General features: G+C 62.2%; 73 protein-coding genes and 2 pseudogenes. 44 read left to right on the forward strand and 31 right to left on the reverse strand.

The features are described from left to right. Window positions 1-364 (forward strand): annotated as a pseudogene (locus ACYP01_RS15505) (hypothetical protein); the annotation flags it as partial. On the opposite strand, the gene ACYP01_RS15510 reads toward ACYP01_RS15505, so the two are convergent. From ACYP01_RS15510 to ACYP01_RS15520, 3 genes are read right to left on the reverse strand one after another with little or no spacing between them, the layout of a single operon-like run. Next, window positions 356-2,056 carry a SulP family inorganic anion transporter gene (locus ACYP01_RS15510; RefSeq protein WP_003942854.1) on the reverse strand — a complete coding sequence of 567 codons (1,701 nt, stop codon included), beginning with the start codon at window positions 2,054-2,056 and terminating at the stop codon, window positions 356-358. The pseudogene ACYP01_RS15505 and the gene ACYP01_RS15510 sit on opposite strands and share 9 nt — an antisense overlap. Beyond that, window positions 2,053-2,766: a GAP family protein gene (locus tag ACYP01_RS15515; RefSeq protein ID WP_058038384.1), complete on the reverse strand. Its 714-nt coding sequence runs from the start codon at window positions 2,764-2,766 to the stop codon at window positions 2,053-2,055. The genes ACYP01_RS15510 and ACYP01_RS15515 overlap by 4 nt, the downstream gene beginning before the upstream one ends. Window positions 2,767-2,781: 15 nt before the next feature. Beyond that, on the reverse strand, window positions 2,782-3,441 hold the full coding sequence (locus tag ACYP01_RS15520) for a GAP family protein (protein WP_459680952.1): 660 nt from the start codon (window positions 3,439-3,441) through the stop codon (window positions 2,782-2,784). A gap of 258 nt (window positions 3,442-3,699) precedes the next feature. Here ACYP01_RS15520 and ACYP01_RS15525 point away from each other — a divergent pair, with 258 nt between their 5' ends. Then, on the forward strand, window positions 3,700-3,912 hold the full coding sequence (locus ACYP01_RS15525; RefSeq protein WP_003943015.1) for a hypothetical protein: 213 nt from the start codon (window positions 3,700-3,702) through the stop codon (window positions 3,910-3,912). 95 nt (window positions 3,913-4,007) lie between these two features. Here ACYP01_RS15525 and ACYP01_RS15530 read toward each other — a convergent pair whose 3' ends face one another. The 3 genes from ACYP01_RS15530 to ACYP01_RS15540 all read right to left on the reverse strand — a co-directional run bounded on the left by ACYP01_RS15530 (window position 4,008) and on the right by ACYP01_RS15540 (window position 5,739). Next, window positions 4,008-4,424: a DUF7144 family membrane protein gene (locus tag ACYP01_RS15530; RefSeq protein ID WP_003943077.1), complete on the reverse strand. Its 417-nt coding sequence runs from the start codon at window positions 4,422-4,424 to the stop codon at window positions 4,008-4,010. 299 nt (window positions 4,425-4,723) lie between these two features. Next, window positions 4,724-5,395, reverse strand: a complete 672-nt coding sequence (locus ACYP01_RS15535) for a cation transporter (RefSeq protein WP_336871294.1) — start codon at window positions 5,393-5,395, stop codon at window positions 4,724-4,726. Continuing rightward, a complete protein-coding gene (locus tag ACYP01_RS15540; RefSeq protein ID WP_003943224.1) occupies window positions 5,395-5,739 on the reverse strand; it encodes an ArsR/SmtB family transcription factor in 345 nt (114 codons plus the stop codon). Before ACYP01_RS15540 ends, ACYP01_RS15535 begins: the two co-directional genes overlap by 1 nt. 124 nt (window positions 5,740-5,863) lie before the next feature. On the opposite strand from ACYP01_RS15540, the gene ACYP01_RS15545 reads away from it, so the two are divergent. Continuing rightward, the gene (locus ACYP01_RS15545; protein WP_003943026.1) at window positions 5,864-6,634 is read left to right on the forward strand and encodes an acyl-[acyl-carrier-protein] thioesterase; all 771 of its coding nucleotides are present in this window, start codon (window positions 5,864-5,866) and stop codon (window positions 6,632-6,634) included. Here ACYP01_RS15545 and ACYP01_RS15550 read toward each other — a convergent pair. Next, entirely contained in the window at window positions 6,625-7,221 is a 597-nt protein-coding gene (locus ACYP01_RS15550) for a CHAP domain-containing protein (RefSeq protein WP_314673645.1), read from the reverse strand. The genes ACYP01_RS15545 and ACYP01_RS15550 overlap by 10 nt on opposite strands. 131 nt (window positions 7,222-7,352) lie before the next feature. On the opposite strand from ACYP01_RS15550, the gene ACYP01_RS15555 reads away from it, so the two are divergent. The 4 genes from ACYP01_RS15555 to ACYP01_RS15570 all read left to right on the forward strand — a co-directional run bounded on the left by ACYP01_RS15555 (window position 7,353) and on the right by ACYP01_RS15570 (window position 10,553). Further along, on the forward strand, window positions 7,353-7,868 hold the full coding sequence (locus tag ACYP01_RS15555) for a toxin-antitoxin system HicB family antitoxin (protein WP_003942892.1): 516 nt from the start codon (window positions 7,353-7,355) through the stop codon (window positions 7,866-7,868). A gap of 65 nt (window positions 7,869-7,933) precedes the next feature. Beyond that, window positions 7,934-8,809: a DUF4097 family beta strand repeat-containing protein gene (locus ACYP01_RS15560; protein WP_314673647.1), complete on the forward strand. Its 876-nt coding sequence runs from the start codon at window positions 7,934-7,936 to the stop codon at window positions 8,807-8,809. Window positions 8,810-8,823: 14 nt separating this feature from the next. Continuing rightward, window positions 8,824-9,765, forward strand: coding sequence for a daunorubicin resistance protein DrrA family ABC transporter ATP-binding protein (locus tag ACYP01_RS15565; protein ID WP_003943148.1), 942 nt, complete (start codon window positions 8,824-8,826; stop codon window positions 9,763-9,765). Next, a complete protein-coding gene (locus ACYP01_RS15570; protein WP_003942858.1) occupies window positions 9,762-10,553 on the forward strand; it encodes an ABC transporter permease in 792 nt (263 codons plus the stop codon). Before ACYP01_RS15565 ends, ACYP01_RS15570 begins: the two co-directional genes overlap by 4 nt. Here the strand turns inward: ACYP01_RS15570 and ACYP01_RS15575 are convergent. Further along, complete coding sequence (locus tag ACYP01_RS15575) at window positions 10,508-11,302, reverse strand: 2-phosphosulfolactate phosphatase (RefSeq protein ID WP_314673652.1); 795 nt, start codon at window positions 11,300-11,302, stop codon at window positions 10,508-10,510. The genes ACYP01_RS15570 and ACYP01_RS15575 overlap by 46 nt on opposite strands. Window positions 11,303-11,314: 12 nt before the next feature. Next, the gene (locus ACYP01_RS15580) at window positions 11,315-12,142 is read right to left on the reverse strand and encodes a transglutaminase domain-containing protein (protein WP_003943248.1); all 828 of its coding nucleotides are present in this window, start codon (window positions 12,140-12,142) and stop codon (window positions 11,315-11,317) included. Between the two features lie 88 nt (window positions 12,143-12,230). On the opposite strand from ACYP01_RS15580, the gene ACYP01_RS15585 reads away from it, so the two are divergent. Next, window positions 12,231-13,244 (forward strand): ABC transporter substrate-binding protein, encoded by a 1,014-nt coding sequence (locus ACYP01_RS15585; protein ID WP_232508959.1) that lies wholly within the window; start codon window positions 12,231-12,233, stop codon window positions 13,242-13,244. Here ACYP01_RS15585 and ACYP01_RS15590 read toward each other — a convergent pair. Beyond that, complete coding sequence (locus ACYP01_RS15590; protein ID WP_050655011.1) at window positions 13,219-14,511, reverse strand: MFS transporter; 1,293 nt, start codon at window positions 14,509-14,511, stop codon at window positions 13,219-13,221. The genes ACYP01_RS15585 and ACYP01_RS15590 overlap by 26 nt on opposite strands. Before the next feature lie 132 nt (window positions 14,512-14,643). Here ACYP01_RS15590 and ACYP01_RS15595 point away from each other — a divergent pair, with 132 nt between their 5' ends. Then, a complete protein-coding gene (locus tag ACYP01_RS15595) occupies window positions 14,644-15,765 on the forward strand; it encodes an endonuclease/exonuclease/phosphatase family protein (RefSeq protein ID WP_064075055.1) in 1,122 nt (373 codons plus the stop codon). On the opposite strand, the gene ACYP01_RS15600 is transcribed toward ACYP01_RS15595, so the two are convergent. Further along, window positions 15,736-16,815, reverse strand: a complete 1,080-nt coding sequence (locus tag ACYP01_RS15600) for an alpha/beta fold hydrolase (protein WP_459680965.1) — start codon at window positions 16,813-16,815, stop codon at window positions 15,736-15,738. The genes ACYP01_RS15595 and ACYP01_RS15600 overlap by 30 nt on opposite strands. 106 nt (window positions 16,816-16,921) lie before the next feature. On the opposite strand from ACYP01_RS15600, the gene ACYP01_RS15605 reads away from it, so the two are divergent. Then, window positions 16,922-17,524: a TetR/AcrR family transcriptional regulator gene (locus tag ACYP01_RS15605; RefSeq protein ID WP_242430656.1), complete on the forward strand. Its 603-nt coding sequence runs from the start codon at window positions 16,922-16,924 to the stop codon at window positions 17,522-17,524. Here ACYP01_RS15605 and pip read toward each other — a convergent pair. Next, window positions 17,512-18,471 (reverse strand): prolyl aminopeptidase, encoded by a 960-nt coding sequence (gene pip, locus ACYP01_RS15610; RefSeq protein WP_459680967.1) that lies wholly within the window; start codon window positions 18,469-18,471, stop codon window positions 17,512-17,514. The two genes, ACYP01_RS15605 and pip, sit on opposite strands and share 13 nt — an antisense overlap. Before the next feature lie 101 nt (window positions 18,472-18,572). On the opposite strand from pip, the gene ACYP01_RS15615 reads away from it, so the two are divergent. The 10 genes from ACYP01_RS15615 (at window position 18,573) to ACYP01_RS15660 (ending at window position 34,138) form a co-directional block, all read left to right on the forward strand. Next, window positions 18,573-19,031 (forward strand): hypothetical protein, encoded by a 459-nt coding sequence (locus ACYP01_RS15615; RefSeq protein WP_003942982.1) that lies wholly within the window; start codon window positions 18,573-18,575, stop codon window positions 19,029-19,031. A gap of 4 nt (window positions 19,032-19,035) precedes the next feature. Then, entirely contained in the window at window positions 19,036-19,632 is a 597-nt protein-coding gene (locus ACYP01_RS15620; protein ID WP_003943061.1) for a hypothetical protein, read from the forward strand. Between the two features lie 84 nt (window positions 19,633-19,716). Continuing rightward, a complete protein-coding gene (locus ACYP01_RS15625) occupies window positions 19,717-20,331 on the forward strand; it encodes a TetR/AcrR family transcriptional regulator (protein WP_030536169.1) in 615 nt (204 codons plus the stop codon). Window positions 20,332-20,346: 15 nt separating this feature from the next. Next, the gene (locus ACYP01_RS15630; protein WP_459680970.1) at window positions 20,347-21,207 is read left to right on the forward strand and encodes a 3-hydroxyacyl-CoA dehydrogenase; all 861 of its coding nucleotides are present in this window, start codon (window positions 20,347-20,349) and stop codon (window positions 21,205-21,207) included. Between the two features lie 184 nt (window positions 21,208-21,391). After that, window positions 21,392-22,435: a ParB/Srx family N-terminal domain-containing protein gene (locus ACYP01_RS15635; protein WP_459680973.1), complete on the forward strand. Its 1,044-nt coding sequence runs from the start codon at window positions 21,392-21,394 to the stop codon at window positions 22,433-22,435. A 182-nt stretch (window positions 22,436-22,617) separates the two neighbouring features. Beyond that, the gene (locus ACYP01_RS15640) at window positions 22,618-28,086 is read left to right on the forward strand and encodes a glutamate synthase-related protein (protein ID WP_459680975.1); all 5,469 of its coding nucleotides are present in this window, start codon (window positions 22,618-22,620) and stop codon (window positions 28,084-28,086) included. 31 nt (window positions 28,087-28,117) lie between these two features. Then, entirely contained in the window at window positions 28,118-29,890 is a 1,773-nt protein-coding gene (locus tag ACYP01_RS15645; RefSeq protein WP_459680977.1) for a sulfite reductase subunit alpha, read from the forward strand. Between the two features lie 46 nt (window positions 29,891-29,936). Then, window positions 29,937-30,830, forward strand: a complete 894-nt coding sequence (locus ACYP01_RS15650) for a ChuX/HutX family heme-like substrate-binding protein (RefSeq protein WP_065352795.1) — start codon at window positions 29,937-29,939, stop codon at window positions 30,828-30,830. Between the two features lie 129 nt (window positions 30,831-30,959). Then, a complete protein-coding gene (locus ACYP01_RS15655; protein ID WP_459680981.1) occupies window positions 30,960-32,591 on the forward strand; it encodes an ATP-binding cassette domain-containing protein in 1,632 nt (543 codons plus the stop codon). After that, window positions 32,591-34,138 carry an ABC transporter ATP-binding protein gene (locus tag ACYP01_RS15660; protein WP_459680983.1) on the forward strand — a complete coding sequence of 516 codons (1,548 nt, stop codon included), beginning with the start codon at window positions 32,591-32,593 and terminating at the stop codon, window positions 34,136-34,138. Before ACYP01_RS15655 ends, ACYP01_RS15660 begins: the two co-directional genes overlap by 1 nt. Before the next feature lie 11 nt (window positions 34,139-34,149). Here the strand turns inward: ACYP01_RS15660 and ACYP01_RS15665 are convergent, their stop codons facing one another. Then, on the reverse strand, window positions 34,150-34,737 hold the full coding sequence (locus ACYP01_RS15665) for a sugar O-acetyltransferase (protein WP_459680986.1): 588 nt from the start codon (window positions 34,735-34,737) through the stop codon (window positions 34,150-34,152). Between the two features lie 102 nt (window positions 34,738-34,839). Next, window positions 34,840-35,997: an acetyl-CoA C-acetyltransferase gene (locus tag ACYP01_RS15670; RefSeq protein WP_378504900.1), complete on the reverse strand. Its 1,158-nt coding sequence runs from the start codon at window positions 35,995-35,997 to the stop codon at window positions 34,840-34,842. A gap of 654 nt (window positions 35,998-36,651) precedes the next feature. Between ACYP01_RS15670 and ACYP01_RS15675 the strand changes: the two genes are divergently transcribed. Then, entirely contained in the window at window positions 36,652-37,032 is a 381-nt protein-coding gene (locus ACYP01_RS15675; RefSeq protein ID WP_003943006.1) for a hypothetical protein, read from the forward strand. Between the two features lie 96 nt (window positions 37,033-37,128). On the opposite strand, the gene ACYP01_RS15680 is transcribed toward ACYP01_RS15675, so the two are convergent. Further along, window positions 37,129-38,214, reverse strand: coding sequence for an ABC transporter substrate-binding protein (locus ACYP01_RS15680; protein ID WP_314673686.1), 1,086 nt, complete (start codon window positions 38,212-38,214; stop codon window positions 37,129-37,131). A 54-nt stretch (window positions 38,215-38,268) separates the two neighbouring features. Beyond that, window positions 38,269-39,099, reverse strand: a complete 831-nt coding sequence (locus ACYP01_RS15685; protein WP_058226824.1) for a siderophore-interacting protein — start codon at window positions 39,097-39,099, stop codon at window positions 38,269-38,271. Window positions 39,100-39,271: 172 nt separating this feature from the next. Here ACYP01_RS15685 and ACYP01_RS15690 point away from each other — a divergent pair, with 172 nt between their 5' ends. Continuing rightward, window positions 39,272-40,846 carry a helix-turn-helix transcriptional regulator gene (locus ACYP01_RS15690; protein WP_459680990.1) on the forward strand — a complete coding sequence of 525 codons (1,575 nt, stop codon included), beginning with the start codon at window positions 39,272-39,274 and terminating at the stop codon, window positions 40,844-40,846. A gap of 30 nt (window positions 40,847-40,876) precedes the next feature. Here ACYP01_RS15690 and ACYP01_RS15695 read toward each other — a convergent pair whose 3' ends face one another. After that, window positions 40,877-41,191 (reverse strand): hypothetical protein, encoded by a 315-nt coding sequence (locus ACYP01_RS15695; protein ID WP_037130624.1) that lies wholly within the window; start codon window positions 41,189-41,191, stop codon window positions 40,877-40,879. Window positions 41,192-41,365: 174 nt separating this feature from the next. Between ACYP01_RS15695 and ACYP01_RS15700 the strand changes: the two genes are divergently transcribed. Together ACYP01_RS15700 and ACYP01_RS15705 are read left to right on the forward strand one after the other, a co-directional pair. Continuing rightward, on the forward strand, window positions 41,366-42,481 hold the full coding sequence (locus tag ACYP01_RS15700) for an agmatine deiminase family protein (RefSeq protein WP_459680993.1): 1,116 nt from the start codon (window positions 41,366-41,368) through the stop codon (window positions 42,479-42,481). Window positions 42,482-42,517: 36 nt separating this feature from the next. After that, complete coding sequence (locus ACYP01_RS15705; RefSeq protein ID WP_459680995.1) at window positions 42,518-43,090, forward strand: TetR/AcrR family transcriptional regulator; 573 nt, start codon at window positions 42,518-42,520, stop codon at window positions 43,088-43,090. Between the two features lie 3 nt (window positions 43,091-43,093). Here the strand turns inward: ACYP01_RS15705 and ACYP01_RS15710 are convergent, their stop codons facing one another. Then, entirely contained in the window at window positions 43,094-43,750 is a 657-nt protein-coding gene (locus ACYP01_RS15710) for a TetR/AcrR family transcriptional regulator (RefSeq protein ID WP_003943145.1), read from the reverse strand. 167 nt (window positions 43,751-43,917) lie between these two features. Between ACYP01_RS15710 and ACYP01_RS15715 the strand changes: the two genes are divergently transcribed. From ACYP01_RS15715 to ACYP01_RS15740, 6 genes are read left to right on the forward strand one after another with little or no spacing between them, the layout of a single operon-like run. Next, window positions 43,918-45,306 carry a flavin-containing monooxygenase gene (locus ACYP01_RS15715; protein ID WP_007730290.1) on the forward strand — a complete coding sequence of 463 codons (1,389 nt, stop codon included), beginning with the start codon at window positions 43,918-43,920 and terminating at the stop codon, window positions 45,304-45,306. Further along, on the forward strand, window positions 45,303-46,457 hold the full coding sequence (locus ACYP01_RS15720; protein WP_459680998.1) for a serine hydrolase domain-containing protein: 1,155 nt from the start codon (window positions 45,303-45,305) through the stop codon (window positions 46,455-46,457). Before ACYP01_RS15715 ends, ACYP01_RS15720 begins: the two co-directional genes overlap by 4 nt. Then, window positions 46,454-47,494: an NAD(P)-dependent alcohol dehydrogenase gene (locus ACYP01_RS15725; protein ID WP_459681001.1), complete on the forward strand. Its 1,041-nt coding sequence runs from the start codon at window positions 46,454-46,456 to the stop codon at window positions 47,492-47,494. Before ACYP01_RS15720 ends, ACYP01_RS15725 begins: the two co-directional genes overlap by 4 nt. A gap of 19 nt (window positions 47,495-47,513) precedes the next feature. Further along, window positions 47,514-49,175, forward strand: coding sequence for a steroid-24-oyl-CoA synthetase (casG, locus tag ACYP01_RS15730; protein WP_459681004.1), 1,662 nt, complete (start codon window positions 47,514-47,516; stop codon window positions 49,173-49,175). Further along, complete coding sequence (locus ACYP01_RS15735) at window positions 49,172-50,917, forward strand: N-acyl-D-amino-acid deacylase family protein (RefSeq protein ID WP_314673703.1); 1,746 nt, start codon at window positions 49,172-49,174, stop codon at window positions 50,915-50,917. The genes casG and ACYP01_RS15735 overlap by 4 nt, the downstream gene beginning before the upstream one ends. Beyond that, the gene (locus tag ACYP01_RS15740) at window positions 50,907-51,695 is read left to right on the forward strand and encodes an SDR family NAD(P)-dependent oxidoreductase (protein ID WP_459681007.1); all 789 of its coding nucleotides are present in this window, start codon (window positions 50,907-50,909) and stop codon (window positions 51,693-51,695) included. The genes ACYP01_RS15735 and ACYP01_RS15740 overlap by 11 nt, the downstream gene beginning before the upstream one ends. Window position 51,696: 1 nt before the next feature. On the opposite strand, the gene ACYP01_RS15745 is transcribed toward ACYP01_RS15740, so the two are convergent. The 3 genes from ACYP01_RS15745 to ACYP01_RS15755 all read right to left on the reverse strand — a co-directional run bounded on the left by ACYP01_RS15745 (window position 51,697) and on the right by ACYP01_RS15755 (window position 54,039). Continuing rightward, complete coding sequence (locus ACYP01_RS15745) at window positions 51,697-52,176, reverse strand: carboxymuconolactone decarboxylase family protein (protein WP_003943220.1); 480 nt, start codon at window positions 52,174-52,176, stop codon at window positions 51,697-51,699. Continuing rightward, window positions 52,173-53,297 (reverse strand): NAD(P)H-dependent amine dehydrogenase family protein, encoded by a 1,125-nt coding sequence (locus tag ACYP01_RS15750; protein WP_459681009.1) that lies wholly within the window; start codon window positions 53,295-53,297, stop codon window positions 52,173-52,175. The genes ACYP01_RS15745 and ACYP01_RS15750 overlap by 4 nt, the downstream gene beginning before the upstream one ends. Window positions 53,298-53,358: 61 nt before the next feature. Next, window positions 53,359-54,039 carry an NUDIX hydrolase gene (locus tag ACYP01_RS15755; protein ID WP_054831400.1) on the reverse strand — a complete coding sequence of 227 codons (681 nt, stop codon included), beginning with the start codon at window positions 54,037-54,039 and terminating at the stop codon, window positions 53,359-53,361. Window positions 54,040-54,117: 78 nt separating this feature from the next. Here ACYP01_RS15755 and ACYP01_RS15760 point away from each other — a divergent pair. Both ACYP01_RS15760 and ACYP01_RS15765 read left to right on the forward strand, forming a co-directional pair. Beyond that, a pseudogene (locus tag ACYP01_RS15760) lies at window positions 54,118-54,960 on the forward strand (ADP-ribosylglycohydrolase family protein); the annotation flags it as partial. Window positions 54,961-55,575: 615 nt separating this feature from the next. Then, entirely contained in the window at window positions 55,576-56,085 is a 510-nt protein-coding gene (locus ACYP01_RS15765) for an O-acetyl-ADP-ribose deacetylase (protein WP_404650272.1), read from the forward strand. 25 nt (window positions 56,086-56,110) lie between these two features. Here ACYP01_RS15765 and ACYP01_RS15770 read toward each other — a convergent pair whose 3' ends face one another. After that, window positions 56,111-56,848 carry a helix-turn-helix transcriptional regulator gene (locus ACYP01_RS15770; protein ID WP_054781200.1) on the reverse strand — a complete coding sequence of 246 codons (738 nt, stop codon included), beginning with the start codon at window positions 56,846-56,848 and terminating at the stop codon, window positions 56,111-56,113. A gap of 176 nt (window positions 56,849-57,024) precedes the next feature. On the opposite strand from ACYP01_RS15770, the gene ACYP01_RS15775 reads away from it, so the two are divergent. The 8 genes from ACYP01_RS15775 (at window position 57,025) to ACYP01_RS15810 (ending at window position 69,394) form a co-directional block, all read left to right on the forward strand. After that, a complete protein-coding gene (locus ACYP01_RS15775) occupies window positions 57,025-58,770 on the forward strand; it encodes an amidohydrolase (RefSeq protein WP_404650242.1) in 1,746 nt (581 codons plus the stop codon). After that, window positions 58,757-60,193, forward strand: coding sequence for an amidase (locus ACYP01_RS15780; protein ID WP_459681015.1), 1,437 nt, complete (start codon window positions 58,757-58,759; stop codon window positions 60,191-60,193). The genes ACYP01_RS15775 and ACYP01_RS15780 overlap by 14 nt, the downstream gene beginning before the upstream one ends. Next, a complete protein-coding gene (locus tag ACYP01_RS15785) occupies window positions 60,183-61,316 on the forward strand; it encodes a nitrilase-related carbon-nitrogen hydrolase (RefSeq protein WP_459681017.1) in 1,134 nt (377 codons plus the stop codon). Before ACYP01_RS15780 ends, ACYP01_RS15785 begins: the two co-directional genes overlap by 11 nt. Window positions 61,317-61,553: 237 nt before the next feature. Further along, window positions 61,554-62,696 (forward strand): Ig-like domain-containing protein, encoded by a 1,143-nt coding sequence (locus tag ACYP01_RS15790; protein WP_042451633.1) that lies wholly within the window; start codon window positions 61,554-61,556, stop codon window positions 62,694-62,696. A 29-nt stretch (window positions 62,697-62,725) separates the two neighbouring features. Next, window positions 62,726-64,471 (forward strand): Ig-like domain-containing protein, encoded by a 1,746-nt coding sequence (locus ACYP01_RS15795; protein WP_459681021.1) that lies wholly within the window; start codon window positions 62,726-62,728, stop codon window positions 64,469-64,471. A gap of 104 nt (window positions 64,472-64,575) precedes the next feature. Further along, a complete protein-coding gene (locus tag ACYP01_RS15800) occupies window positions 64,576-66,699 on the forward strand; it encodes a phosphocholine-specific phospholipase C (protein WP_459681023.1) in 2,124 nt (707 codons plus the stop codon). Window positions 66,700-66,779: 80 nt separating this feature from the next. Beyond that, complete coding sequence (locus ACYP01_RS15805) at window positions 66,780-68,249, forward strand: cellulase family glycosylhydrolase (protein ID WP_058038483.1); 1,470 nt, start codon at window positions 66,780-66,782, stop codon at window positions 68,247-68,249. A gap of 83 nt (window positions 68,250-68,332) precedes the next feature. Further along, the gene (locus ACYP01_RS15810; protein ID WP_459681025.1) at window positions 68,333-69,394 is read left to right on the forward strand and encodes an alpha/beta hydrolase; all 1,062 of its coding nucleotides are present in this window, start codon (window positions 68,333-68,335) and stop codon (window positions 69,392-69,394) included. Between the two features lie 8 nt (window positions 69,395-69,402). Here ACYP01_RS15810 and ACYP01_RS15815 read toward each other — a convergent pair whose 3' ends face one another. After that, entirely contained in the window at window positions 69,403-69,729 is a 327-nt protein-coding gene (locus tag ACYP01_RS15815; protein WP_054831399.1) for a winged helix-turn-helix transcriptional regulator, read from the reverse strand. A gap of 56 nt (window positions 69,730-69,785) precedes the next feature. On the opposite strand from ACYP01_RS15815, the gene ACYP01_RS15820 reads away from it, so the two are divergent. Continuing rightward, window positions 69,786-70,670, forward strand: a complete 885-nt coding sequence (locus ACYP01_RS15820) for an SDR family oxidoreductase (protein WP_459681028.1) — start codon at window positions 69,786-69,788, stop codon at window positions 70,668-70,670. 61 nt (window positions 70,671-70,731) lie between these two features. On the opposite strand, the gene ACYP01_RS15825 is transcribed toward ACYP01_RS15820, so the two are convergent. Next, a complete protein-coding gene (locus tag ACYP01_RS15825) occupies window positions 70,732-70,860 on the reverse strand; it encodes a hypothetical protein (RefSeq protein ID WP_003943237.1) in 129 nt (42 codons plus the stop codon). 178 nt (window positions 70,861-71,038) lie between these two features. Beyond that, entirely contained in the window at window positions 71,039-71,611 is a 573-nt protein-coding gene (locus tag ACYP01_RS15830; RefSeq protein WP_459681030.1) for a TetR/AcrR family transcriptional regulator, read from the reverse strand. Between the two features lie 53 nt (window positions 71,612-71,664). Here ACYP01_RS15830 and ACYP01_RS15835 point away from each other — a divergent pair, with 53 nt between their 5' ends. Further along, window positions 71,665-72,102: a DUF2867 domain-containing protein gene (locus ACYP01_RS15835; RefSeq protein WP_166502801.1), complete on the forward strand. Its 438-nt coding sequence runs from the start codon at window positions 71,665-71,667 to the stop codon at window positions 72,100-72,102. Here the strand turns inward: ACYP01_RS15835 and ACYP01_RS15840 are convergent, their stop codons facing one another. The 3 genes from ACYP01_RS15840 to ACYP01_RS15850 are packed head-to-tail and all read right to left on the reverse strand — an operon-like array spanning window position 72,103 to window position 76,001. After that, on the reverse strand, window positions 72,103-73,728 hold the full coding sequence (locus ACYP01_RS15840; RefSeq protein WP_459681033.1) for a cation:proton antiporter: 1,626 nt from the start codon (window positions 73,726-73,728) through the stop codon (window positions 72,103-72,105). Between the two features lie 39 nt (window positions 73,729-73,767). After that, window positions 73,768-74,433 (reverse strand): YoaK family protein, encoded by a 666-nt coding sequence (locus ACYP01_RS15845; protein ID WP_054188283.1) that lies wholly within the window; start codon window positions 74,431-74,433, stop codon window positions 73,768-73,770. A gap of 14 nt (window positions 74,434-74,447) precedes the next feature. Then, the gene (locus ACYP01_RS15850) at window positions 74,448-76,001 is read right to left on the reverse strand and encodes an MBL fold metallo-hydrolase (RefSeq protein ID WP_003942885.1); all 1,554 of its coding nucleotides are present in this window, start codon (window positions 75,999-76,001) and stop codon (window positions 74,448-74,450) included. 244 nt (window positions 76,002-76,245) lie between these two features. Between ACYP01_RS15850 and ACYP01_RS15855 the strand changes: the two genes are divergently transcribed. Then, window positions 76,246-77,223, forward strand: a complete 978-nt coding sequence (locus ACYP01_RS15855) for an ABC transporter substrate-binding protein (RefSeq protein WP_459681036.1) — start codon at window positions 76,246-76,248, stop codon at window positions 77,221-77,223. Window positions 77,224-77,256: 33 nt separating this feature from the next. Here the strand turns inward: ACYP01_RS15855 and ACYP01_RS15860 are convergent, their stop codons facing one another. Together ACYP01_RS15860 and ACYP01_RS15865 are read right to left on the reverse strand one after the other, a co-directional pair. Next, window positions 77,257-77,742: a hypothetical protein gene (locus ACYP01_RS15860; protein ID WP_020971240.1), complete on the reverse strand. Its 486-nt coding sequence runs from the start codon at window positions 77,740-77,742 to the stop codon at window positions 77,257-77,259. A gap of 71 nt (window positions 77,743-77,813) precedes the next feature. Further along, the gene (locus ACYP01_RS15865; protein ID WP_459681038.1) at window positions 77,814-78,692 is read right to left on the reverse strand and encodes an alpha/beta fold hydrolase; all 879 of its coding nucleotides are present in this window, start codon (window positions 78,690-78,692) and stop codon (window positions 77,814-77,816) included. A gap of 114 nt (window positions 78,693-78,806) precedes the next feature. Between ACYP01_RS15865 and ACYP01_RS15870 the strand changes: the two genes are divergently transcribed. Continuing rightward, window positions 78,807-80,765, forward strand: a complete 1,959-nt coding sequence (locus tag ACYP01_RS15870) for an AfsR/SARP family transcriptional regulator (protein ID WP_459681040.1) — start codon at window positions 78,807-78,809, stop codon at window positions 80,763-80,765. Window positions 80,766-80,769: 4 nt separating this feature from the next. Here ACYP01_RS15870 and ACYP01_RS15875 read toward each other — a convergent pair. After that, window positions 80,770-81,726 (reverse strand): carboxylesterase family protein (locus tag ACYP01_RS15875; RefSeq protein WP_459681042.1); only part of this gene is annotated, 957 nt, incomplete at its 5' end.

The raw sequence follows: 81,726 nt of genomic DNA on the forward strand, positions 1-81,726 counted from the left end.
TGAACTGAATGGCGTTCCGGGAGTAGGCAGAGTCCTGGAATTCACAGCGGTCTACGTCGTGTGGGCACTCGTGTGGACAGCCGTGCCCATGCTGCTGACGGCCAATCGCATGACCACTCGAATGTGCGTCGGGTCAGGATTGCTCACCGCGACGGGCCTGACCGGACTGCACGTGGCCGGCACTCTTTTCCTCCCCCGAATGACAAAGACGTCGCAGGACGAGTTCGGTCTTCTGGGCGTGATGTTCACCGTCATCGGCTGGCTGTTCATCTTCTCGGCCATCGTGGTTGTCGCGTCGTCGATCGTCGGATCAGTGGCCAAAGATTCCGGTCCCCTGGGAATCTGGCTACGGACATCACGCTGAGGTGTTGTCTCGACCTGCAAGCGCTTGCGAGACGGTCGGATAGACGTCGACCTTCAGCGCGCCCTGGTCGGCACCGGACAGAACGTCGCGGAACTGCCCGATGTCGCGTGCCACTCGAAAGCTCACATTCCTGCGTGCCAACGAATCTCGAAGCTGAGCCAACATCTGCGCAGCGCTGACGTCGATGAACGGTGACGTCTCGGCGTCGAGAACGACCATGGTGGTGCCGGCGGTCACCAGACCGGTGATCTGATCACGCACGTGATCGGCATTGGCGAAGAACATCCCCGCTTCGACCCTGACCACTACGACGCCGTCGAGTGTCTTCAGATCAGGATGCCCACTGATGTCGACCCAGCGCGTGCCGTCCTTGGCCAGAGCAGCCACGTGCGGTTTGGAGACTCGATACAGGAGCAGCAACATCGAGACGGCGATTCCGATGATCAGACCGGGCAACGTGTCGAAGAGGAGAACCCCGAACATCGCCGCGATCGCCGCGGCGAAATCGGCCCGGGCAGCGTGCCCGTAGATACTGCCCAACCTCTTCGTCCACACCCGGTACAGCGCTGCGAGAGAGGAGAAATCGACCAGTTCGATCACTGCTGCGATGACCACAGCCGAGAGCGTCGCCTCTGGCAACTTCTCGAACAGGCCGGTGAGAAACAGCAGTGTCACCAGCGTCAGTGCCGCGACCACCAGTCCGCTGACCTGAGATTTGGCGCCCGCTCCTCCGTTGACGGCGGTCTTCGACAGGCTGCCGTTGACCACCATTCCCGAGCAGAGACCCGATCCGAGATTGGCCGCACCCAGTCCTGCCAGTTCACGATTGGCGTCGATGGTGTAGCCGGCCTTGGCCGCGTATGTCTTTGCAGCGCCAAGACCTTCGGCGAAACCGATGAGCAGAACGCCGACCGCCGGTCCGACCAGGTCGAGGTAGTCCTCAGCTCCCACACCGTTCGGCAGGCCCATCGACGGCAGGCCCGAGTCGATGTGTCCGACAATGTCGATGCCACGATCGTCGAGGCCGAACAACGCTACTGCGGTAATGCCCAGCAGCACGACGAGAAGCGAACCCGGTACGAGCGGAAGCCATCGCTTGACGCCCAGGACCATTGCCAGGCTGAGCAATCCGATGATCACGGTCGGTAGGTCGACCTCACCCAGTTCCTTCACCACTGTCCACGTCTGGACGAAGAAGTTTCCCTCACCCTTGTCCACGCCCAGGAGTTTGGGTACTTGACCGATGATGATCGTGAGCGCCAGACCGACGATGAATCCCTTGAGAACCGGCTCGGAGATGAAGGACGCGATGAATCCGAGGCGCATGAATCCTGCGAGCAATCCAACGAGCCCGGTCACGATCGCCAATGCCGCCGACAGCGCGATGAATCGGCCGTCGTTTCCTGAAGCCAATGGCGCGATCATCGCCGCGGACAACGCTGCGGTCGCCGACATCGGCCCGACGATCAGATGGCGCGAACTGCCGGCTGCTGCATACAGAATCAATGACGGAACCGCAGCATAAAGCCCGACCACCGGCGGAACTCCGGCGATGGTGGCGTACGCGAGCGCTTCCGGAACAAGGACAGCCCACACCGTAAGGCCCGCAATGATGTCGGGGCGAAGCCAAGCGCGTTGATAGTCGGACAACGACCCGAAGACCCACCAGGTCCGCGTGTGCGGAGCACTCATAGTCCTTGCACCCCTTTACTGATCTGCATCGCCGCGATCAGGACGAGGAGCCCGACGTTCAGCAAGTGCGTGTTGGTGGCTATCCAGGTGCGGATCTTCAGCAGCGGTTCGGTTGCCTCGTCCTTCTTGATCAGCAGGAGGGCAACAGGTACCGCGACCGAGGTCACGGACACCAGCGAGAAGATCACGGCCGAGACGATCTGCGACGTCGGTGCCACGGTGCTGAGACGAAGGTTCATCGCTGCTGCGATGGCACACGACATGTCGATGGGGTTGAGAACGAACAGCGCGAAACCGAGCACACCGGATCGCATTGGTTGGAAGTGCTCAACCGATTGCAGCATCTTCGGCAGCTGAGGGGCCGCAGCCACAACGTCGCCAGGGGCAACTGCAGCCGCCATCGCCTGAACCCCGCGACGACTGCGTGAGTAGACGAACCAGGCACCCGCCAGCAGAGTTGCCCCGAGAACGAGATGGATGACGGGCACCCACAGCGGAGGGTGTGTGCGCTGATGAACCTGGAGTGCGGTCAAGATGACGTACGAACCGGCCAGCGCGACAACTATTCCGAGATACCACCCGATCAGGTACGCAATGCTGTTGATACGCGCTCGTTCGGAAAACAGTACGGCCACAACGGCGACAACCGCCAGCGGGCTCATGATGATCCCGAGCGCCAGCGGGATCTGTTGCAGTAGCAGCGATCCCATAACTACCTCCAGTTGTCAGAGACCGCCGATGCCCTTGCCGATGAGAACAACACCGATAACCAGGATCAACACACTCATCACCGTGGCGTTGTTGTCCTGCAACCACACCTTCAGCTTGGCCAGCGGACCACGCAGTCGCTCCGCGGCAACGAGGTAGCCGATCACGGGCACGCACACTGTGCAGGCCGCGATGATCGTGAAAACCAGAATGGCGACAACAACTTCTCCGGATTCCAATGTCGCGGATCCGATCGAGATTCCGGCCGCGATACACATCATCAGATTCTTCGGATTGATCGCAGCCAGAGCGAAGCCCAAGCCGAGGCCTTTGACAGCGGTCATGTCATCGATGGCGTGCATCCACTTCGGGGTTTCGTGCTCTCCTCCGCGTCCGCGCCATTGCTTCACTCCGAACGCAAGAAGCAATACACCCAACGCCAGCTTGATCCACGACACTGTCGCTGACGGATCACCTTCGGAGTCACCGAGCTTGCTGGACAGGAGCACGAAGATCACAGTGGCGACGACGATTCCCAGTATCCAGCCCAGCGCGAACCCGACGCTCGTGCTGCCGGCACGCTTGGACAACAACATCAAGATTGCCGCGATGATCGGGATCGGCGATACCGCAACGCCGACCGCGAGGGGTAACAGATCCCCGATGACAGATCCCATGCCGACCTCTTCTCTCTCCCGGTCGACACTAGGGGTGGCGACTCTGCGGAGCCTCACACAAAAGGGATGAACGGACCCGCGACGACATTCACCCGTAGGGGATGACGCCCCGAGCGCGTACGGGAGTAAGACTGGATCCCACGGATGCGGAGTCCTGGATCGGGCAGCGACGCCGATTGCACGTGACGACATGCGATTTCGAGGCTCGGAGCGATGTCTTCTCGAACCTCATGGCCCTACGAAATGGAGCGGATACTGATGAATGCTCCCACTCGGTATCAATTCCTCATCGACGGCGAAGTGTCGGACCGCGTCAAGGCCGCATTTCCCGAACTCAGTGTCGCCAGTGCGGCCGGCGGGTTCACCAGTTTGTACGGACCCGTCGCGGACCACACGGCTATGCGGAGCATCATGGCCCGTCTCGATTCCCTCGGCCTGACCGTCGCCGAAATGCGTCGACTCCCAGACTGATCCGAGCCACACCCTGTCGAAATGTCCCACGCACGAGCGATGGTCCCGACCGAGTCGACTCGGTCGGGACCAACTGCTCTCGGGTTGTTCGGTGCCTAGACTCTGTCCCTGTCCCAGGTCGCGACCGCCCAGATCACAACGACATCGAGCGCGATGACCAGGATCGACCACAGTGGGTAATACGGCATCCACAAGAAGTTGGCGATGATCGAGAGCGACGCAATGACGATTGCTGCCGCCCTGGCCCACACTGCACCGGTGAAGAGGCCGAGGGCCACCACGATCCCGATGATGCCCAAGATGATGTGGATCCAACCCCACGTCGTGATGTCGAACTTGTACGTGTAGTTGATACCCACGACAAACAGATTGTTGTCGGCAACGGCCGCGATGCCCTGAAGCAGAGCGACAATGCCTGCGGTGAGCAGCAGGATTGCTGCTGCAAACGTCGTACCTACCGCGAAACCCTGCCGGACAGGGTGATTCGCGGGTTCCCGCGGTGGAGCAGTCATCAGCGTTCCTTTCGACAGAATGCACTTCCCTTACTCAGTCTCGAGGGGCTGGAAGGCGAAAACATCACCCGTCGCGGATGAACCGCAGGTCACCGACCCGTACCCGCTTGCCGGGATCGCAAACCAATGTTGGCAGACTGGCGCTGTGCAACACACCGTAGTCGTGAAATCTGCGACGCCTTCTCGAGCAACGCGCCGCGCACATCAAGGGCCGCGCAGAAGTCGGCACGCCTTTCATCGAGTGAACACCCGCTCTGACGCACCGCAGCGAGTGCTCACTCGACAAAACCTGTGTTCACTCAGCAGCAGTCGCACTCGTCACCGCTCTCGGGCACAGCCACAACCGGGCAGCACGGATCACCCTTCCACGCGTTGATGCCTTCTTTCACCGCGATGACGGCGATGACCAGTGCAGCAATCGGGTCCGCCCACGACCAGCCGAGCAGCGAGTTGAGCAGCAAACCGACCAGCAAGACCGCAGAAAGGTAGGTACAGAGGAGCGTCTGCTTCGAATCCGCGACCGCCGACAGCGAACCCAACTCCCGACCTGCTCGGCGTTGCGCATAGGACAGAGCCGGCATGATCGCCAAACTCACTGCAGCCAATACTATTCCGACACTCGTGTGCCGAGCTTCACCCAGACCGAACAGCGACCGAATCGCGTCGAACGAGACGTACGCAGCGAGCCCGAAGAACGAGAATGCGATCACTCGCAGTGCCGTCTTCTCACGGCTCGTCGGATCCGGCGCCGAGAACTGCCAGGCAACCGCTGCCGCCGAGGACACTTCGATCACCGAATCGAGGCCGAAACCGAACAGTGCTGCGGACGACACCCGTGTACCCTCCGCCAGCGCGATGATCGCTTCGACGACGTTGTAGCTGATCGTGATCGCCACGAAGATGCGAATTCTTCTCGACAAGAGCGCACGCCGGTCAGTCGAGAGCCCGACACCGTCAACGGGCGCAACCATCAGCAGCACCCCTCTGATTCGCTGTCCGGGCAGTACGACGGATCCACCGCGAGAACGACCCCGAGTAGGTCGTCGAGAGCCTGACCGATATGTGCGTCGGCGAGTTCGTATCTGGTCCGGCGCCCTTCCGGGACGGCCACCACCAAGCCGCAACCGCGCAGGCACGCCAGATGGTTGGACAGCTTCTGCCTGGTCACAGCCAGTGTTTCAGCGAGGTCGGACGGATACCGCGGGGCGGTCTTCAGTTCGAGCAGTATCCGCGTCCGAGTCTCGTCGGACAGTGCATGCCCGAACCTCGCAAGCACCGCCACGTTGGTCACCACATCTACGCCCTCGATATCCATACATGCGACAGTACATCGAAAACTGGATTCAGAAAACGATGAACTCCGATGGTTCAAGATCCCACCATCGGGTAACGCAAGCGTGAAGCCACCCAACCAGGCGAACACCGGGAGCCCACATCCGATGAACCGTACAAAAGTCGACGACCACGTAGCGATGGCCGAACTACCGACAACCGGAAGCATCTTCCAGGCCTCGTGGCCGGTGCGTACGGGTGACATCCACACCGACAAACAACTGCGCCTCGACGCGATCGCGCGCTACCTCCAAGACGCGGGCTTCGACAATCTCGTCGACCGCGGCGCCATGGATACACACCCGCTGTGGATGGTACGAAGAACGGTGATCGATGTACTCGAACCGGTCGTCTGGCCGGATCGAGTTCACCTGCAGCGCTGGTGTTCAGGCCTGTCGAACAAGTGGTGTTCGATGCGAGTTCGCATCAGATCCGATGGCGGCGGGTTGATCGAAACCGAGGCGTTCTGGATCAACATCGACCCGAAGACGGGAATGCCGGCATCCATCAGTGAGAAGTTCACCGCTGCCCTGGCATCGACGGCCGTGGACCAGCATCTTCACTGGCGTCGGTGGATCGACCCGACCCCGGACACGACGCCGTCGGCGGATACGCCGTTCCCGTTGCGCTCGAGCGATTTCGACCCCTTCGATCACGTGAACAACGCAATCTACTGGCAGCCCGTGGAAGATGCACTGCCCGACAGATTACGAAGCGGGCCCTTTCGCGCGATCCTCGAGTACACCCAGCCCATCAAGAGAGGTGAGCAGGTGAGCGTGCGAACCGGCACGAACACGCTGCACATCGACGCAGGCGACGAGGCACGTGCGTCGGCGCGGTGGTTCGCCTTGTCTCCGAAGAGCAACGATCAGGGGTGAAGTTTTCCGAATCCCACGACGGCAGAGTCGGATTGCCAGTCCAGATCATGAACCCGCACCTTGCCGAACTCGTTGCCGCCAACCGTGATCGCAGAGTTGCCGTCCACTGCCACAACGATGTTGGTGTGCTGACCGACCCATCTCGAACTGTCGTAGATCACCACATCACCCACATTCGGGGTGTACCCGCTGCCGTTCTCGGCGTACGCGCCGATCCCTTGGTAATACTCCTGCAAGGTGTACACCCCCGGGATGCGCCAACTTCCGGAGTTCGGGTTGGACAACGGTCGACCCGCTTCCCTCATGATCCAGCTGACGAAGTCGGCGCACCACTCTTCGTCGATGCCGTCGGAATAGAAGGTGCCCGGACGGTCCTGCTCATGCTCGGATTGCAGTAGCTCGAGCACCCGACCTTGATCAGACGTGAGCGCACTCGCGTCCACCGCCGGGAACTCAGCCGTGTCCCAGGGCAGGTACCGCGATGGTGCGCCCGCGACGACCACCACCCCAACCACGATCACGACGCCGAGCACCCCGGCAATCCAGAGCACGATGCGGCGTCGGCGGTTCGATTCGGCAGGACTCACCCTTACGAGTGGGCCAGCCTGCCGCGAACCGAATCGCCAGCCACCCCGATGACCTGGCAATTCTCACCAAATTCACACGAATGTGCCACCAAACTATTGCTGTGGCACCAAAGTGGTGCCATAGTGATGCCATGGACTTGACACCGTACGTAGACAACCTTCGCCACGAACTCGCGGTGGCGGCCGAAGCAGGCGGAGAAGACGCAAAGGCACTCGCCGATCGTTTGACCGCACCGCTGGAATCAGCAGTGCGACTCACCCTTCTCGACGCATTGTCTGCGGCAGCCGCCGAGATCACGCGTGACCTCGCCCCGGGTTCGGTGGACCTGCGCCTGCGGGGTCGCGAACCCGAATTCGTGGTGGCACCAGCCATCAGTGAACCGGCTCCGGCCCTCGTCGAAGAGGAACCGACTCCGGCACCGCGCCCCGTCACGGAGTCCGACGACGCCTCGATGACTCGAATCAACCTGCGGCTGGGGCAAGACCTCAAAGACCGGATCGAGGCGGCGGCCCGGGAAGCCGGGATCTCCGTCAACGCGTGGCTGGTTCGCTCGGCTGCAACGGCTCTGGAAGGCGGCGCGAACAGAAGCACTCCGAGACAGCGCACGTCCCAAGGTTCCGAAAGCTTCAGCGGCTGGGTGCACTGACACCGGCTTCATCTTTCGCACCACCCTCTTTCATCAACCGAGACAACCTCATCGGGAGTATCACCATGCCTACATTCAGCACACCTGACCCCATCACCTTGAACTTCGACGTGGCAGTCGCACACATCCGGATCACGGCGAGCAACCGCAACGACACTGTCGTGGAAGTGTTGCCCAGCAACTCGTCTCGCGAGGTCGACGTTCGAGTCGCCGAACAAACGCGCGTCGAATTCGCAGGTGGCCGGCTGCAGATCAAGACTCCGAAACAGCGCGGCCTCGGCATCTTCGGGAAGACAGGATCTGTGGACATCTCCGTTCAGCTTCCCTCCGGCTCGGAACTCGAAGGCACTGCTGCAGTTGCCAGCCTCCGTAGCGAAGGCACTCTCGGACGATCACGGGTGAAGGTTTCCGCGGGCGATTGCACACTGGAAACCACCGGGCCGCTCAACGTCAGCACCGGGGCCGGCGCGATCATCGTCGAGCACGTGGCCGGTGACATCGACACGAGCACCGGGTCCGGAAGCATCCGCATCGGCCGCGTCGACGGCAACGCGGAGGTCAAGAACTCCAACGGCGACATCAACATCGGCACGATCACCGGCGCACTGAAGGCGAAGACCGCCAACGGCAGTGTCGCCGTGGAGCACGCCGAATCCGATGCGAGCGCCGCAACCGCCAACGGCGACATCCGCTTCGAGGCCATCGAGAGTGGAGTCGTATCCGCAAAGACGGCCGCCGGACGAATCCATATCGGTGTTCGATCCGGAACCGCCGCGCGACTCGACGCTCACACGTCCTTCGGTCGCGTCGACAACCAGATGAATGCCACGCACGGACCGGCTTCGACCGAACGCCGGGTAGACGTCCGGGCGCACACCAGCTACGGCGACATCGTCATTCGACGTTCGGAGCCCCGAGAAGAATCCAACAAGAAGATCTAGCGAAAGGAACGCTGATGTCCCGTAAACCAGCCATCACCGCGACGGGCCTGAAGAAGGCCTACGACGACAAGACGGTACTGGACGGAATCGACATCTCCGTCGACCGCGGAACCGTCTTTGCGCTCCTCGGCCCCAACGGCGCCGGCAAGACCACCATCGTGGAAATTCTCTCGACCCTCGTTCCGGCAGACGGCGGCAACATCCGCATCGCCGGGTGCAACCCTTCCGACGATCCCGACGCGGTGCGTTCGCGCATCGGCGTCACCGGGCAGTTCTCAGCGGTCGACGACTATCTGTCCGGTGAGGAAAACCTTCTCCTCATGGCCGACCTGCACCATCTCGGCAAGGACGAACGTCGAACGCGCACTGAAGAACTCCTGAAGAAGTTCGATCTGATCGACTCCGCGGACAAGCTGGCGTCGACCTACTCGGGCGGCATGCGTCGACGGCTCGACCTGGCAATGACGTTGATCGGACGACCGGAGATCATCTTCCTGGACGAGCCCACCACCGGCCTCGACCCCCGGAGCCGACGCACCATGTGGCAGATCATCCGGGAGTTGGTCGAGGGCGGTGTCACCATCTTCCTCACGACCCAGTACCTCGAGGAAGCTGATCAACTGGCCGACCACATCGCCGTCCTCGATCAGGGACGGATCGTCGCCCAAGGTACGGCAGCGGAACTCAAACGGCACATCCCCGGCGGCCACATTCGTCTTCACTTCTTCGACCGAGATCAGCTCGATTCTGCTGCTGCTGTTTTCGACGAATCTTCACGTGACGATGCCGCCTATGTCCTCCAGGTCCCCAGCGACGGGGGTGTCCGCTCGCTGCGCTCTCTTCTCGACCAACTCGACGCTCACTCGATCGACGTCAAGGAACTCTCCGTGCACACACCCGATCTGGACGACGTGTTCCTGACTCTGACCGCCACCGAAAGGACCGACGCGCGATGACCACCATGACGCTTGCCTATCAGGACTCGAAAACCATGCTGCGTCGCAGCATTCGACACATCCTTCGATATCCGTCGATGACGGTGATGCTCGTCGGAATGCCAGTCGTTTTCCTACTGCTGTTCGTCTACGTGCTCGGCGGAACGCTCGGGAACGGCCTCGGCCCAGGCGGTGGCGGCCGAGCCGAGTACGTCAATTACGTTGCACCGGCGATTATTCTGATGACTGTGGCATCAGCGGCACAAGGTACTGCCATCTCCGTCGCAACCGATATGACCGCGGGGATCATTGCACGATTCCGCACGATGGCGATCACGCGCACGTCCGTCCTGACCGGTCACGTTCTCGGCAGTCTCCTTCAGACGATCGTGAGCCTCGTTGTAGTCATCGCCGTGGCGATAGCCGTCGGCTTCCGGCCCACTGCAGGCTTCGTGGAGTGGGTCGCCGCGTTTGCTCTCCTCGTCCTGGTCTCCATCGCGATGATCTGGTTGTCCGTTGCCTTCGGCCTCGTCAGCAAGAGCGTCGAGACGGCCAGTAATCTTCCAATGGTGTTGATCCTCTTACCTTTCCTGGGAAGCGGATTTGTCCCCACCGACTCGATGCCGACCGTGTTGCGATGGTTTGCCGAGTATCAGCCGTTCACTCCGATCATCGAGACTCTTCGAGGACTTCTTCTCGGCGAAGCTATCGGGAACAACGCGATACTCGCGATCGGATGGTGCGTCGCCATCACCTTCCTCTCCTACCTCTGGGCGCGGAGTTTGTTCAACCGACGCCCGGTGCGCTGACCTCGAAACACACGTTCTTCGAGAACGGGTACGGTGTCGCTGTCGTCGAGTTCCGAGGCGATGGCGACGTCGTGTGGAAACCCCATGGCGATCAACTCACGTCCTGAGGCACAGTCCCGCAGGCGGTCCTCGTACGAATCCGCCACCGCCGCCCACGCATCCGCCGCCATCCGAGCCTCGGGCGATACGTGGCCGTCCCAACCAGTCGCGGTCAACGCCGTGACAACCGCACCGGCACCCCACAGATCCTCCACCGCCGGGCGCAACTCTCCACCGGGCCACTTCTCCCCGGATGCGACTATCGCAACCCGCGATCCCGGACCATGTTCGTGCACAATCCAATCCGCGACGGCATAAGCGTTCCTCAATGAAGCGCCGACACACACCGCAACCTCGGACGCCAACGCAAACGCGATAGTCGACCCGTTCGGAGACGGCAGCACCAGCCGACTTGGCGCCTCGGTCTCGCGAATCGTCTTGGGAGACAGACTGATCTGACCCTCCGCGGCTACGCTCCGCCTCACCGCCAGGACCGCATCGGCATCACGCGCGTAATCGACCGCGCGCTCGTCGTTCCAGGAAAAGGGAAGTACGTCGATTCCCGCGTCGGCGGCAACGCTCAGCGTCGTCGTGAACGAGAGAACGTCTACCACCACTGCCACATCGACGCCGGCAGCAATCGCTTCGGCGCCGCGCAACCCCCAGTCGAATCGAAGTCCGTAATCGAGTTGGCGATGCTCCGGATTCATCGCACCAGCATCTCAGAAACGAATCAGCTTGTCCGGCACGCGCAAGTCATCGTGCTCGTACAGTGCTCGCACGGCAACGGGATCGTCGGCGGCGCACACCGCGGCGACATCGTCCAACAGTAGGTCGTAGTCGGCGCCTGTCTTTCCGTCGTAGGCGTCCGTCATACGACCCCACTCGTCCCACGGCAGAGTTTCGACCTTGTTCATCGCGGCGAGGTCCTTCACAGCGTTGCCGCGGATCTCGGCCGGCCCCCAGTTCTCGGTGCCGTACACCCCGAACTGGGACGCGTCGATCTCGCCGCGTCGATACGCCAGCCACGCCTCACCACCACTGAGGAATTCTCCCGGCTGCAGATCATGGGCGTGAGGAAGGACGTTCTGTCCGAGGATCTCGGAATCGATGCGGATCCACCGCTTGCCCGCGTCGTCCCAGTACTCGGTGATCCAGTGGTCCACGCCCTGTCCCGGTTGAAAGTAGGTGGCAAAACCACAACGGACCCGGGCGGCAAAACCGCGGTAGCGCAGAAACGCACAACTCGAAACTGCAAAGTGCCGACAGGTTCCGACGACCCGCTTGTCCGGTTCACGGGCGGAGGTCACCGGTGCCGGATCGAGCGCAAGCAGGCGTTGGAGCAGAACGCTTACCGGCCGGATCTGGTTTTCGTCGAATCGGTCGGCAGGCAGATTCAGCGACTGAGCATCGGTGGGTTGGACCACCAGGTACGGCACTACCCGGCATATTTTCACGGGGTCGGTGGAGAGCGACTCGAGGGCGAGCATGTCCACCCCGTCGATGCGGGTGAACGGTCCTGCTGATGTGTAGTCGAGAACCGCCGTCATGGGCGGACACTAACAAACACTGCCGACACAGCAACTCCACTATGGTTAGGGTCCCATAACCATGAAACCCGAGGTTGCCGTGAACCCTATGTTGAGCCGCCGTGCCATGCTGTCCGTCACCTTCGCAACAGCAGCAGGTTTCGCCCTTGCTGCCTGCGGCGACAGCGCGAAGGACGAATCCACTCCCGGCACCGAAGGTGCTCACGCCGAGGCCAACGCCTTCCCGGTGACGATCGACCACAAGTTCGGCTCCACCACCATCGAGCAGGCACCCAGCCGCATCGCAGCGGTCGGTATCGGCGACGCAGACGTTTTGCTTTCCCTCGGGCTGACGCCCGTCCTGGTCCCGGTGTGGAAGGGATCGACCGACGACGGAATCGGCGTCTGGGCCGACTCTGCAGTCCAGGGCGCGGAGCCGACGCCATTGGCCAACGCCACCACCGATTTCGACATCGAAACGATCGTGGCGGCAGCGCCTGACTTGATCATCGCCGTCAACAACGCGATCGACGAGGATCTGTACAAGCAGCTCAGCGCCATCGCGCCGACGGTGCTGCACGCCGCCGATCAGACGGATTGGGTTCTGCCCTGGCAGGAAGTCACGACCCGTATCGGCACCGCTGTGGGCGTTCCCGCGCAGGCAAAGCAGGAGGTCCAGGAAGTCGAAGACCTCATCGTTCGCACCCGCGCGGAGAACCCCCAGTTCGAAGGCAAGACAGCAGCTCTCGTCATTCGCTGGAGCGATGGAAATCTTCGAGCGTTCAGCCCCGAGGCTGCGCGCGCTCAGCTGCTCACGCAACTGGGGTTCACGGCGCCTGCCGCACTGAAGGACCGGTTCGCGGGCAAGCTGAACTACGAGATCTCCGCCGAGAACTACGACCTCCTCGAGTGCGACTACCTGCTCTTCGACAACTACGAGAAGGCTCGCGCCGAGATGGAGTCGCAGCCGGCGTTCACCAATCTGAACGTGGTCGAGACCGGAGGCCTGATCAGCTTGGACCCCATCGTCAGTGACGCGGTGTCCATGCCGAACCCGCTCACCATTCCGTTTGTGCTGGAAGATTTCGTCGCAAAGATCAATCAGACGATCGCGGGTCGATAACTTTCGTTCGGCCTGACCACACCCACAACACCACAGCCGACACGGCCACGCAGAGCGCAACGATCACCCATGGTGACGCCGGCGCTGCGTGGCCGTTGTCGACGAGGTCGTACACGAATCCGACTCCCACGGTTCCCAGGAGCGCGAGCAGACCGCCGATCGTGTTGAGCATGCCGAAGTGCGCTCCGAGGTTGCTTTCACGACCGAGGATCGCGATGGTGTCTCGCATCGGCGGCACCATCAACATCTGTCCCAGGTGCAGCAGCCCTATCCACACCGCCAGACCGACTATCTGCGTCGACGCCGAAGCTGCGGAGTCGACGCCGGTGACCAGCGGAACCAGGAACGACACCGAAATGAGCACAAGCCCGAAGGTGATCGCGCGCCGATGCCCGATGCGGTGGGCAACCGCGACCGTCGGTCCCTGCCCGACGATCACCAACACCGCCGCGCCCACGTAGAACCATCCCAGCGCCGACTGCGAACCGATTCCGCGCTCGAGCTGTTCCGGAAGCATCAGGTACAGCTGGCTGTACGCAACCAGCTGAAAACTGCACAGCGTCGCGAAGAGCAGAAAGTTGTTGTTGGTCAAGACACTTCGCCAGACGTCGCGCAGCGTATAGGTCGACACCGGGCCGTCGTGGGCATCGCCCGGTCGGGGGAACCAGATGAAGAACCCGACCCACATGATCGCGAAGAGCAACGCGGCGCTCGACGCCGTCCACGAGAACGGAAACATCAACAGAGCAGCTCCCAGCGCCGGACCGATCACGGTTCCCAGGCGGCTGCACATCTGTTCCACTGCAAACAAATCGGTACGACGCATAACTCCGGCGGACTCGAGTTCGCGTCCGTATTCCGCGTTGGCCGACTCCACTGCGGGCGCGAAGAGCGCGGCAGCAAAGCCGACCAGGAGCACGCCGACGATCACGGCGCTCATGCTTTCTGCCAGACCGAGCATCAGAAATCCGACCACACGAACGGCTATGCCCAGCAGGATGATCGGACGCTTGCCGAACCTGTCGGCGAGGCTTCCACCGATGAAGAACATGCCCTGCTGACTGAACATCCGCAATCCGAGGACGAGGCCGACAATCCAGGCTGCAAATCCGAGGTCCTCCGAAAGGTGCACCGCCAGAAAGGGGACGACCAGATAGAACCCGATGTTGAACAGCACCATCGAGAGGAGGAGCAGCTTCACCACCGGCGGCAGGACACGAACCTTCGCGAAGGTCTTGTTACCGGGGAAACGCTCACTGAGTACCACGATCAGAAGACTATTGCCCGTACGGCGTTCTGCGGAAATCTGCCATTTTGCAATTGGTTAACTGTCCGTTTAGGTAGCGATGGTAATCATCTTCCGGGGGTTCGAGCACACGACAACGAGAGCCGGGATTTGATGAATGGATTGACGCGCCGCCAGATGGTCAAGGCGATGGCGGTAGCCGCGGGCACAGTCACCGCGAGCGCATTTACATTGGGTGCCAATACCTCCGTCGCGGGGGCGAGCCCCGCGCAGGAGATCAAAGTGCTCTCCCTCAACACCTGGCACGGCGGAACCAAGATCAACGGTGGCCTGCAGCTGATCGCCGACATGATCATCTCGACACAGGCGTCGATAGTTCTCCTGTCGGAAGCCGGCACTGCGACAACTGCATTGGCCGACATGCTGACCAAATCAGGAACCACCTTCTACGGAGCAGCGTCCTCCGACGTGGGGATTCTCTCCAAGTTTCCGATCGAGGAAACAGCCGACCTGAACTCGATGATCAAGGCAGTCGTGACGGTCGACGGCAAACAAATCGCTGCTTACTCGGCACATCTGGCCTACACGTCCTACGCGACGTATCTACCGCGCGGATACGGCGCGGGTGTTCCCAAGCCCGGAGAGTTCTCCGAGTTCGGCTGGAACAAGATGCCGTCCGGTCCGGTCACGGACCCCGAGACGGTTCAGCGCGTGAACATCAATTCGGGACGACCCAAGGCAATTTCGACGTTCGTCGACGATGCCGCAAAAGAACGGGCCAAGGGCAGATCCGTCATCCTCGGTGGCGATTTCAACGAACCGTCGGCCCTGGATTGGACCGACGGCACGCGAAATCTGTTCGACCACAACGGTGTAGTCGTTCCTTGGGAATCCACCCGCCTGCTCGACCAAGCCGGATTCGTCGACGCTTACCGCAGTAAGTACCCGAACCCGGCCACACACCCGGGCTTCACCTGGCCGTCCGACAATCCCGACGTCGACACCTCACAGCTCACCTGGGCACCCGAGGCAGACGAACGCGATCGGATCGACTACATCTTCGCCGATCGCGCTTCGGACCTGAAGCTGGGATCCGTCGGGATCATCGGCCCGCGAAAGACGATCGTGCACAACCAAAGAGTGGAAGAGAACTCCCAGGACAACTTCATCGCTTCACCGACGCCGTGGCCGACCGATCACAAAGCCGTTCTTGCGACGTATCGTTTTGCCAGCTTCGGCGGCGGATCATCGACCGGTTCGTGGAGCGGTTCCTGACAGGGCATCTCGTAGCCAGTCGATCATCATCGGCGTCAACTCGGGCAGCTTGGTCACTGCGCAGTGCCCCGCATCCGGGATGACGTGTACCTGAGTGTTCGGGCGCTCCTCGAAGAGAGTGGTGTCCGAGAGCGGAATGTGAACGTCGTCGGCCCCGTTGACCACAAGCATCGGGGTCCGGCCGTCGTCTGCGGTCATCAAGGCACTGCGATCGAAAGCACGGAGACCTTGTACCAGTGCATCTTTGGTTGCCGGCGCATCGAAACCCAGTGCGTTTCCGACGATGTCACCCATGCCGTAGACCAGGCGCTCGGCGTTCGCGGTCTCGAACGCGCCCTTGACCGGGGCGCCGATGTTGATCACCGCATCGACGGCGCCGGTCAACCCCGAGCGCACGGCGAAGTTGCCACCGAAGGAGACTCCCAGGTGCGCCACCTGCCCATTGCCGAGAGCGCGAGCCGTCGATACGAGCCCGTCGAGCACCTCGTCGCCGAAAGCATCGAGAGGAACGGGTGATTCACCAGTTCCCGGCTGATCGAAAGCGGCAACCGTCACCCCGGCGTTCTTCGCGAACGCGCTGGCCAACGGATGCATGTCCATCTTCCAGCCGTCGACGCCGCCGCTGAGCAACAGGACGGGTGCATCCTCGTACCTTCCGTCCACGGAGAGAATGTGCACCGGTAGCTCGATCTCGCCGGATCGGTAGGGTAGGGACAGGATTCGACGCTCGAACTCGAGCCCGAATCCCGGTGCTGCCTTGACGTATTCGTCCACCTGATTCTGCAGGGCCCGGCGCCGCGAATCGTTGGCCAGGACGGGGAACTTGGCGATTCCGTAAATCATCGCCGCGAGTGAATGATTGCCGTCGGCGGAGTACTTTGCTGCCAACGCCGACCACTCGTACGACCAACCACCCGGCGCGTCGGCCCAGGTCGAGTGGATGGACGCGCGCAGTTCCTCGAGATCCGAGACGGGGAGCCCGAAGCTCAGAAACTGTCCTGTGCGCTCTTCGAAGAGGCCTCGGTGATCGACAGGAAATTCGTATGACATGGGAAAACACCCCTCAATTCATCTCTAATGCAACGATCAGTTGCATTAGCTCAGTGAACCACGTGCCTCCAGCTAACACAACACCTTGTTGCGATAAGGTTGACTCATGACTTCGACACCACAACGGCCCGGAGGGCGTAGTGCCAGGGTGCGCGAGGCCGTCCTGGCAGCCACGGCGGCCGAATTGTCCGAACGCGGATTCGCCGCGATGACCATCGAGGACATAGCCACCCGCTCCGGAGTCCACAAGACCACGATCTACCGGCGATGGAGCACGCTGTCCCAACTGGTGGCCGACGCGGCCGTCGAGGTATCGGCAACCACCGTTCCCATCCCGGATACCGGTTCCATCGAATCCGATCTGCGCGAGATGGCCAGATCGATAGTCGCACTGGTGACCAGCGAGTCAGGCGGCGCGTTGGTGGCTGCACTGTTCTCCGATGCGGTCCGCACGCCCGAGGTCGCGAGACTCAAGCGCGAGTTCTATTCCGCACGTTACGAACTGGCAGACATCGTCGTTCGCCGAGCAGTCGAGCGCGGGGAGATCTCCGAGAAGGTCTCGGCCGCGGATCTTCTGGCGGCCGTCGCCGCACCCATCTACTATCGCCTGCTGGTCGCCGATCTACCCGTCGACCAGTCGGTTGCCGATCGTGCTGCTGCCGGCGCGCTCGCCGCGGCCCGCGCCGGGGCACTCGATCAGATCGAATGAGCCAGTGAATTCAGAGCTTCCACGATTGCCTCGTTGAATCCGCCACCGCCATGCCCGGCGTCGTCGAGCACCACCAACTGACTACCCGGCCACCGCTGGTGGATCGCCCAGGCAGTGTCGAGTGGCCCGGAAATGTCATACCGTCCGTGCACGAGAATCGCGGGAATCTCAGCGAGGCGGTCCATTCCGTCCAAGATCTGATTCGGCGCCAGGAAGCAGTCGTTACCCCAGTAATGCGTGACCAGCCTGGTCATCACCCGGCGGAAGTCCGGATTCTGGTATCGAACACTCGGAGTCCACCCCGGCATCAGCGACACGTGCACGTCTTCCCAACGGCACCACTGCAACGCGGCATTCTCGCGCACAACAGGATCCGGATCGGCAAGCAGTCGCGCGTACGCCGCGGGGAGGTTTCCGTCACGCTCGTCCACCGGCAACGGCGCCACGAACTCTTCCCATTCACGCGGAAATACCCGGCCCATGGCACGGGTGATCCACTCGATTTCGACCCTCGTCCCGCCGGTGATCGCGCCCAGGGCCATCGCTTGCACCCGCGCGGGAAACGCCTGCGCGTACACCAGACCCAAACTCACGCCCCAGGAAAGTCCCGTCACGATCCATCGCTCGATACCGAGATGCTCACGAAGACGCTCGATGTCTTCCACAATGTGCGCCGTGGTGTTCACGGTCAGATCGACGTCCGGACTGCTCGCTAGCGGAAGACTGCTCCCACAGCCTCGCTGATCGAACAGAACTGCGCGAAAGACTTCGGGATCGAAGAAACGCCTGGCGCCGACAGTGCATCCCGAACCAGGACCGCCGTGTAGGTAGAGAACCGGAATGCCCGCCGGATTGCCGACTGTCTCCCAGTAGAGACTCTGACCGTCCGCCACTTCCAACAGCCCCGACTCGTACGGCTCGACGGGCGGGTACAGGACAGCAGTCATAGGCGGTGATTCTTCCATCAAGCTGCCTACTCGAGTAGGCAGCACGCGGCCGAGCAATGGCCTAGCGTGGACAGGACACCACTGCGACGGGAGTACACCAGATGCGTGATGGGTTCAGGTTGCCGGGGTACGGCGGCGCCGCAGTCTTCCTTCGCAGTCATGCGGTTCCCGCCACTGTCTTCGAATCCGACGTGCCCACACTCGTTTTCGACGTCGGACTGCTCAGCCCCGACCGCTTCAATCAGTATCTCAGCCGACATACGGACGACGGATTCGTCGAACGGCTGGCGGCGTTCTTCTTTCACGCGGCCGCAGACTTCCATCCCGAGAAATCGCTTCCGGCGTTCACCGACGAACGACTCGGGCTGATGATCTCGGTCTGTTCCAGCACCGATCGAGAGGTGGAACTCGACTTCTCACTCGCCGAGGATCCCGAATCGGAGGACACCGAACGCGACGAGATGACCTTCGAGACAAGCCGAGTCGTCCTCGCGACCTCGGCGCAGACGGTTTCTCGACTGACCGGTGGAGTAACCACCCACTTCGACGGGGAGTTGTAGAGACATGGGTTTTCTCTTCGAGGTTCTCGATTTTCCCGAAGGCAGTCGGATGACCGATCTGTGGAACAACACATGGGCTGAGCCGGCAATGGGCGAGGAGATTGCCTCCGGCCACTTCATTCATCTGGGCGACGATCAACACGTCGACGTGGAGACCGATTTTCTCAGTAGCCACTTACCGTTCAACGTGGCAGGCTTCGGTGGAGTCTTTCCCGACGGCAAACCTTGGATGTTCGTCATGCAGAAGGCGCCGGCGGACCTCGCGACCAGGCTTCGCGGCGAGGACGATCCGCACTCACTTCTGCGCGGATCACTCGACCGCGCCATGTCTTTCAACCCTGATGCACTGGTGGCCGAGGAATTGTCCTGGAGGCACGCCGATCTGGTGAAGGTGTACGACGAAGAGGGAATCCCTGCGGTATCCGTCGCGGGCTGGTCGGTTGCGGATCTCCTGCGTGGCCTCTTGGCGCAGTGTTGCAACGTCGAACTTGCCGCCGTCGTCGCCGGATACCCAGAGTGCGCCTATCCCGAATCGGCGCATGCGTGCGAAGCGGACGTGTTCTCAGACGTGTTCGCCGGTTGGGTCAGCGGACTGCGGTGATGTGACGGAGGAGACTCCACCCTCCCGATATTTCGGAGTAGACTCATTTATGAGCGTGATCCGAAATGGAACGAGGTGAGCGGGATGACGAAGCCGGACCAAGAGCTGGGCCGTCGCGAACGCAACAAACTCGAGAAGCAGACACGCATCTTCGACGCCGCTGCCGAACTGTTCGCGGAAAAGGGCTACAGCGCAGTCACAACTCAAGAAATTGCCGACCGCGCCGATGTAGCCGGCGGCACTCTCTTTCGTTACGCCGCAAGCAAAGCCGAGTTGCTGCTCATGGTGTACAACGCGGAATATCGCAAGCAGATCGAATTGGGAGAAGAGCGTGAAGCCAAGTCGACCGGCACAGAAGATCGTGTACTCGAGCTGGTTTCACCCCTGCTGATCGCAAGTCGCCGAAACGACGAGAACACCGGCATCTACCAACGCGAGGTGTTGTTCGGTGAGCCCAGCGAGTGTTTCCGGGCCGAAGGCCTGGAACTCTCGCAGCGCCTGCAAACGCGGATTGCGCAAATCTTGCACGAGGCACACCCCAACCACACCACCCGAACAACCACTGCAGCGCGAACGATTTCCAACGTGCTGCACTTCGAAATAGCCCGCGCGGCATTGGACCGGATCACGGCTGACGAACTCACGAACATCGTTGCCGCACAGGTCCGATTGACGCTTGCCGGACTACCCACCGAATAGGATTGAGGATCGAAAATGACTGAACTGAAGCAGATCACCGTTCTGGGTACCGGAGTTCTCGGCTCACAGATCGCCTATCAGACCGCCTATCACGGCTTCGACGTCGTCGCGTACGACATCAACGCCGAGGTCATCGAAAAGGCCAAGGCTCGGTTCGACTCGTTGGCCGCGGCCTACAAGGCCGAGAACGTCGAGGGTGCCAAGGAAGGCAAGGCTGACGAAGCGCTGCAACGTATTACGTACTCGTACGATCTAGGCGAAGCCGTCGCCAAGGCCGACCTGGTCATCGAGGCAATTCCCGAGGACATCGCCATCAAGCGCGACACCTACGAGAAGCTTGCCACGGTTGCTCCTGAGCACACGGTGTTCGCTACCAACTCCTCGACGCTGCTGCCGAGCGATCTCAAGGAGTTCACCGGCCGCCCCGAGAAGTTCCTCGCACTGCACTTCGCAAATCACGTGTGGGTCAACAACACTGCCGAGGTCATGGGCACCGAGTCCACCGACCCCGCCGTGTACCGCGAGGTCGTCGAGTTCGCGAGGAACATCGGCATGGTGCCGATCGAACTCAAGAAGGAGAAGGCGGGCTACGTACTCAACTCGCTCCTGGTCCCGCTCCTCAACGCGGCCTCCGACCTGCTGATCGACGGCATCGCCGATCCCGACATGGTCGACAAGACGTGGCGTATCGGCACCGGAGCCACGTTCGGCCCCTTCCAGATCATGGACGTCGTCGGGTTGACCACCGTCTACAACATCTCCTCCCAGGGCGGCGAGAAGCAGCGCGAATTCGCCGACTACATCAAGAAGAACTACATCGACGAGGGCAAGCTCGGCGTTGCTGTCGGCGAGGGCTTCTACAACTACAAGGGCTGATCAACTGCAAGGCTGATCAACTGCAGGGCTGATCAACCAACCGGCTCACCGCGCGGTGGTTACGACGTGAATTCACGTGGTAGCCACCGCGCGGACGTCTGTTGTCAGTAAGTCCGAAACCACCCTGAGCGATTGTGACGCAAGCTTCTTCACGTGCGAACCCATCATCAGGAGAGATCCCCACATGCGTCGTTCCGCCATCTCGGCACTCACAACACTGGCACTGCTCGGCACCGGAACATTGGTCAGCACTCCCGCTGTCGCCGCTCCCCTCGCGTGTGGCGGAATCTCCACCGGTTCGTTCTCAGGCTCCGCCGGCGGATCGGAGTACCTGTGCGCCAAGGAAGGTGATCTCCTGGACGTGCGCATCGGCGACGTTCACGCGACACAACCGTCCCTCGGCTACGACGAGGTGTACTACAAGCTCGGGCGATACACGCTCGGAAAAGACACGATCAACAAGAAGTTCGACGACTGGTGTGAGGCGAACGGCCAGATCCAGGCCGCGACCGCTACTGCGGCGTCGACACTGAAGGACCCGTCGTCCTTCACCTGCCAGCTCCCGGTGGGTCAGGAAACCGCAGAGAGCATCGCGCCCATGAAGACCGTGGTCGTCGGTCCCCGCGGCGATCTCTATCTGACCGACGGTCACCACACCCTCACGTCCTTCATCGAGACGGCCGACGGCGGTCCCGACCTTCACGTGCGACTGCGGGTTCTCGGCAACCTCAGCGGCTTGAGTGAAGGTGCCTTCTGGACCGAGATGGAGAAGAACAAGTGGGTCTGGTCGCGTGACGTCGACGGAAACCAGGTACCGGTCCAGGCTCTGCCGAAGAGCGTCGGCCTGGCCAACTTCGCCGACGACAAGTACCGCAGCTTGATGTACTTCTCCCGCGACATCGGATTCGCCGCAGGCACGATTCCGTTCCAGGAGTTCTACTGGGGCGCCTGGGTCCGCGACACCGCGCCCGTCGACCTCACCAACTGGAATCGCGATGATCTCTCCAGCTACCTGGGCACCGTGAAGTCGGTGACCAAAGCACAGACAGCGTTGACCGGCGATGCCGTCGTCGACAGCGGATTCACTGCCACCGATCTTGGCGTCCTGTCGGCCTGGAACGACGGCAAAGCCGAGTCCAAGGGCGAGTTCGCAAAGCTGTCCAAGCCGTACACAGACGACAAGCCGGGCAAGATCGCCTACGCACTTGCCTACAAAGCAACCCGCTGACCTGCTCAGATCCAAGTCACACCAAGTAGACTTGACTAAGGTAAGCCTCTACTCAGTAGTCTGATCCCATTCGGGTGCCGCTTCATCGAAGCAGCGACGCCCTGCCCTGACGGAATACATGCCGTCGTATCTGCCCGGTCGAACAATCTCCGGGCAACCAGGACAGGGAGAAGGTTGCTGCAGTGAGCACGTCCATCGTCGGCTTGTACGACCCCGCAGATGACAAGAGCAGTTGCGGAGTCGGGTTCATCACGCGCAAGGACGGCGTGCAGACCCACGATGTCCTGATCAAGGGCCGTGAAGCACTCTGCTCGGTACCGCACCGCGGCGGTATGTCTTCCGAGGGCGTCGGCGACGGCGGCGGTGTCTCGGTTGACCTCTCCCTCCGGTTCTTCCGCAAGGTCACCGGGCGCTCCGATCTCCGCGCCGGACGCTTCTGCGTCGGCAACTTCTTCCTTCCGGACGACGATGCTCAGCATGCTCGTGCAGCCGCTCTGGTGGAACGCGAACTTCTGGACCGAGGCTTCACCACCCTCGCTGTGCGCAACGTGCCGGTCGACGACTCGGCGATTCGGCCGGCAGCCATCGCGCATCAGCTTCCGATCAGGCAGTGGATTTTCGAGGTCCCCACTCCGCGTCCCGAGCCTGCGGTAGTCGATCGCCTCGTGCACGAAGCTCTGCTCGCCATCGAAGCCATCGCGTACAACACCCCTGCACTACGCGGGTTGTACCCACTCTCGCTCAGCGCGCGAACTCAGGTTCTCAAGGGTCGCTTGAACTCCGACGAAGTGATCCCGTACTTCCGCGACCTGGTCGACCCCGATCACGCCGTGCACACGATGTACTTCCACACGCGGTTCTCGACCAACACGGACCCGCATCCCACGATGGCGCAGCCGTTCCGGTTCATGGCTCACAACGGAGAACTGAACACGGACAAGAAGAATCGGCTCTCCGAAGCTGCTGTCGCCAGTGCAAAACGACGTGCGATCGTCCGTCCGCCCGGCCAGTCCGACAGTTGCCGACTCGATCAGACCCTGGAAGCACGCGTCATCGAGGACAGTGTCGACCTGGTGACGGCTGTGGTCTCGATGATGCCGCCGGCCTGGGAAAACGACACCACTCTCTCCCCCGCAGTGCGTGCGATGTTCGAGTACTTCTCGCTGTACGAGGAGAAGAACGACGGACCGGCAGCGCTGGTGTTCGGCGACGGCACCATCATCGGTGCGCGCCTGGATCGCCTCGGTCTGCGTCCACTACGCACGATCGAGACGCACGACTACGTGTGCGCATTCTCCGAAGCCGGACAGATCGCGTTCGCACCCGAGACGGTGATTCACCGTGGCCGCGTCGAGGCCGGCGGAATGTTGTACTTCGATCATCGCGATCGCCATACCTACACTGCCCGCGAAGCTCTGGAAAAGGTTGCCGCTCAGCGCGACTACCAGTCGTTGCTGGAGCAATCGCGAATCCCGATCGAAGACATTCCCGCCGTGCCAGCGGAGAAAGTCAGCTCCCCGACCCGTTACAACGGCACCTTCGAGATACATCAGCGCTACATGGCGTACTCCCTGGATCAGGAAAGTTTCAAATTCCTGATGGATCCGATGCTCACGCACGGAGCCGAAAAGGTCTCCGCCATGGGTTACGGCAACGCCATCAACGCATTCAGCGACCGCGAAGGCGGTGTGGCACGTTACTTTTCACAGCGATTCGCCCAGGTCACCAACCCTCCGCTCGACAGCATCCGTGAAGCGGACGGTATGACTCTCCGGGTTGCATTGGGTGCGAAGATGGCCCCCGGACAGGGCAAGCAGATCGTCATCGCCTCGCCGATCCTCGGGCACCTGGACATGCTCAAGATCCGCGAACAGAACCACACTCCGCACCGCCGCTTCGAAATGCTCTACCCCGCCGAGGGTGACGCGCAGACAATGGTCGACGCGATGACCGCGCTCGGCGACGCTGTTGTCGCCTTCGCGGCCGAACAGGGCGGAATCGCAGTCCTGACCGACCGCCACGTATCTCACGAGCGCGCAACACTTCCCGCGATCATGGTCGTCGGAGCACTGAATCAGCGTCTCATCGACGCGGGCCTGCGATTGCGCGTCTCTCTCATCGTCGAGAGCGGCCAGATCGAGTCCTCCCACCACGTTGCCGCTGCGCTCGGATTCGGCGCTTCCGCTGTCTACCCCTTGTCCGTTCAGTTGCGAGCCGAGGAGAAGTTCGCCGCTGACCCGGATGCCGCGTTCCGACGCTTCGCGAAGGCCGCCGAGAAGTCCCTGATGAAGACGATGGGACGCGTCGGTCTGTGCACCGTCGAAAGCTACATCGGCGGAGAATTTTTCGAACCCAACTTCCTCGATACGTCCGACCCTGTTCTGCGCCAGTGGTTCCCCAACATGAAGTCACCGGTGGGTGGCGTCGGTTTCGACACCGTCGCGGTGACCTCGAAGCAGTGGCACGAGCGTGCGAGCGCAGTCGGGGGCGAGAAGGATCTGCCACTGCTCGGCCTGTTCAAGGAGCGTGCAGACGGCGCAGGGCATTCGTTCGGTACCACCGCGGTCCGTAAGTACGTCGAACTCACCGAAGAGAAGATCGCGTTCGACAGTCCCTCCGGAACAGAACAATTCGAGGCTCTACGTCTACTGCCGCTCGGACGGCTCGACGACGCCTTCCGCCTCGACGCCGGGGCATACCGGGCGACGAGCTTCGACCGGTTGACCACCGAGCAGATCGACGACTTCGACATCACCGCCGGGTACCGGGACTTTTCCACTGTCATGGCTGCGGAACGATCGCGTCGTCCCGCCGCGTTGCGCGATGTCATCTCCGTGCCCGGTGATGTCACATTTGCGGTGACAACAGCCGAGTTCACCGACCAGATCAGCCGATTCTCGGTGCGCGGCAATAAGACGATCGTGATGCGTGGAATCCGGTGTGAATCTGCCGCGGACAGCCGGTACACACTTAGCCTGGACGGTCCACTGGCCGACGACACCGCTCGGGTGGTAGCACTCGGCGATGCTCTTTCCGTCGCCTTTGCCGACGACGTCACCATCGAGGCCACCGACCCGGATCTGGTGCTGAATGCAACCGGTATTGCGGCAGAGTTCCTTTCCAAGCTGAGGGTCGCACCGGCAGGTGTACCTCTCTCCGAGGTACAGAGTGCAAGCGACATCACCCCGAAGTTGGCGTCGGGTGCCATGAGCCATGGCGCACTGAACGCTCCGGCGCACGAAGCCGTCGCGCACGGCACGAACATGGTCGGTGCGATGTCCAACAGCGGCGAAGGCGGCGAACACCTTTCGCGCTACAACACGATTCGTGCATCGCGCATCAAGCAGTTTGCATCCGGACGCTTCGGAATCTGGGCGGGCTACCTCGCCGATCCGATGCTCGAAGAGATCGAGATCAAACTCGGCCAAGGCGCAAAACCCGGTGAGGGCGGGCAGCTTCCGGCCGCCAAGGTCACCGTCGACATCGCTGCCGCCCGCGGCGGAACGCCCGGGGTCGAACTGGTTTCGCCGCCGCCTCACCACGACACGTACTCCATCGAGGACCTCGCTCAGCTCATCCACGACTGCAAGGCAGCTCGCATTCGGGTGATCGTGAAGTTGGTGTCCTCGGAAGGAATCGGCACCATCGCCGTCGGTGTCGCCAAGGCCGGCGCCGACGTCATCAACGTCGCCGGAAATACCGGTGGCACCGGCGCAGCTTCGGTGACCAGCCTCAAGTACGCGGGCCGTGCGGCCGAGGTCGGTATCGCAGAGGTCCATCAAGCTCTGTGTGCCAACGGGCTTCGCCAGAAGGTCGTACTGCGATGCTCGGGCGCGCATCAGACCGGCAGCGACATCATCACTTCCGCCCTCCTCGGCGCAGACAGCTTCGAGTTCGGTACGTCGGCGCTGATGATGATGGGCTGCGTCATGGCCAAGAACTGCAACATCAAGTGCCCCGCCGGTCTGACCACCAACCCGGAACTGTTCGACGGCGATCCCCGCGCGATGGCGCAGTACCTTCTCAACATCGCTCACGAAACTCGGGAACTGCTCGCGAATCTGGGAATGCGATCCCTTCAGGAAGCGCGGGGTCGAACGGATCTCCTGCATCTGCTCGATCACCCGTCTATTGTCGGCAATCTGAAGCTGGACGCGATGTTCGAGACCGCTCCGAACATCACCATCGACAATCCTGTGTACCTCGAACGTGAGTACGCGCTCGACGAGAAGATCATGGACGAGGTTCGCACGGTGTTCTTCAACCGTGGCGAGGCCTCGGTCGCCGTGTCCGGACCTGAATTCGCCGAAGGTGCACTGCACCTGGGTAACCGGAACAAGAGCGTCGGTGGTCAGTTGGCGATCGACCTCGAACGCGAACTCAACTACGGAGCGGCGGGCCTTCTCGCTCCGGGGGTACTGACTGACGAGCGTGGGCGTCGCTACCTGGCGCCGGGCAGCGTGCGCGTCCTGACGACCGGATCTGCTGGCCTCTCGTTCGGCGCATTCTGCAATGACGGCATGCACCTGGAACACACCGGGACATGTAACGACGGTGTGGGAAAGAGCATGAGCGGCGGCGTGATTGCCGTGCGCAGCCCAGGCGGCGGCTCCAGTGACGCCGGCGGAAACGTGTTGATCGGCAACTTCGCGCTCTTCGGCGCCACCGGCGGACGAGTGTTCGTCGAAGGTGAAGCAGGCGATCGCTTCGCAGTTCGCAATTCCGGCGCCAGTGCTGTCGTCGAAGGTGTCGGAGACTTCGCCGGCGAGTACATGACCAACGGTGCTGTCGTGAATCTCGGCGAGTTCGGCAAGGGTGTCGGCAACGGCATGAGTGGTGGCTTCTTCTACCAGTACGACCCTCGTGGCGAATTGGCACTGCGAGCAAGTACCGATTCCGTACTGCTGGGTTCGATCACCGCTGCGACCGACCCTCTTGCCGCTGTCCACAACCACGCAGTACAACTCCTGCTCGAACTGCATGTGGAGGCAACTGGATCCGCGCTCGGAACCCGACTGCTCGAGAACTGGGAAGTCGAACAGCACTCGTTCGTCTACGCGATGCCCAAGGCACTGATGCTCTACCAGGACAGTGATGCAATCCTGGCTGCGAAGTCGCACAAAGAGCTCCTCGAAGAATTGGCGTCCGCCATCGCAGCACGTCAGGTCCGCACCTTCAAACTCGCAGTGCGCGACGGGCGCCCTGCACTGAACGGAGCAGTCCCTGCCTACGGCGAGACCGATACAGCGACGATGTATGCGCTGCTCAGTGCGTACACCGTGCTTCACTTCGCGCAACAACTCGCCGCCGCCCGCACGCCGGGTGCGTCCGGACCCGACGATCCAGCAGTGCAGAAGGCGGCCCGAAACCTGGTGCTGACCGAGGACTTCGCCCTCGTCCAGCACTTGGTCAAGTACTCGAAAGAGATTCTGGCCGGCTACGACGACGAACAGTTGGCTGCGTTGATTGCAGCCAAGCGGGTCGACGACTACAAGCAGGCGCTGAGCCTGCGCAACGTGTTGGCCATGGACAGCCCGGCGACGTACGGGTGGATTCTGTTTCAAGACAACAAGAATCGGGACAAGCTCGGATCACTGCCGAACTTCGACGAACTGTTCGCTTCGCGCACGATCCCCGACCTGGTGTCCTGACCTCCTCCCCCGAACGTAGGTGAGCTTCAAAATGGAAATCCCGTACATCCCCGAATACGCACCGTTCAACGGCGACCAGCGCGCGTGGCTTTCCGGATTCCTGGCCGGTCTACACTCGCGAACTGTCATGTCCGGTCAAACCGGTATTGCAACAGCGACAGTGGAGAGAGCTGCCGGCGCAGCCGTGCACATCCTTTACGGAAGTCAGACCGGCAACGCGGAGTCCGTGGCTGAAGACGCGGCCGCAGCTGCTCGTGCCCACGGTCTCGATCCACTTGTCGCGAGTCTGGACACCGTGGATATCAATGCACTTTCCGCCATGCGCCGGGTGCTCGTCATCACCTCCACCTACGGCGAGGGCGAGATGCCTGACAACGCGCAGTTGTTCTGGGATGCAGTCGAATCCGAGAGTGCGCCCCGGCTCGAGGGTCTCTACTTCGGCGTGCTCGCACTCGGTGACACCAGCTACGACGGGTACTGCCAGTCGGGAAAGAACATCGACGCCCGCTTCGATGCGCTCGGTGGGACCCGGGTTGTCGACCGCACCGATTGCGACGTCGACTACGAGGATGCTGCGGCCGAGTGGATCGTTCGGGCCGTCGCTGCGGTGGCCGGTGTCGACGGTGATGCGGGGGCCGCTGCCTCGCCGGTTGCGCCCGCTCAGACGAAGATCAAGTCCCAGTGGACTCGCAAGAACCCCTATCCTGCAACCGTTCTCGCCAACCGGCTGTTGTCCGGCGAGGACTCAGCCAAGGAAGTCCGCCACTTCACCTTTGCGCTCGGCGAGGACGGTCTGGACTACGAGGCCGGAGATGGATTGGGCATCCGCCCGATCAACGACCCCGCCCTCGTCGAGGCGATCATCCATCAGCTCGGTGTCAGCGGCGATTACGTGGTTACCGCGAAAGACGGCTCGTCCGCACCGTTGGACCAGGTGTTGACCAGCGACTACGAGATCTCGATTCCCTCGCGCGATTTGATCGAAGACATCGCCCGACGCAGCGGCGACGCCGAACTGCAGCACATTCTCGACACGGAAGATCGGGAAGCGCTCGATGCGTGGCTGTGGGGCAAGGACGTTCTCGATCTCCTGCAGTTGGACAACAGCATTCGATTGAATCACGAAGATCTGCTTGCACTTCTTCGCCCGCTGCAACATCGGGTCTATTCGATCTCCTCCAGCCCGCTGGCCCACGACGGCACCGTGCATCTGACGGTAGCGAGTGTGCGCTACCGCTCGGGCGAGCGGGACCGCGGCGGTGTCTGCTCGACGTACCTGGCGGACCGCGTCGGCGAGGGAGATCGGGTCGGAGTTTTTGTCTCCAAGAACAATTCGTTCCGCCTACCCGCCGATGACGCTGTTCCCGTCGTGATGATCGGCCCCGGAACCGGCATCGCACCCTTCCGCGCTTTCCTGCACGAGCGTCGCGCGCGCAACGCGTCGGGGCAGAATTGGCTGTTCTTCGGCGATCAGCATCAGTCGAGCGACTTCATCTACGAGGACGAGTTGAACGGGCTGACCCGTGACGGTGTCCTGACTCGTCTCGATCTGGCCTTCTCGCGCGATCAGTCCGAGAAGATCTACGTTCAGACTCGCATGCGCGAGCAGGGCCGGGAGTTGTTCACCTGGCTCGAAAAGGGCGCCCACGTGTACGTCTGCGGCGACGCCACGCGGATGGCGAAGGACGTCGACGACGCGTTGCACGAGGTGGTCGCCGAGCACGGCGGATTGGATGCGGATGCCGCTGAGGACTACGTCAACAACCTCAAACGATCGAAGCGGTACCTAAGGGATGTCTACTGAGATGTGCCCGCACCGTGGCGAATGCCGTTGCGCAGCTTTGGCACGCATGTCGGACCTGGACGCACTGCTTGCGCGTCCAGGGTTCCGTGGTGGACTGATCGACACGGCACCTGACGTAGTCGGCGAAATGTTGCCGCTCTTGGACGACGCCGTAGCAATCACCGTCGCAGGTCCGGTGGCTGTCAACGACTCGGGCAAGTACTCCGTTCCGACATTTCCCGGCGATCCGTTGGTCTGCGCGCCCGGGCTCGTCTCTCTGCGTTTGAACGTTGCCTCCCTCGGCTCGGTGGTGACCACTGAAGCAGAGCAGCACCTGCCGCCGACGCTCCGCATGTTCGACATCCACGGATCAAGTTCACACACCACGTATTTGACCCCGGCCTCGGATCGTCTCGCCTTCGAAGCGATGCGAACTGCGCCGAGCACTGCGAGGGAAACAAGCCCTCCCATCCAGACATCGAATACGCCCGCATTCTGGGCCCAGGCCGATCAGCTGACACAGCTCGACTTCATCCTCGCGGACGACGGCAGCGAACGTCGTAGCGGCCTGGTCGCTCTGGGCGCCCTCGGTTATCGGCGAGTCGATCCTCACCTCATGGCTGCCGGGATGGAGCACCTGTCCTACCACCAACTTCCCGTCACGACCGTCGTCGCCGGGAACGGATGCCTGCAGATCCACCGTGGTGACCTCGACGCCGCAGCCATGTTCGGGGGGACGCTGACTTTGGCGTCCGACACCTGCCGGACGATGATCGACCTGAATGGTGTCTCGGAGTGCTGGCTGACCCGCACCCACGGCGTTCACGGCCTGACCAGCTCGATCGAGATGTACGACTTCCGCCGCAAATGCGTAGCAGTCTTCACCCAAACGGGTCCAACCGAACCCGCAGTCATGGGCGTGTGGGAAGACGTCATGAGTTCCATCTCGGCCGCATCCTGACACCGACAGATGCTGGGCGAGTGTAAGAAATCGGCGTACGGCGATAACCACATGGAGCCATCGACCCCTAACCTTAGGTCTCGGTCATTTGTCGTGCCTGCACCCTGACGCTGATTCAAGGAGTTATCCATGCCCCGCCCTCTCGTCGAACCGTCGCTGGTCCCGGCCTTGCGCCCGGCGCTGCCTGCATTGGCTGCCGGGGTCGTCGCGGCCGCAGCGTCGGGGGTCGCGATGCTCGGGGCGCTCTGGTGCGTCGTGCAACTCATCGGTGAACCGTCGATGAGCTGGGCCGGGTGGGCATGTGGGCTGTGGCTCACCGGGGTAACGCTCGCGGCCACGTCGTCGTGGCTCTCGCATCACGCCGAGTCACTCTTCGAGGCCAGGCTTCGACGCCAGCTCGCAGCCCACCTCGTTCGCCTACCGGCAAGCACGCTGTCCCGCTACAGCGGAGACGCACTGCGGAGGCTCGTTTCGGACGACATCTCGGCGCTGCACCATATGACTGCGCACCTACCGGCCGAGTTCGCCACACTCATCGTGGTCCCCGCGGTCACGATCGCGGCGTTGGTTGCCTCAGCCGGCCCCGTGGCGCTTCTCGCTCTGGCTCCCGGCATCGTGGCAGCTCTGTTCTACCTGGTCGTGATCCCCCGAATGGCCGCTCGGCACAGCGCCGAAAGTGCAGATGTCATGGGCGACATCGTGACTGCCGTGGACGACTATGCCCGCGGCATCCGCGTCTGCCGGATCTACGGCGCGCAGACCGGCGCTGCCGCCGACTATGCAGAATCGACAGCACGGTTCACCCGGGGAATGCAGGAGCGCGTTCGACTCGTGGCTACCCCTGCGGCCGTCGCCGTTGCCCTCATGCAGGCGACGGCGACGTTCGCGATCGCCTATGCCGTCGGATTCCACTGGGATGCAACGACGTTGGCCGCCACCATTCTCTTCAGCCTCGCAATCGTGACACCGGCCCTGCGGCTCGGGCACGGCCTCGACTACGTCGCTGCTGGACGCTCTGCTGCGGGCCGGCTCGCCGCTGCCCTGGACGAACCCACCCTCCCTGCCGGTGAAGCGCCAACCGTTCCGGCCTCGAGTCCCTCCGATCGACTGGAGATCGTCGACCTGACTGTCACGATCGCGGACCGCAGAGTCATCGACGACGTCACGCATGCATTCCGCCCAGCCACGATCACTGCGATCACGGGACCGAGTGGAGCAGGCAAGACGACGCTCCTGAAAGCATTGGCCGGCTTCGAGATCCCGGAACTGGGTACCGTCCGCTACGCAGGTCGTAGCATCACCGCGATCGACGAGAACCTGCGGCCACAGTCCATTCTGCTCACACCCCAGGGCGCAGACGTGTTACCTGCCACGGTGCGCGAGAACATCGCGCTGGCCGCCCCCGATGCAACGGACGCGGAATACACCGCCGCACTACGCCGGGCACAGATCGACGTCAGCCTCGACGCCCACGCCACTTCACTCTCCGGAGGAGAACGTCAGCGCGTCGGGATCGCTCGGGTGTTCCTCTCGCCCGCAGCAGTACTGCTACTCGACGAGCCGACCAGTGCACTCGACGATCGGACAGCGGCAGAACTGCTGAAAGAATTGCGGCACCTCGCGCACGACGAAGGAAAGACGGTCGTGATCGTCACCCACGACCCCGCTCTTGCAGACGACGCCGACGATCGACTCGACCTCGGCGGTCGAAACGTGAACGACGCCGCCTCGCACAATGCGGGCCTGATTGGAGCCGAATAATGAACAGCGCCAATGCAGCCCGACGACGCTTGATCACCATCGGACTCGGTTGGGTGTCCGTCGCTGTCCTCGAAGCGATCGCGTACACCACCCTCGCGCTCTCGATCGCTGATCACCGGTCGCCGGTTCTCGTCCTGGCCACGGCCGCCATCGCTCTCTTCGTGACCGTCCTGGTCTCGCGGGGCGGTTACTTCACCGGGGCTCGACTCGTCGGCGATCTCTACGACGCTCTCGGCGATGCCTTCGCCCGTGCGAAACTGTCCTGGTTCACCGACGACAACCGGGCACTGCTCGCCACCGTCGCCGGGCGCGGAATCCCGTCGCTGATGAGTGTTCCCGCGCACCAACTTCAGACCTTCCTGGTTGCACCGCTGATCCCGCTGCTCCTGCTTCCTGGGATCGCGGTCGTCGCGGGGCCAGGCGTCATGCTGCTCGTCGGTGGACTGCTCGCCGTGTCGCTCGTCGCTCAGACGCTGGCCCAACGTGCGCTCAGCCGAGCGGACGAGCGCCGACACGAAGCCGAGCTCGCAGCAACTCAGTCGACACTCGAGCTCACCGACCACCTCGAATTACTGCGTACAGCAGCCGGTCCCACACGTTCCGTCGAACGAATCGAGCGAAGCTGGCGGAATCAGGAAGCCGCGCTTGCACGGACAAATCTCGCCGCGGCACCAGCGACATTCATCTCGGCGATCGCCACCATTGTGCCGCTGGCAGGTGCAGTGATTTTCCTCGCCGCCACCGGATTCGACGATCCCGCAGCCGCTCTCGCGCTTGTCATCCTCACCGCCCGCGCCGCTGCGCCGCTCGACGAACTCGCTCTGGCCGGAATCGGAGTCAACGAGCTGCGCGCAACGGTTCGCGACTACCGCGCCGCGACTTCGGCTCCCGCACTGCCTGAGCCCCCACCCCAGGACGCCGCGCGCCCTGTTGGAACGGACATCGAGGTCGCCGGAGTAGATCACGCTCCAGTTCTGCGTGGCATCACCGCGGAGATCCCCGCGGGTGAGCGAGTTCTCGTCGCAGGACGCTCGGGTACGGGGAAGAGCACACTTCTCGGGCTGCTCATGCGCTTCGATGATCCGGACCAAGGCAGCGTCACTCTGGGCGGAGTTTCACTGCGTGACTTGCCCTACGACGATCTGGCGGCACACATCGGCTACGTGCCGCAGGACCCACTCGTGTTCTCGGGCACCCTCGGGGAGAACATCGGACTTGGAAGACCTGGTGCCACCGAAACCGAGATCGAGGACGCCGCCAGGCGCGCTGCCCTCGGCGCCGTTCTCGACCGCTCGACGCTCGGCATTCATCAGGACATCGGACACCAGGGTGCCGCTCTCTCCGGCGGCGAACGTCAGCGGGTGGCGATCGCTCGCGCCTTCCTCAAAGACGCTCCCGTCCTGGTTCTCGACGAAGCCACCTCGGCCCTCGACGAGGCCACCGAGCGCCGTATCGTCGGCGCCGTGCGGGAATTGGCGGCCACCGTCTTCGTCGTCACCCACCGCGACCCCGCCATCTGGGAGCCCACCCGCACGATCACCCTCTGACATCGCATGCCCTAGTGCTCGCGTTGCAGTCCCTCAACTTCGGCAGGTGTCCGACGGATAACCCTTGCCGGCGATCCAGCAGCAACGACGTGATCAGGAATGTCATGCAAGACCACACTTCCCGCGCCGATCACGGCGTTGTGACCGATCGAAACTCCTGCACCGACAGTGACTGAGGCGCCGAGCCACGTGTTCTCACCGATGACGATCGGAGCAGCCCGCTCCCATCCCTCGCGACGCCGGCGATGATCATCGACAGGGTGCAACGCTGTCATCAGTTGGGCTCCAGGCCCGATCCTCACGTCCGCGCCGATTGTGATCAGCGCATCATCCATGAAGAACCCGTTCGCGTTGACGAATGCGTTGACTCCAAGCCAAATGTTGTATCCGTAGCTGCATTGGAACCGCGGCACCACCAATGCTCCCTCACCTACCTCACCCAAAAGGCTGGCGAGAGCCTGCGAGCGGACAGCATCCTGGTCCGCCGAAGCCCCATTGAACGAGTCGAGTCGACGCCAACACTCCAGCCGCCGCTGCCTCAGCTCGTCATCATCGAGATACCACTCACCACGAGCAAGACGATCCGCCTGTTCTCCCACACTCGGATCGTCGCACACCGCGCCACGGCACCCCTGTTGGGCGCGTTGCACCCGACAAAGCGCTACAACAGAAGGTCTTCCATGCCGCCCAATTTCTCGAGCTCAGCTCAGCCGCTCGATGATGGTGACGTTCGCGGTCCCGCCACCCTCACACATGGTTTGGAGTCCGTACCGTCCATCAATGCGGTCCAACTCGTGCAACATCGTGGCGAACAACTTGGTGCCAGTGGCCCCAAGGGGGTGGCCCAATGCGATTCCACCACCGTTGGGATTGACCCGGGAGGGATCTGCACCCGTCTCGATCAACCAGCTCAGAACTACCGAAGCGAATGCCTCGTTCATTTCTACGGTATCCATCTGGCCGATCGCCATGCCGGATTTCGCCAGTGCATACTTCGTCGCGGGTATCGGCGCCGAGAGCTGCAGCATCGGATCGTCGCCGCGCACGCTCATATGATGAATGCGCGCTCGTGGCTTCAATCCATGAACCTCGAGCGCCTTCTCGGAGACGATCAGGGCCGCTGATGCGCCGTCACAGATCTGCGAAGCCACAGCAGCCGTCAGCAACGAGCCATCCCTCAATGCGGGCAGTGCAGCCATCTGCTCCATGGATGTCTCTCGCGGGCATTCGTCAACGACGCATTGGCCCAATGACACTGTCTCACACTCGAATCGGCCGTCTGTGATGGCAGCACGGGCACGCTGATGCGATTGCAGTGCCCATTCCTCCATGTCTTCACGGCTGATACCCCATTTCTTGGCAATCAGGTCGGCGCCGACGAACTGTGAGATTTCGGCCTCGCCGAATCGTGCTGCCCACCCCCGGGACCTACTGAAGGGCGTGTCGAATCCGTACTCGTTGCCGGCACGCATCGCCGCCGAGATAGGAATCGCGGACATGTTCTGCACACCGCCGACAAGCACCACATCTTGGGTCCCGCTCATGACCGCTTGCGCTGCGAAGTGGACGGCTTGCTGTGAAGATCCGCATTGTCTGTCGACTGTCGTTCCTGGGATGTCCAAGGGTAGGCCTGCTGAAAGCCAGGCGGTGCGGGCAATGTTGCCCGATTGCGGCCCGATAGCGTCGACACAACCGAAGATCACATCGTCGACGGCCATCGGGTCCAGTCGAGTGCGGTCGAGAATCGATGTGATCACGTGGGCCCCCATGTCCGCTGGGTGCTCTCCTGCGAGCGAGCCGTGCCGTTTACCCACCGGAGTGCGGAGCGCATCGACGACATAAGCCTGAGGTGCAACCATACGAACTCCTTCGAAATCGAACTTTGTCGGGCTTTCGATGTCGCACACACTCTAGCGATCAAGCATTTGTTTGGTAGATGAAACGTGATTTCGAGACCCGCAGCCACCACCACAGGATTGGTCTCCGCACTTCTATCCAACGAAATCCACTGCTGTCGCGATCATTCGACAGTTCGAGGCTCGACCCCCAAACGCGGCTTGGCTGCCCACGCCGCAGACCCCTCACGCCAGCGTGAAACGGCGAAAGATGCGAGAACAGCTGCGGGAGTGCATCTTCGAGCGGAACGAGCGCATCATCCATGTCCAATGCCTGCCCTGAGAAATCGTTCAGCCCGCCTTGCGAACAACACCAGCTTTGTCGAGCTACACCGCAAGCCGGCTGGCCGATGGCTGGAAAGTTAGTACTTTCGGTGGAGCCCAGCACGATTGGGCTATTCACCGCCCAATACAGGCTTCGTATACCGATACGCGTTGCAGGACAACGATTCTACAAACGGTCACGCACTCAGCGATTCACGAACCGCCGCTGGCTCGAAAACTGGATCCCCTTGCGGTAATTGCGCTCCGGGTAGAGCATGGGCACCACACCGTCTTCGATTACCGGAGGTTACCGTGACGAATCTCGTACGCCGATTATCTGCCTGCGTATCCATAGTGGCCGTTTCGGTTCTCGCGCCCGCAGCCGTTGCCTCCGCGGCGGTCACCGTTCCGTTCCAAATCAACCCGGCGCCGTTCGGGAACCCAAACGGCAGCTTCGACGCACCCCCTGTCCACTGTGTGGCGGTAGTCGGCGAACAACCTGGCACGGTGACGATCACCGGCGCCAAAGACGAGCGGTGGGGTTGCATGCTTTCGACCGAAGTGCGCTGGATGAACCTCTCGACAGGAGCCTCCGGCACCGGTCGGCTTTCTGGCGACAACCAAGGAACCCCGGGAGAGGCAACCCTGCAGACTGGAGCCGGGCAAGTTGCCGTCGCCATATTGCCTGCCGCCGGACCTGTCACCCCGGGTTTCGCAACCTTCTTCGTCCCATAGGGAACCCTCAAACCCGGGACACCTGCTATACGAACGACCCGTCGCCACACAATCGTGTGGCGACGGGTGAGGGCTTTCCGTTCTCCAGTTGTACGCCTACAGCTTCGCGCTGATGAGCGGCACGATATGTTCAGCCGCCCACATCGTTCCGATCGGGCCACCGCTCGTGATTGCCCACAGAACGTCGCCACCGTCGGCGGTGCGAGGAGGCAGAGCGACCCAACGACCGGAGGACACCGCTCCCAGCGCTTGGAAGAGCTTCCCGCCGGTCAGCTTGTCGAAATCCTCCTCGCTGCCGGCGGCACTGCGGCCGATCAGCAGGAAGTCCGCATCGATGTTCTCGAGAAGTTCCTCGCCGACAGTGCTTTGGGTGACGAACTCCTGTGCACGCGGGTTCTCGGCAAAACCGAGCTCGCCCAAGAAAGTTGCCGGAGCCGAATCGGGCGCTGAAAGGTACTGCAGCCCATTGCCGGTTCCGTAGAAGATCGCCCAGGTTGCGGTCAGGCCAGTGAGTTCAGGGTTCTCCTGACGCACCTTCGCAAAATACCGATCATGGTCCGCCACGATCTTTTCGGCTGCCTTCGAGAGGTCGAGTGTCTCGCCGAGTACGCGGATCGATTCCTTCCACGGCACGAGCATCCGCGACTTCGTGTCGGGGCTCGTCACCACCGGTGCGATGGAGGACAAACGTTCGTAGTAATCGCCCATCGACAAACCACCCAGGCCGTCGGCCCAGCCGACGGCGACGATGAGGTCAGGTTCGCTCGCGGCGATCGCTTCGACGGGAAGTGTGCCGCCCATCGCGAACTCGAAGGTGTCGAGATCCTCTGCGCCGTAAGGCAGCAAGTACGACTGGGAAGCCGACTCCTTGACCATCGACGAGGAGAGGACGGGTTTGACGCCGAGCGCGAGGAGCATTTCCGTGTCGACGGCATTGGGCACGATTGCGGCGATCCGCTCCGGTCGCTTCTCGAGAATACTTGTACCGTATGGCGATTCCAGGGTCAGCGGGTAAGTAGTCGTTCCTTCCGCAGCGGGAAGGGCGTTCCCCTCCGAACCGGGAGTGGACGCCGTTTTCGAGTCTTCGGCCGAGGCCGAGCACCCGGACACAAGGAGCGCTGCGGCGAGCGCGGCCCCGATCAGTCCGATGATCCGTGATCGTCTGGTGCGCAGGACTGTCATTTCTGCCTTTCGGTGTTATCGAGCGCTTCGGTCTTACCGAGCGATGGAGCCGGGTCAGGAATCTGTGCGCACTGTGTCGCTGCGTTTCCAGTAGCCGGTGAAATCGATGTCGGTCTTCGCAATCCCCCGATCACGAATGAGGTACCGCCGAAGCGAGCGAACCGTCGCCTGTTCGCCTGCAAGCCATGCGAATATGCGTCCGTCAGGCCATTCGGCAGCACTGACCGCGTCGAGCAACAAAGAAGTAGTGCCGGGCTCCGCCCCTTCGCGTGGCAACCACGTGACACTCACCCCGGGCAACTCGCGCACCGATTGAATGTGAGCCGAGTCCGCAATTTCGACGAACACATGCCCCCTGGCACCCGCAGGCAATTCCTCGAGCAGACGTGCGATCGCAGGTAGCGCCGTCTCGTCACCGACGACGAGCAGATACTCGCAATCTTCCGGGAGTCCCTGCGATACAGAGGGACCCGCGATGTGCATTCGGTCGCCAGGGCCGGCGTCGCGCGCCCAGGTGGTAGCAACTCCACCGCCGTGAACGACGAAATCGACGTCGAGTTCCCTTGTTCGCGGATCGTAACGGCGCACGGTGTACGCGCGGGCAAGTGGACGGCGTCCCGCTGCGAAAGTCACACTGCCGTCGACTATCACCGGCAAGACCGGATCGGTTTCGCCAGGATAGGCGAACAACAATCGGAGGTCGTCGTCGAAGCCGGTGCTGACGAAGGCGGGCTCGGCGAAGCCGTCGGCGTTTGTGAAGGTGTCGAGCTGCGCTCCGGTGAGCGTCACTCTCCGCATGCCCGGCGTCACGTCTGTCACCCGACGTACCTCGAGTTCACGCAAGGTGACTGAGTACGCCGTTGTCGGACGGGTGTTTCGGGGCACGGAAAGACTCCTCGGAAGCGCACAGACGGGGGGTTCGACCCACGCTCGATCACGGCGGGAGGGCCATTGAATAAAGCTAGCCTGCCCTAATCGGCTACGGTTATCCGTGCGTGCCGACTTCTTACACTCATCGGTGGCTGCGTGAGAAAGCATCTGAATCGGGAGGGCATACGTGGGACCACGGTTGGTGTTCTCCGCGGGCGAAGTCCCCGAGATCCCCGCGTCCCGACTCTCCTTGATCGCGAATGCACGTGAGCCACTGCTCTTCTGGGTACACACCGGACACGCGGAACTACAGATTGGCGACCGCACCCGCAGCGTGACCGCTGGGGCGGCAACCTGGGTGCCCGCGGGAATCGCCTACAGCATCCGAGTCGACCCGGGAGCGGTCGCGTTTCCCATTCCGATGCCCGCTGCCGACCTGCCGCCCACGTTGAACCGGATCATCGATTTCGAGATCCCGGCAGCCTGGCAGGACTGGCTCGTCCACCAGTTCGCGCACAACTTGGGATTTCTGCGCGGTGGGGCGACTGTGGGGGCCGGACTACTCGAGCTTGTCGCGGGGGCCCATTCCAACGACGCCGACGCTTCGGTGTCGTACGCCCCACCGAATTTGCCACGCTCGGCCGAGACCCTCGAGATCGCTCGCACGCTTCTACGGACGCCAGCCGACGACACGGAGCTTTCCCAGTTCGCCCGGCAACTCAAGATCGGCGTCCGCACCCTGCAGCGCCGATTCACGGAGGAGACGGGGTTGCCTTTCGCGCGTTGGCGCACCTCGGCCCGGATCGCGGCAGCAATCGCATACCTGAACTCCGGCCGCGAAATCGGATGGACGGGTGGGCAGGTCGGATTCGCGACGCCCGCGGGATTCACCCGTGCCTTCCGTGAACACACCGGTGTGACACCCAGTGACTACACACGTGCAAACCAAGGCTCAGCGCAGATCCATGAGAACGAGACCTTGGCACAGAGCGTCGCACTCTTGTCCGAGGAAGGCGCCCACTCAGGCTCGGCGCCGACGATTCCCGCAAGCGGAACGTGGGCCAGGGTCAATAACTTTCACGTCGTCGTCTGGATCTACCGAGGCTCCGCCCGGGTCACTTTCGGCGACCGAACCTGGAATCTGAGGCGGGGCGACGCGATGTGGCTTCCCGCGGGAGTACGCAACAGCGTCGAGATCGCGGAGGGTTCGCTTTTACTTCCGCTCGGATCCCAGCCTGGCGACTCTCCCGTCACTGCACCGCCGCCACGAGTGCTGCACTTCGCGCGCGAAGCGGAGGCGTATCTGTTGCACACGGTCGTTGCGAATTACACCCTTCTGCGCCCCGAGATCCATGACCCAGCGAGGATCTCGAGGCTGATCCGAAACAGCGCGGCGACGCGGACACCCGGCGGCCGAACCGATCCTGTCGAAACGATCCTTACCGCACTCCGCGCGGACCCCACCGATTCGCGCACGCTGCCGGAGTGGAGCGCTCGACTCGGCGTCGACGAGGGCCTGCTCCACAAACGCTTCGTAGCGGCCACCGGCCAGAGCTTCCCGCGCTGGCGCGGTCAGTTGCGGATGACCCTCGCCCGCGCTTACCTCGAGGAGGGCTTCTCGGCCGGAGAGACCGCCCGTCGACTCGGCTACGCGCACGCGTCCGGATTCACCAAGGTCTTCATCGGTGCCCACGGCATGTCGCCCCGGGACTACCAGCGCCGCGGATGGCGGGGAACGGTCGAAGGACTCATCGACTCGTGACCTTCCGTCGGATAATTCCTACAGTCCCCACTACACGAACAGTGCGGCAGCCATTCCGGCAAAAACCAGCGAGATGGCAAACAAGTAGAGACGCAGAATACTGCGGTACCTCTCGCGAGCCTGCTCCACTTCATACGAGCTACTCAACGTTCGGAAGAGAACTATGAGCATCAGAGCGACGGCGGTGAACAGGGTGACCACGATGACCCAGTCCGTCGTGGTTTCCACCGGCGCTTTGCCGTCGTCGCGAATTGCCCACTGAGCCAAAAAGTTCAGCAAGAACCCCAAGATGATGCCGAGCGAAGTCACCATCGGCTGGCGGGTATCTCGAATGTCGTCGTTCATGATCACTACTTTCTTGACTAAATTTTCAGTCAGGAGCTATTCTCTGTGCAAGTAAGTCGGCGCCGGAGAAATCTGGTGCGATCGAACAGTAACTGGATGTTGCCCCGCTCGCGCGCGATGAACAGATTCCTCGAAGACCAAGCGAGCACGCGAAGAGCAGAAGGAGTCACCGCAATGCAAAGACGTCGGTTCATTCAGGCAGGCGCCGCTGCGCTCAGTGGCCTCTTTTTGGCAGGTTGCGGCGATTCCGACTCAGCCTCGGGCGGGAGCAATGGAGACGACGATCTTCGCGAGTGGGTGATGCCGGAAGAGGGTGATCCACATAAGCGCACCTGGATGGCGTTCGGTGCCAGCGAAGCGATCTGGGGAGCAGCCCTCCTGCCCGAGGTCCAGCGCAACCTCGCGACGATCGCGCAGACCATCGCGCAGTTCGAGCCCGTCTCGATGCTTGTTCGTTCCGAGGAACTGGACTTGGCTCGCTCCCTCGTCGGCCCATCGGTCGAACTGATCGCCGCGCCTCTCGACGACCTCTGGATGCGCGATACCGGCCCCATATTCGTGAAAGGCAACGGGACCAAAGCGGGTATCGATTTCAACTTCAACGGTTGGGGCGAGAAGCAGGATTTTGATCAGGACGGCCAGGTCGCAGCTTTCGTTGCCGCCCGCGCGGGAGTCGAATCATTGCCTACCGACCTGATCCTCGAAGGCGGCGGCATCGAGGTCGACGGCGAAGGCACAGCCATCATCACCGAAAGTTGTGTACTCAACAACAACCGCAACCCGGGATGGTCGAAGTCGGACGTCGAGGCCGAACTCGGCCCCCTGCTCGGTCTCGACAAGATCATCTGGCTACCGGGAATCGCCGGCAAGGACATCACGGACGGCCACACGGACTTCTACGCCCGTTTCGCACGCCCAGGTGTCGTGGTCGCAGGCCTCGACACAGACCCGGAGTCGTTCGACCACGACGTGACCGCACGTCACCTCGAGATTCTCCAGAACGCGACCGACGCACAGGGACGGAAGCTGAAAGTGGTGGTCCTCGAGGCGCCGGTCGCGATCAGGCCCGACTTCGAATCGGACGATTTCGCAGCCGGATATATCAACTTCTACGTATGCAATGGGGCGGTCATCGCACCCGAGTTCGGTGACCCCGAGGCCGACCAGGCCGCGAGAAGCGAATTGGAGCGCCTCTTCCCCGACCGCCGTGTCGTGCAGATCAACATCGACGCCATCGCCGCGGGTGGTGGCGGCATTCACTGCACCACCCAGCAGGAACCCGCGGACTAGAAACCTGTCCCGACCACCCTCGTAGAATTCGGACTCGTGTCGAACCGCCAAACGCAAATCTTGGAAGCAGCAGTCCGCGTCATTGCCCAACACGGCGTACGCGGGCTGAGGGTGGAGACGCTCGCTACCGAGGCCGGAGTGTCGACGGCACTCATCTACTACCACTTCCAAAACCGCGCAGGTGTGCTGCGCCGGGCCCTCGATCACATCAACGATCGCGCCGCGCTGTACACCGAAAGTGCCTTCACGGAGACAGACCCTCGTGCGCAGCTCGAGCAGATGCTCCTGCTGGAGTTTCAGAATTCCCCGAAGATTCGGGAGAACAGCATCGCCTGGGGTGAACTCCGGGCAAGCGCAGTCTTCGCCGACGAGCTGCGCGAACCCCTAAGCACCACGACGCAAGAGTGGGCAGACGACGTTGAATCCTTGATCCGCCAAGCGCAGGATGCCGGGCTCGCTGATCCCAAGGCAAGCCCGGCCGACGCCGCCGAGCGACTCACCGCCCTGGTCGAGGGTCTGAGCGAACGCTGGCTGAGCGGCTCGATCCCCATCGAACGAGCCAGAGAACTGCTCACCGGCGCGATCAGTGTGGAGATCGATCCGAGCTAGCCTCTACCGCTCGCCGACGCCCTTCGATTCCGGAGACAGAGCCGGGAACCAGATGTCGGTCAGAACTTCGGCGGCCTGAATCCGCGTCACATCGATTGTCCCCTGCACGGCCCAGCGTGTGAAGAATCGCTCCAACTGACTCACGAGCAGTTCGACGCGCAACCGTGCCTCGTCGTGCTGTTCCGCCGGCCAACGGCCCAGGTACTTGGGCATGGCATTCGGTAGTTGGGTCATACCGTCTCGCGCTGTCTCGCGGAACTCCGGTTCGAGTGCCACGGCCTCGTCCCACGCCGGCAGCAGGCGTTTGTTCTCGTCGAACCAGTCGAAGGCACGCTCCAGCCAAGCCGTGAATTCCACGCGAGAGTTCGTGTCGAGAACCCGATCGAGATCGATGTAGAAAGCGAACGCACTCGCCGCCATCCCGGCCGCGCCGATCGTTTTGAGCATCTCCACCTTGCTGGCGAAATGCACGTAGAACGTGGCTCGACTGCATCCGACGACCGAGGCGATGTCGTCGACCGTGACAGCCGCGTATCCCCGTTCCTCGAACAGAGTGCGTGCGGCGTCCACGAGTTTGGCCCGCGTCGCGCGTTTCTGCTCGTCGCGAAGTGTTCCCCGCCTGTTCTTCGGGCCGTCCGTAGTCGTGCTCACGTCGCCCACCTTGCTCGCATTTCAACCTCCTGGCAAATCACCGACTCGCCGTCACCAAAAAACATTGCGTCATTCATTGACACAACGTCAGCGAGTGGCGCACTATGACTCAAGTCACTTCTCGGGATTCGATTCTTCTTCTCGCACGCCCGAGACAGAACAGAAAGCGATGGCGAATGAGCCCCTCCCCCTTGCCGAGCGTGTGCATCATCGGCGCCGGGCCCACCGGAATCACGACGGCCAAGCGAATGAAGGAATTCGGAATACCCTTCGACTGCTACGAAGCGTCCGACGAGGTCGGCGGAAACTGGTACTACAAGAATCCCAACGGGATGTCGGCCTGCTACCAGAGCCTGCATATCGACACGTCGAAGTGGCGCTTGGCATTCGAGGACTTCCCGGTCTCCGCTGACCTTCCCGACTTCCCGCACCACTCCGAACTCTTCCAGTACTTCAAGGACTACGTCGAGCACTTCGGACTGCGTGAGTCGATCATCTTCAACACCAGTGTTGTTGCAGCAGAACGTGATACAGACGGGCTGTGGACCATCACGCGCTCGGACGGCGAAGTTCGCACCTACGACGTCCTGATGGTCTGCAACGGACATCATTGGGATCCCAACATCCCGGACTACCCCGGTGAGTTCGACGGGGTCCTCATGCACAGCCACAGCTACAACGACCCGTTCGACCCGGTCGACATGCGCGGCAAGAAGGTAGTCGTGGTCGGAATGGGCAACTCCGGCTTGGATATTGCCTCCGAACTGGGCCAGAGATACCTCGCCGACAAGCTCATCGTGTCGGCTCGCCGTGGAGTCTGGGTACTGCCGAAATATCTGGGCGGAGTGCCCGGCGACAAACTGATCACCCCGCCCTGGATGCCGCGTGGTCTACGACTGTTCCTGAGTCGTCGATTCCTCGGCAAGAATCTGGGAACGATGGAAGGCTACGGTCTGCCGAAGCCGGACCACCGCCCCTTCGAGGCCCACCCGTCGGCCAGCGGCGAGTTCCTCGGACGCGCCGGGTCAGGCGACATAACCTTCAAGCCTGCCATCACCAAACTCGACGGAAAGCAGGTTCACTTCGCGGACGGCACCGCCGAGGACGTCGACGTGGTCATCTGCGCCACCGGCTACAACATCAGCTTCCCCTTCTTCAGTGATCCGAATCTGCTGCCGGACAAGGACAACCGATTCCCACTGTTCAAACGAATGATGAAGCCCGGAATCGACAACCTCTTCTTCATGGGACTCGCGCAGCCCATGCCGACGCTCGTCAACTTCGCCGAGCAGCAGAGCAAGCTCGTCGCGGCCTACCTCACCGGTAAATACCAACTGCCGTCCGCGAACGAGATGCAGGAGATCACCAAAGCCGACGAGGCGTACTTCCTCGCCCCCTATTACAAGTCACCACGCCACACGATTCAGCTCGAGTTCGATCCCTACGTCCGCAACATGAACAAGGAAATCGCCAAGGGCACCAAGCGTGCTGCGGCCTCCGGAAACAAGCTACCTGTTGCCGCGCGTGCAGCAGCACACGAACTCGAGAAGGCGGATCGCGCATGAGTCTGGTGAACGGTCACTGCGACAACGAGTTCGACGCCGTCCGCACCGCCTTCGAGGCTCAACTCGAATCCGGTGAAGAACTCGGCGGCTCCGTTGCCATCACCGTCGACGGAGAATCCGTGGTCGATCTCTGGGGCGGGTACGCCGACGAATCCCGTACCACTCCATGGGGCAGCGACACCATCGTCAACACGTTCTCCATCACCAAGACCATGACGGCCCTGTGTGCGCTCCTGCTGGTCGAACGCGGCCAATTGGACGTGTACCAGAAAGTTGCTCATTACTGGCCCGAATTTGCGGCAAACGGCAAGGAAGACATCGAAGTTCGCCACCTGCTGTCACACACGTCCGGGGTGTCCGGTTGGGAGCGCCCGATCGAACTGACGGACATCTACGACCTCGAGGCGTCCACCGCTCGCCTCGCTACCCAGAAGCCTTGGTGGACTCCAGGTACGGCGTCGGGCTATCACGCGATCAACTACGGCCATCTCGTCGGTGAGGTCATTCGTCGCATCGACGGGCGAACTCTCGGCAGGTTCTTTGCCGAAGAGCTTTCCGGTCCACTGGGAGCCGACTTCCATATCGGCACGTCCGCAGAGCATTTCGGTCGAATCGCCACCATGGTTCCGCCACCCGCAATGGAATTCGACCTGTCCACGCTCGACCAGGACAGCATCTTCATCAAGACCCTGACCTGCCCACTGCTCGACTACCCCGAGGTCAACACCGCACCCTGGCGGGAAGCCGAGATCGGCGCAGTCAACGGCCACGGCAATGCACGTTCTATCGCCAGGATCCAATCCGCGATCTCGAACGGTGGTGTGCTCGACGGCCGGAAGCTGCTCTCGCAGAGCACCATCGACCTGATTTTCGAGATCCAAGCCGACGGTATCGATCTCGGGATCATGACACCACTCAAGTTCGGCATCGGCTACGGACTGCCACATCCGGTTACCGCGCCACTGATTCCCGACGGACGCGCCTGCTGGTGGGCAGGTATCGGCGGCTCGATGCTGGTCAACGATCTGGACCGACGGATGACCTTCGCCTACGTCATGAACAAGATGGCACCGGGTCTGATCGGATCCGACCGCAGCAACGCGTATCTCAGCGCCGCATACAACTCCGAGGTCAGCGAGGTCAGTTCATGAAGGCAGCCCAGCTCATGGGGCCCGGGCTCCTGGAAATCAACGACGTGCCGGTCCCGGAGATCGGTCCGTCGGAACTACTGATTCGGGTGGGCGCAGCGGGAATCTGCCACTCCGATCTCCATCTCCTGCACTTTCCGTACAAGATGCGCGAAGAACCGCTGACAATCGGCCACGAAATTGCCGGAACGATCGAAGCAGTCGGCAGTGCCGTCGACGGCCGTTCCACCGGGGAACGCGGCGTCGTCTACCTCTGTTGGTCATGTGGACAGTGCCGAGAATGCATGAGCGGCAACGAGAATATGTGCCTCGCCGCTGGACGCACCGCGATGCCGCCCTGCCCCGGGCTTGGTCCCGAAGGCGGGATGGCCGAATACGTCAAGATCCCGGCTCGCTCATTCGTACCCATCGGAGACCTCGACTTCCTGCAGGCCGCACCTCTCGCCGATGCGGCACTGACGAGCTACCACGCCATTCGCGGTGCCCGCGAACATCTCCAGCCCGGTGCCACCGTCGTCGTGATCGGCGTCGGCGGACTCGGTCACGTTGCAGTACAGATACTTCGCGCAATCAGTGCCGTGCGCATCATCGCCGTCGATGTCGGACAGGATCAACTCGATCTCGCCAAACGTTGCGGCGCCGACATCACGCTCGAATCGGGACCGGACACCGCGCAGCACATCCTCGACCTCACATCGGCCAGAGGCGCAGAAGTCATCTTCGACTTCGTCGGTATCGACGCAACTGCACAGATGTCCGTTCAAGCGGTTGCGCCGAACGGCGCGTATCGAATGGTGGGCCTCGGAGGCGGAAACCCCGGAATCACTGCCGAAGCTGCCGGCGGACCGGGCTGGCCGTGGGGCGCATCGATCCGGAAGTCCTATGGCGGCACCAGAAACGACCTCGTCGATTCCATCGCCCTGGCACAGGCCGGTCTGGTAACGGTAGAAGTAGCCCGCTTCGACCTCGCTGATGCCCGCGACGCACTCGACCGTCTCGAACACGGCAAGGTCACCGGACGCGCAGTGCTCGTACCCTAATCTTCGAAAGGCACTTCACGTGACTACTTCCGCTGATACACAAGCATTCATCGCGTCCGTCATGGCCGGGCTGACCGGCCCCGGTGGTCCTTTCGAGATGCAAGTCGAGGATGTACTCGGCAGTTCGATGCCCGTCATGAAGAACCGCGACAAGGCACTCGGCGACGTGCTCGCTGCATCCTTCGACTACGGATTACGCGACTATCTGGTGACCAAGGACCGACGCTTCAGCTACCTCGAGCACGGCGAGGCCGTAGCAGCATTGGCGACGGCGCTGCGCGAGCGGTACGGCGTCCGCAAGGGTGATCGGGTCGGCATACTTGCTGCCAATACGCCGGAATGGGTGATGACCTTCTGGGCGGCTCAGTCCCTCGGTGCCATCGCCGTCGGATTCAACTCGTGGTGGGTGGCCCGCGAGGTGGCGTACGGCATCGATCACACCACCCCCACAGTGGTGATCGCCGACGCCAAACGCGCGCAGATTCTTTCCGAACTGAACACCGATGTTCCCGTGCTCACGATGGAAGAAGATCTACCTACCTTGATGGAGAAGTATTCGGGTTCTGCACTGCCCCGCACGTCCGTCAACGAGGACGATCCGGCCGTCATCCTGTACACGAGCGGAACCAGCGGCCGCCCCAAGGGGGCTGTTCACAGTCACCGAAACGTGTTGGCCGTCATCGACTACCACCGCTACAGCGATCGCCTCGCTGCGGCGTTCACCGGCAAACCCAGCGACGGCCGACCGAGTGACTTGCGGTATCTGCTGACCGCGCCGCTGTTTCACATTGCAAGCCTGCATAACCTGGCGATCCCACGACTCGCGACGGGCGGAGCGGTGGTCATCCATCAGGGCGCCTTCGACGTCGACGAAGTCCTTTCCCTCGTCGAACGCGAGAAGGTCACCAACTGGGCGGTCGTACCCACCATGGCAACCCGTCTCCTCGAGTACGGCAGTCTCGAGAAGTACGACCTGACCTCACTGAGGGCTTTTGCACTCGCGTCTGCACCGTCATCTCCGGCCTTGCAGGACCGCCTGCGCGCACGCCTGCCTTTTGCGCAGCACACCTTGGTCGACAGCTACGGGCTCACCGAATCCTCCACCGGCATTTCAGTTGCCACACCACCGGAACTTGCCGCGTTCCCCGGAACTCTCGGTCGGCCGATCATCGGGGTGAGCGTGGAGGTGCGCGACCCCTTCGGTGTTGCAGTCCCCGACGGCGAGGAAGGTGAGATCTGTGCGCGCAGCGCCTATGTGATGTTGGGGTACTGGAACGACGAGACCGCGACTGCAGCCGCTATCGGTCCTGATCGATGGCTCCGAACCGGCGACTTCGGAGTGTTCGAGGACGGCCGGCTCCGCCTGACGGGTCGCCGATCCGATCTGATCCTGCGCGGCGGCGAGAACGTCTACCCTCTCGAAATCGAGCAGACCATCGACGAGCATCCCGCCGTACTCGAATGCGCTGTGATCGGCATTGATTCGGCAGACCTCGGCCAAGAAGTTGCAGCCGTCGTCGTTTTGCGGAGTGAGGGAGCCGCCGACGAAGAAGAACTACGCGACTACGTCGCCGAACGACTGGCTTACTTCAAGGTGCCGGTGAAGTGGAAACTGAGCACAACTCCTCTGCCCCGCAATGCAACCGGAAAAACGTTACGTGCAAAGGTGGTTCTCTCATGACCTACGACGCCGTGATCAACAACGGTCTGTGGTTCGACGGCACCGGGGCCAAACCAGCTGTCCGCAATCTGGGTATCCGCGATGGGTTGGTTACTGCCATCTCCCTCGATCCACTCGACGAAACCGACTGTCCCCGTGTAATCGACGCGAGGCGCAAGTGGGTGATCCCGGGCATCGTGGACATCCACACTCACTACGACGTCGAGATCCTCGAAGGCCCGGCACTGAGCGAATCTCTCAGACACGGGGTCACGTCGATCTTTGTCGGATCGTGTTCCCTGTCCACCATTCACGCCAGCCCCTCCGACGCGGGTGATCTCTTCGGCAGAGTAGAGGCAATTCCGCGTAAGCACGTCGTCGACGCACTCAACCGTGCCAAGACCTGGAACTCTGCGAGCGAGTATGTTGCTGCACTAGAGGCGCTTCCGCTAGGTCCCAACGTTGCAGCCTTCATCGGACACTCCGATATGCGGGCCGCCGAGATGGGACTGGATCGTGCTACCAGGAAGGACGTCCATCCCACAGACGCCGAACTCGCGTCGATGGAAGCACAGTTGGCCGAAGCTCTCGACGCAGGATTCGTCGGGATGTCCAGTCAGCAATTGTTGTTCGACAAACTCGACGGCGAGACCTGCCGCTCACGCACGCTGCCGTCGACGTATGCAACCACGAAAGAACGACGCCGACTCAATGCGATCCTGCGCCGTCGGGGACGGGTATTTCAGGCCGGACCTGACCTCTCCAACCCGATGAGTACCGGAGCGATGGCGTTCTCCAGCGCGGGTATCTGGCGTAAGCGACTCAAGACGAGCATGCTTTCGGCCGCCGACATCAAGTCCAACAAGTTGGCCGTGGTGATACTCGGCCCATTGGCACACTTGGTCAATCGACTCGGCGGCGACCTGCGCTGGCAGCACCTGCCAGTTCCCTTCGAGGTATATGCCGACGGCATCGACCTGGTTGTCTTCGAGGAGTTCGGATCCGGCGCTGCAGCACTGCATCTGACCGACGAGATGGAACGCAACGTCCTCATGCAGAGCGAGGATTACCGTCGACAATTCCGCAAGGACTACGACCAGAAGTTCGGTGTCAAAGTTTGGCATCGCGATTTCTTCGACGCCGAGATCGTGTCCTGCCCCGACGAATCCCTGGTCGGCAAGAGCTTCGGGCAGGTCGGCGTCGAACGTGGCGGCCTCCACCCTGTCGATGCGTTCCTGGATCTGGTCCTCGAACACGGCACGAAAGTGCGTTGGCGCACAACCATCTCGAACCACCGGCCGGAGGTTCTGGACAAGTTCGCCCAGGACAATGGCGTCCAACTCGGGTTCTCCGACGCCGGAGCGCATTTGCGCAACATGGCGTTCTACAACTTCGGCTTACGCCTACTACGACGTGTCTACGATGCCCAAAAGGTCGGCCGTCCGTTCATGACCGTCGAGGCAGCGGTGCATCGTCTCACCGGTGAACTCGCCGAGTGGTACGACGTCGATGCCGGGCACCTTCGATTAGGTGATCGCGCCGACCTGGTTGTGATCGATCCCGCTCATCTCGACGATTCGCTCGACACTTATGCGGAAAGCCCGGTTGTGGAGTACGACAACCTCTCCCGCATGGTCAATCGCAACGACCAGACCGTCACCGCAGTGTTCGTCGGCGGCGAGTACGTCTTCGGCGACGGAGAAGCAGCACCCGTTCTCGGCAACCGCCGAACCGGAAAGTTCTTGAAAGCAGGTGCCCATTAACACGTCCAGATTTGCCGGGAAAACAGCAGTCGTCACTGGAGCAGCATCAGGTATCGGTGCAGCCATCGCACTAAGGCTTATCGACGAAGGCGCACAGGTAGCTGGAATCGACATCGCTGCAGAGGGTTTGAAAGAGATAGCCTCCCAGCAGGGCGGGGCTTTCCTCGCCGTTCCCACTGACGTCACCAAGGAATCCGATGTTGCCGAGGCCCTTGCCGCGGCGGCGGCGGAATTCGGCGGTATCGATCTGGCTTTCAACGTTGCCGGTGCGTCGAGGGTGGGGCAGATCGTCGACCTCGACGAGGCCGACTGGGACTTCACCATCGATTTGGTTCAGAAGGGCGTCTTTCTCTGCACCAAACATGAAGCGCGACATATACGAGAGCACGGTCGCGGCGGTGCGATAGTCAACGTATCCTCCCTCAACGCGCACGTACCGAGCCCCTATGGAAGCGCATACGCGACGGGTAAGGCCGGGGTCGAGATGTTCAGCAAGAATGCCGCGATCGAACTCGCTGCGTCGCGAATCCGGGTCAATGCCGTTCTACCCGGCCTGGTCGACACGCCGTTGGTCGCGCCGGTCATGAACTACGAACCCGCCCGCGACATGTTCCTCAGCCGAATCCCCATGTCCAGAGCAGCAACTCCCGACGAGATCGCCGGCCCCTGCCTCTATCTCGCCAGCGACGACGCCTCGTACATCACCGGAACCAGTCTGGTCGTCGACGGCGGCTGGGAGGTCTCGAACTACCCGGATCTGACGACGCTGGGCAACTAGTTCAGTTGCCGGGCAACACACATTGAGTATCGAGGCCGAGGACGTGGTTGAGCCTGCCGAAGGCCAACCACGATCCGAGGCACATGCTCAACTCGACGATTTCTCGCTGGGAGTAGTGAGCTGTCATACGTTCCCAGAACTCGTCGTCGAGCCCGTGGTGGTCGAGGGCGTATCTCTCGGCGTATTCGGCAGCGAGGCGCGTCCTGTCGTCGAAGGCATCGGTGGTGCGCCAGTCGGTGACAGACTGATCGAAAGTCGACTCCACAGTCTCGCCGTCACGCTCGGTGCGCCAGTCCTGACAGAAGATGCACCCGTTGATCTGAGCGATCCGAAGCCTGGCCGCCTCGAACTCGCGGAGTCCGAGAGTGCCGTCCGTGTAGACCTTTTGGGAGAACCCGGCGGCCGCGGGTCCGATGCCGGGGACCATCTCTCCCCACACGTAGCCGATCGGATTCTTGCCTTCGGGTATGTCGATATTCATGCGAGTACCTCCGAGTTTCGGGCACCGAGCTTGCCGACGCCGGGTGTGAGCGGAACGTCCAGCGCGTCGTAAAGACCGGGTTCAGCCTGACGTAGCCAGGGAATTGCGTTGACGAGACGTCCTACGGCCGTGGCATTTCCACCGGCCGCGCGATTTCCACCTTCATCGGTGGCTTCGACGTTGATCTCGATTCGTGGTCGTCCTTCGACGATCACCTTGTGCGCGCCGTCGCCGCCGTCGGGCGGGAGCGGCCAGTCGCGGGCACAGGACGGATGAATACGCGTGACGTGTTCGATCACGATCAGGGGTTCCCCGCCGACGATTCCCTGAACCTCGAATCGCAGTGCGCCTTGGGTGCCGGCCGCGAACTCCCCCATATGTTCGGTCGACACGGTTTCCTCGAGCGGGCGGCGCAGCAAGGTCTCGCGGATCTCGTCGAGTTCCACCCCGAGCGCCCGCGCGATGAGCCGAATCTGCCCGCCCCAGACCATGGTGGGTACGGTCGGCGCGACCATGGGAGGTTCGTAGTCCATCGGCTGACCCATCCCGATCAGGTAGCGGACAGAATCCGGCTGTTCGTAGGTCGTGTAGTCGAAGATTTCCTGACACCGGATCTGGTCGATTGTCCCCGCGAGCCCGCTGACGAGAATCGGCAGGATGTCGTTGCCCCAGCCTGGGTCGATACCGGAGACGAACAGAGCGCCGCCGCCCGCCTTGGCAGCAGCTTCGACGGGATCACGAAGTTCGGGAGGCGCAGATTTCGGGTCGTACAGCGCATATACCGACGGCGTGACCACCACAGCTCCGGCGGCCAGTGCCCGCGTGATGTCGGCAACCGCGTCGTCGGGCCGAATGTCGCCGGACGCCGCGTAGACCACCGCGCCGGGAGACGCTGCGAGCACGGCATCGGCGTCGTCGGTAGCCGCGACGCCCAGGTGCACTCCCAGATCGGCGAGGTCACCGGCGTCTCGCCCGACCTTCTCGGGGTTCGCAACGATGACGCCGACAAGTTCGAGGGCCGGATTGGCTGCCACAGCGCGAATCGATGCACGCCCGACGTTGCCGGTACCCCACACGACAGTCGGAATCTTGGACTCGGCTTCATTCGAAACTGCACCCATCAATCGGACATTACCCAGCTCAGCGCGTCAGGTCAGCAGAACTGCAAGAATTCGTTTCACTTCATCCGGTCAAAAATGCCATTGCCTGCGCAGTCAGTGCGCCCTCACCCCGCCTCCGGTACGTCTCGGCGGGTCGGCCGTTACCTGGTCTGCTCATCTCGCCGGTACTTTCGAGCGCGTCGAGCACCTGCCGGCGGAAGCTGTCCTTCTGGAACGGACGATCGAAGATCACCTCGTACAGTCTCCGAAGTTCGGCGACGGTGAACGTCCCGCCCGACAATCCGTCCGGATCCACGTACGACGCATACCTCGTGCGTAGGTCCGTGACCGCGAGTCGCACCATGTCGGCGTGATCGAATGCGAGTCCGCTCACAGCCTCGTCGTCGTACACATCGACGAGAAGCGCCGAATCGGGCAGTGCCGATTCCGGTAGGCAAGCCGTGTGTGCGACCGACAAAACCCATCCACGGTCGTCGCGGTCCGGTCGGTCGAAGATCGCCAACTGGTGGAAGCTCGTCTGGGCCAACTCTGCCTTGACCGACAGGGCACGATCGGCTGCGGCCGTGAGCAATTCGCGTTCGTGCAGAAATGTTCCCGGTAGCGCCAGCGCACCGAGACGGTGCCGAACCACCAGAACTTTCAGAGATCCACCGCTGTACGTCAGCACCGCGACGTCCACTGCCACAGACGGACGCGGATAGTCCGTCAATCCCTTGCCGCTCGTGTCTGTCCATTTATTCACCCTTGCATGTTATCTCAAACATGATCTATGGTTAGCGCAAAGTTGATCAAACGATTATCGTGAACCGAAGAGGTGGCTATGAAACTCACCGCACAGCAGTCCGATCGAGCGGCCGGCGTTCTGCTCGGCACCGCAGCAGGAGACGCACTCGGCGCCGGCTACGAATTCACCTACCCGAAGGCCGAGGTCACGATCGACATGATCGGTGGCGGCCCGTTCGACTGGGCGCCGGGAGAATGGACCGACGACACCTCGATGGCAGTAGCGATCGCCGAGGTGGCCGCTACCGGAATCGACATCGGAAGCGCTGACGGTCTCGATGCCATTGCAGCACAGTTCATCCGGTGGTACGACTCGAAGCCCGCGGACATCGGCAACCAGACGCGAGCAGTGTTGTCCGTCCGCTCCGAAAGCGCAGCGGCGATGGCGGATCGTGCGCGGGCGATCAGCGGCCGCAAGGCCGGCAACGGCTCGCTCATGCGGACTGCTCCCGTCGCCCTCTCCTACTTGGACGATGCAGAAGGTGCCAGGTCGGCAGCGCACCGGATCAGTTCACTCACGCACGACGACCCGCGTGCCGGACAGGCGTGCGAGTTGTGGACCCATGCCATCCGCCATGCCGTTGTCGCCGGCAACTTCGACGGTGTTCGCGGCTTCCTCTCCGTTGCCGATCAGGACGTCGCCGAATACTGGGGCCCGCTGCTCGATCAGGCCGAAACCGGGAACCCGCAGGACTTCTCCAAGAACGGTTGGGTGGTGCATGCACTTCAGACTGCTTGGTGGGCAATCACTTCCACGGACAATGGCGATGCTCGCCACCTCCAGTACGCATTGGAAGCAGCAGTAAGAGCCGGCGGGGACACCGACACGACGGCGGCCATCGCGGGTGGCCTCCTCGGCGCCCGCTGGGGAGCGTCGGCGGTTCCCGCCCGTTGGCGCCGAATCATGCATGGCTGGCCGGGATACCGTTCCTCCGATCTGATTCGCCTGGCAATAAAGACTGCTCGCGGCGGTACCGACGACAAGAACGGATGGCCGTCGACGGCAGAACTCGACTACTCGAGGTTTCGCGGAACCCACCACCTGACGACGCACCCGCACGACGACGGCGTCATGCTCGGCGGCGTCGATGCGGTGTCCACTGCAGACTACGACGCCGTGGTCAGCCTGTGCCGCATGGGAACACGACAGGTCGCCCCTGATCACGTCGAGTTCTGGTTGGTCGACGACGGTCACGATTCCAACGCCAACCTCGAGTTCGTTCTCGACGACGCAGCGCGCACCGTCCAGGCGTTGCGGGCCGAGGGAAAGCGCGTACTCCTCCATTGCGTTCAGGCGCACAGTCGCACGCCGTCGGTTGCAGCGCGATACTCGATGTTGATCGGACGTGATCCCTACGGCGTACGCTCGGCTATGCCGTGGGCTCGCCCGAAGCGTGAACTCTGGAACACGGCAGTCGGAAACGCGTCCGTCGGACACACAGCCGTCGGAAACGCGTCCGTCGGACACACAGCCGTCGGGTACCCAGGAGGATCCATGCCCGCTATTACAGTCGTCGAAGGTGACATCACGACGCTGACCGTCGACGCCATCGTCAATGCGGCCAACTCCAGGCTCCTCGGCGGCGGCGGTGTCGACGGCGCGATCCACCGTGCCGGAGGACCGGAGATCCTGAAGGCCTGCGAGGTATTGCGCAACACCAGCCTTCCCGACGGCCTGCCCGTGGGTGCGGCCGTGGCCACCACCGCCGGAAAGCTGCACGCCAAGGCCGTGATTCACACCGTCGGCCCGAGGTATTCGCGCTCCGAGGATCGTTCCGGTCTGCTTCGGTCGGCATACACCCGCAGCCTCGCCGTGGCCGACTCGATCGGCGCCCGAACCGTCGCCTTTCCGTTGATCTCGGCAGGGGTCTACGGCTGGCCGAAGGAAGATGCCGTCCGACAGGCCGTTTCAGCGATTCGCGCGGCGAAGACCGAGGTCGAGACGGTCACACTGGTCGCGTTCAACAAGGAAACGGCAGACTTGATGCGCCGCGCCATCGACTGACCTTCGGACGGGACAGTCAACTCCCTCAGCCGTGCACCAGGCGTGACACCAACTCGGTGCGTGTATGCACGCTCGACTTTCGATACACGTGTTGCAGGTGACTCTTCACGGTTGGGACGCTGATGAACAGCGCACGGGAGATGTCGATGTTGCTCGCACCCTGTGCCAGCAGTTCGACGACGTCGCGCTCCCGAGCAGATAATCTCCAATGTTCCGGCACTGCAGAAGAACTCGGGGCACTGGGCATTTGACCGAGCATGCAATAGGACTGTTCGACGAATCCATGAGACTTCTGCAGAAATTGCATCTCTTCCCTCGAGAAGTCACCGTCGCGGGCACTTCGGAGCAGGGAAACGCCCGCCACGATGCGCCCGGCATGACGCAGATACAGTTCAGCCTCGTATCGATAACCCATCGGGCGAAAGAAGCCGTCGTAATAGTCGGTCTTGTCGAAACGCTGGCCAATGTCGTTCGACGATGCGAGGTCGGCGCCCGATTCGGCGAACCTACGCGGATGAAAAGGGTCCAACTCGTGAAAGTGCCTGGTGTAGCGACCATTTTCCTCAGGACACACCCGATCGAATACGTGCATGTCGGCATTCATGCTGCGATCAACGGAATAGAAAACCATCCCGGACACGCGAACGAACCTGGCAAGAAACTCCATCGCGTTGCGTTTGAATTCGATGTTGCGAGCGAACTCGTTGTTGCGTCGGATCGGTTGGAGATTCGGTGCAACGAGATCCGACCGAACCACCGACATATCGCGCTCCTCCACAACGAACCAGTACGACGCTACCTGCGGCCATAATCACTGGTCAAGACCGATCGGACTTCATCCTTTCGGATGATTCTCCCCCAGCCCGGCCGCTCATAGAGTGCTACTACCTGGCGAGCCACACGCGGTGGACTCGTCGAGATGCACGGAGGTAGGTCCACGTGAGCAGAACACTCATCCGATCGTCGAAGGTCCTGACCTTCGACGATGCGAACCCGGTCGTGGAAGCGGTACTCGTGGACAACGGCGTGATCCTCGAGACGGGCAGGTTCTCCGACCTGGTCGAGTCCGCTGGCCCGAACACCCGGGTCATGGAAGCCGGCGACGCGGTCGTCATGCCAGGACTCATAGACACCCACCCGCACGTCATGCACTTCGGTGCACTTCGCGGCGGCCTCGTCGACTTGAGTGATGCACTCGATCACGCCGATATCGTCGAGCGCATCAGTGCTCGGGCCGCCGTCACCGCACCCGGCGAGTGGATCATCTGCACGCCGGTCGGTGAAGCCCACTACTTCATTCGCCGATCGTGGCGCGACCTTGCCGAGCGACGATTGCCCGACCGTCATGTCCTCGACCGGGCGACCTCCGACCACCCTGTGCTCATTCAAGCGTGGGCGCCGCGTACTCCGAACATCGTGGCGTTCAACAGCGCCGGCTTGCGTGCTGTCGGTCTGTCGGACTTCATCCCTGATCAAGTGTGTGATGTGGAGATCGAGAAGGACGAAGCCGGACGTTTGACAGGAATACTTCGCGGACCGGTGAACAACTACTACACCTACGACCCGTTCTGGGGACAGATCCTTCTCAAGCTCCCACCACTCGATCCCGATCACGCAGTACCCGGTGTACTCGACGAAATGGCTCGCTTCTCCGCCCACGGTGTCACCACTTTGTACGAGGGACACGCCATGGAACCGATCCACATACAGATGTATCAACATCTCCGTACATCCGACATGCTCACCATGCGAGTCCAGGCCACTCACGACGTGGAGTCGGTCATCTTCTATCCCTTCGAACCGTTGTCGCTGCACGAGTTCGACGATCGATTGAAATCACTTGCGCCGCAATCGGCCGATAGCGCCGACGACATGTTGCGAATCGTCGGTATGACCATCAGCCCTGGGGGACCCTGTTTTGCAGGGCATTTCGCCATGCACGAAACCTATACCGATCCTTTCGGCAGGCCTACCAAGGGAAATCGCTTCGTCTCACTAGAGAAAGAAGAATCGTACGTTCGATTCTGCGCGGAGAATGACGTTCGGGCCAACATTTGTATCGGTTCCTACCGTGAGCACGACGACTTTCTCGAGATCGCCGAGCGTGTCGTCATCGAACACGATTTTCGAGACAAGGCGTGGATTCTGCAGCACGCGATCACCATAAGCCCGGATCACGTTCGCCGGTACAAGGCACTCGGTTTCCAGATCACCACTTCTGTCGGATTCGCATGGGGCAAGGGCGCAATGTACGACGAACGGATCGGCCGGCACATATGGCGTGACATGGTCCCCTTGAGGCGCCTACTCGACGCAGGCCTCGACGTCTCCGGCGGGTCTGACTGGGGACCGAAGAGTCCATGGGAACAGATTGCACTTGCACAGACGCACGAGATTGCCGGCACAGACCTGAGAAACGACGGTCCGGACCAGGTCATCAATCGCCAGGAATCTCTCGCTATGTGGACCACAAGCGCAGCGAAGATCCTCGGATGGGACGAAATCGGATCCATCCGACCCGGAAATCACGCGGACATCATCTTCGTCGACCGCGACCCTTCGACCTGCGATCTCGACGAATTGAAGGACATTCGAGTGCATCGAACCATGTTGGGCGGAAACATAGTTCACGACGACGCCGTCCTCCCTGCCGCCACCGAGGGGATCTTCGATGAAGCCGAATGAGTACATCGAGCATGACGCCACGGGCCTCGCCGAACTGATTCGCGACAAGCAGGTGTCCGTTGACGAAGTTCACCAGGCAGCACGCACCGCGATCGAGACCGTCAATCCGACGCTGAACGCCGTCGTCGAGGGCCCGTGGGATCGAGCCCTCGATTGCAACGAACAGGGACTATTTGCGGGGGTTCCCTTTGCACTCAAGGATTTTGCCGTACACGCGGCCGGAGTACCGACCAGGTTCGGAAGTCGGCTGGCGGGCGAAGGTGCAATCTTTCCTCACGACACCGAACTGATGACACGATTCCGGGCGGCAGGATTGGCTGCTGTGGCGGTGACCACCACACCGGAATTCGCGTTCAACGGAAACACCGAACCTGTTGCTCAAGGCTCGACGCGCAATCCGTGGGACACCGAACGCAGTGCCGGCGGATCGAGTGGCGGATCAGCGGCATTGGTCGCAGCGCGAGCCCTTCCCATCGCTCACGCTACCGACGGTGGAGGGTCGATCCGAATTCCGGCGTCCGCCAACGGGTTGGTGGGTCTGAAACCGAGCCGGGGGCGTGTACCAGTGGGCCCTGACTCGAGCGAACCACTCTCAGGGCTGGGGGCCGAGTTGGGGCTCGCCCGATCGGTGCGTGACTGCGCAGCGTTACTCGATGCCGTGAGCGGGCCGGCCCCGGGAGACAAGTACGTGATCCGTGATCCCTCGCGACCATACTCCGACGAGATCAACCGCTCCCCGGGGCGTTTACGCATTGCGATCCACACTCAGTCGTGGTCCGGAGATCCAGTGAACATCGAGGTCGCGAATGCCGTGTCCTCTGTCGGCACGGTTCTCGAGGGGCTCGGGCATCACGTCATTCCCGACACGCCGGTCTTCGACTGGGATCAGTTCGTCGAGGCCAACCTTCCGGTGTGGAGTGTCTCTCTTGCCGAAGGCGTCGATGCACTTGCCGGAGCTTTCGGTGTGACCCCGGGACCCGAGAACCTCGAGGCGACAACCTTGGCCTGCGTGGAGTACGGACGCCGAGTCACGGCCATTCAACTCGCTCGAGCGCTCGCCGTCTTCAACCAGGTGTCCCGCTCAGTCGGAACGTTTTTCACGAATTACGATCTATTGCTCACCCCGACGCTCGGTGAGCCACCCCAACTGTTGGGCGAACTCGATTCCAATGACGCATCACTCTCCCCTAGCGAATGGACTCGCAAGTTGTTCGGCATCTGTTCGTTCACTCCACTTTTCAATGCGACGGGCGGACCGGCAATCAGCCTGCCGCTGGGTTCCACGCGCTCGGGGTTGCCTATCGGCGTTCAACTGGCCGCGCCCATGTGTGAGGAGGGCACCCTGATAGCGGTTGCATCCCAATTGGAGAAGGTCGTGCCGTGGGCGCATCGCATACCGAAGGTAAATGCCGGTGAATGCTGACTCGGCCGCAGCTCCCATCGCCCCCTACACGGCGATTGGTCTGTCGACGGCGGTGCGCAACATCGAACACCGATCGCAGATCAAGGCAAACCTCGACACCATCGAGGAAGCGATTCACGCTGCGGTGTCGACAGTTTCGATCAACATGCCTGTCAAACTGATTGCGTTGGCAGAAGGCGCGTTGACCGGGTTCGGGGACGAAGCCTTCGACATACCTCACGTGAAGGCAGCACGGGAGATGTTCATCGACATCCCCGGCCCCGAGACAGATCGACTCGGCGGACTTGCCAAGCAGTACGGGGTCTACATCATCGCTCAAAGCAAGGCGCGGTGGCCCGAGGTCATGGCTGATCGATTCTTCAACTCCATGGTGGTGATCTCCCCGGCAGGCGAGGTGATACATCGCGCCACGAAGAATCACGTCTGGTGTCGAGAACGTTCCTGCACTCCTCACGATGTCTATGACCGCTGGACCGAACTGTTCGGCGACAGCATCGACGCATTTTATCCCGTTCTGCACACTTCGGACATCGGTTCGATCGGCACAATCTGCTGCAGCGACGGAGAGTATCCGGAAGCAGTACGCGCCTTGGCTTTTCAAGGAGCCGAGGTCGTGTACCGCCCGAGCGAGGCGGTTCCGATGACGCATGCAGGACCGGACCCAGGGGGAACATGGCTCCTCCAGAACCGTGCGCATGCGCATTTCAACAGTCTGTACATGATCTGCCCGAACACCGGACCGGTCTATCCGACTCAGTCGGCGTTACAGTCATTCGACATCGCCGGCGGAAATTCACACGTCGTGGACTACCACGGAGCGGTACTCGGCCACACCGTCTCCGGACACAATTCATTCGTGTCGGGCGTGATCGACATCGAAGCATTGCGCCAGTTCCGCGTCATGAACTTGAACTCCAATTGGCTCAAAGACCTCCGTACCGAACTCTTCCGTCGGATGTACGACGAACCGATTCATCCTGCAAACCTGTGGCTCGAGAGTAATCCCGTTCTCCATGCCGACGCCGACAAGATATACCGGGCCAACATCGCCCGATTGCTCGCCCGCGGGGCGTACCGAGAACCTGCATACGACTTCCGCGGCGCTAACATCACCCCACGTTAAAGCAGTGCAGAGCGGTCGGAGAAGTGGAGAAATTTCACCGGTTGGACGTTTGTCCAACAATTTGTCCGAATCGCATATTTTGCGGCTCGCTCTGTGTTCTACTCCTCTCCAGGGTTTGAGCTGGTAGTGAGCAAACGACGAGACGTATTCGATTCTCTGTCAGCTCGAGGCCGGTTCCCGGACCCGGCTTCAAGCCGAGAGCTCGATCTTGTCGAGCGCTACTCAAGGAGAATGTGAATGGTGTCGACGTTGATGCGCCGAGGAGTGGGGGTGGCCGCGTCGTTGACCGGATGCGTTGCCCTCGTGATCGGCGGAACCGGAGTCTCGTCCGCCGCTGATGTGGACCTTCCGTTCACAGCATCGTGCCACGGGTGGCAGTTCCCCGGACCGATCACGCACAACGAGACGCGTGATTCCGGCGTCACGATCAGTGCGCCGGCCGTGGTCCCGCCGAACTCCACCTTCACATACCGCCTCGCGCCCAAGCCGATGACGGTCCCCAAGGACGGTTACGACCTCAGGTCCGTCGTGAACTGGACGCGTCTCAAGTTCGATTTCGACATCCCCGCAGGCACCTCCTACGTGGGGGCGCAGATCGTGGCCGGCACCAGCTCGAATCTGGGTGGGGTCGCCCCGACAATCACGCGGGTGAACGATGCCGGTTCACCCGATCCGAATGGGACGCATCTTCGTATCTCCGGCAACAACATCACGGCGGGCAACGGACCCAACACCGACGACAACGGCGGCGGCGGAATCGAGGTCGGTGGAGGAAAGACGTTCCAGCTCCCGGCAGTCGACGTCACCGTCACGTCAGGGGCTGTCGGCACCCAGATCAAGCCCATGCTGCGCGTGTCCGACTCCAACTCGGGTTCCTACGACAGTGCCGCCAACTACCTGACCTTCCTGCAGCAGGAGACCCTGCTCGGCGGCGTCAAATACTGGCTGACCACCAATTGCTCACCACGCGACAATCGTTCGGCCGGATTGAACGCCGGCGGCCGGCCGCTCGCCGTGATCAACGTCGACTCCAGCCTCGCTCAGACACAGACGCGAATCGACGCACCCGGTAAGGCCGTCGTCGGTGACTCCGTGGAGTTGACGGCAACGGTCACTCCGTGGCCGTCGGGAGGAACAGTGCAGTTCCGCGACGGAGGGGTTGACCTCGGCGCTCCGGTGGCCGTCGTCAACGGCGTCGCGAAGGCCAACCGCACGATGACAACAGCGGGCGACCACAACATCACGGCGTACTACACGGGATCTGCCGGTTTCATGGAGTCGATGTCGGGTGCCGTGACGATCAACGTCGTCGAACCGTCCGAGCCCGAGCCTGGCACCGGGAGCCTCGGTAGCCTCGGCACCCCCGGATTCGGGTCGTGAAAACTGTGAGCAGAAACCAGGATTTCTCGATGAACTCGAAACTGTTGCGCGGCTCTGCGATTGCAACCGTCTCGGTACTGGCCGGCGGCTTGTTCTCGATCGTCGGCGGCGGGATCGCCTCTGCTGCCCCCGAGACCAAGAGCGTGGCCTTCACAACTGCATGCCATGTGCGCGAGATGGACGGTGTGGCAAGCCCGATCACGTTCAACGAGACGCTCGGCTCGGGAGTCACCATCACCGCGCCGACCACCGCGGCACCAGGTGAGACCGTCACCTACCGCGTGCAGCCGAACGAGATGAAGACAAACAGCGGCGGCCATGCCAGCCGTGGAGTCGTGCATTGGGCCCGGATCAAGTACGACTTCGACATCCCGTCCGGCGTCGAATTCGTGAGCTCCCAGCTTGTGGCTGACAGTGCGTACGGCCTCGGATCCGACAGTGCCACTCCGACAGTCACACGGATCGACGACGGCGGTAATCCATCGGCATCCGGTACGCACCTGCGTATCTCCGGATCGAATCGAACCACCGGAAACGGTCCGTCCTCCGCAGTTCGATCGAGTGACGGCATCATCGTCGGTGCCAACACCAAGTTCCGACTCCCCGCAGTCGACGTCACGGTCAAAGCTGGTGCGGCCGGTACCGAGATCAAGCCTTCGCTGAGGGTTTCCGATCCCGGTTCCGCCAACTACGACGACGACCGAAATGCGCTCACATTCGTCCAGCGCGAAAAGGATGTCTTCACAGTCAACTACTGGGAGCGCTACAACTGCTCCCCGCGGGACAACAGGAACTCAGGCCTCAACGCCGGTGGGCAGGCCCTGACCACCATCTACGTCAGCCAACCGACAACCACCACAATCCAGATGCCCGGCTCGATCCAAGCCAGCACACCGACCGAGCTTGTCGCGAAGGTGGATCCGGCTCCGGTCACTGGAAACGTGCAGTTCCGGGTGGACGGCGCCGACGTCGGTACACCGGTCACGCCGGGTGCCGACGGCACTGCCCGGCTACCGCATACCTTCTTCACCGCCGGAACCGCGCGGGTCTCCGCAACGTTCCAGGGCGTCAACGGATTCCAGAGTTCCAACTCGACCGAGGCGATGGTGACGGTGACTGCCGCACCTGTCGTCAAGCAGACCGACACGGCCGTGAACGTTCCCACCGATGCAAAGACGGGCGTATCAGTGTCGCTGAGGGCGCAGGTCACGCCGACACCGACCGGTGGCACTCTCCAGTTCAAGGATGGCGCTGCAGATATCGGCGCTCCGATCCCGGTGGGCGCTGACGGCAAAGCTACCCTGGAACATGCCTTCACCTCGGCTGGATCTCATGCCGTGTCGGCCTATTACTCCGGCGCAACAGGATTCATGCCGTCCATGGCATCCGCTCAGACGGTCACCGTGTCTGACCCCGCACCGTCCGATGTCACCACCTCGACCTCACTGGCAGCTCCCTCGACGGCCAAACAGAATGTCGCGACAGAACTTTCCGCGACGGTCAGTCCCAATCCCGGCGGGGGCTCGGTTCAGTTCTACGACGGTGACCAACCCATCGGACAGCCCGTTGTCGTCGGAGTCGATGGAGTGGCACGACTGACGCACACTTTCGCATCGACGGGCGATCATCGGATCAAGGCGTCATTCGCTGGGCGTAGTGGATTCACGCAGTCCGCGTCGGACGAATCCGTCGTCAAGGTTTCTGCTGCGCCTGACGACGGCGGGAACGGCGGTTCGGGCAGCCTCGGTTCACTGGGCGGTCTCTTCGGTTCCTGATCGAATTCTTCTCGACACTGTTGCCGCTGCACCGATTCGGAGCAGCGGCAGCAGCATGTCGCGGCCGTGGTCATAGAACTGATTGATTTATCGATGGAGCACAAGTGTCCAGGAATTCTCTTTCTCGACGGTCGTTTCTCGCCGCCGGGGTCGGTGCGACTGCAGTCGCCGCCGCTTCCCTTCTGCCGCCGTCGCTTCAACGTGCACTGGCCACACCCGCAAACTCCGGCGGGCTCGATTCGATCGAGCATGTTGTCCTCGTCATGCAGGAGAACAGATCTTTCGACCACTACTACGGCACGCTGAGGGGTGTTCGCGGCTTCGGTGATCCGAATGCGTTGCGTCTACGCAGCGGCCACAGCGTCTTCGAACAACCCGGTCCTACCGGTCCTGTGCTCCCCTTCCCCATCCGCGACTCCGCTGCGGCGCAACGCATGGACACCCAGAACGTGACCGGACTCGACCACAGCTGGGCGGGCGGACATGCCGCACTCGCCGACGGCTGGCACGACGGTTGGATCGCGGCAAAAACCAGTACGACAATGGCGTACTACGACCGGCAAGACATCCCGTTCCATTACGAACTGGCGGACGCGTTCACGATCTGCGACGCCTACCACTGCTCCGTACCGACATCGACAAGCCCCAACCGGAACTATTGGGTCTCTGGATACACGGGATACGAGCCACTTTCGCCGAATCCAACCGAGTCGGTCCTGCCTTCGGATCCACCCGGCCCCGAGGGAAGAGCTGTAACCAATGCGGCCTACAACCCCTGGCACGCCGGTTACGGATGGACGACGGTTCCCGAGCGGTTGCAGTCCGCCGGCATTTCCTGGAAGACCTACCAGGAGTGGGACAACTTCGGAGACAACAACCTCGAATACTTCACCGCCTTCAAGAAAGTGGCGGCAGGGCTGCTTGGTCGGCCAAGCCTGCTCCCCTACGAAATCCAGACCTTGGCCGGGTTCTATCTCGCCCTGCCGTCGATGCCGGCGCCGGTCCAGGACGCAGCGGTACTGGCCCTCGCGAATGCCGCAGACCAACTGTCGCCTGCTGATCGCCAACTCTACGATCGCGCGCTGTACCGATCCCGGCCCGGCACACTGGCCGCCGAGTTCAGGAAAGACGTCGAGTCCGGTCGACTGCCGCAAGTCAGCTATCTCGTTCCGTCCGAGGTGGATTCGGAGCACCCATCGGGTTCGTCACCGGCAGCGAGCGCAACACTGCTCTATCAAGTACTCGACGCCATCGCGTCCGATCCGGATCTGTGGGCGAAGACGGCCGTGATCGTCAACTTCGACGAGAACGACGGGTACTTCGACCATGTACCGCCACCTCGACCGCCGCGCTCGGTCGAAGCCGAATGGGTCGGCAATCAGCCGCTCGGTCTCGGCCCGCGGGTGCCGATGACGATCATCTCGCCGTGGACTGTTGGCGGTTTCGTTTGTTCACAAGTGTTCGACCACACGTCCGTCACGCAGTTCCTGGAGACGCGGTTCGGAATCACGCAACCGGAAATCGACCCGTGGCGACGCACGGTGAGTGGCGACCTGACGTCGGCGTTCGACTTCGCCAACCCGCGTAGTCGACCGACTTTGGCGCGCCCGCAACCCACTCCGCCGCTGGAACCGCGGTGGACACCGATCCCGCCCACCGAACAGAGAATGCCTCTGCAGGAAAGCGGCACTAGACCAGCACGGGCACTTCCCTATCAACCCGACGCCTACACGACGGTGAACCCGGAAACCGGCTCGTTGGCGGTCCATCTGGTCAATACCGGCGCCGCATCAACGCACCTGGCCATGTACCCGTACGCAGGTGAGTTCGACGAGCCACGGCATTACGACGTCGTCGGCGAGGTCGACGACACCGTTGCGCTCAGGGATCGCGTCTACAGCCTGACCCTGTTGGGTCCCAACGGTTTCAGGCGCGAGTTCAGCGGAGCTACAGACAGTGCGGCAGCTTCGCTCGACGTCTCGACAACTGTCGACGCAGGGACGCGCACGCTTGTACTGACGGCGACCAATTCCGGAAGTCGTGCACTGACGGTCAATGTGGACGGAAACCGACGCAAACTCGCTGCCGGTGCACACTCTCAGTGGACGGTGCGTTCGGTGGACGGCTGGTATCAGGCCGCCGTGACGGTCGACGAAGATCCTGAATTCAAGCGCGTGCTCGTCGGACACATCGAAAACGGGCGGACCAGCGTAAGCCAACCGACGTGAATCGACACCGAGCGTTCAAGCCCAGGGCCGAATCCCCATTCGGACAAGTCAATCCATCCACACACCCAGAAGGAGTTTCCGTGCGTCGTATCCCGCTCTCAGCACTGATAGTCGCGGGCTCACTGATACTGGGCGGCGGAATTGCCGCGGCTCAGGGCAGCCTGCCCACGTCGGGGAGCGCCGATGGCACGTCGGTGCCACCGTCGTACCTGACCGACGACGCCGGGCGCTCCTTGATCCTGCGAGGGTTCAACACGGCGTCGAGCGCAAAAAGCGCACCCGACGGCATGCCGAAGTTCACCGAAGCCGATCTCGAGCGCGAACATGCCGACATGGGAACAAATTTCGTGCGTTTCCTGATCTCCTGGCGTTCGGTGGAGCCAGAGCCGGGACAGTACGACCAGGAATATCTGGACCGCGTCGAGGACCGGGTCAGCTGGTACGCCGAACGCGGGTACAAGGTCATGCTCGACATGCATCAGGACGTCTACTCCGGCGCGATCACACCAGAGGGCAACAGTGGCAACGGCGCCGGCAACATCGGCAACGGCGCGCCGGCCTGGGCGACCTACATGGACGGCCTTCCGGTCAGCCCTCAAGACCGGTGGGAGCTGTACTACGTCCAACCCGGTGTGATGCGTGCATTCGACAACTTCTGGAACACCACCGGCCAACATCCCGAACTGGTCGAGCACTACGCGAACGCCTGGCAGGCGGTGGCCGAACGTTTTGCAGGCAATGACACCGTCGTGGCATACGACCTCATGAACGAGCCGTGGGGCGGTTCCCTCCAAGGCCCCGCCTTCGAAGGTGGGCCCCTCGCTGCCCTGTATCAGCGAACCACCAACGCCATCAGGGAAGTTGATCAGGACAGCTGGGTGTGTGTGGCCCCGCAGGCCGTCGGCGTCAACCAAGGTGTCCCCAGCGGGCTCACGAAGATCAACGACCCACGAGCCGGCGAACAGCGAATCGCCTACTGCCCACACCTGTACCCGCTGCCCCTCGACCTCGGTGACGGATACTCCGGCCTCTCACGCACACTCACCGACGCGACCATCGACACCTGGCGCGACAGCGTCGAACACATCGCAGGCAACGTACTCGGCGGCGTTCCGATCATTCTCGGCGAATTCGGGCTCGACACAACACTGCCCGGCGCAACCGACTACATCGACCGCGTCTACACGACCGCCCGAGAACTCGGCGCGGGTGTCTCCTACTGGTCCAGTGATCCAGGTCCTTGGGGCCCGTACCTGCCGGACGGATCGCAGACACTCCTCGTCGACACCCTGAACAAGCCGTATCCGCGTGCCGTCGCGGGCACACCCACCGAATGGTCCTCGACCGTTGACCGCCTTCAGCTGACGTTCACCCCGAACCCCGCAGTGACGGCACCGACCGAGATCTACCTACCCGAGAGCGGCTTTCCCGGCGGCGTCGACGTCGCGGGCGCCGACATCGTGAACTGGAACCCCCAAAGCCGTCTTCTCACAGTGGAAACCGCGGACGACGCGGGCCCCGTCACAGTCACTGTGACGCCGGCAAGCTGATCGCGAGCGTCGAGATTCCTGGATATTTGTCCAGTTCTTTCGTAACGTACAAGCGACGGGTGATCAGCCGACGGAAGGCGAGTATGTCCACGGAGAAGATGTCTGTCCAAGATCGTGTTGCGCGGGTGGTGCTCGATGTCGTCGGCGCCTTACCGACCGGCGCGCAGCGCATTCTCGGTGGCAAGCCGAAGGAGATCGACGGGCAGACTCTGCACCCCGAGATCCAGCTTGCGCTGCGATTGCTCTCAGCGGTCGAAGGTACGAGCTTCGAGCATCTTCCGGTCGAAGAGGGACGGGCTCAGATCGACGCCGAATCGCGACTGTTCGGCGGTATGCCCATCGACATCGAGACGGTACGTGACCTCGAGATCCCGGCCGGGGATCACGCGATTCCGGCTCGGCTGTATCGCCCAGCCGGAGTCTCAACGCCCGCTCCACTTTTGGTGTACTTCCACGGCGGCGGGTTCGTCCTCGGCAGCCTCGAGAGCGGCGACAGTGTGTGCCGCTTCCTGGCCCGCCACGGCGAGGTCAGTGTGTTGTCGGTGGACTACCGGTTAGCGCCGGAGTTCCCGTTCCCCGCCGGGGTCGATGACGCCGTCGCCGCATTCCGGTACTGCGTCGAGCATGCCACAGATCTGGGTGCAGATCCGAAATCCATTGCGGTAGGCGGAGACAGCGCGGGTGGGAACTTGGCTGCCGTCGTCGCGCAGTCCACGACCGAAGACGACGTCAAGCCCGCATTTCAGCTACTCTTCTTTCCCTGGGTGGACCTTTCGTCGAAGCGCCCTTCGCACAAGATGTTCGGCACCGACTTCTTTCTCACCGACGCCCAACTCGACTGGTATGCAGCCCATTACCTGTCGGGCGGCGCTTCGGCCCTCGACCCGCGAGTCTCCCCGCTGCTCACTCCGGACCTGGCCGGCCTACCGCCCGCGTACGTTGCCGTCGCCGGTTTCGACCCACTACGCGACGAGGGTGAGGAATACGCGAACCGGCTGCGAGAGGCCGGAGTCCCGGTTGCACTCAGGCGTCACAGTGGATTGATCCATGCCTTCGTCAACACCACCGGTGTCGGCCATACCGGTCAAGATGCGATGTTCGAGGCCTGCGGCGCTCTGCGGGTTGGACTTTCGGGCCCGCACTGAGGGCAGGGTCACGAAACGGGGAGTGCCAGATCCGCCCACTCGACCATCGCTTCGAGCACGGAGCGCAGTTCCATCCCCGTCGTTGTGAGTTCGTACTCCACTCGCGGCGGCACCTCGGCGTAGGCAGTCCGGGTCACCAGATCGAACTCCTCGAATCGCTTGAGCCTGGCGGACAGTGTCCTGGGACTGATGCCGGGCAATGCGCGTCGTAGTTCCGTGAAGCGCATCGGGCCGTGCGTGAGCTCACGAACGATCAGCGTTGCCCACGGTCCGTCCAGAACCAGCAGAAAGCGCGCGACGCCGCACTCCGGAAGCACGTGACCTGATTCACTCATCGATTCCCCATTAGTTCACTTGAAGTAACTGGTTCCCAATCTGAACTATAGGCGTCATGACTTACACAGTGCATGGCGCCACCGGCGCACAGGGTTCTCCCGTTCTCGCGGGATTGGTCGCGGCTCTCGCCGGATCGACAGGTGCCGAAGTCCGAGCAATCACCCGCAACCCCGACCAGACGTTCGAGGGTGCGAACACCGTCGTCGCGGACAATGCGTCAGTCGACTCTCTCGCCGACGCTTATCGCGGGGTAGACGGGGTGTTCTTTCACCTGCCACTCGCCGCTGACACCGAGACGCTAGCCGGTTATGCCCACAACGTTCTGGCAGCAGCAAGAGTGACAGGTCCTTCGCGGTTCGTGATCTCTACCAGCGGCACGGTGACCGGCGACGCTACTTCGCCGCTTGCCGGTCCCAACACACCCGTTCTCTCCGAGCTCGTCGACGGACTCCGCGCCGAAGGTAACGCGGTGACCGTCCTGACCCCGCGTTTGTTCCTCGAGAATCTTCTTCTGCCCACCGTGCTGTCGGGGGTGAAAGACGAAGGGGTCCTGCGTTACCCACTGCGTGCCGATCTCGCGGTCGCATGGAGTTCACATCTCGACGTCGCTGATGCAGCCGTTGCGGCCCTGACTCTCGACGTAGCACCGGACGCGGTCGACATCGGACAGATTCCGGCGATCACCGGCATCGAACTGGCCGAGGCATTCGCCGAACACTTCTCGCGCGCGGTAACTTTCGAAGCCGTGACGCCCGACGCCTTCGGTGCGTCGATTGCGCCGATCATCGGAGCGGGCGCAGCAGTCGGGGTTTCCCAGCTCTACACGGGGCTCGAATCTGCCGACAGCGTCGCGTTCGACTCCGCGACGGGTTCTGCCGTTGCCTTGGGCATCGTCGCCCGCAGCACCCGGGCCTGGCTGGCAGATCTCGGAGTGAACTGACCGGAACAACGCAAACGGCCGGCTCCGCGAAGTATCGCGTGGAGCCGGCCGATTTCCGGGGTTACCGGTGCGTGCGGGTCTTCAACTGGCGGTTCAGCTGCCGACTCCCGAAGTCCAGACCGGCACCGTCACTGGTGGCCAGCACGGTGAGTCCAGCGGCGACCAGCAACGAAATAAGCACAACGCTCATGGTGAGTCACCTTTCTTCCTGTCGTGAAACGGTTTTGCGCCTCCGGGAAATGTCGACATATCCGGCACCCCACTTCAGCTGACCTCAAAGTATCTGTAACTATGGGTTACGCGCAATGTGTGGTCCCTCACCTGAAAGCGCAGGGTGATGCGCAGATCACGCTGCGTTCGACGGCGGACTACCTGGCCAGAACCATGTTCACGAACTCGTCGGCGAGCGCCTGAGCGTCCGCACCGCTGCCAGGAACCACGTCGGGCGCACTGTGTACCAATTGCATCTGCCCCAGGTACATCGAATACGCAAGTACGCCACGATGTTCCGCTTTCTGCCTGTCCATCCCCAGATCGACCAACAACGTCACGATGTAGGTAACTCGACGCTCGGTGACACGTCGAACCGCCGCCGAAACCAAAGGATGGTCGATCCCGGCAAGCAGTTCCAACTCCGCACGACGATCGGCCAATCCGGTCGTGACCGAATCCACCAGACGACGCAACCTCACCTCCGCCGGTTCACCAGAGGACTCGACGGAGGAGATCAGTCTCTCGGTTGCCAAAACTTCCCACCGGCCGAGCGCAGCTTGCAGCAATTCGTCGCGGTTGGCGAAGTGCCAATAAAAGGAACCCTTGGTCGATCCGAGCGTGCGCGCCACCTTTTCCACTGCAACTGCATCAGGCCCATGGCTTGTCAGAGCCTGGAAAGCTGCATCGATCCACTGGTCGCGAGAGAGTCGGGCGCGGGCATTCGTCACTTCCGTACGGTACCGTATGGGTAAGTTCCATACGGCACCGTACGGAGGACGAAATGACACTCGCTTTCAAGGCAATGCCTGCACCGGACTGGGCAGAAGCCACCACGATCACCATCCCGTCTGTTCCGACCCATACATCCGAGGAGTGGGCGCAGGCAGTCTTCGACGTCAGGAATGTCCCCGCACCCGTCCTCGCGATGTTCTGGCTCAGGGAGCGGATAGTCGGACTGCTCGGCATCGCCCAGGGACGCCCCGACACCTTTGCCGTCGACAAGATCGCCGACGGCGAGGCCCTCATCGAAGCGGACGAGAAACACCTACGATTCGTCGCCTCGGTTCAGGCCGACAACGACGCCGGCCTCCTGCACGTCGTCACCGCCGTGGAGCTGAAGAACCGCGCGGGCCGAATCTACTTCGCACCCGTTCAGGTACTGCACGGCGTGATCACGCGGGCAATGATGACGTCCGCTCGAAAGAGACTGTGCACGTGATCAACCGTCCGGACCGCCCTTGAGTTCGAGGCTGATCTGATCGGCATCCAGCGCGGCAAGTGCCGATCCGAGCATCCGTGCGTCGAACACGCCGTCGTCACGTGCGTCGAGCAGTGCCTGACGCTGCGCGTCGATCACGTCGAGGCGGATCCTCTTCTTCGACCGACCCTCTGGCGGAACGACACTCGCAGCAGCATCTTCGAGGAGGTCGAGCAACCTGCGATGCTCGTCTAGTTCGGATTCGGTGAGGTCCTGCGCTGCCGGACCGGTCGCCACTACGACGCGCTTCAACGTTCCTCCCTGAAGGATCAACGAGCCTGCTGCCACCAGGAACGCAACCAAGATCAGGAGCGATCGACTCGGGGTGTCTTCCGGCAGAGTCTGCGCTGCAGCCAGAGTGACCGCCCCGCGCATGCCGGCCCAGATGACGATCGTGCCTTCACGCCATCCCAACGGCGCAGCAAGGTAGTAGTCGATATCGGCAACCGTCCGCCGAACCCGAACCTTGAACCTTTCCATCTGATTCGCCGAAGGTGCCCGGCGCCTGCTGCGTCGTTCGCCTGGCGGGTAATCCTCGGGATTGTCGAGGCGATTCGCGATGTCGGAGAGTCTGGGTTTCATGCGTTCACGAAAATTCGCCCGTGCTTGGAGCGCTCGCAGGAGCGGGGCCACGTACAGAGCCCGCACCAAGATCGTGAGGAACAGTGCACCCGCCGCCACGAAGACCGCCGTGGATATGCCCTCGTGGTCGACCCGGACATCGTCGACTATCGACGAGAGTTCGAGGCCCATCACCAGGAAGATCGCACCTTCGAGGACCAATTCGACTGTGCGCCAGTTCTGGGAGTCGGACAACCGATGACGCGGTGACAGCTTCCGAGGAGCGTCGTAGCCGGTGACGAGCCCGGCCACGACGGCAGCAACCAACCCTGACGCACCCAACTCTTCGGCGGGGATCGCCGCCAGAAACGGCACCGTGAACGAGATGACCGTGTTGACCGTCGAATCGGTGACACGGGCGCGAACCATCAGGTTGACCTTGCCGACGACAACTCCGATGACCGCGGCCACGACGACGGCAAAAGCGAACTTGCCCAACACACTCCACAGCGACACCGATGCGGCGGCCCCGGCGATGGCAGTACGCAACAGAACCAGAGCGGTGGCGTCGTTGAGCAGGCTTTCGCCTTCGAGGATCGACACCACCCGCGGCGAGACCGGGAGTTTCTTGACGATGGACGTCGCGACGGCATCCGTCGGGCTCACGATCGCACCGAGTGCAATGCCCCACCAGATACCGAGTCCTGGTATCACCCAGGAGAAGAACACACCGAGAACAAGCGCACTCACGACCACGAGCAGAACGGAAAGCCCACCGATGGCACCGAACTCACGTCGAAACTCCATCGACGGCATCGAGACCGAGGCGGAGTACAGCAGTGGCGGAAGCACGCCTGCCAGAATCCATTCCGGGTCGATGTCCACTGCTGGGACAAATGGTAAGAGGCTGACAACGATCCCGGCCATCACCAGAATCAACGGTGCTGCGACTCCGATCCGCGCTCCGAGCGTCGAGGCCGCGACGATTCCGAGCAGACCGAGCACCACGATGATCAGAGCGTCCACTGCTTCCCCCTGTACCCCCGGATTTGTGTCTGGCTCTTTCTACACCTTTGCCGGAGACGGGGGCGAGACCTGCCAGGCAACGGCGATCAGAACAACCGTGAACGCCGATGCGGGCCACAGAGCGTGAAGACCGATCCACCGATGAACGAGCGCACCGACCACCGCGCCCGCGATCAACCCCGCGCACATCCCGAAGTGCTGCAGCCACGCCCACTTCGGGCCACCCAGAAAGGCTCCGGTCAGACGCTGGCCCATCTTGACCAGCGCACCGGTCATGTACGTGACACCGATCGTCACCTCGCCGTCGCGCTGGAAAACCGAGTTGACGGCTCCCATCGCCAAAGCCATCGCCGAGATCGCGCCGGGGGTGACGTCGAGGCTGCTCATCACCGAACCGATGGCCAGCAGCCCGGCTACAACCGCGAGCACCGTGACCTTGCGGGCCCGGACCGAATAGCGCTCCGTGAAGTGGGTGACGACGGTTCCCAGCGCGATTCCCAGAAGGAAGAGCACGATGATTCCGCCGGCAACCCTCGCGGTCGACCACACCCCGTCGGCAAATGCGACGCTCGCCTGCGTCATGTTGCCGCTCATGAACGAAACGAAAGGCCCACCGAGCGTGATGAATCCGAGCGCGTCGACGTAACCGGCCAACCCGGCGAGCGCTGTCGCCAGGCCGATCAGCGACCTGCTGTATCCCGTCACCCGACGAGCTCGGTTCAGCTCAGCTTGCTGGTGCGCAGCTCGTGGCCCTTGGACGTCTTGCAGCGGCCGGTCTCGAGATCCCACTGCCAGCCGTGCAGATCGCAGGTGAGGTTGGTGCCGTCGACGACACCGAACTTCGACAGGTCAGCCTTGAGGTGGGGGCAACGACGCTGAATCTCGTACCCGCCCAACTCGATAGACGCGCTGTCGTCATGGGCCTCGGCGAACCAGCCGTCGGCGTACGCGATGCGCTCGTCGGTGAGGCACTTGAAGAACGTGTAGAGGAATTCGTTGTACCCACCGATGCGCCACGCCGTGAAGCGTGTCGACAGGAAGATGGTGTTGACCCAGTCGGGCTCGTCGTCGCGCAGAACGGTGCGAACCAGTTCGGGAGCGATGCGGAAGCCGTAGCGGTACTTACCTTCTCCGTCGATGGGCTCACGAACGATCCGCTTCGGGAAGTCGAGGACGACCGTCTCCTCTCCCATCACGAGTCCGACGGGGTAGCCGATTCCGTCGCAGATCAGATCGGACTGAGCCATGATCGGCTCGAACTTGGCCTTGAGACCGTCGAGCAGCGGCTCGCCTTCGGCCGGAGCCCACGTGGCCTTCTGCGCGGCGATGACCGGTGCCATCTTCTGCGCCATCTTCTCGATGTACTCGGCCTTGTTGGAGAAGATCTTGTCGACGTCTGCGTCCGGGATGGGATGCGTCAGCGCGACCTTCTCGCTTCCGCGAAGTTCGACGGCCGAGCCGGGGATCATCAGCAGACCACGATCGTTGCCGTTGATGCGCATCTGCTCGAGGAACGTGATCTGGTCGGGGAAGATGTTTCCCTCGTCGCCGTGATCGTCGTTGAGGTAACGCAGGTCGTCGTCGAGGAAGACCGGCGGGCCGGCCGACGGAACAACCCAGGCAGCGTCGACCTGGGAGATGTAGTTGCGGCAGCGGTCCATGCCGCGCTGACGCTTCTGCTTGCCGAAGTTGCGCTTGGTGCCCTTCGGGATGTCGTAGACCATCGGGTACCAGATCGCGCCCGAGTACTGCAGCAGATGGATGTCGACCTTCCCGAAGGCGTCGGTCAGCGGGTCCAGGTCGACGGGCCTGGCGTCGTTCATGTTGAAACAGGTGGTTTCCCCGTCCGAGACGACGAGGCCCGAGTCACCGATCGGACCGTCCGCGGGAGCGCGCAGAGCGATGATCATGATGTCGAGATCGCCCTTGGGACCGCTGACGGTGTGCTTGACGGAGTCTTCCGTCTCGAAGAACTTGTGGAAGCCGAGCTTCTCGAGTTCACGCTTGAGGTCCGGCACCGGGTAATCGGGGAGCAGGACTGTGGCGTCCTTGTTGACGTGCGCGATCAGATTCTTCGGATCGAAGTGGTCCTTGTGCAGGTGCGAGACGTAGAGGTAGTCGCAGTTGCCCAGCGCGTCCCAGTCCAACTCTGTGTTGTCGGGGAACGGCACCCAGGACGCAAAATACGTCGGGGTCACCCATGGATCACACAGGATGGATCCGGCCTCGGTCTGGATGTGAAATCCTGCGTGGCCGACGCTGGTGATCTGCATTGCAACCTCCGAAATCGTACTGCTGGTCAACTCAGCATAGTCGGCGCGATCAGGGCCAAATCGCGATCGAGGAGGCGGCCGGTTGTGACGTCATGCACGTCAGAGGTCAAAAGTGGGTTGTGAATCAGACCTGCCGGTGACGCGGACAACACTCTCTGTGCTGGCGTGTTCGCCGTATTTCTTGGCGTTCGCGGGAGCTGTTTCAGCATTCCCGAAGACAGCCCCTAAGGCTAACCTAACAAGCATGACTCGACTCCTTTCTCCCTCCACGACCGATCGCGACTACTGGGCGATCGTGGACAACCTGACGCGACGCGGTTTCTTCGGCGTCGGCGCGGGCGTCGCTGCGGCCGCGTTTCTCGCCGCCTGCGGCAGCACGGAAAGTTCGACGCCCGAGAACGCGGAGACCTTCGAGTTCACTCGCGGCGACGAGAAGCTGATCATTCCGACGGACCCACAGAACGTCGTTGCCCTCGACCCTCGGGACGGCCTCGAATTGTCGATCCTCGCCGGATACCCGGTGACCGCCTACCCGACCGGCGCAGCCGAACACCTACGCCGTGAGGTCCCGGATGCCACGGGTGTCGAGATCTTCGCCGAAGGTGCTTCGGATCCCAACTTCGAATACATCTCGACTCTCGGCGCAGACCTTCTCGTCCTCAGCGCCGGCTGGTGGGACACCGGGTCGTACGGCAACGACCGGATGCAGCAGATCGCACCGGTCCTGCCCGTCGGCAAGGACTTCACCCCGGAGTGGCGGAAGGTCATGTCGGACTTCCTCACCGGCATCGGGCGCAGCGATCGCGCCGAAGAAGTACTCGCCGAGTACGACGCCCATGTAGCTCAGGTCCGCCCGACCGTCGAACCGCTGATGGCCGGCAAGAAGGTTGCCTTCGTCGCCGCCGCGGAGGATCAGATCGCGTGGTTCCAGAACGATTTCCGCACCGCCGTCGCCGAGGACCTGGGATTCGAGGTGCTCCGTGAAGGCCCCGACCTTCGCGTGATGCTCGGATCGGAGCAGTTCAACCGTCTCGAAGAAGCCGACGTCATCTTCGCCTTGGATCGCAGCGCCTCCGGCAGCGTGTACACCTCGCCGACGTGGCAGCGTCTGCCCGCCGCGCAGGCTGGTCGAGTGATTCCCTTCGACTACTACAAGGCCGCGGGATACGCCTTGACCGCCAAGGTTCTCGTCGACGACATGGCGGCCGGGGTCAAGCGGTAGGACCCGACCTTCGTCAACCCGACGGGGCCCCGATCATTCGGCACCGGCGGCTCGTCCTGTCACGCGGTCCCGAAACTCGCGGAACGCTTGGAAACCACCGGTGAGCGCCCGCGCCAGTTCCTCGGCGCTTTCAACCCAGACGACGTCCTCCAACTCGGAAACGTCGTCGGGCTCGTGATTGCGCTGGGGAACGAGAAACGTCGGGTCACCCTGAGGGTTGACGATCAGGAACCCAGCCGCCGCGCAGAGGTCGTAGACGAACGCGCACTCGGCAGGCGACAGCGTCGCGTGGAAGATTCCACCACTGAGTGGATCGCTCTGCTCGAGCGAGTCGAGATGAAGGTCGGAGAAGGCCCCGTCGATCGTCAATGCCCTGTCGTCACGGTCGACGATCTCGCCTCCGTACGGGCTCTCGACCACGCGCAGCCCGTGCTGATCGAGGAAAGCGGCGACCGCCGCCCGATCAACATCGAGTTGCACGTCCTTCGTCATTCGCATGAAGTGCAGCGAGAAACCCATCGATCCCCCTCGTCCATTCGCGACGCACGTGATGCGCTCGCCAGTACCTCGACAGCCGAGAAGCGTCAAAACTACCTCTCGAGTAGGGTCCGGATCGCCTCGACCACTTCGGCAGGCGCCTCTTCTGCCATGAAGTGACCTGCGGACAGCGTGCGGTGCTCGAGGTCGGGCGCCCACCCTTTCCACAGGGCCTCGGCGTCGTAGCCGAGCATCGAGCCCCAGTCCTGCTGAATGACCGTGACCGGCATGTGCAGTTGGTTGCCCGCCTCCCGATCGGACTGATCGTGTTCGATGTCGATGCCTGCCGACGCCCGGTAATCGGCAACGATCGACGGCACCGCCTCCCGTGAGGCGCGCAGGTATTCCGCCCGCACGTCTACCGGAATCGCTTCGCGGTTCTGCGTCCACACGTCGAGAAAGTACTCGAAGAACGCGTCGGCGCTGGCGCTGATCATCTGCTCGGGAAGACCAGGTGGCTGAGCCATGAGATAGAGATGGAACGCCACAGCAGCATTCGATCCGTGCAGGATGTCCCACATATCCAGGGTGGGGAGCACGTCCAGCGAGCCGAGTTGCGTGATCACATCCGGATGATCCAGCCCCGCTCTGACGGCAACCAGTGCGCCACGATCGTGGCCGACGAGGGCGAACTTCTCGTGTCCCAATTTCCTCGCCACCTCGACGATGTCGGCAGCCATTGTTCGTTTGGAGTAGGTGTCCGGGTTTTCCTCGACCGGTTTGTCGCTGGCTCCGTATCCGCGGAGATCCGGGCAGATGACGGTGTGATCCGACGCCAAGGCAGTGGCTACGTGACGCCACATGAGGTGAGTCTGAGGGAAGCCGTGCAGAAGGACGAGTGGTGTTCCGCTTCCGCCGACCGCGACGTTGAGCCGCACTCCGTCTGCTGTGGAAATCTGCTGGTAGTCGAAGCCTGGAATGGTGATAGTCATCGATCGCTCTCGTTAGTCGGGGTGATGGCAGGTCGGGGTGATGGCAGGTCGGGGTGATGGCAATCAGCTTCGCCGCAGTCGATGAGCGTTCGATGAGCGCGATAGCGTGGGGAAATGCGAGACCACACATTTGAAGCCCCGGCTTTCGGAGTGCTCGGACCCGTAGTCGCGTGGAACGAGTCTTCACACCAGATCGATCTGAAGGGTCCACGACACCGAGCGGTCCTCGCTCGTCTCGTCGTCGCCCGCGGACGTGTTGTTCCCGTGGACGTGATTGTCGACGACCTCTGGGTCGATCCTCCGTCCGGCGCTACCAGCGCAATACGTACGTTCGTTTCCGCTTTGAGGCGTGCGCTCGAACCGGATCGCGCGCCGCGAAAGAAGCCGAAAGTCATTGTCACCGAAGGGCCCGGTTACGCCTTTCATGCAGCACCCGACGCGGTCGACGCTTGGGAATTCGAAAGACTGGTGCGAGAAGCCGCAGATTCGACGCCGGCGCAATCACTCGAACTGCTCCGAACCGCGCTGCAGCTGTGGAGAGGGCCGGCCTACGCGGAGTTCGCCGACGAGCCTTGGGCCCGAACGGAGCGATCACGCTTGGAGGAACTGCGTCTGACTGCCGTCGAACGCTTGGCATCCGCGCAGCTCGATCTCGGGCGAGCTGCCGAAGCGATTCCCGATCTGGATGCCCACGTGACGGAACACCCTTGGCGCGAGGAGGGTTGGCGACTACTCGCTCTGGCGCTGTACCGGTCCGATCGTCAAGGCGATGCTCTGGCAGTCCTACGTCGCGCACGGAAGTTACTCGCCGAAGAGTTGGGCATCGACCCTGGTCCACGACTGAACGACCTCGAGTCCGACATTCTCCGCCGGGAAACCCGCCTGGATCCTGTAGGGGCAGAACAGATCTTCAGTCAGGTTTCGGCAGCGTACGACCGGACCGTAGCGGCAGGATCGAAATCGAGACTGGAGTCAACCGTCGGCCTCCTCCGAAGTTTGGCAGTTGCGGGCGGAAGCGGACTCGAGACTGCCCGAAACCAACGACTGACAATCATCGGCGCCGCTGAACAATTGGACGACGTCGAACTCACCGCGCGGATCATCGGCAATTACGACGTGCCCGGGATCTGGACGCGATCCGACGATCCTCGGCAGGCTACGCAGATCGTCGAGGCCGCTCAGCGCACTCTCGATCGACTTCCGGCCGGCAACGAACCCGCTCGGGCGAGACTGTTGGCGACAATCGCACTCGAATCGCGCGGACTGCCCGGTCATCACGGTCTCGAATGTGCCCGTGCCGCAGTACAGATCGGTCGCGCTCTCGACGATCCAGGGCTCTTGGCCTTCGCTCTGAACGGATTGTTCATGCAGACATTCTGGACTACCGGTCTGGCCTCCGAGCGCGACGACATCGGCCGTGAACTGGTCGACCTCGCCATTCGACACGGCCTGGCTACCTTCGAGATCCTCGGCCATCTGATCCGCATGCAAGCCCTCAGCGCCCTTGGGCAATTCGATGCAGCCGAGCTACATGCCGAGACGGTTGATCGATTGGCCGGACGTCACGAACGCCCGTTGGCAGCGGTGTTCACCACCTGGTTTCGCGCTGTGCGTACTGCCGCTGCCGGCGCGGAGGCCGCGCACTGCGAGAAGCTGTACGAAGCTGCGGCGGTCAATCTTTCCGATTCCGGTATGCCGGGTCTCGCGGACGGCATACTCCCTCTCGCAATTCTCGCCCTCCGCGTATGGCGGGGACTGCCGGCGATTTTCGACCCGACCACGCAGTGGGGCCCGTACGAACCCTGGGCCCGGCCACACCTGCTCATCGCACAGGGACAGACGAACGAAGCGGCGAAGGCCGTCGAGGCATTGCCGGACCCGCCCGAAGACCTACTCTCCGAGGCACTGTGGTGCATGGCTGCCGCAGCTGCCACTGCAGTCGGCGACCGTCGAGCCAAGGAGCGTGCGCGAGCGGCGCTCCTACCTGCCGCCGCCGAAATAGCCGGCGCCGGAAGCGGAATGCTCACCGTGGGACCCGTCTCGCACTACCTGGCCGAATTGGAGCAGGGCTGAACCGTCAGGTGAATGCAATCACCGTCTCACCCCACGCCTCCCGGATCTCGCGGTCGAGATCAGCGACGACGGCATCGCGTTTGTCGATCAACAGTGTCGAGCGTGTGTCGGTGTCGTAAGTGGGCCACCCCGGGTCCGCACCCAGTTCGCGATCGTCCCCGGCGTCGTAATCGCCTGCAGCTCTGGCAAAGTCCAACCACCTCGCCTGCATGCGCTCAGAGACATGACGCGCCGCGCTCAAGCCACCCAACTTGTAGGTGATGTCTCGTGCCCCGTGGTTGATGTTGCCGAAGACGTAGGCAAGTTCGGTGCCGTGGGTCGCACCGATCTTCAGCGCCTTGAGCATCGGCGGCGCGTAGTCGAAGCGATACAACCACGTCGGCGCAACCTTGCTGTGCGCTTCGGCGATCCACAACGTAGGCAGCCGGAATCCGAAATCGCGGGTCAAACCGAGACCGGCGCCCAGCTTGGACAGTCCCGAATACGCGCGTTCGATTTGAGAATGATCCGGTAGCTCGAGTCCTGGATGCTCGTCGGCGATCTCCGCGAACATCGACGTGATCACGACGGGATCGATCGGCATCAACGGCGACTTCATCATCCGGAAGAGCGAAGATTCGTCCTTGTTGGTTCCGATGATCAGCGGAATCGGGTGTGCATTGCCGTGACGGAACGCGCGCACCGGGTAGTCAGGGAGCAGATCACCGTCGACGATCGGCGCGAACGCCAAAGTGCCAGGCGTCTCCTGGGGGACGCGAGCAAACAGTTCGTCTGACGGCCCGATCAAGTCTTCGGCAGACGTGGACCGCAACAGACCCAGATCGCTTCCGCCGCTGAAGATCTCGAGAAACAGCTTCGCGACGATCTCACCACGTTCACTACCGTACACCGAAGTGGCGGGCGAACTTTCGGCAATAGCGCGATGAAACAGGCCGCGAGCGGACGGGACGGTCATCAGCGT

The organism is Rhodococcus sp. no. 34, from assembly GCF_054589475.1.

What these genes read in the sequence shown, in the direction of transcription:
- ACYP01_RS15620 (WP_003943061.1), top strand. Translation starts at nt 19,036, where the DNA reads ATGGGTTTTCTCTTCGAGGTTCTCGATTTTCCCGAAGGCAGTCGGATG.
- ACYP01_RS15860 (WP_020971240.1), bottom strand. Translation starts at nt 77,742, where the DNA reads ATGGGTTTCTCGCTGCACTTCATGCGAATGACGAAGGACGTGCAACTC.
- ACYP01_RS15520 (WP_459680952.1), bottom strand. Translation starts at nt 3,441, where the DNA reads ATGGGATCTGTCATCGGGGATCTGTTACCCCTCGCGGTCGGCGTTGCG.
- ACYP01_RS15695 (WP_037130624.1), bottom strand. Translation starts at nt 41,191, where the DNA reads ATGAACGACGACATTCGAGATACCCGCCAGCCGATGGTGACTTCGCTC.
- ACYP01_RS15655 (WP_459680981.1), top strand. Translation starts at nt 30,960, where the DNA reads ATGCCCCGCCCTCTCGTCGAACCGTCGCTGGTCCCGGCCTTGCGCCCG.
- ACYP01_RS15660 (WP_459680983.1), top strand. Translation starts at nt 32,591, where the DNA reads ATGAACAGCGCCAATGCAGCCCGACGACGCTTGATCACCATCGGACTC.
- ACYP01_RS15555 (WP_003942892.1), top strand. Translation starts at nt 7,353, where the DNA reads ATGGACTTGACACCGTACGTAGACAACCTTCGCCACGAACTCGCGGTG.
- ACYP01_RS15600 (WP_459680965.1), bottom strand. Translation starts at nt 16,815, where the DNA reads ATGTCATACGAATTTCCTGTCGATCACCGAGGCCTCTTCGAAGAGCGC.
- ACYP01_RS15700 (WP_459680993.1), top strand. Translation starts at nt 41,366, where the DNA reads ATGCAAAGACGTCGGTTCATTCAGGCAGGCGCCGCTGCGCTCAGTGGC.
- ACYP01_RS15745 (WP_003943220.1), bottom strand. Translation starts at nt 52,176, where the DNA reads ATGAATATCGACATACCCGAAGGCAAGAATCCGATCGGCTACGTGTGG.
- ACYP01_RS15835 (WP_166502801.1), top strand. Translation starts at nt 71,665, where the DNA reads ATGACACTCGCTTTCAAGGCAATGCCTGCACCGGACTGGGCAGAAGCC.
- ACYP01_RS15650 (WP_065352795.1), top strand. Translation starts at nt 29,937, where the DNA reads ATGTCGGACCTGGACGCACTGCTTGCGCGTCCAGGGTTCCGTGGTGGA.
- ACYP01_RS15605 (WP_242430656.1), top strand. Translation starts at nt 16,922, where the DNA reads ATGACTTCGACACCACAACGGCCCGGAGGGCGTAGTGCCAGGGTGCGC.
- ACYP01_RS15595 (WP_064075055.1), top strand. Translation starts at nt 14,644, where the DNA reads ATGAATGGATTGACGCGCCGCCAGATGGTCAAGGCGATGGCGGTAGCC.
- ACYP01_RS15625 (WP_030536169.1), top strand. Translation starts at nt 19,717, where the DNA reads ATGACGAAGCCGGACCAAGAGCTGGGCCGTCGCGAACGCAACAAACTC.
- ACYP01_RS15790 (WP_042451633.1), top strand. Translation starts at nt 61,554, where the DNA reads ATGGTGTCGACGTTGATGCGCCGAGGAGTGGGGGTGGCCGCGTCGTTG.
- pip (WP_459680967.1), bottom strand. Translation starts at nt 18,471, where the DNA reads ATGACTGCTGTCCTGTACCCGCCCGTCGAGCCGTACGAGTCGGGGCTG.
- ACYP01_RS15560 (WP_314673647.1), top strand. Translation starts at nt 7,934, where the DNA reads ATGCCTACATTCAGCACACCTGACCCCATCACCTTGAACTTCGACGTG.
- ACYP01_RS15510 (WP_003942854.1), bottom strand. Translation starts at nt 2,056, where the DNA reads ATGAGTGCTCCGCACACGCGGACCTGGTGGGTCTTCGGGTCGTTGTCC.
- ACYP01_RS15780 (WP_459681015.1), top strand. Translation starts at nt 58,757, where the DNA reads ATGAAGCCGAATGAGTACATCGAGCATGACGCCACGGGCCTCGCCGAA.
- ACYP01_RS15820 (WP_459681028.1), top strand. Translation starts at nt 69,786, where the DNA reads ATGACTTACACAGTGCATGGCGCCACCGGCGCACAGGGTTCTCCCGTT.
- ACYP01_RS15515 (WP_058038384.1), bottom strand. Translation starts at nt 2,766, where the DNA reads ATGGGATCGCTGCTACTGCAACAGATCCCGCTGGCGCTCGGGATCATC.
- ACYP01_RS15735 (WP_314673703.1), top strand. Translation starts at nt 49,172, where the DNA reads ATGACCTACGACGCCGTGATCAACAACGGTCTGTGGTTCGACGGCACC.
- ACYP01_RS15850 (WP_003942885.1), bottom strand. Translation starts at nt 76,001, where the DNA reads ATGCAGATCACCAGCGTCGGCCACGCAGGATTTCACATCCAGACCGAG.
- ACYP01_RS15825 (WP_003943237.1), bottom strand. Translation starts at nt 70,860, where the DNA reads ATGAGCGTTGTGCTTATTTCGTTGCTGGTCGCCGCTGGACTCACCGTG.
- ACYP01_RS15545 (WP_003943026.1), top strand. Translation starts at nt 5,864, where the DNA reads ATGAACCGTACAAAAGTCGACGACCACGTAGCGATGGCCGAACTACCG.
- ACYP01_RS15570 (WP_003942858.1), top strand. Translation starts at nt 9,762, where the DNA reads ATGACCACCATGACGCTTGCCTATCAGGACTCGAAAACCATGCTGCGT.
- ACYP01_RS15795 (WP_459681021.1), top strand. Translation starts at nt 62,726, where the DNA reads ATGAACTCGAAACTGTTGCGCGGCTCTGCGATTGCAACCGTCTCGGTA.
- ACYP01_RS15670 (WP_378504900.1), bottom strand. Translation starts at nt 35,997, where the DNA reads ATGGTTGCACCTCAGGCTTATGTCGTCGATGCGCTCCGCACTCCGGTG.
- ACYP01_RS15525 (WP_003943015.1), top strand. Translation starts at nt 3,700, where the DNA reads ATGAATGCTCCCACTCGGTATCAATTCCTCATCGACGGCGAAGTGTCG.
- ACYP01_RS15720 (WP_459680998.1), top strand. Translation starts at nt 45,303, where the DNA reads ATGAGTCTGGTGAACGGTCACTGCGACAACGAGTTCGACGCCGTCCGC.
- ACYP01_RS15565 (WP_003943148.1), top strand. Translation starts at nt 8,824, where the DNA reads ATGTCCCGTAAACCAGCCATCACCGCGACGGGCCTGAAGAAGGCCTAC.
- ACYP01_RS15680 (WP_314673686.1), bottom strand. Translation starts at nt 38,214, where the DNA reads ATGACAGTCCTGCGCACCAGACGATCACGGATCATCGGACTGATCGGG.
- ACYP01_RS15770 (WP_054781200.1), bottom strand. Translation starts at nt 56,848, where the DNA reads ATGTCGGTGGTTCGGTCGGATCTCGTTGCACCGAATCTCCAACCGATC.
- ACYP01_RS15535 (WP_336871294.1), bottom strand. Translation starts at nt 5,395, where the DNA reads ATGGTTGCGCCCGTTGACGGTGTCGGGCTCTCGACTGACCGGCGTGCG.
- ACYP01_RS15725 (WP_459681001.1), top strand. Translation starts at nt 46,454, where the DNA reads ATGAAGGCAGCCCAGCTCATGGGGCCCGGGCTCCTGGAAATCAACGAC.
- ACYP01_RS15635 (WP_459680973.1), top strand. Translation starts at nt 21,392, where the DNA reads ATGCGTCGTTCCGCCATCTCGGCACTCACAACACTGGCACTGCTCGGC.
- ACYP01_RS15580 (WP_003943248.1), bottom strand. Translation starts at nt 12,142, where the DNA reads ATGACGGCGGTTCTCGACTACACATCAGCAGGACCGTTCACCCGCATC.
- ACYP01_RS15750 (WP_459681009.1), bottom strand. Translation starts at nt 53,297, where the DNA reads ATGGGTGCAGTTTCGAATGAAGCCGAGTCCAAGATTCCGACTGTCGTG.
- ACYP01_RS15585 (WP_232508959.1), top strand. Translation starts at nt 12,231, where the DNA reads ATGTTGAGCCGCCGTGCCATGCTGTCCGTCACCTTCGCAACAGCAGCA.
- ACYP01_RS15870 (WP_459681040.1), top strand. Translation starts at nt 78,807, where the DNA reads ATGCGAGACCACACATTTGAAGCCCCGGCTTTCGGAGTGCTCGGACCC.
- ACYP01_RS15630 (WP_459680970.1), top strand. Translation starts at nt 20,347, where the DNA reads ATGACTGAACTGAAGCAGATCACCGTTCTGGGTACCGGAGTTCTCGGC.
- ACYP01_RS15715 (WP_007730290.1), top strand. Translation starts at nt 43,918, where the DNA reads ATGAGCCCCTCCCCCTTGCCGAGCGTGTGCATCATCGGCGCCGGGCCC.
- ACYP01_RS15540 (WP_003943224.1), bottom strand. Translation starts at nt 5,739, where the DNA reads ATGGATATCGAGGGCGTAGATGTGGTGACCAACGTGGCGGTGCTTGCG.
- ACYP01_RS15575 (WP_314673652.1), bottom strand. Translation starts at nt 11,302, where the DNA reads ATGAATCCGGAGCATCGCCAACTCGATTACGGACTTCGATTCGACTGG.
- ACYP01_RS15615 (WP_003942982.1), top strand. Translation starts at nt 18,573, where the DNA reads ATGCGTGATGGGTTCAGGTTGCCGGGGTACGGCGGCGCCGCAGTCTTC.
- ACYP01_RS15865 (WP_459681038.1), bottom strand. Translation starts at nt 78,692, where the DNA reads ATGACTATCACCATTCCAGGCTTCGACTACCAGCAGATTTCCACAGCA.
- ACYP01_RS15855 (WP_459681036.1), top strand. Translation starts at nt 76,246, where the DNA reads ATGACTCGACTCCTTTCTCCCTCCACGACCGATCGCGACTACTGGGCG.
- ACYP01_RS15810 (WP_459681025.1), top strand. Translation starts at nt 68,333, where the DNA reads ATGTCCACGGAGAAGATGTCTGTCCAAGATCGTGTTGCGCGGGTGGTG.
- ACYP01_RS15765 (WP_404650272.1), top strand. Translation starts at nt 55,576, where the DNA reads ATGCCCGCTATTACAGTCGTCGAAGGTGACATCACGACGCTGACCGTC.
- ACYP01_RS15530 (WP_003943077.1), bottom strand. Translation starts at nt 4,424, where the DNA reads ATGACTGCTCCACCGCGGGAACCCGCGAATCACCCTGTCCGGCAGGGT.
- ACYP01_RS15645 (WP_459680977.1), top strand. Translation starts at nt 28,118, where the DNA reads ATGGAAATCCCGTACATCCCCGAATACGCACCGTTCAACGGCGACCAG.
- ACYP01_RS15815 (WP_054831399.1), bottom strand. Translation starts at nt 69,729, where the DNA reads ATGAGTGAATCAGGTCACGTGCTTCCGGAGTGCGGCGTCGCGCGCTTT.